This is a genomic window from Microbacterium kunmingense, from assembly GCF_023155745.1.
GTDB lineage: Bacteria > Actinomycetota > Actinomycetes > Actinomycetales > Microbacteriaceae > Microbacterium > Microbacterium kunmingense.
In genome coordinates this window covers 56,311-171,165 of the sequence record NZ_JAKNUS010000006.1, presented here as the reverse complement: position 1 = coordinate 171,165, position 114,855 = coordinate 56,311, and the positions used below count along the sequence as shown (strand labels likewise).

The 114,855-nt window shown below is 70.1% G+C and carries 107 protein-coding genes and 5 tRNA genes (2 of these 112 cut by a window edge); 21 read left to right on the top strand and 91 right to left on the bottom strand.

Features of this window, described 5'->3' with window-relative positions:
* On the bottom strand, positions 1-150 hold the 5' portion of the coding sequence (locus tag MA875_RS10705; protein WP_248242277.1) for a DUF6458 family protein. 114 nt of this gene lie to the left of the window's left edge; 150 of the gene's 264 nt are visible here — the first part of the coding sequence; the start codon lies at positions 148-150; its stop codon lies off the left edge, out of view.
* A 130-nt stretch (positions 151-280) separates the two neighbouring features.
* On the opposite strand from MA875_RS10705, the gene MA875_RS10700 reads away from it, so the two are divergent.
* On the top strand, positions 281-844 hold the full coding sequence (locus tag MA875_RS10700; RefSeq protein WP_248242276.1) for a dihydrofolate reductase family protein: 564 nt from the start codon (positions 281-283) through the stop codon (positions 842-844).
* A gap of 23 nt (positions 845-867) precedes the next feature.
* On the opposite strand, the gene MA875_RS10695 is transcribed toward MA875_RS10700, so the two are convergent.
* The 5 genes from MA875_RS10695 to polA all read right to left on the bottom strand — a co-directional run bounded on the left by MA875_RS10695 (position 868) and on the right by polA (position 8,585).
* Complete coding sequence (locus tag MA875_RS10695) at positions 868-1,629, bottom strand: SGNH/GDSL hydrolase family protein (RefSeq protein ID WP_248242275.1); 762 nt, start codon at positions 1,627-1,629, stop codon at positions 868-870.
* Positions 1,630-1,648: 19 nt separating this feature from the next.
* The gene (locus tag MA875_RS10690) at positions 1,649-3,007 is read right to left on the bottom strand and encodes an MFS transporter (RefSeq protein WP_248242274.1); all 1,359 of its coding nucleotides are present in this window, start codon (positions 3,005-3,007) and stop codon (positions 1,649-1,651) included.
* Between the two features lie 9 nt (positions 3,008-3,016).
* Positions 3,017-4,087 (bottom strand): LLM class flavin-dependent oxidoreductase, encoded by a 1,071-nt coding sequence (locus MA875_RS10685; protein ID WP_248242273.1) that lies wholly within the window; start codon positions 4,085-4,087, stop codon positions 3,017-3,019.
* 90 nt (positions 4,088-4,177) lie between these two features.
* Complete coding sequence (locus tag MA875_RS10680; protein WP_248242272.1) at positions 4,178-5,851, bottom strand: DUF885 domain-containing protein; 1,674 nt, start codon at positions 5,849-5,851, stop codon at positions 4,178-4,180.
* A 94-nt stretch (positions 5,852-5,945) separates the two neighbouring features.
* Positions 5,946-8,585, bottom strand: a complete 2,640-nt coding sequence (gene polA / locus MA875_RS10675; RefSeq protein WP_248242271.1) for a DNA polymerase I — start codon at positions 8,583-8,585, stop codon at positions 5,946-5,948.
* Positions 8,586-8,636: 51 nt separating this feature from the next.
* Between polA and MA875_RS10670 the strand changes: the two genes are divergently transcribed.
* On the top strand, positions 8,637-9,071 hold the full coding sequence (locus MA875_RS10670) for a hotdog fold thioesterase (RefSeq protein WP_248242270.1): 435 nt from the start codon (positions 8,637-8,639) through the stop codon (positions 9,069-9,071).
* Positions 9,072-9,079: 8 nt separating this feature from the next.
* Here the strand turns inward: MA875_RS10670 and MA875_RS10665 are convergent, their stop codons facing one another.
* Together MA875_RS10665 and MA875_RS10660 are read right to left on the bottom strand one after the other, a co-directional pair.
* Positions 9,080-9,907 (bottom strand): class I SAM-dependent methyltransferase, encoded by an 828-nt coding sequence (locus MA875_RS10665; RefSeq protein WP_248242269.1) that lies wholly within the window; start codon positions 9,905-9,907, stop codon positions 9,080-9,082.
* 44 nt (positions 9,908-9,951) lie between these two features.
* The gene (locus MA875_RS10660) at positions 9,952-10,575 is read right to left on the bottom strand and encodes an ANTAR domain-containing response regulator (RefSeq protein ID WP_248242268.1); all 624 of its coding nucleotides are present in this window, start codon (positions 10,573-10,575) and stop codon (positions 9,952-9,954) included.
* A gap of 91 nt (positions 10,576-10,666) precedes the next feature.
* On the opposite strand from MA875_RS10660, the gene MA875_RS10655 reads away from it, so the two are divergent.
* A tRNA-Leu gene (locus tag MA875_RS10655) sits at positions 10,667-10,749 on the top strand.
* A 118-nt stretch (positions 10,750-10,867) separates the two neighbouring features.
* A complete protein-coding gene (locus MA875_RS10650; protein ID WP_248242267.1) occupies positions 10,868-12,493 on the top strand; it encodes a RecQ family ATP-dependent DNA helicase in 1,626 nt (541 codons plus the stop codon).
* 19 nt (positions 12,494-12,512) lie between these two features.
* On the opposite strand, the gene pyk is transcribed toward MA875_RS10650, so the two are convergent.
* The 54 genes from pyk to MA875_RS10380 all read right to left on the bottom strand — a co-directional run bounded on the left by pyk (position 12,513) and on the right by MA875_RS10380 (position 69,907).
* Complete coding sequence (pyk, locus tag MA875_RS10645; protein WP_248242266.1) at positions 12,513-13,961, bottom strand: pyruvate kinase; 1,449 nt, start codon at positions 13,959-13,961, stop codon at positions 12,513-12,515.
* A gap of 51 nt (positions 13,962-14,012) precedes the next feature.
* Positions 14,013-15,479 (bottom strand): glutamate synthase subunit beta, encoded by a 1,467-nt coding sequence (locus MA875_RS10640; protein WP_248242265.1) that lies wholly within the window; start codon positions 15,477-15,479, stop codon positions 14,013-14,015.
* The gene (gltB, locus tag MA875_RS10635; protein ID WP_248242264.1) at positions 15,472-20,061 is read right to left on the bottom strand and encodes a glutamate synthase large subunit; all 4,590 of its coding nucleotides are present in this window, start codon (positions 20,059-20,061) and stop codon (positions 15,472-15,474) included. Before gltB ends, MA875_RS10640 begins: the two co-directional genes overlap by 8 nt.
* A gap of 66 nt (positions 20,062-20,127) precedes the next feature.
* Complete coding sequence (gene lgt / locus MA875_RS10630; RefSeq protein WP_248242263.1) at positions 20,128-21,129, bottom strand: prolipoprotein diacylglyceryl transferase; 1,002 nt, start codon at positions 21,127-21,129, stop codon at positions 20,128-20,130.
* Between the two features lie 10 nt (positions 21,130-21,139).
* On the bottom strand, positions 21,140-21,946 hold the full coding sequence (gene trpA, locus MA875_RS10625; RefSeq protein WP_248242262.1) for a tryptophan synthase subunit alpha: 807 nt from the start codon (positions 21,944-21,946) through the stop codon (positions 21,140-21,142).
* Positions 21,943-23,208: a tryptophan synthase subunit beta gene (trpB, locus tag MA875_RS10620; protein ID WP_248242261.1), complete on the bottom strand. Its 1,266-nt coding sequence runs from the start codon at positions 23,206-23,208 to the stop codon at positions 21,943-21,945. Before trpB ends, trpA begins: the two co-directional genes overlap by 4 nt.
* The gene (trpC, locus tag MA875_RS10615; protein ID WP_248242365.1) at positions 23,205-24,014 is read right to left on the bottom strand and encodes an indole-3-glycerol phosphate synthase TrpC; all 810 of its coding nucleotides are present in this window, start codon (positions 24,012-24,014) and stop codon (positions 23,205-23,207) included. Before trpC ends, trpB begins: the two co-directional genes overlap by 4 nt.
* 35 nt (positions 24,015-24,049) lie before the next feature.
* Positions 24,050-24,280: a DUF6704 family protein gene (locus MA875_RS10610; protein WP_179559209.1), complete on the bottom strand. Its 231-nt coding sequence runs from the start codon at positions 24,278-24,280 to the stop codon at positions 24,050-24,052.
* A gap of 45 nt (positions 24,281-24,325) precedes the next feature.
* The gene (locus MA875_RS10605) at positions 24,326-24,949 is read right to left on the bottom strand and encodes a Trp biosynthesis-associated membrane protein (RefSeq protein WP_248242260.1); all 624 of its coding nucleotides are present in this window, start codon (positions 24,947-24,949) and stop codon (positions 24,326-24,328) included.
* On the bottom strand, positions 24,946-25,332 hold the full coding sequence (gene hisI / locus MA875_RS10600; protein WP_248242259.1) for a phosphoribosyl-AMP cyclohydrolase: 387 nt from the start codon (positions 25,330-25,332) through the stop codon (positions 24,946-24,948). The genes MA875_RS10605 and hisI overlap by 4 nt, the downstream gene beginning before the upstream one ends.
* On the bottom strand, positions 25,329-26,123 hold the full coding sequence (gene hisF, locus MA875_RS10595; protein ID WP_248242258.1) for an imidazole glycerol phosphate synthase subunit HisF: 795 nt from the start codon (positions 26,121-26,123) through the stop codon (positions 25,329-25,331). The genes hisI and hisF overlap by 4 nt, the downstream gene beginning before the upstream one ends.
* Position 26,124: 1 nt before the next feature.
* A complete protein-coding gene (gene hisG / locus MA875_RS10590) occupies positions 26,125-26,967 on the bottom strand; it encodes an ATP phosphoribosyltransferase (protein ID WP_248242257.1) in 843 nt (280 codons plus the stop codon).
* A 39-nt stretch (positions 26,968-27,006) separates the two neighbouring features.
* Positions 27,007-27,270 carry a phosphoribosyl-ATP diphosphatase gene (locus MA875_RS10585; RefSeq protein ID WP_248242256.1) on the bottom strand — a complete coding sequence of 88 codons (264 nt, stop codon included), beginning with the start codon at positions 27,268-27,270 and terminating at the stop codon, positions 27,007-27,009.
* A gap of 44 nt (positions 27,271-27,314) precedes the next feature.
* The gene (locus MA875_RS10580; RefSeq protein WP_248242255.1) at positions 27,315-27,905 is read right to left on the bottom strand and encodes a hypothetical protein; all 591 of its coding nucleotides are present in this window, start codon (positions 27,903-27,905) and stop codon (positions 27,315-27,317) included.
* Between the two features lie 12 nt (positions 27,906-27,917).
* Positions 27,918-28,619 (bottom strand): ribulose-phosphate 3-epimerase, encoded by a 702-nt coding sequence (gene rpe / locus MA875_RS10575; RefSeq protein ID WP_308221520.1) that lies wholly within the window; start codon positions 28,617-28,619, stop codon positions 27,918-27,920.
* Positions 28,620-28,665: 46 nt separating this feature from the next.
* Positions 28,666-30,030 (bottom strand): RsmB/NOP family class I SAM-dependent RNA methyltransferase, encoded by a 1,365-nt coding sequence (locus tag MA875_RS10570; protein ID WP_248242254.1) that lies wholly within the window; start codon positions 30,028-30,030, stop codon positions 28,666-28,668.
* Entirely contained in the window at positions 30,027-30,950 is a 924-nt protein-coding gene (gene fmt, locus MA875_RS10565) for a methionyl-tRNA formyltransferase (RefSeq protein WP_248242253.1), read from the bottom strand. Before fmt ends, MA875_RS10570 begins: the two co-directional genes overlap by 4 nt.
* 8 nt (positions 30,951-30,958) lie before the next feature.
* The gene (locus tag MA875_RS10560; protein WP_248242252.1) at positions 30,959-32,944 is read right to left on the bottom strand and encodes a primosomal protein N' family DNA-binding protein; all 1,986 of its coding nucleotides are present in this window, start codon (positions 32,942-32,944) and stop codon (positions 30,959-30,961) included.
* Between the two features lie 31 nt (positions 32,945-32,975).
* On the bottom strand, positions 32,976-34,169 hold the full coding sequence (gene metK, locus MA875_RS10555) for a methionine adenosyltransferase (RefSeq protein ID WP_248242251.1): 1,194 nt from the start codon (positions 34,167-34,169) through the stop codon (positions 32,976-32,978).
* Positions 34,170-34,249: 80 nt separating this feature from the next.
* Positions 34,250-34,504, bottom strand: a complete 255-nt coding sequence (rpoZ, locus tag MA875_RS10550) for a DNA-directed RNA polymerase subunit omega (RefSeq protein ID WP_124293224.1) — start codon at positions 34,502-34,504, stop codon at positions 34,250-34,252.
* Positions 34,505-34,588: 84 nt separating this feature from the next.
* Positions 34,589-35,197: a CoA-binding protein gene (locus tag MA875_RS10545; protein WP_248242250.1), complete on the bottom strand. Its 609-nt coding sequence runs from the start codon at positions 35,195-35,197 to the stop codon at positions 34,589-34,591.
* Positions 35,194-36,525, bottom strand: coding sequence for an O-acetylhomoserine aminocarboxypropyltransferase/cysteine synthase family protein (locus MA875_RS10540; protein ID WP_248242249.1), 1,332 nt, complete (start codon positions 36,523-36,525; stop codon positions 35,194-35,196). The genes MA875_RS10545 and MA875_RS10540 overlap by 4 nt, the downstream gene beginning before the upstream one ends.
* 24 nt (positions 36,526-36,549) lie before the next feature.
* On the bottom strand, positions 36,550-38,550 hold the full coding sequence (gene acs, locus MA875_RS10535; RefSeq protein WP_308221519.1) for an acetate--CoA ligase: 2,001 nt from the start codon (positions 38,548-38,550) through the stop codon (positions 36,550-36,552).
* Complete coding sequence (locus tag MA875_RS10530) at positions 38,547-39,368, bottom strand: ABC transporter permease (protein ID WP_372492566.1); 822 nt, start codon at positions 39,366-39,368, stop codon at positions 38,547-38,549. The genes acs and MA875_RS10530 overlap by 4 nt, the downstream gene beginning before the upstream one ends.
* A 65-nt stretch (positions 39,369-39,433) precedes the next feature.
* A complete protein-coding gene (locus MA875_RS10525) occupies positions 39,434-40,486 on the bottom strand; it encodes an aliphatic sulfonate ABC transporter substrate-binding protein (RefSeq protein ID WP_248242248.1) in 1,053 nt (350 codons plus the stop codon).
* Positions 40,483-41,334 (bottom strand): ABC transporter ATP-binding protein, encoded by an 852-nt coding sequence (locus tag MA875_RS10520; RefSeq protein ID WP_248242247.1) that lies wholly within the window; start codon positions 41,332-41,334, stop codon positions 40,483-40,485. Before MA875_RS10520 ends, MA875_RS10525 begins: the two co-directional genes overlap by 4 nt.
* A gap of 74 nt (positions 41,335-41,408) precedes the next feature.
* Entirely contained in the window at positions 41,409-42,308 is a 900-nt protein-coding gene (gmk, locus tag MA875_RS10515) for a guanylate kinase (RefSeq protein WP_248242246.1), read from the bottom strand.
* Positions 42,305-43,162: an orotidine-5'-phosphate decarboxylase gene (gene pyrF, locus MA875_RS10510; RefSeq protein ID WP_248242245.1), complete on the bottom strand. Its 858-nt coding sequence runs from the start codon at positions 43,160-43,162 to the stop codon at positions 42,305-42,307. Before pyrF ends, gmk begins: the two co-directional genes overlap by 4 nt.
* On the bottom strand, positions 43,159-46,446 hold the full coding sequence (carB, locus tag MA875_RS10505; RefSeq protein ID WP_248242244.1) for a carbamoyl-phosphate synthase large subunit: 3,288 nt from the start codon (positions 46,444-46,446) through the stop codon (positions 43,159-43,161). Before carB ends, pyrF begins: the two co-directional genes overlap by 4 nt.
* Entirely contained in the window at positions 46,446-47,660 is a 1,215-nt protein-coding gene (gene carA / locus MA875_RS10500; protein WP_248242243.1) for a glutamine-hydrolyzing carbamoyl-phosphate synthase small subunit, read from the bottom strand. The genes carB and carA overlap by 1 nt, the downstream gene beginning before the upstream one ends.
* Positions 47,657-48,160 carry a PH-like domain-containing protein gene (locus MA875_RS10495; protein WP_248242242.1) on the bottom strand — a complete coding sequence of 168 codons (504 nt, stop codon included), beginning with the start codon at positions 48,158-48,160 and terminating at the stop codon, positions 47,657-47,659. Before MA875_RS10495 ends, carA begins: the two co-directional genes overlap by 4 nt.
* On the bottom strand, positions 48,157-49,488 hold the full coding sequence (locus tag MA875_RS10490) for a dihydroorotase (protein WP_248242241.1): 1,332 nt from the start codon (positions 49,486-49,488) through the stop codon (positions 48,157-48,159). Before MA875_RS10490 ends, MA875_RS10495 begins: the two co-directional genes overlap by 4 nt.
* Entirely contained in the window at positions 49,488-50,450 is a 963-nt protein-coding gene (locus MA875_RS10485; protein WP_248242240.1) for an aspartate carbamoyltransferase catalytic subunit, read from the bottom strand. Before MA875_RS10485 ends, MA875_RS10490 begins: the two co-directional genes overlap by 1 nt.
* Positions 50,447-50,986, bottom strand: coding sequence for a bifunctional pyr operon transcriptional regulator/uracil phosphoribosyltransferase PyrR (gene pyrR, locus MA875_RS10480; protein WP_248242239.1), 540 nt, complete (start codon positions 50,984-50,986; stop codon positions 50,447-50,449). Before pyrR ends, MA875_RS10485 begins: the two co-directional genes overlap by 4 nt.
* A 290-nt stretch (positions 50,987-51,276) precedes the next feature.
* Positions 51,277-52,230: a hypothetical protein gene (locus MA875_RS10475; protein ID WP_248242238.1), complete on the bottom strand. Its 954-nt coding sequence runs from the start codon at positions 52,228-52,230 to the stop codon at positions 51,277-51,279.
* Between the two features lie 162 nt (positions 52,231-52,392).
* Positions 52,393-53,964, bottom strand: a complete 1,572-nt coding sequence (locus MA875_RS10470; protein WP_248242237.1) for a Rieske 2Fe-2S domain-containing protein — start codon at positions 53,962-53,964, stop codon at positions 52,393-52,395.
* A gap of 78 nt (positions 53,965-54,042) precedes the next feature.
* Positions 54,043-55,476: a guanine deaminase gene (gene guaD, locus MA875_RS10465; RefSeq protein ID WP_248242236.1), complete on the bottom strand. Its 1,434-nt coding sequence runs from the start codon at positions 55,474-55,476 to the stop codon at positions 54,043-54,045.
* 20 nt (positions 55,477-55,496) lie between these two features.
* A complete protein-coding gene (gene nusB, locus MA875_RS10460; protein ID WP_248242235.1) occupies positions 55,497-55,907 on the bottom strand; it encodes a transcription antitermination factor NusB in 411 nt (136 codons plus the stop codon).
* 16 nt (positions 55,908-55,923) lie between these two features.
* Positions 55,924-56,484, bottom strand: coding sequence for an elongation factor P (gene efp / locus MA875_RS10455; protein ID WP_248242234.1), 561 nt, complete (start codon positions 56,482-56,484; stop codon positions 55,924-55,926).
* Between the two features lie 92 nt (positions 56,485-56,576).
* On the bottom strand, positions 56,577-57,035 hold the full coding sequence (aroQ, locus tag MA875_RS10450; protein ID WP_248242233.1) for a type II 3-dehydroquinate dehydratase: 459 nt from the start codon (positions 57,033-57,035) through the stop codon (positions 56,577-56,579).
* Positions 57,032-57,577 carry a GNAT family N-acetyltransferase gene (locus MA875_RS10445; RefSeq protein WP_248242232.1) on the bottom strand — a complete coding sequence of 182 codons (546 nt, stop codon included), beginning with the start codon at positions 57,575-57,577 and terminating at the stop codon, positions 57,032-57,034. The genes aroQ and MA875_RS10445 overlap by 4 nt, the downstream gene beginning before the upstream one ends.
* Positions 57,574-58,650, bottom strand: coding sequence for a 3-dehydroquinate synthase (gene aroB, locus MA875_RS10440; RefSeq protein ID WP_248242231.1), 1,077 nt, complete (start codon positions 58,648-58,650; stop codon positions 57,574-57,576). The genes MA875_RS10445 and aroB overlap by 4 nt, the downstream gene beginning before the upstream one ends.
* Complete coding sequence (locus MA875_RS10435) at positions 58,647-59,171, bottom strand: shikimate kinase (protein ID WP_248242230.1); 525 nt, start codon at positions 59,169-59,171, stop codon at positions 58,647-58,649. The genes aroB and MA875_RS10435 overlap by 4 nt, the downstream gene beginning before the upstream one ends.
* Entirely contained in the window at positions 59,155-60,387 is a 1,233-nt protein-coding gene (gene aroC / locus MA875_RS10430; protein ID WP_248242229.1) for a chorismate synthase, read from the bottom strand. Before aroC ends, MA875_RS10435 begins: the two co-directional genes overlap by 17 nt.
* A 5-nt stretch (positions 60,388-60,392) precedes the next feature.
* The gene (locus MA875_RS10425) at positions 60,393-61,250 is read right to left on the bottom strand and encodes a shikimate dehydrogenase family protein (protein WP_248242228.1); all 858 of its coding nucleotides are present in this window, start codon (positions 61,248-61,250) and stop codon (positions 60,393-60,395) included.
* A complete protein-coding gene (gene mltG, locus MA875_RS10420) occupies positions 61,244-62,788 on the bottom strand; it encodes an endolytic transglycosylase MltG (RefSeq protein ID WP_248242227.1) in 1,545 nt (514 codons plus the stop codon). The genes MA875_RS10425 and mltG overlap by 7 nt, the downstream gene beginning before the upstream one ends.
* Positions 62,788-63,255 carry a Holliday junction resolvase RuvX gene (gene ruvX, locus MA875_RS10415; RefSeq protein ID WP_248242226.1) on the bottom strand — a complete coding sequence of 156 codons (468 nt, stop codon included), beginning with the start codon at positions 63,253-63,255 and terminating at the stop codon, positions 62,788-62,790. The genes mltG and ruvX overlap by 1 nt, the downstream gene beginning before the upstream one ends.
* The gene (gene alaS, locus MA875_RS10410; protein ID WP_248242225.1) at positions 63,252-65,912 is read right to left on the bottom strand and encodes an alanine--tRNA ligase; all 2,661 of its coding nucleotides are present in this window, start codon (positions 65,910-65,912) and stop codon (positions 63,252-63,254) included. The genes ruvX and alaS overlap by 4 nt, the downstream gene beginning before the upstream one ends.
* 64 nt (positions 65,913-65,976) lie before the next feature.
* The gene (locus MA875_RS10405) at positions 65,977-66,261 is read right to left on the bottom strand and encodes an ATPase (protein WP_248242224.1); all 285 of its coding nucleotides are present in this window, start codon (positions 66,259-66,261) and stop codon (positions 65,977-65,979) included.
* Between the two features lie 109 nt (positions 66,262-66,370).
* On the bottom strand, positions 66,371-67,000 hold the full coding sequence (gene rpsD, locus MA875_RS10400) for a 30S ribosomal protein S4 (protein ID WP_248242223.1): 630 nt from the start codon (positions 66,998-67,000) through the stop codon (positions 66,371-66,373).
* Between the two features lie 166 nt (positions 67,001-67,166).
* On the bottom strand, positions 67,167-67,466 hold the full coding sequence (locus MA875_RS10395; RefSeq protein ID WP_248242222.1) for a hypothetical protein: 300 nt from the start codon (positions 67,464-67,466) through the stop codon (positions 67,167-67,169).
* Positions 67,463-67,999, bottom strand: coding sequence for a PadR family transcriptional regulator (locus tag MA875_RS10390; protein ID WP_248242221.1), 537 nt, complete (start codon positions 67,997-67,999; stop codon positions 67,463-67,465). Before MA875_RS10390 ends, MA875_RS10395 begins: the two co-directional genes overlap by 4 nt.
* Positions 68,000-68,042: 43 nt before the next feature.
* Positions 68,043-68,549 carry a tetratricopeptide repeat protein gene (locus MA875_RS10385; RefSeq protein ID WP_248242220.1) on the bottom strand — a complete coding sequence of 169 codons (507 nt, stop codon included), beginning with the start codon at positions 68,547-68,549 and terminating at the stop codon, positions 68,043-68,045.
* Positions 68,546-69,907: a replication-associated recombination protein A gene (locus MA875_RS10380; protein ID WP_248242219.1), complete on the bottom strand. Its 1,362-nt coding sequence runs from the start codon at positions 69,905-69,907 to the stop codon at positions 68,546-68,548. The genes MA875_RS10385 and MA875_RS10380 overlap by 4 nt, the downstream gene beginning before the upstream one ends.
* 109 nt (positions 69,908-70,016) lie before the next feature.
* Between MA875_RS10380 and MA875_RS17810 the strand changes: the two genes are divergently transcribed.
* The 3 genes from MA875_RS17810 to MA875_RS10365 all read left to right on the top strand — a co-directional run bounded on the left by MA875_RS17810 (position 70,017) and on the right by MA875_RS10365 (position 72,356).
* Positions 70,017-70,355 carry a dioxygenase gene (locus MA875_RS17810; protein ID WP_248242218.1) on the top strand — a complete coding sequence of 113 codons (339 nt, stop codon included), beginning with the start codon at positions 70,017-70,019 and terminating at the stop codon, positions 70,353-70,355.
* A 101-nt stretch (positions 70,356-70,456) separates the two neighbouring features.
* Positions 70,457-71,725 carry a DUF349 domain-containing protein gene (locus MA875_RS10370; protein ID WP_248242217.1) on the top strand — a complete coding sequence of 423 codons (1,269 nt, stop codon included), beginning with the start codon at positions 70,457-70,459 and terminating at the stop codon, positions 71,723-71,725.
* Positions 71,726-71,786: 61 nt separating this feature from the next.
* On the top strand, positions 71,787-72,356 hold the full coding sequence (locus tag MA875_RS10365) for a type IV toxin-antitoxin system AbiEi family antitoxin (RefSeq protein ID WP_248242216.1): 570 nt from the start codon (positions 71,787-71,789) through the stop codon (positions 72,354-72,356).
* On the opposite strand, the gene MA875_RS10360 is transcribed toward MA875_RS10365, so the two are convergent.
* The 8 genes from MA875_RS10360 to MA875_RS10325 all read right to left on the bottom strand — a co-directional run bounded on the left by MA875_RS10360 (position 72,335) and on the right by MA875_RS10325 (position 81,290).
* On the bottom strand, positions 72,335-74,608 hold the full coding sequence (locus MA875_RS10360; RefSeq protein WP_248242215.1) for a RelA/SpoT family protein: 2,274 nt from the start codon (positions 74,606-74,608) through the stop codon (positions 72,335-72,337). The two genes, MA875_RS10365 and MA875_RS10360, sit on opposite strands and share 22 nt — an antisense overlap.
* Positions 74,609-74,699: 91 nt before the next feature.
* On the bottom strand, positions 74,700-75,689 hold the full coding sequence (gene secF / locus MA875_RS10355; protein WP_248242214.1) for a protein translocase subunit SecF: 990 nt from the start codon (positions 75,687-75,689) through the stop codon (positions 74,700-74,702).
* Positions 75,689-77,419 (bottom strand): protein translocase subunit SecD, encoded by a 1,731-nt coding sequence (gene secD, locus MA875_RS10350; protein WP_248242213.1) that lies wholly within the window; start codon positions 77,417-77,419, stop codon positions 75,689-75,691. The genes secF and secD overlap by 1 nt, the downstream gene beginning before the upstream one ends.
* Positions 77,420-77,455: 36 nt before the next feature.
* A complete protein-coding gene (locus MA875_RS10345) occupies positions 77,456-77,917 on the bottom strand; it encodes a preprotein translocase subunit YajC (protein WP_248242212.1) in 462 nt (153 codons plus the stop codon).
* An 84-nt stretch (positions 77,918-78,001) separates the two neighbouring features.
* Positions 78,002-79,030, bottom strand: a complete 1,029-nt coding sequence (gene ruvB / locus MA875_RS10340; protein WP_248242211.1) for a Holliday junction branch migration DNA helicase RuvB — start codon at positions 79,028-79,030, stop codon at positions 78,002-78,004.
* Positions 79,023-79,643, bottom strand: coding sequence for a Holliday junction branch migration protein RuvA (gene ruvA / locus MA875_RS10335; protein ID WP_248242210.1), 621 nt, complete (start codon positions 79,641-79,643; stop codon positions 79,023-79,025). The genes ruvB and ruvA overlap by 8 nt, the downstream gene beginning before the upstream one ends.
* Positions 79,644-79,703: 60 nt before the next feature.
* Positions 79,704-80,267, bottom strand: a complete 564-nt coding sequence (gene ruvC / locus MA875_RS10330; RefSeq protein ID WP_248242209.1) for a crossover junction endodeoxyribonuclease RuvC — start codon at positions 80,265-80,267, stop codon at positions 79,704-79,706.
* Between the two features lie 264 nt (positions 80,268-80,531).
* Positions 80,532-81,290, bottom strand: coding sequence for a YebC/PmpR family DNA-binding transcriptional regulator (locus MA875_RS10325; RefSeq protein WP_248242208.1), 759 nt, complete (start codon positions 81,288-81,290; stop codon positions 80,532-80,534).
* Between the two features lie 151 nt (positions 81,291-81,441).
* On the opposite strand from MA875_RS10325, the gene MA875_RS10320 reads away from it, so the two are divergent.
* Positions 81,442-82,818, top strand: coding sequence for a pyridoxal phosphate-dependent decarboxylase family protein (locus MA875_RS10320; RefSeq protein WP_248242207.1), 1,377 nt, complete (start codon positions 81,442-81,444; stop codon positions 82,816-82,818).
* A 207-nt stretch (positions 82,819-83,025) separates the two neighbouring features.
* On the opposite strand, the gene pdxT is transcribed toward MA875_RS10320, so the two are convergent.
* Positions 83,026-83,622, bottom strand: coding sequence for a pyridoxal 5'-phosphate synthase glutaminase subunit PdxT (pdxT, locus tag MA875_RS10315; protein WP_248242206.1), 597 nt, complete (start codon positions 83,620-83,622; stop codon positions 83,026-83,028).
* Positions 83,612-84,502 carry a pyridoxal 5'-phosphate synthase lyase subunit PdxS gene (gene pdxS, locus MA875_RS10310; RefSeq protein ID WP_248242205.1) on the bottom strand — a complete coding sequence of 297 codons (891 nt, stop codon included), beginning with the start codon at positions 84,500-84,502 and terminating at the stop codon, positions 83,612-83,614. The genes pdxT and pdxS overlap by 11 nt, the downstream gene beginning before the upstream one ends.
* Before the next feature lie 76 nt (positions 84,503-84,578).
* On the opposite strand from pdxS, the gene MA875_RS10305 reads away from it, so the two are divergent.
* Both MA875_RS10305 and pdxY read left to right on the top strand, forming a co-directional pair.
* On the top strand, positions 84,579-85,919 hold the full coding sequence (locus MA875_RS10305) for an aminotransferase class I/II-fold pyridoxal phosphate-dependent enzyme (protein ID WP_248242204.1): 1,341 nt from the start codon (positions 84,579-84,581) through the stop codon (positions 85,917-85,919).
* 7 nt (positions 85,920-85,926) lie between these two features.
* The gene (gene pdxY / locus MA875_RS10300; protein WP_248242203.1) at positions 85,927-86,778 is read left to right on the top strand and encodes a pyridoxal kinase PdxY; all 852 of its coding nucleotides are present in this window, start codon (positions 85,927-85,929) and stop codon (positions 86,776-86,778) included.
* A gap of 18 nt (positions 86,779-86,796) precedes the next feature.
* Here the strand turns inward: pdxY and MA875_RS10295 are convergent, their stop codons facing one another.
* The 3 genes from MA875_RS10295 to thrS all read right to left on the bottom strand — a co-directional run bounded on the left by MA875_RS10295 (position 86,797) and on the right by thrS (position 89,931).
* A complete protein-coding gene (locus MA875_RS10295; protein WP_248242202.1) occupies positions 86,797-87,387 on the bottom strand; it encodes a hypothetical protein in 591 nt (196 codons plus the stop codon).
* Positions 87,388-87,452: 65 nt separating this feature from the next.
* A complete protein-coding gene (locus MA875_RS10290) occupies positions 87,453-88,010 on the bottom strand; it encodes an HIT family protein (RefSeq protein ID WP_248242201.1) in 558 nt (185 codons plus the stop codon).
* The gene (gene thrS / locus MA875_RS10285) at positions 88,003-89,931 is read right to left on the bottom strand and encodes a threonine--tRNA ligase (protein ID WP_282448929.1); all 1,929 of its coding nucleotides are present in this window, start codon (positions 89,929-89,931) and stop codon (positions 88,003-88,005) included. Before thrS ends, MA875_RS10290 begins: the two co-directional genes overlap by 8 nt.
* A gap of 271 nt (positions 89,932-90,202) precedes the next feature.
* Between thrS and MA875_RS10280 the strand changes: the two genes are divergently transcribed.
* On the top strand, positions 90,203-91,360 hold the full coding sequence (locus MA875_RS10280; protein WP_248242199.1) for an SLC13 family permease: 1,158 nt from the start codon (positions 90,203-90,205) through the stop codon (positions 91,358-91,360).
* 16 nt (positions 91,361-91,376) lie between these two features.
* Here MA875_RS10280 and MA875_RS10275 read toward each other — a convergent pair whose 3' ends face one another.
* From MA875_RS10275 to MA875_RS10250, 6 genes are all read right to left on the bottom strand, one after another.
* Complete coding sequence (locus MA875_RS10275; RefSeq protein ID WP_248242198.1) at positions 91,377-91,925, bottom strand: DUF6790 family protein; 549 nt, start codon at positions 91,923-91,925, stop codon at positions 91,377-91,379.
* Positions 91,922-92,596 carry a DNA alkylation repair protein gene (locus tag MA875_RS10270; protein WP_248242197.1) on the bottom strand — a complete coding sequence of 225 codons (675 nt, stop codon included), beginning with the start codon at positions 92,594-92,596 and terminating at the stop codon, positions 91,922-91,924. Before MA875_RS10270 ends, MA875_RS10275 begins: the two co-directional genes overlap by 4 nt.
* Entirely contained in the window at positions 92,593-93,621 is a 1,029-nt protein-coding gene (locus MA875_RS10265) for a cupin domain-containing protein (RefSeq protein ID WP_248242196.1), read from the bottom strand. Before MA875_RS10265 ends, MA875_RS10270 begins: the two co-directional genes overlap by 4 nt.
* A 200-nt stretch (positions 93,622-93,821) precedes the next feature.
* Positions 93,822-93,893 (bottom strand) — tRNA-Val (locus tag MA875_RS10260).
* A 24-nt stretch (positions 93,894-93,917) separates the two neighbouring features.
* Positions 93,918-93,991, bottom strand: a tRNA-Cys gene (locus tag MA875_RS10255).
* Between the two features lie 55 nt (positions 93,992-94,046).
* Positions 94,047-94,119, bottom strand: a tRNA-Gly gene (locus MA875_RS10250).
* Positions 94,120-94,266: 147 nt separating this feature from the next.
* On the opposite strand from MA875_RS10250, the gene MA875_RS10245 reads away from it, so the two are divergent.
* Positions 94,267-94,342 (top strand) — tRNA-Val (locus MA875_RS10245).
* A gap of 10 nt (positions 94,343-94,352) precedes the next feature.
* On the opposite strand, the gene MA875_RS10240 is transcribed toward MA875_RS10245, so the two are convergent.
* The 3 genes from MA875_RS10240 to zapE all read right to left on the bottom strand — a co-directional run bounded on the left by MA875_RS10240 (position 94,353) and on the right by zapE (position 97,454).
* Positions 94,353-94,883: a type II toxin-antitoxin system PemK/MazF family toxin gene (locus MA875_RS10240; RefSeq protein WP_248242195.1), complete on the bottom strand. Its 531-nt coding sequence runs from the start codon at positions 94,881-94,883 to the stop codon at positions 94,353-94,355.
* 66 nt (positions 94,884-94,949) lie between these two features.
* Positions 94,950-96,173, bottom strand: a complete 1,224-nt coding sequence (locus tag MA875_RS10235) for an ammonium transporter (protein ID WP_248242194.1) — start codon at positions 96,171-96,173, stop codon at positions 94,950-94,952.
* Between the two features lie 246 nt (positions 96,174-96,419).
* Positions 96,420-97,454 carry a cell division protein ZapE gene (gene zapE, locus MA875_RS10230; protein ID WP_248242193.1) on the bottom strand — a complete coding sequence of 345 codons (1,035 nt, stop codon included), beginning with the start codon at positions 97,452-97,454 and terminating at the stop codon, positions 96,420-96,422.
* 133 nt (positions 97,455-97,587) lie between these two features.
* On the opposite strand from zapE, the gene MA875_RS10225 reads away from it, so the two are divergent.
* Genes MA875_RS10225 through MA875_RS10215 form a run of 3 tightly spaced genes read left to right on the top strand, consistent with a single transcriptional unit; the run spans position 97,588 to position 99,791 of the window.
* Positions 97,588-98,493: a sulfurtransferase gene (locus MA875_RS10225; RefSeq protein WP_248242192.1), complete on the top strand. Its 906-nt coding sequence runs from the start codon at positions 97,588-97,590 to the stop codon at positions 98,491-98,493.
* A 42-nt stretch (positions 98,494-98,535) separates the two neighbouring features.
* Positions 98,536-98,997, top strand: a complete 462-nt coding sequence (locus tag MA875_RS10220) for a SufE family protein (RefSeq protein ID WP_248242191.1) — start codon at positions 98,536-98,538, stop codon at positions 98,995-98,997.
* Positions 98,994-99,791, top strand: a complete 798-nt coding sequence (locus MA875_RS10215; RefSeq protein ID WP_248242190.1) for a RibD family protein — start codon at positions 98,994-98,996, stop codon at positions 99,789-99,791. Before MA875_RS10220 ends, MA875_RS10215 begins: the two co-directional genes overlap by 4 nt.
* On the opposite strand, the gene MA875_RS10210 is transcribed toward MA875_RS10215, so the two are convergent.
* Positions 99,760-101,046, bottom strand: a complete 1,287-nt coding sequence (locus tag MA875_RS10210) for an alpha/beta hydrolase family protein (protein ID WP_248242189.1) — start codon at positions 101,044-101,046, stop codon at positions 99,760-99,762. The genes MA875_RS10215 and MA875_RS10210 overlap by 32 nt on opposite strands.
* A 25-nt stretch (positions 101,047-101,071) precedes the next feature.
* Between MA875_RS10210 and MA875_RS10205 the strand changes: the two genes are divergently transcribed.
* The 4 genes from MA875_RS10205 (at position 101,072) to MA875_RS10190 (ending at position 106,305) form a co-directional block, all read left to right on the top strand.
* The gene (locus MA875_RS10205; RefSeq protein WP_248242188.1) at positions 101,072-101,659 is read left to right on the top strand and encodes a DUF3000 domain-containing protein; all 588 of its coding nucleotides are present in this window, start codon (positions 101,072-101,074) and stop codon (positions 101,657-101,659) included.
* A complete protein-coding gene (locus MA875_RS10200; RefSeq protein ID WP_248242187.1) occupies positions 101,652-102,851 on the top strand; it encodes a ribonuclease D in 1,200 nt (399 codons plus the stop codon). Before MA875_RS10205 ends, MA875_RS10200 begins: the two co-directional genes overlap by 8 nt.
* A gap of 75 nt (positions 102,852-102,926) precedes the next feature.
* Positions 102,927-104,132, top strand: a complete 1,206-nt coding sequence (locus tag MA875_RS10195) for a thiolase family protein (protein WP_248242186.1) — start codon at positions 102,927-102,929, stop codon at positions 104,130-104,132.
* Positions 104,133-104,145: 13 nt separating this feature from the next.
* Complete coding sequence (locus MA875_RS10190; protein WP_248242185.1) at positions 104,146-106,305, top strand: 3-hydroxyacyl-CoA dehydrogenase NAD-binding domain-containing protein; 2,160 nt, start codon at positions 104,146-104,148, stop codon at positions 106,303-106,305.
* Positions 106,306-106,369: 64 nt separating this feature from the next.
* Here the strand turns inward: MA875_RS10190 and dxs are convergent, their stop codons facing one another.
* The 5 genes from dxs to dut form a co-directional block, all read right to left on the bottom strand.
* Positions 106,370-108,328 (bottom strand): 1-deoxy-D-xylulose-5-phosphate synthase, encoded by a 1,959-nt coding sequence (gene dxs / locus MA875_RS10185; protein WP_248242184.1) that lies wholly within the window; start codon positions 108,326-108,328, stop codon positions 106,370-106,372.
* Positions 108,329-108,470: 142 nt separating this feature from the next.
* Positions 108,471-111,293 (bottom strand): aconitate hydratase, encoded by a 2,823-nt coding sequence (locus MA875_RS10180; RefSeq protein ID WP_308221518.1) that lies wholly within the window; start codon positions 111,291-111,293, stop codon positions 108,471-108,473.
* A gap of 134 nt (positions 111,294-111,427) precedes the next feature.
* Positions 111,428-112,207, bottom strand: coding sequence for a DUF3159 domain-containing protein (locus MA875_RS10175; protein WP_248242182.1), 780 nt, complete (start codon positions 112,205-112,207; stop codon positions 111,428-111,430).
* Entirely contained in the window at positions 112,204-112,800 is a 597-nt protein-coding gene (locus MA875_RS10170; protein ID WP_248242181.1) for a DUF3710 domain-containing protein, read from the bottom strand. Before MA875_RS10170 ends, MA875_RS10175 begins: the two co-directional genes overlap by 4 nt.
* Positions 112,797-113,249 (bottom strand): dUTP diphosphatase, encoded by a 453-nt coding sequence (gene dut / locus MA875_RS10165; protein ID WP_248242180.1) that lies wholly within the window; start codon positions 113,247-113,249, stop codon positions 112,797-112,799. The genes MA875_RS10170 and dut overlap by 4 nt, the downstream gene beginning before the upstream one ends.
* An 18-nt stretch (positions 113,250-113,267) precedes the next feature.
* On the opposite strand from dut, the gene MA875_RS10160 reads away from it, so the two are divergent.
* Positions 113,268-113,822 carry a DUF3093 domain-containing protein gene (locus tag MA875_RS10160; protein ID WP_308221517.1) on the top strand — a complete coding sequence of 185 codons (555 nt, stop codon included), beginning with the start codon at positions 113,268-113,270 and terminating at the stop codon, positions 113,820-113,822.
* Here MA875_RS10160 and MA875_RS10155 read toward each other — a convergent pair.
* Positions 113,755-114,048, bottom strand: coding sequence for a DUF4193 domain-containing protein (locus tag MA875_RS10155; protein WP_124293148.1), 294 nt, complete (start codon positions 114,046-114,048; stop codon positions 113,755-113,757). The genes MA875_RS10160 and MA875_RS10155 overlap by 68 nt on opposite strands.
* Positions 114,049-114,324: 276 nt before the next feature.
* Between MA875_RS10155 and sepH the strand changes: the two genes are divergently transcribed.
* Positions 114,325-114,855, top strand: the 5' portion of a protein-coding gene (gene sepH / locus MA875_RS10150; protein ID WP_248242179.1) for a septation protein SepH. The gene runs 513 nt beyond the window's last position; only the first 531 of its 1,044 coding nucleotides appear in the window; the start codon lies at positions 114,325-114,327; its stop codon lies off the right edge, out of view.

Below are 114,855 nucleotides of genomic sequence, written 5' to 3'. Positions count from 1 at the left end.
CAGCACGATGCCGAGGAGGAAGACGACCGCTCCGGCGCCCATCAGGATGTAGCCGATGAGGTCGAGGTTCACCCACTCGACCTGAACGTTGACCGCGAACGCGAGGATCGCTCCGATGGCGAAGAGCGCGATGCCGGCACCAATACTCATGGGTCTCCCCTTTCCGGGTATGCGAGGGCGGTACCCGCCTTTACTGTGGCGCGCCGCGGACCCCCCGCGCACCCACTTGACATGCAGGGGTCGGATGCGGCATGTCGGACGTCGGTTCTAGGCTTCGGCCATGACTGCGGTGATCTTCCACACGGCGACGACCCTCAACGGTTTCCTTGCTGACGACCAGGATTCCCTGGACTGGCTGTTCGCGACACCCGGTGCCGCGGAGGCCGAGAGTGACTTCTCGACGTTCCTCGACACGGTCGGCGTCCTGGTGATGGGGTCGACGACGTACGAATGGGTCGTCGATCACGAAGAATTCCTCTCGCACCCGCAGAAGTGGACGGAGATCTACGGCGACCGGCCGACGTGGGTCTTCACCTCGCGTGATCTGCCCCGGATCGAGGGGGCGGATGTCCGATTCGCGCGGGGCGATGTGGCAGCGCAGTGGCCGGAGATCCGCCGTACCGCCGCCGAGCGCGTGGTCTGGATCGTCGGTGGCGGCGACCTCGCGGGCCAATTCGCCGATGCAGGGCTCCTCTCCGAGATCCGGCTCTCCGTGGCCCCGGCCACCCTGCCGGCCGGGCGCCCGCTCCTCCCCCGGCGCATCGGACCCGACCGACTTCGGCTCGAATCGATGACACGGGCGGGGCAGTTCGCCGAGCTCCGCTACGCGGTGCGCCCCGTTTGAGTGTCGACGTTGCCGCGAGGGGGTCAGGACGTCGACGGTGCGAGCGTGACCCACTTCGCGTACTTGGGCGCCCTGCCGTCTCCGGATGAGGTGCCGGTCAATCGTCGGCGCACCCACGGTCCGAGGTGCTCGCGGTAGTACTCTCTGCGGCCGAGCTGAGCGAGGTCGAGCTCGGGCAGCGACCACCAGTCGTCGGGCGGTGCGAAGCCCAGTGCGGTCAGGACGCGGGCCGCGACCCGATGATGGCCGCGGCTGTTCATGTGGAGCCGGTCGGCCGACCAGAACGGTGGCGCAGAGAGCTGGCGATCCGGCCAGTTGAGGGCGCGGATGACGTCGGGGCGGTCTTCGACGCGCCCGACCACGGCACGGGAGAGAAGGTCGCCCCGGCGCTGGATGACGCGGCTGAGTGGAAGCTGCGGCGAGGGATTGGCTCCGGAGAGGAGGATCAGACGCACCCCCTCCTCGTCGCATCGGCGCAGCACCTGGCTGAACGCGTCCGCGATCCGGCGGATCGAGGTGCGGGGGCGAAGCATGTCGTTGCCGCCGCCGTTGAAGGACAGGTGCGTGGGCTTCAGGGCCAGCGCGGGTTCGAGCTGCTCCTCGACGATAGGCCAGACCAGCTTCCCCCGGATGGCGAGATTGGCGTACTGGACCGGCTCGCCGCTCGCATCGGCCCATCCCTGCGCGACCAGATCCGCCCACCCGCGGGTGCGGCCGTCGGGACGTTCGTCGCCGACGCCCTCCGTGAACGAATCCCCGATGGCGACGTAGCGCACTGCACCCATCGGACCAGCCTACAAACGCTCAGCGGTCATCCAGAGCCCGGCCCCGCCGGTCGGACAGACCCCAGGCACCGGTCGCCGCGACGGCGAAGAAGACCGCGAAGACGACGAACAGCAGCGGCGCACCGCCCAGACCCAGCAGCGGCGGTACCGCGAGCGGCGCGATGATCGACGCGATCCTTCCGACACCCGCCGCCCAACCGGCCCCCGTCGCCCGAACCGAGGTGGGATAGGTCTCGGGCGTGATCGCGTACAGCGCGCCCCACGCGCCGAGATTGAAGAACGACAGCGCCATGCCCGTGGCGATCACGGTCGCCTCGCTCGTGGCCGTTCCGAACAGCATTGCCGAGACGGCGGAGCCGACGAGGAACACCGACAGGGTCGCGCGCCGGCCCCAGACCTCGATCAGCCACGCCGCCGCGGCGTACCCCGGCAGCTGCGCGAGGGTGATGATCAGGGTGAATCCGAAGGAGCGGACGAGGTCGTACCCCTGCGAGACCAGGATCGAGGGGATCCAGATGAACGCGCCGTAATAGCTGAAGTTCACACAGAACCACACCAGCCAGAGGCACAGGGTGCGAAGACGGAACTCGGCGCTCCAGAGCGCTCCGACCCCCGTACGCACGTGCGTGGTCTCGCCGCTGGAGACCGGCGACGGTGCGGCGGCCTCGGGCACCGACCCCCGTGAGAAGAGCGCCGGCGAGGTCTCGAACGACCGCAGCACCTCATCGGCCTCGCGCGCGCGGCCCCGTCGCTCCAGCCACCGCGCCGACTCGGGCAGACCCCAGCGCACCACGAGCGCATAGACGGCCGGGATGGCGCCGAGGGCGAAAGCCCACCGCCAGCCGTCTTCGGACGCGGGGATCACGAAGAATCCGATCAACGCCGCTGCGGTCCACCCGACCGCCCAGAACGCTTCGAGGATCACGATGACCCGGCCACGGATCCGGGCGGGCGCGAGTTCGCTGACGTAGGTCGAGGCGACGGGGAGCTCGGCGCCGAGCCCCAGCCCGACGACGAATCGCAGAACGAGGAGCGCCGCCACCGCCCCCGCCAGCGCACTGGCCCCGGTGGCCAGTCCGTAGACGAGGAGGGTGACGGCGAAGACCGAGCGGCGGCCGATGCGGTCGGCGAGCAACCCACCGAGACTCGCCCCCACCGCCATCCCGAGGAAACCTGCGGACGCGATGAGCGAGGTCTCCGTGCCGGTCAGACTCCACTGCTGGGCGAGGACCGCGATCACGAAGGAGATGAGTCCGACGTCCATCGCATCCAGCGCCCAGCCCACCCCCGATCCGGTCAGGACGCGGAGGTGCCGACGGGTGAAGGGCAGGCCGTCGAGACGGTCGCTGACCGAGCCGGGCGTCGTTCGGATGCTCACGCAGTCATGTTAGGGCGCTGCCGTCGTCGCAGGCTCCGCCGCGGCATCCCGCGCCTGTGCCTCAGCCACCAACTCGCGCACCCGCGGGATCACCTGGGTGCCGAACAGCTCGATCGAGCGCATGAGCTTCTCGTGTCCGAGCGTGCCGTTGGAGTACTTCAGGTCGAAGCGATCGAGCCCCAGGGTCAGCACGGTGTCGGCGATCTTCCGCGCGACGCGCTCGGGCGAGCCGGCGTAGATCGCGCCTTCGCCGACGTCCTGCTGGAAGCGCAGACGGTTGTACGGGGGCCAGCCCCGCTCGCGTCCGATCGTCGAGAACATGACGTCGAAGGCCGGATAGGCTTCCTCCCACGCCTGCTCGTCGGTGTCGGCGATGTGGCCGGGCGAGTGCACCCCGATGGGGCGTGCGTCGTGGCCGAAGGATGCCAGCGACCGGCGGAACAGGTCCGCATACGGCGCGAAGCGGGCAGCGGGGCCGCCGATGATGGCGAGCATCAGGCCGAAGCCGTAGCGGGCCGTACGGACGACCGACTCGGGCGAGCCGCCCACCCCGACCCAGGCGGGCATTCCGCCCTCGGTCTTGGGGAAGACCTCGACGTTCGACAGTCCCCGACGGGTCGTCCCCTCCCAGGTGACCGGCTTCTCGGTCAGAAGCTCGGCGAACAGCTCCAGCTTCTCCTCGAAGAGGACCTCGTAATCCTTCAGTTCGTAGCCGAACAGCGGGAATGACTCGGTGAACGACCCCCGTCCGAGGATGGGCTCCGCGCGACCGTTCGAGAGGGCGTCAAGGGTGGCGAATCGCTGGAAGACCCGCACCGGCTCGTCGGAGGACAGTACGGTCACGGCGGTTCCGAGACGGATGTCGCGTGTCCGCGACGCGATCGCGGCGAGCACGACCTCCGGGCTCGACACCGCATATTCCCGGCGGTGATGCTCCCCCACGCCGAAGAAGGAGAGGCCGACCTCGTCGGCGAGCACTGCCTGATCGACGAGGTTGCGGAGGGTCTGCGCCTGCGACAGCTCGCGGCCGTCGGCATCGACGGTGACGTCCCCGAAGGTGTGGAGTCCGAACTGGATCATGGTCGCCCTTTCTCTCCGGCCCGACGGACCTATTCAGACGAATGAAACGCTGCGACTCTCAGACTATTCCCTCGGGGACGTCTCCGCCCGTCAGCGCGCGAGCGCCGTGCGAAGCGTGTCCAGGCCCACGCCTCCGATGTCGAGCGCCTTCTTGTGGAAGGCCTTCAGATCGGCGTCGGCGCCGTTGGCCTCGCGATAGTCATCGCGCAGCTGCTCCCAGATGCGCTGGCCGACCTTGTACGACGGCGCCTGCCCCGGCCAGCCGAGATACCGGTTCACCTCGAACTGCACGAACTCATCCGGCATGTTGACGTTGCGCCGCATGAACTCCAGCGCGAAGGGAGCATCCCACACTCCCTCCCCGTCGGGCCGCTGCTTCTCGAGGTGCACGCCGATGTCGAGCACGACGCGGGCGGCCCGCATCCGCTGGCCATCGAGCATCCCCAGGCGATCGGCCGGATCATCGAGGTACCCCAGCTGCTCCATGAGGCGCTCGGCGTACAGCGCCCACCCCTCGGCGTGGCCCGACGGGCCGGCCAGCAACCGCCGCCACGAGTTCAACTGGGCGCGGTTGTACACCGCCTGCGCGATCTGCAGGTGGTGACCCGGCACACCCTCGTGGTACACCGTGGTGAGCTCGCGCCAGGTGTCGAACTCGGTGACGCCCTCGGGCACCGACCACCACATGCGGCCGGGACGGGAGAAATCGTCCGTGGGCCCGGTGTAGTAGATCCCGCCCTCGTTCGTCGGGGCGATCATGCACTCCAGGCGACGGATCGGCTCGGCGATGTCGAAGTGGGTCTTTCCGAGCTCGGCCACCGCGCGGTCGCTGGTCTCCTGCATCCACTTCTGCAGCGCCTCGGTGCCGTGGAGCTTGCGAGACGGATCCTTCTCCAGGAAGGCCACGGCCTCCTCCACCGATGCGCCGGGGCTGATCTCATCGGCGATCTGCTCCTGCTCGGCGACCATGCGCGCGAGCTCTTCCACACCCCACTCGTACGTCTCGTCGAGGTCGATCGTCGCACCGAGGAAACGGCGCGACATGAGTGCGTAGACATCCCGCCCCACCGCGTCCTTCTCCGTCGCAGCCGGTGCGAGTTCGCCGGAGAGGAAGGAGGCCAACTCGTCGTAGGCGACGCGGGCGGCACCGGCGCGATCGGAGAGCTCTCGCGCCAGCGATGCCGGAAGCTGCCCCTCAGCGGGAGCGGCGTTGCCGACGAACGTGGTGAAGAAGCCCGCGTCGGCGGTGTAGCGCGCGATCTGGGTGGCGACCTCGACGACCTGTCGGCGTGCGGGCACCACCCCCTGCGCGATGCCCTCCCGGAGGGACGCGATGTACCCGTGCACAGCGGCGGGGAGAGCCGCCATCCGCTCGCTGACGACCGACCAATCCTCGGCGGTGTCCGTGGGCATGAGATCGAACACCGCGCGGATGTCCTGGGCGGGCGAGGCGATGACATTCAGATCGCGCAGATGCCACCGCGCCTCGTCGAGTTCGATCTGGAGGTCGAGCTCGCGGGTCAGGTCCTCCTTCGTGACCGCGTCGATGTCATCCACGGGGGTCGCCGCGGTCAGCGCCGCACGGACCTTCTTCGCCTCGTCGATCACCCGGGCCTGACCCTCGGGAGAGTAGTCGCCGTAGCGGTGGTTGTGCTCGGAGCGGCCGATGTACGTCGCCAGCGACGGGTCGAGTTCGGCCAGGGTGTCGACCCACGCCTCGGCGATCGTGTCGATCGGCGTGGGGGTGCGGGATGCGTCTGTCATACCTCTGAGCCTAGGCATCCCTGTCCCCCGAACGCCAACGTCACGATCACCGTCGCCGCCGTGATGTCGACCTACCGGCCGGAAATCGGATCGCTCAGTGGCCGGCCGCGTTCCAGTCCGCGCCGCGGCCGATCTGCACGTCGAGCGGGACCGTCAGTTCCGCCGCATCCGCCATCCGCTCCCGAACGATCCTCTCGGTCGCGTCCCACTCCCCCGGCGCGACCTCGACGACGAGTTCGTCGTGGATCTGCAGGAGGATCCGGGAGCCCAGCCCCTGACGGGTCAGTTCGTCGTGGATGCGGAAGAGCGCGACCTTCATGATGTCGGCGGCGCTGCCCTGGATCGGCGCGTTCAGTGCCGCGCGCTCGGCGTTCTCGCGCAGTACGCGGTTGGGGCTGTTCAGATCGGGGAAGGGCCGCCGACGACCGAAGATGGTCTCGGTGTACCCGTCGATGCGCGCCTTCTCGACGGAGGTCCGCAGATAGTCGCGCACGGCGCCGAACCGAGCGAAGTACTCGAGCATCAGCTCCCGAGCCTCGGACTGCTCGATCCGCAGCTGCTTGGACAGCCCGAAGGCCGAGAGCCCGTAGACCAGCCCGTAGGACATCGCCTTGACCTTGGTCCGCATCGCCGGCGTGACATCCTCGGGGGCGACGCCGAAGACCCGGGCACCCACGAACCGGTGGGTGTCCTCGCCGGAGTTGAACGCCTCGATCAGGCCCGGATCCTCTGACAGATGCGCCATGATGCGCATCTCGATCTGCGAGTAGTCGGCCGTCAGCAGCGCCTCGTAGCCTTCGCCAACCTCGAAGGCCGACCGGATGCGGCGGCTCTCCTCCGTGCGGATCGGGATGTTCTGCAGGTTCGGATCGGTGCTCGACAGACGTCCCGTCTGGGATCCGGTCTGGAGGTAGGTGGTGCGGATGCGCCCGTCGCCGCCGATCGCACTGTCGAGCGACTCGATGATCTGACGCAGCTTCGTGGCCTCACGATGCTGGAGCAGCAGGTTGAGGAACGGATGGGGGTGCGATTCCTGCAGATCGGCGAGCACCGCGGCATCCGTGGAGTACCCCGTCTTGGTCTTCCGGGTCTTCGGCAGCTGCAGTTCCTCGAAGAGCACCTCCTGCAACTGCTTGGGCGACCCGAGATTGACCTCGCGGCCGATCGCGGCGTAGGCCTCCTGCGCGATCCGGTCGGCGCGGTCGCCCAGCTCCCCGGAGAAGGCCGACAGCTTCTCATGCGAGACCGCCACGCCGGCGAGCTCCATATCGGCGAGGGTCTGCAGCGTCGGGAGTTCGATGTCGGTGAGGACGGAGAGGACGGATGCCGCGAGCTGCGACCGCTGCGCCTCGGCGACGCGCAGCGTGAACCACGACAGCTGACCGGGGGTTGCTCCCTCGGTCTCGGGTACGAGCTGGGCGGGGTCCGCCTCGGGGAGCTTCTCGCCGAGGAACCGATCGGTGAGGTCGGCGAGCGACTTGTCGGGGAAGCTCGGTCGCAGGAGCCAGCCCGCCAGGATCGTGTCGAAGGCCAGTCCTCCCAGCCGGATCCCCTCGCGTCGGAGCGCCTTGACCTGGGGCTTGGCATCGGTGAAGACCTTGGGTGATTCCGAGAGCAGCCACGGGGTGAGCGCGGCGGCGATCTCCTCGGACCAGGTCGCCTCGACGGCTGCATCAGCGGTCGCGAGCCCGATCCGACCCGGGCGTCCGCCTTCGACGGTGATCGTGACGGCGACGTCGCCGGAGGCGTGATCGACCCATGCTGCGAGGCCGGAGGCGTCGGGCTCGGCGGGTGCCGGCGCCGTCGCGGTGGGGACGGCGGCCTGCGCGGACATGGCCTGGTCGACGCCCGCGGCCTCGAACACGCGCGGCAGCAGCGTTCGGAACTCCAGCTGGGCGAAGATCTCGCGCACAGCTTGGGCATCGATCGGCCTGACCGCGAGGTCGGCGGGGCCGACCGGGAGATCGACGTCGGTGAGGAGGGCGTTCAGCCGGCGATTCCGCCGCACGTCATCGAGATGCTCGCGGAGATTGTTCCCGACGACGCCGGTCACTTTGTCGGCCTGCGCCAGGAGGTCGTCGAGCGAACCGAACTGGTTCAGCCACTTCACCGCCGTCTTCTCGCCGACCTTCGGCACCCCGGGCAGGTTGTCACTGGTCTCGCCCACGAGGGCCGCGACATCGGGGTACATCGCCGGCTCCACGCCGTAGCGCTCGCGCACGGCGTCGGTGTCATACCGCTTGAGCTGCGAAACGCCCTGGACGTTGGGATAGAGCAGCGTGATGTCGTCGGTGACCAATTGGATGGTGTCGCGGTCGCCGGAGCACACGAGGACATGGAAGCCCTCGGCCGCTCCCCGCGTGGCGAGGGTGGCGAGGATGTCGTCGGCTTCGATGTCCTCCTGCTCGAGCACCGGGATGCTCATGGCCGCCAGGCACTCCTTCAGCAGCGGGATCTGCCCCTGGAACTCTTTCGGGGTCTCGGAGCGGTTGGCCTTGTACTCGGCGTACTGGCGCGTGCGGAAGGACTGACGCGAGGTGTCGAAGGCGACAGCGAGATGCGTGGGCTTCTCGGCCTTGATGAGGTTGATGAGCATCGCCAGGAACCCGTAGATCCCGTTGGTGTGCTGCCCGTCCTTGGTCGAGAAGTTGTCGACCGGGAGGGCGTAGAACGCCCGATAGGCCAGCGAGTGGCCGTCCACGACGAGGAGGGTAGGCTTTGCGGAGTCCGTCACCCTGACAGCCTAGACGCGGGGTGAGACACCCCCTGAGCCAGGAACCCGCCGATGACCGACACTGTCGACACCGCCCCCGATCAGCTCGCCTGGGCCGAGGCCCGGGGCATCGGGGCTCTCGCCGAGAAGATGGGTTTCCAGTGGCTGGAGTTCACCGCCGAGCGGTGCGCAGCGCGGATGCCGGTGGCCGGCAACACCCAGCCCGTAGGCCTTTTCCACGGCGGCGCGTACGTCGTCCTCGGTGAGTCGCTCGGGTCGATGCACGCCAATTTCCATGCCGGACCCGGGCGGCTCGCCGTCGGTGTCGACATCAACGCCACGCACACCCGATCGGCAACCTCCGGCTTCGTGACCGGCGTCTGCACGCCCCTCCACCTCGGTCGGAATGTCACGGTGCACGAGATCATCGTGCGCGACGATCAGGGACGCCGCTGCTCGACGGTGCGGATCACCAACCACATCAAGGATGTGGTCGCTGACCGCTGAGCGCGCCGTCAGGCAGGTTTCCGCGCGATGATCGTGAAGGTCGCGGGGATGCGATCGCGGACACCCTCGGGCCACATCCATCCGTGGTCAACGGGAACCATCCGCCCACTGAACCGCCACGGGAGCACTCGTCCCTCGTCGAGCTTCTCGATCCGCAATCCGGCGGAGATGAGGGCGTTCATCGTCTCGGAGAGCGGATGGGGCCATTCGTAGGTTCGCGAATGTGCGACCCGGCCGTCACCGGCGTAGGTGGAATCGTCGTCCCACATCTGCGCCGTGCCGTCTGCGAAGTAGCGGTGCCGCACGAGATCGTCGTCGGCATCCTCGTCGATCGTGTACAGCATCGGATGCCCGTCCCGGATGTAGAACAGTCCTCCTGGCCGCAGGAGGGCCGTTATCTGCATGGCCCAGCGATCGAGATCGCGAAGCCAGCCGATCGTTCCCACGCTGGTGTAGACGATGTCGAAATCGCCGTCCACGTGTGCTCGGGCGTCGAGCACGTCGCCGAGGACCCAGGTCACGTCGACACCGGCGCGTTCCGCCAGCCGCGCCGCGACCTCGAGGGCACGGTCGCTGAAATCCAGCCCGGTCACCCGCGCACCGGCTCGGGCGAGCGAGACGGTGTCCGTGCCGATGTGGCACTGCAGGTGACAGACATCCTTCCCGCGCAACGTTCCGACGAACGGCAGGAGCGCCGCCAGATCATCGCTGACGACCTCGGACACATGTTCCGGGTCGTCGAAGGCCTCGAGCCCGTAGGCCTCCTCGTGAAGTGCGGCCCGGTCCTGCCAGTTGGCGAGATTGACCGCGCGCGCGTCCTCCCAGGTGATCTCCACTCCGTCCGCGTGTGGGACGGGGGCACCCGAGGGAGGGTCGGCGGTCACTTCTTGGGGGCGAGCTGCTCGATGATCGCCTTGGCGACATCCTGCATCGTCAGGCGGCGATCCATCGACGCCTTCTGGATCCAGCGGAACGCCTCGGGCTCTGTGAGGCCCATCTTCTCGTTCAGGAGGCCCTTCGCCCGGTCGACGAGCTTGCGGGTCTCGAAGCGCTCGACCATGTCGGCGACCTCGGCCTCGAGCGTGATGATCTGCTCGTGCCGGGCCAGAGCGATCTCGATCGCGGGGAGGAGGTCGTTGGGCGTGAACGGCTTGACCACGTAGGCCAGGGCACCGGCCTCGCTCGCGCGCTCGACGAGCTCCTTCTGGCTGAAGGCGGTGAGGAGCACCACGGGGGCGATGTGGTTCTTGCTCAGCTTCTCGGCGGCGCTGATGCCGTCCAGCTGCGGCATCTTGACGTCCATGATGACCAGATCGGGCCGCAGCTCGGTGGCCAGCTGCACAGCGGTCTCGCCGTCGCCGGCCTCTCCGACGACGTCGAATCCGTTGTCGCGGAGGATCTCGACGATGTCGAGACGGATGAGCGACTCATCCTCGGCGACGACGACCCGGCGGGGGGCGGATGCGGCGGCCTGCTCTTGTCCGGCCTGCTCTGACTCAGTCACCCCGCAATCCTACGGCTTCCCCCACGCGGCCCCGCAATCGAGGGGCGTTCGCTGCGATAGGGTCGAGGGCGGACGCGGCCGGCCGCCGCGTGCCGGTGTGGCGGAATGGCAGACGCGACCGACTCAAACTCGGTTGCCCGAAAGGGCGTGTGGGTTCGACTCCCACCACCGGCACCCCTTCCTCTGGCCGGCACCCCTTCTTCTGAAGGGTCACTCCCCTCGTGTCAAGCCCGGAAACCCTCCGAGGGTCGGGGTGTCAGGATGATCCTCGTTTCCCGAGGAGAGGATCGGTATGCCGACATCGAGGATCGTCCGGGCCGCCCGCGAGCTCTTCGGGTGGGACGAGCTGCGAGACGGCCAGGAGGAGGCGATCTCCGCCCTTCTCGATGATCGAGATGTCATCGCCGTGCTTCCCACCGGCGCGGGGAAGTCCGCGGTCTACCAGCTCGCCGGAGTATTGCGTGACGGCATGACGATCGTGGTCTCCCCGCTCATCGCCCTCCAGGCCGATCAATTGGCCGGCCTCGCGGACGCACCGCGCGCTCCGCGCGGCGCGATGCTGAACTCCACGATCGGCGAGCGGGCCGAGGAGGAGCTGTGGGAGGCGGTCTCGGCGGGCGACGTCGAGTTCCTGTTCCTTGCGCCGGAACAGCTCGCCAAGGACGACGTGATCGACAGGCTGTCGCGTCAGAGCGTCGGCCTGTTCGTGGTGGATGAAGCGCACTGCGTCGCGAGTTGGGGACACGACTTCCGGCCCGATTACCTCGGCCTGGGCGACGTTCGGGATCGTCTCGGCCGCCCGCCGGCGGTGGCGCTCACGGCCACCGCCGCCGCACCCGTGCGCGAGGAGATCGGCGCACGTCTGCGCCTGACCGATCCGCTCCTGGTCGTACGGGGGGTCGACAGACCGAACATCGACCTCGATGTGCGCCGATTCTCAGAAGAGGCCGACAAGGATCGCGAGCTGCGGCAGCTCATTCCGACGCTCCCCCGCCCGGGACTGGTCTACACCTCGACCCGGCGTGCCGCCGAGAACCTCACCGCGATCCTGCGCGCCGACGGCGTTCGCGCCGAGACCTACCACGCCGGCCTCTCCGCGGCCGAGCGACGACGCACGCACGAGAAGTTCCTCGGCGACGAGGTCGACGTCGTCGTCGCGACGAATGCCTTCGGCATGGGCATCGACAAACCCGATGTGCGCTTCGTCGTGCATGCCGCGGTTCCGGAATCGCTGGACGCCTACACGCAGGAGACCGGACGTGCGGGCAGAGACGGCGAACCGGCGCGAGCCGTGCTCTTCTACCGATCCGAGGATCTCGGAATACGGAAGTACTTCACGGCGCGCACCGTCGACACCGAGGCCGTGAGCCGGGTCTACCGCACGCTGGTGAAGGCCGGCACGCCCCTGCGGATCCGCGCGCTCGCCGACAAGCTCGGACTTCCGACGCGTCGCGTCACAGGCCTGGTCAACCTCCTCGTCGAAGCGGGAGTGGTCGTGGTGGATCAGAAGGGCGCGACGATCATCGCGGTGCGGCGGCCGAAGGAGGCTGCGGCGCTCGCCCGGGAAGCCGCCGAACGTCGGGAGCGCATCGAGCGGTCGCGTCTCGATGTCATGCGCCGGTACGCCGAGACCCGGGACTGCCGCCGGAAAGTTCTGCGGGGCTACTTCGGAGACGACGGATCGGCGTCCTGTCGCAATTGCGACACGTGCCGTGACGGCACCGCCGAGGAGGCCGCAGAGCCGAGCGCGGACACACCGTTCCCCGCGGGCGCCGAGGTCGAACACGTCGAGTGGGGACGCGGGAGCGTGGTGGAGGTCGAGGACGATCGACTCACCGTCTTCTTCGGCGAGCAGGGGTACAAGGTCCTGCAGCGGGCGGCCGTGGAAGAACGGAACCTCCTCACGCGCGTCGCGTGAGGAGGTTCCGCAGCGACGCTCAGTCGCGCGTCTGGTAGATCGGCGCCGCGCCGTGGACGGCGTCACCGACCTTGTGGATGCGGATGTCGTTGGTCGATCCGACGATTCCGGGAGGCGAACCGGAGATCACGACGACCTTGTCACCGACCTTCGCGAGGTCGTTCGCGAGGAGGTAGTCGTCCACCTGGATGAACATGCGATCGGTGTGCGGGACGTGCTCGACCAGTGTCGAGCGGATGCCCCAGGTGATCGCCATGCGCCGACGGATCGCGGGCTCCGGCGTGAACCCGATCATGGGGATCTTCGGCCGGAGGCGCGACATGCGGCGCGCCGTGTCACCGGACTCGGTGAAGATGCAGAGGAACTTCGCCTCGACGAACTCGGCGACCTCCATCGCGGCGAGGGTGATCGCGCCGCCCTGGGTGCGCGGCTTGGTCGTCAGCGGTGCGATGCGCTCGAGGCCGTGGTCCTCGGTCGACTCGACGATGCGGGCCATCGTCTCGACGACCTTCACCGGATAGTCCCCGACGCTGGTCTCGCCCGAGAGCATGACGGCGTCCGCACCGTCGAGGACCGCGTTGGCGACGTCGCTGGTCTCGGCGCGGGTGGGCACCGGGTTGTTGATCATCGACTCGAGCATCTGCGTGGCGACGATGACGGGCTTGGCCATCCGCCGGCAGAGTTCGACCGCGCGCTTCTGCACGATCGGCACCGCCTCCAGCGGCAGCTCGACGCCGAGGTCTCCGCGGGCGACCATGATGCCGTCGAAGGCGTCGATGATCTCCTCGAGATTGTCCACGGCCTGCGGCTTCTCGATCTTCGCGATCACGGGGACGTGACGCCCCTCTTCGGCCATGATGACGTGGACGCGCTGGATGTCCTTGGCGTTGCGCACGAACGACAGGGCGATGAAATCCGCCCCGATCCGCAGGCCCCAGCGGAGGTCGGCCTCGTCCTTCTCCGACAGCGCGGGGACGTTGACGGCGACGCCCGGGAGATTGATGCCCTTGTTGTTGGACACGGTGCCGGCGACGACGACCCGGGTCGTGACGACGGACCCCTCGACCTCGACGACCTCGACGCGGACCTTGCCGTCGTCGATCAGGAGGAAATCGCCGGGCTTGACGTCGCCCGGCAGACCCTTGAACGTCGTCGAGACGAGCTCCTTGGTACCGGGGACGTCGTCGGTGGTGATCTTGAAGATGTCACCCTCGGCCAGCTCGTGAGGGCCGTCGGCAAAGCGGCCGAGCCGGATCTTCGGACCCTGGAGGTCGACCAGCACCGCCACGGGCCGCCCCGCGTCGTCGGCCGCCTTGCGGACGTTGGCGAAATTCGCCTCGTGCACGGAGTAGTCGCCGTGGCTGAGGTTCAGCCGGGCGATGTCCACCCCGGCGTCGATGATCGCGCGGACCATGTCATAGGAGGAAGTGGCGGGACCCAAAGTGGCGACGATCTTGGCGCGTCTCATCCGTGTATGAACTCCGAGTGGTGGGGGAAGTGGCGAAGGGCCGGGGCCAGCCTACGCGGGCTGCAGCCCGATGGCGACATCGTTCGGGTGAACGGGTGCCGGCAGGTCGGTGCTGCCCATGAGGTATTCGTCGACCGCCGCGGCAGCCGCGCGGCCCTCCGCGATCGCCCAGACGATGAGTGACTGACCGCGTCCGGCGTCACCCGCGACGAAGACACCGGGTGCGGACGTCTGGTAGACGGCGTCGCGCTCGACGCTGCCCCTCGGTCCGAACTGCGTGCCCAGCTGGTCGGCCAGATGGGTGTGCTCGGGCCCGGTGAAGCCCATGGCGATGAGAACGAGGTCGGCCGGGATCTCGCGCTCGGTGCCCGACTTGGGAACGCGGCGTCCGTCGCGGTACTCGGTTTCGGCGACGCGGAGGGCGCGGACCTCTCCCACGCCATTCGCGAGGAACTCGACGGTCGAGGCGAGATAGTGCCGCTCACCGCCCTCCTCGTGCGCCGAGGCGATCTCGAAGAGGTTCGGCATCATCGGCCAGGGCTGATCCTCGGGACGCTCCTCCGGGGGCTGCTTCCCGATCGCCAGATTCGTGACGCTCAGCGCGCCCTGACGGTGAGCGGTGCCGATGCAGTCCGCGCCGGTGTCACCGCCGCCGATGACGACGACGTGCTTGCCCTCGGCGGTGATCTGGTTGGCGACCGCGTCGCCCGCGACGGCCTTGTTGGATTCGACGAGGTACTCCATCGCGAAATGGATGCCCGCGTGGTCGCGGCCGGGGATGGCGAGATCGCGGGGCACGGTCGCGCCGGTGGCGATGACCACGGCGTCGTATCGGGCGCGCAGGTCGCTCCAGGTGATGTCGACGCCGATCTCGACGCCGGCGCGGAACCGGGTGCCCTCGTCTCGCATCTGACGCAGCCGGGCTTCAAGGTGTCGCTTCTCCATCTTGAAGTCGGGGATGCCGTATCGGAGGAGTCCGCCGATACGGTCGTCCCGCTCGTAGACGGCCACGGTGTGACCGGCCCGGGTGAGCTGCTGCGCCGCGGCGAGCCCGGCGGGTCCGGACCCGACGACGGCGACCGTCTTGCCCGTCAGGCGTGCCGGCGGCTCGGGTTCGACCCAGCCCTGCGAGAACGCCTCATCGATGATCGAGACCTCGACCTGCTTGATGGTCACGGGGGGCTGATTGATGCCCAGCACGCAGGAGCTCTCACACGGCGCCGGACAGAGCCTCCCGGTGAACTCGGGGAAGTTGTTGGTCGCGTGCAGGCGCTCGATCGCCGCGCGCCCCTCACCCCGCCACACCAGGTCGTTCCACTCGGGGATCAGGTTGCCGAGCGGGCATCCCTTGTGACAGAACGGAACGCCGCAGTCCATACAGCGACCGGCCTGGCGCCGGAGCACGGCGGAGTCTCCCGGCTCGTAGACCTCTTTCCAGTCCATGATCCGCACGGGAACGGGGCGCCGAGGCGGCAGCTCCCGCTCGGTCACCTTCAGAAAGCCTTTGGGGTCAGCCACCCGTCACCTCCAGGATGCGGCTCCACACGACGTCGCCGTCGGGATCAAGTCCCTGCTCGAGCGCCTCCTGCCTCGTCTGCAGGACGGCGGCGTAATCGCGCGGGACGACACGGACGAAGTTCTGGGCCTCGACCTCGAAGTCGTCGAGGAGTCGCTGCGCCAGTTCGGAATCGGTCTCGGCCACGTGCTGTTCGAGCAGGTCGCGGAGCATCTCGACGTCGCCCGAACCGAGCTCGCCCAGGACGAGCTCGCCGGAGGCGATCGCCTCGCGATTGACCAGCTTCTCGTCGAGTCGATAGATGTAGGCCGTCCCGCCCGACATCCCGGCGCCGAGGTTGCGGCCCGTCTCGCCGAGGATGACCGCCAGTCCGCCCGTCATGTACTCCAGAGCGTGATCTCCGACGCCCTCGACGACGGCCGTCGCACCGGAGTTGCGGACGAGGAACCTCTCCCCCACCACCCCGCGGAGGAACATGGTGCCCTGGGTCGCGCCGTACCCGATGACATTGCCGGCGATGACGTTCTTCGACGCATCGAAGGACGCGCCCCGCGGCGGGCGGACGACGATCTGACCGCCCGACAGACCCTTGCCGACGTAGTCGTTGGAGTCGCCCTCGAGGCGCAGCGTGATTCCCGCCGGCATGAATGCTCCGAACGACTGCCCCGCCGAGCCCGTGAGGTTCACCGTGATCGATCCGGACGGCAGGCCGTTCTCGCCGCGCGCCCGGGTCACGTGATGACCGAGAAGCGTGCCGACGGCGCGCTCGGTGTTGCGGATGGGAAGGTCGATCGTCACCGATCCGCCGCGCTCGATCACGTCGCGGGACCGCTCGATGAGGACGGTGTCGAAGTGCTCCTCGAGCTCGTGCAGCTGGGCGCGCTGATGACGGCGCGGTTCGTCCTCGGCGAAGCGCGGCCCGTGCAGCACGGGACCGAGGTCCAGGCTGCTGGCCTTCCAGTGCTCGATCGCGCCGTTCACATCGAGCATCTCGGTGTGCCCGATCGCCTCGTCCAGAGACCGGAATCCGAGCTCGGCGAGGTACTCGCGCACCTCCTGCGCGACGAACTCCATGAAGTTGACGACGAACTCGGGCTTGCCGTTGAAGCGCGCCCGGAGGGTCGGGTTCTGCGTCGCGACGCCGACAGGACAGGTGTCGAGGTGGCAGACGCGCATCATGATGCACCCCGAGACCACCAGCGGCGCGGTGGCGAAACCGAACTCCTCGGCGCCCAGCAGCGCACCGATGATCACGTCGCGACCGGTCTTGAGCTGACCGTCGACCTGCACTACGACCCGGTCGCGCATGCCGTTGAGCATCAGCGTCTGCTGGGTCTCCGCGAGTCCCAGCTCCCACGGCGTGCCGGCGTGCTTGAGGGAGTTGAGCGGACTGGCCCCGGTTCCCCCGTCGTGTCCGGAGACCAGGATGACATCGGCCAGCGCCTTGGCGGTGCCCGCCGCGACCGCGCCGATGCCCGACTGGCTCACGAGCTTGACGTGGATCCGGGCGCCGGGGTTGGCGCGCTTGAGATCGAAGATGAGCTGCTTGAGGTCCTCGATCGAGTAGATGTCGTGGTGGGGCGGCGGCGAGATGAGCCCGACACCGGCGGTGGCGTGGCGCGTGCGCGCGACCCAGGGGTACACCTTCGCCGGCGGCAGCTGCCCGCCCTCGCCGGGCTTGGCGCCCTGCGCCAGCTTGATCTGGATGTCGTCGGCCTCGGTGAGGTAGAGGCTCGTCACCCCGAACCGTCCGGAGGCGACCTGCTTGATCGAGCTCCGCCGCTCGGGGTCGAGCAGGCGCTCGACGTCCTCGCCGCCCTCGCCGGTGTTGGACCTGCCCCCGATGCGGTTCATGGCGATCGCGAGGGTCTCGTGAGCCTCCTGGGAGATCGAGCCGTAGCTCATCGCCCCGGTCTGGAACCGCTTCACGATCGACGACACGGGTTCGACCTCGTCGATGGGCACCGGCGGGCGCACGCCCGCGCGCAACTGGAAGAGGCCGCGCAGGGTCTTCAGCTCGGCGGCCTGGTCGTCGACCAGCTTGGTGTACTCGCGGAAGATGTCGTACCTGCGCGTCCGGGTCGCATGCTGCAGGCGGAACACGGTGTCGGGGTTGAACAGGTGCGGTGAGCCGTCGCGGCGCCACTGGTACTCCCCGCCGGTCCACAGGCGCTCATGGGCGCGCACGGCCGCGTCCTCGGGGTAGGCGTAGGCGTGACGCGCGGCGTTCTCCGCGGCGATGACGTCGAGACCGATCCCTCCGAGCTTGGTCTCGGTGCCCGTGAAATACGTGTCGACGAGTTCCTGCGACAGGCCGACGGCCTCGAAGACCTGGGCACCGGCGTACGACGAGACCGTCGAGATGCCCATCTTCGACATGATCTTCAGCACGCCCTTGCCGAGGGCGTAGATGAGGTTCTTCACCGCCTTCTCGGGGCTGACGCCGGTGATGTAGCCGGCCCGGACGAGATACTCGACGGTCTCCATCGCCAGGTAGGGATTCACCGCCGAAGCGCCGTACCCGATGAGCGTGGCGATGTGATGCACCTCGCGCACGTCGCCGGCTTCGACCACGAGGCCGACCTTCATGCGGGTCTCGCGACGGATCAGATGGTGATGCACCGCGGCGAGCATGAGCAGCGACGGGATGGGTGCGAGGTCCTTGTTGGAGTCGCGGTCGCTGAGCACGATGAACTCCGCGCCGTCCTCGATCGCCTGGTCGACCTCGGTGCACATCTGCTCGAGCCGCTTGCGCATGCCCTTGTGGCCGGCCTCGACGCGGTACAGGCCGCGGATCGTCACGGACGATCGACCCGGCAGCGCGGTGTCGATGTGCTGGATCTTCGCGAGCTCGTCGTTGTCGATCACCGGGAAGTCGAGCATCACGGTGCGGGTGTGATCCGGCCCCCATGCCAGCAGATTCCGCTCGGGGCCGAGCCCGAGTGAGAGCGAGGTGACGACCTCTTCGCGGATCGAGTCCAGCGGCGGATTGGTGACCTGGGCGAACTGCTGCACGAAGTAGTCGAAGAGCAGGCGCGGTCGGTCGCTGAGGACCGCGACCGGAGTGTCGCTTCCCATCGCGCCCAGCGGCTCGGCGCCGTTCTGCCCCATCGGCGTGAGGAGGATGCGCACTTCCTCCTCGGTGTAGCCGAAGGTGCGCTGACGACGCGTGATCGAGGCGATGGGGTGCACGATGTGCTCGCGCTCGGGCAGGTCGGCAAGACGCACACGCCCGGCATCCAGCCATTCCTGCCAGGGATGCAGGGACGCGAGGTCGCGCTTGATCTCGTCGTCCTCGATGATGCGCCCCGCCGCGGTGTCGACCAGGAACATCCGTCCCGGACGCAGCCGACCGCGCCGCTTGATGCGCTCGGGGGCGATGTCGAGCACACCGGTCTCGCTGCCGATCACGACGAAGCCGTCGGTGGTCTCGGTCCAGCGCCCGGGACGCAGGCCATTGCGGTCCAGGGTCGCGCCCACGAGCGTCCCGTCGGTGAAGATCAGCGCCGCCGGCCCGTCCCACGGCTCCATCTGGTTGGCGTGGTAGTCGTAGAACGCCCGGAGGTCGGGGGCGATGTCGGCCTGCTTCTCGTACGCCTCCGGCACCATCATCATCACCGCGTGCGGGAGGCTGCGACCCGTCAGTGTCAGCAGCTCCAGAACCTCGTCGAACGACGCCGAGTCGCTGGACCCGACGGTGCAGATCGGCAGCAGCGGGCGGATGTCGCCGAGGAGCTCCGACTCCAGCTGGGACTGGCGCGCCCGCATCCAGTTGCGGTTGCCGTTGACGGTGTTGATCTCGCCGTTGTGAGCGAGCATCCGCAGCGGCTGCGCGAGCGGCCACGACGGGAAGGTGTTCGTGGAGTACCGGGAATGCACGACCGCGAGCTCGGAGGCGAACCGCTCGTCCTGCAGGTCGGGATAGAACGGCTCGAGCTGGAGGGTCGTGACCATGCCCTTGTAGCCGATGGTGCGCGCCGACAGCGAGACGAAGTACGCGTCCAGTTCGTGCCGGGCACGCTTGCGCATCCGATAGGTGCGGCGATCGAGGTCGATGCCCGACAGCGCCGGAGCGCCGCCCTCGCCGGGACGGGAGACGAAGATCTGCTCGAAGGCGGGACGGGCCTCGAAGGCGAGCTTGCCGAGGTGCTCCTCGGCGACCGGAACCTCGCGCCACCCGAGCACGACGAGGTTCTCGCGCGCGGCGATCCGCTCGATCCCGGCCTTCTGCGTCGCCCGGGCCTCGTCGTCGCGCGGGAGGAAGACCATCCCCGCGGCGTACTCCCCCATCGGCGGCAGATCGAAGTCGACGACGGAGCGGAAGAACGCGTCGGGCATCTGGGTCAGGATGCCCGCTCCGTCTCCGGTGCCCGCGTCGGAGCCGATCGCCCCGCGGTGCTCGAGATTGCGCAGCGCCGTCAGGGCGAGATCGATGATGTCGTGCCCCGGTTCGCCGCGGAGCGTGGCGACCATCGCCAGCCCGCAGGCATCCTTCTCGAATGCCGGGTTGTACATGCCCTGGCGGGCGGGGAAGCCACCGCCCACGACCGACGTGGAGGTGCTGCTGCCGGAACTCGCGGCCATGCGTACCGTCCTCACATTGATGCTCAAGATGGGACGACGTCGGCCCGAATCAGCTGATGAACACCCCTACTTCTTGGCGGCTGTGCTTGTGGCATCGCTCTCGGCGACCTCGTTCGCCGGTGGTTCGCTGAGGTCGACGAAGTCGTTGGTGTCCTGCGATTGTACCGTGCCGCGACCCTTCCACTCCCGACCGGGCACATAGGGCGACGGCTCGGTGCCGGGGTGCCGTCGGCGCTGCACGATGATGATGGCCAGGCCCACGACGACGCCGAAGATCGCCGCCCAGACGTTGGTGCGAAGACCCAGGTAGATGTCACTGGGGTCGATGCGGATGGATTCCCACACGATGCGACCGGCGCTGTACCAGACCAGGTAGAGGCCGAACAGCCGGCCCCACTGCATCCGCAGGCGCCTTCCGGCCCACAGCAGGACGAGCACGCCCGCGGTGTTCCAGATCACCTCGTAGAGGAAGGTCGGGTGGAACAACGTGTCAGCGGGAAGTCCCGGGGGGAAGGCGGCGTTGTCCGAGTCGATCTCCAGGCCCCACGGCAGATCGGTCGGGAGGCCGAACAGCTCCTGATTGAACCAGTTCCCGAACCGTCCGATGGCCTGCGCGAGAAGGATGCCGGGGGCCAGCGCGTCAGCGAAGGACCAGAAGCGGATCCCGGTCCAGCGGCAGCCGAGCCACGCACCCACCGCGCCGCCGAGCAACGCACCGTAGATCGCGATGCCACCCTCCCAGATCGCCCAGACCGAGCCGGGCTGGAAGGGGTTCCAGGGGTTCGAACCCTCGTAGAAGTAGAAGCCCAGGTGGGTGAGGACGTGGAAGATCCGGGCACCGACGATCGCCAGCGGCACGGCGAGCAGCGCGATGTCGATCACGACCCAGGGCTCTGCTCCGCGCTTGGTCAGGCGATGGTTCGTGAGCAGAACCGCGACCACGATGCCGGCGATGATGCACAGCGCGTAGAAGTAGACGCGGAGAGGACCCAGCTGGATGAAGCTGATCTCGGGGCTCGGGATGCTGGCGAGCACGGACGTTCCCGCGCTCGAGAGGGCGAACGACATGGGTTCGAGTCTAGGCCGGGCGCCCGGCGCCTGCGGACATCGTGCCCTCGTGCAGCTCCGCGGCGAGGTCTCGGAGAGCGGAGACGCCGCCGTCGCGCAACGCGCGCACCAGGGCGGTGCCGACGATCGCACCGTCGGCGTACTCCAGGACGCCCGCCACGTGCGCGGCATTGGAGATCCCGATGCCGACGCACGCCCGCTCGGCACCGTGCGCACGCAACCGGGCGACCAGGCCCCGGGCCGCGGCGTCGAGATCTTCGCGCACGCCGGTGATACCCATCGTCGAGACCGTGTAGACGAAGCCCGTCGAGTTCGCGGAGATGAGGTCGAGACGCTCATCGGTGGACGTCGGTGCGGCGAGGAAGACACGGTCCAGATCGGTGCGCCGAGACGCCGCGATCCAGTCGCCGGCGGCATCGGGCGTGACGTCGGGGGTGATGAGGCCTGCTCCGCCGGCGGCCCGCAGGTCGTCGGCGAACCGATCGACCCCGTACTGCATGACGGGGTTCCAGTAGGTCATGACGAGCGCCGGGGTGTCGGTCTGCCGTGTGATCTCGGCGACCGCGGTGAAGGTGTCACGCAGGCGGAATCCGGCGGCCAGCGCCGTCTGCGTCGCCTCCTGGATGACGGTGCCGTCCATGACCGGATCGGAGTACGGCGGTCCGAGCTCGAGCACGTCCGCCCCGGCCTCCGCGAGTGCCACGGCGGCATCGATGCTCGTCGCCAGGTCGGGGAAACCGAGCGGCAGGTACCCGACGAGGGCGCCACGTCCCTCGGCGCGGGCGGTGTCGATCGCCGCGGCGACGGGTGAGGTCACAGCTTCACGCCCTCACCCTTGGCGGCGTCCACGACCGGTTCGGCTGCCGCCGCCGCCAGATCGATCCCCGCGTCGTAGAGCTCGAAGTAGCGCGCCGCGGTGTCCATGTCCTTGTCGCCGCGGCCGGAGAGGCAGATCGCGATGACCGCGTCGGGACCGAGCTGCTCGCCGATGCGCATCGCGCCGGCGAGGGCATGGGCGGACTCGATCGCGGGGATGATCCCCTCGGTCTCGGACAGCAGCCGCAGCGCCGCCATGGACTCGGCGTCCGTCGCGGGGATGTACTCGGCTCGGCCGATCGAGGCGAGCCAGGCGTGCTCGGGGCCGACCCCCGGGTAGTCCAGACCCGCCGAGATCGAGTGGGACTCCACGGTCTGGCCGTCCTCATCCTGGAGGACGAAGGTCTTGGCTCCGTGAAGGACCCCGGGGCGACCCCGCTCGATCGACGCCGCGTGCCGCACCGTGTCCACACCGTCACCGGCGGCTTCGACCCCGTAGAGGCGCACATCGGCGTCATCCAGGAAGGCATCGAACATGCCGATGGCGTTGGATCCACCGCCTACGCAGGCGAAGACCGCGTCGGGGAGGCGTCCCACCTCGTCGAGAAGCTGCTGGCGCGCCTCCTCGCCGATCACCTTCTGGAAGTCGCGGACCATCGCGGGGAACGGGTGGGGCCCCGCGGCCGTGCCGAAGATGTAGTTCGTCGTCTCGACGCTGGCGACCCAGTCGCGATAGGCCTCGTTGATGGCGTCCTTCAGCGTGCGCGAGCCCGTGGTCACCGGGACGACCTCGGCTCCCAGCAGACGCATCCGCGCGACGTTGAGAGCCTGACGCTCCGTGTCGACCTCGCCCATGTAGATGGTGCATTCCAGACCGAACAGCGCTGCCGCCGTCGCGGTGGCCACGCCGTGCTGGCCGGCGCCGGTCTCGGCGATGACGCGCTTCTTGCCCAGGCGGCGCGTGAGGAGCGCCTGCCCAAGGACGTTGTTGATCTTGTGCGAACCGGTGTGATTGAGGTCCTCGCGCTTGAGGAAGACCCGCCCACCTCCGGCGTGCGCGGCGAAACGCGGTACCTCCGTGATGATCGAGGGGCGCCCGGCGTAGCTGCGCAGCAACTGGAGGAACTCCTCGTGGAAGGCCGGATCGGCCTTGGCACGGTCGTATTCCGCGCTCAGCTCGTCGATGGCGGCGATGAGCGATTCGGGCATGAACCGACCGCCGAATTCGCCGAAGAACGGACCTGCGGCTTCACGCAGACTCATACCTGCTCCTTCCGGTTTCGGCCGGCGGGACGATCTCCCGCCGCGAGGAACCGGCCGAGGGTCGCCACCGGATCGCCCGTCACGAGGGCTTCGCCGATGAGGACGACGTCGGCACCGTGGTCGCGGTAGTGCGCGACGTCGTCGGGGGACGACACCGCGGATTCCGCGATGCGGACGGTTCCTTCGGGGATGAGGGGTTCCAGGCGCCCGAACAGGTCACGATCCAGCTGGAACGTCGACAGGTCGCGCGCGTTGACGCCGATCACCGAGGCGCCGAGATCGATGGCCCTCGACACCTCCTCGGCGCTGTGGGTCTCGACGAGGGCGGTCATGCCCCATTCGCCGATGAGGCGGTGGAGCCGCACGAGCAGATCCTGCTCGAGGGCGGCGACGATGAGGAGCACGAGGTCGGCTCCGGCGGCACGGGCTTCTGCGACCTGATACTCGGTGGCGATGAAGTCCTTCCGCAGCACCGGGACGTCGACCGCGGCGACCACGGCCTCCAGGTCGGCAAGACGTCCTGAGAAGCGGCGCTCCTCCGTGAGGACCGAGATGGCCGCCGCGCCCCCGCGCTGATAGCGCAGCGCCTGGGCCGCGGGATCGGGGATCTCGGCGAGCGAGCCGCGCGACGGGCTGGCGCGCTTGACCTCGGCGATGATCTTCACCCGATCGGCGGGCGCCAGCGCCGCGCGCGCGTCCTTCGCCGCAGGGCGCGCCAGCGCGGCGCGCTCGACGTCGGCGAGGGAGCGTTCCGCCGCGCGACGTTCGGCGTCCGCGACGGCGCCGGCAGTCAGTTCGGCAAGCAGGTCGATGCCCGCCGACGTCCGCTCAGCGCCCGCGCTCAATGCTCTTTCGCCGTTGTCTTGGCACCGCCGACGCCGTACCCGGCCTTCGACATGCCCCAGCCCACGAGCAGACCCACGACGACCAGCCCCGCGGAGGCCCACACCACCCACGGCACGTCGAAGAAGAACGCGACAGTGCCGACGGTGAAGCCGACGAGCATGATGACGACAGCCGTCCACGCTGCCGGCGAGTTGCCGTGGCCGGGATCACCGATGTGGTTGCTCATGAATATCCTCCGAAACGCCGGGACACACCATCGCCAGTCTATCGGTCAGACCGTCGGATCCTGTCCGCGCGACAGGTCGTCCCAGGAGTCGATCGCGGCGGCGCGCCGCGACGACTCACCCTCTGGCGCGTCGCGCGCATCGGTGCGGTACTTCCGTCCGGCACCGGGCCAGCGGTGGGCGGTGGCGAGGATGAGCGCTCCGGCCCCGAGCAGGACGACGCATGCCGCGAGGGTGATGGGCGGCCATGGTGTCATGGATACCGCGGTGACGAGGTCGCCGACGGCCTCGAGACCCGCGATGCCCGTGGCCTCCGTGACAGCCGACACGACCGCGGACACCGGTGCCGTGAAGACGATCGTGCCCGTGGCGATCCCGAGGACGACGGCGATCACCACGGTGAGGACGCCGAAGATGTATCGCAGCACCGTGCCGGCGATGGCCAGGGCCGCACCCAGGGCCAGGGCGGTGAGACTGAGCGGTGCCAGGACGGGAAGCGCCGCTGCTCCGCTGACCGGCAGCAGGTCGCGGGCGCCGTCCTCGATCGTCACCGAGAGCCAGGTCTGCGTCGAGGCGATGACACCGAGCGCGCCGGCGGCGAGGATCAGGATGACCGCGAGCGAGCGGGCACGCACGGTCGATTTTCCGCTCGGCCCGTCAGGGAGGTTCACGACGGATCGCCCTCCGGCTGCGCGCCCACCGCCGGATCCAGATCGTCGGAGTCGAAGCAGGTGCGCGTTCCGGTGTGGCAGGCCACGCCCACCTGCTCGACCTCGACGAGGATCGCGTCGCCGTCGCAGTCCAGGCGCGCGCCGCGGACGTACTGCGCGTGTCCGGAGGTGTCGCCCTTGCGCCAGTACTCCTGTCGGGAGCGTGACCAGAACGTCACCCGCCCCTCGGTGAGGGTGCGACGCAGCGCCTCGGCGTCCATCCAGCCGAGCATGAGCACCTCCCGGGTGTCCCACTGCTGGATGATCGCCGCCACGAGACCGTCGTCGGTGAACCGCACGCGCGCGATGCGGTCGTCGATGTCAGCAGGGTCCGCGGGCGTCATCCGCCCGCCTCCGTCCGACGCACCGGAATGCCTTCGCGGGCCAACGCGTCCTTGACCTCGCCGACGCGCAACTGGCCGGTGTGGAACACCGAGGCGGCCAGCACGGCGTCCGCTCCCGCGGCGATGGCCGGCGCGAAGTGCTCCACAGCGCCTGCGCCGCCGGAGGCGATGATCGGAACGCGCGCGACGTCCCGCATCGCGCTGATGAGCTCCAGATCGAAGCCCCGCTTGGTCCCGTCGGCGTCGATGGAGTTCACCAGCAACTCCCCCGCGCCCCGCTCCGCCGCCTCGCGCGCCCAGACGAGGGCGTCCAGATCGGTCTCGGTGCGCCCTCCGTGGGTGGTCACCACGAATCCCGACGCCGACGCTTCGCGACGCTCCGGAGAGACCCGCTTGACATCGAGCGAGAGGACGAGCACCTGGGCTCCGAAACGGTCGGCGATCTCGTCGAGGAGGTCGGGACGCGCGATCGCGGCGGAATTCACGCCGATCTTGTCCGCCCCGACGGAGAGCAGGCGTGCGACGTCATCGGTCGAGCGCACCCCGCCTCCCACCGTCAGCGGGATGAAGACCTGCTCGGCGGTGCGCTGCACGACGTCGTAGGTCGTCGCGCGCTCATCGACGGTGGCGGTGACGTCGAGGAACGTGACCTCGTCGGCGCCCTGGTCGAAGTACGCCTTGGCGAGCTCGACCGGGTCGCCCATATCGCGCAGATCGAGGAAGTTCACACCCTTCACGACGCGACCGCCGGCGACGTCGAGACACGGGATGACGCGAGTGGCCAGCGTCATGTCACAGCCTCGCCGCGTGGATCTCGGTGACGAGGATCGCCCGTGCGCCGATCGCGTACAGGGCGTCCATGACCTGATTCACCCCTTTTCGCGGACTCATCACGCGCACCGCGACCCACTCGGGGTCGCGCAGCGGCGAGATGGTCGGCGACTCGATGCCGGGTGCCACCGCGACGGCGTCATCGACGAGTCGGGCGGGGAGGTCGTAGTCGATGAGCACGTAGCGGCGGGCGACCATCACTCCCCGCAGGCGGCGAAGGAGCGTCTCCGTCCCCTCCGCCTCGACGGGTGCTCCGATGAGCACGGCCTCGGACTGCAGGATCGCCGGTCCGAAGATCTCCAGACCCGCCTGACGCAGCGTCGTGCCCGTCGAGACGACGTCGGCCACGGCGTCGGCCACCCCGAGGCGCACGGCCGACTCGACCGCACCGTCCAGGGGGACGAGGTCGACGGCCACACCGCGCTCGTCGAGGAAGCCGTCGACGAGGCCGGGGTACGCCGTGGCGACCCGCACGCCTTCGAGGTCGTCGACATCGCTGAAACGTCCGGGCGGCCCCGCGAAGCGGAACGTGGAGTCGCCGAAGCCGAGCGCTTCGATCTCGCGGGCGCCCGGCATGCGGGCATCCAGCAGCAGGTCGCGGCCGGTGATGCCCACATCCAACGCGCCGGAACCGACGTAGGTGGCGATGTCCTTCGGGCGCAGGTAGAAGAACTCGACCTCGTTCTCGGGGTCGATGACGTGAAGGTCCTTCGGGTCACGCCGGCCGGTGTATCCGGCCTCCTGGAGCATGGCGGAGGCGGTGTCGGCGAGCGAGCCCTTGTTGGGCACGGCGATTCTGAGCATGGCGGAGGCTTTCGGGAGGGAAGTCGGACGCAGGACCGCTCAGAGATGTCGGTAGACGTCCTCGAGGGTCAGCCCCTTGGCCACCAGCAGGACCTGCAGGTGGTAGAGCAGCTGGGAGATCTCCTCGGCGGTGCGATCGTCCGATTCGTACTCGGCGGCCATCCAGACCTCGGCGGCCTCTTCGACGATCTTCTTGCCGATCGCGTGGACACCGGCATCGAGCTCGGCGACGGTCCCCGATCCGGCGGGGCGTTCGGCGGCCTTCGCCGTGAGCTCGGCGAACAGCGCGTCGAAAGTCTTCACCGCTCCAGGGTAGCGAACGCGTGGGCCGGCCCGGCGCCGGTGGGTCAGTGGACGAGGATGCTCAGGCCGATGACGAGAAGCCCCAGCAGCGTCGTCGCGACGACGCCCAGAACGCGCCAGGGCCAGGTCGCGCCGTTGCGTCTGGCGTTGAGATAGCCGATGAGCCCCAGGATGACCACGCCGCTGCCGAGGGCGAGGAAGTACGCCGTCCACTCGTCCAGCACCCCCCAGGTCCCCGTCGCGAGCAGGAAGACGGGGATCAGCATCGCCAGGGCCATGCCGCCGGAATGGCGCACACCGTCGCGGATGCCCACGTGCAGGGGCGGCACCGGCCGACGCGAGCGGCTTGCGACGACGGCGGCGTAGATGTGGGCGAGCCAGAACACGCCGACGGTTCCGGCGACGAACCAGATGACGTCGAGATCGGTGGGCGCTTCGATCTCCGCGCCGATGAGCGCCGTCACGAGGACGACGCCGTAGATGCCGTGCTCGCCGCTGTAGGCCGACAGCAGCCACTTCGCCCCGCGGGATCCGGCCACCCGGAGCGCGGCGGTGCTCGCCGGCGCGGACGTCACCGGCTCGTCGGCATCGAGGCCCGTCCCCGGCGGCGGCTCGTTCTCGGAGCGGTCGGTCATGGCATTCTCCGATCAGCCGCGAGGGTGGCGGTGGTGGTGGTGTCGGGCACGGTCCCGCAGCGCCACGATCGCGCGCTCGGGATCGTCGGCGCCGAAGACGGCGGAGCCGGCGACGAAGGTGTCGGCGCCGGCCTCGGCGGCCTGGGCGATCGTGGACTCCCCGATCCCGCCGTCGACCTGGAGCCACACCTCGGATCCGCGACGCCTCGCCTCCGCGGCGAGGGTGCGGAGCTTCGGCATCGTCTCGGGCATGAACGACTGGCCGCCGAATCCCGGTTCCACGGTCATCACCAGGATCTGATCGAACTCGTCGAGCACATCGAAGAGCGACTCGACCGGGGTCGCAGGCTTGACGGCCACCCCGGCGCGAGCGCCGATGGCCCGCAGCCGCCGGGCGATCGCGACCGGTTCGGTCGCCGCTTCCAGGTGGAAGGTCACCGACGCCGCCCCGATCTCGGCGTAGCCCGGCGCCCATCGCTCGGGGTCGTCGATCATCAGGTGCACGTCCAAGGGAACAGGGCTGGTGTCGAAGATGCGCTGCACCATCTGCGGACCGAAGGTGAGATTCGGGACGAAGTGGTTGTCCATGACGTCGACGTGCACGAAATCGGCCGCGGCGATGCGTGCGAGCTCGTCGGCCATGTGGACGAAGTCGGCGGCGAGGATGCTGGGATTGATCCGCACCTCTGCGGTGGCGTCGTGGTCGGCGTGCACCGGACCATTATGTCGGCCCGGCGGGTCGCCGCCCCGCGATCCGCCGTCAGCGGCGCCGGAGCAGCGAGATCGACATGGCGTCGGTACCGTGCCGGTGCGGCCACAGCTGGGCCCGCCCCGATCCGTCGGTCTGGGGGACGAGGCCCGGATCGGTCGCGCTGAAGGCGGTGATGACCGCGCGGGCATCGAGTTCCTCGACCTCTCCCCCACGCTCGCGCAGCACATCGGCCACGACACCCGCGGTTTCGGCGAGATGGGGTGAGCAGGTGACGTAGGCCACCACACCCCCGGGCGTCAGACCGTCGATGGCGGCGTCGAGCAGCCCTCGCTGCAGATCGACGAGGCCGGCGACGTCGGCGGGGGTCTTCCGCCACCTCGCCTCCGGGCGCCGCCGCAGAGCCCCGAGCCCCGTGCACGGTGCATCGACGAGGATGCGGTCGTACCCGCCGCCGCGTGCCCGGGTACGACCGTCCTCCTCGCTGACGGGCACCTCCAGCGGCACCCCCGCCACCGATCGCCGCACCAGTCCCGCCCGTGCGGGGTTGAGCTCGTTTGCGTCGAGTCGGGCGCCCGCAGCGAGCGCTTCGGCCGCGAGGATCGCCGTCTTGCCCCCGGGTCCCGCGCACAGATCGAGCCACCGCTCCCCCGGCTGCGCGGGACGCGCCCGGGTGAGCGCGAGGGCGGCGATCTGAGATCCTTCGTCCTGTACGCGGATGCGTCCGCCGGAGGCGGTGACCTGAGTCTCGGGGTCGCCTCCGGGCGAGCGGAAGCCGAGGGGCGAGAAGCGGGTGCGCGCGGCATCTTCCGGCACCTCGGCGAGTCCCGGCAGGGCCGCGAACGTCACCCGTGGGGAGACATTGTCCGCCTGGAGGAGGTCGTCCAGCTCTTCCACGCGCCCCTCGGCGGCCAGGGCCCGACGGAACGCACGGACAACCCAGACCGGGTGGGCAGTGAGAAGACCGATCCGCTCGTCGTCGGAGCGTGCGGTCTCGCCGATCCGCGTCATCCACTCCCCCGGAGTGTCACGGGAGATCCTGCGCAGCACCGCGTTGGCGAACCCGCCCGCGCTGCGGCCTGCGGCGCGGCGGGCGAGCTCGACCGACTCGTTGACCGCCGCGTGGGAGGCGACGCGGGTCGACAGCAGCTGATGCACCCCGAGTCGGATGGCGTCGAGGACGGGTGGGTCGATGAGGTCGACCGCGCGACCTGCGGCGAGGGAGATGACCGCGTCGTAGGTGTTCTCCCGGCGGAGGGTCCCGTAGGTGAGCTCGGTCGCGAGCCCCGCGTCGGCGGCGTCGAGCCCGGCGCGGCGGATCGCCGTCGGAAGGAGGAGGTTCGCGTAGGCGTCGGAGTCGTGGACGGCGCGGATCGTCTCGAACGCCACCAGGCGGGCCGGGGCGAGCGTGCTCATGAGCCGAGCACCGGATCGCTCTGTCGCAGCCCGCGAAGCCAATCCGCGGCATTCATGGGCCCGCGTCCGGCAGGTTGCACGCTCTCCAGCGCGACCGGCTCCGTCGCCGTTCCGGCGATGACGGAGCGGCCGTGCGTGCCGAGACGACCGGGCGGCAGCAGTGGAGCCGCCGGGTCTGCGGCTCGCGCTCGCAGCACCTTCACCCGGGCGCCGTCGAGGGTGGTGTGGGCACCGGGTTCGGGCGTCACGCCGCGGAATCGGTGGAGCACCTCGTCTCGTGTCCTGGTCCAGTCCAGGCGTCCGTCGTCGTCGCCGAGCTTGGGCGCGAACGTCGGCCGGCCGTGCTGGGGCCGCGGCCGAGCTGACCCGTCGGCGATCGCGTCGACCACCTCGCGCACGAGCGCGGCCCCGCGTTCGGCGAGGAGAGCCAGCACCTCCCCCGCCGTGGCGTCGTCCGGGGTGGGGAGGACCACCTCTTCGTAGACGTCGCCGGCGTCGAGCTCGGCGACGAGCCGGAAGACGCTGGCGGCGATCTCGGAGTCGCCTGCGATGAGCGCGTGCTGCACCGGAGCCGCGCCCCGCCACTGCGGCAGCCGGGAGAAGTGGAGGTTGATCCAGCCGTGGCGCGGGAGGGAGAGCAGAGGCTCGCGCACGAGACCGCCGTAGGCGACGATCACCCCGAGGTCGGGACCGACGTCCTGGATTGCGGTCGTCGCCGCGTCATCGAGGCGACCGGTCTTGAGGATCGGCAGGTCGAGCTCGGCGGCGGCGGCGGCGACCGGAGACGGGGTCAGGACGCGCTTTCGTCCCAGGGGTGCGTCATCGCGGGTCACCACGGTGACGATGTCGTGGGATGACGCGTGCAGGGCGCGCAGCGACGGAACGGCCGGTGCGGGGGTGCCGGCGAAGACGAGACGCATAGGGGCTCTCACAGGTCGAGGTCGGGCAGATCCACCCGCACTCTGAGTGTAGGCGGGGTACCGGCGGACGCCGGAGCCCTGCCGCGGCCGCGGCGCGCCCGCAGGGCCGCCGCCACGACGGAGGAGCGCAACGACTCGGCGACATCCGCGCCCGAGCGGTAGTCGAAGCGGACGAGGGCGCGCACCGCGCCGTCCGCGCGGGGGGCGGGCCCGAGGACGCTGTCGTCATCGAGCGCGGGCACGGCCTGCCGCAGGGTCGAGATCGCCGTCTCGACGCTCGGCGCGTCGCCCTCCACCGCGGCCACCCGCACCGCCGGCGGCATGCGCAGCGGCGCGCGCGCGGCGAGCTCGCCGCGCGCGTACGCCGCCTGCGACCACGTCGCCAGGGCCCGGGCGACCGCGCCGGTCACGCCGACGAGGTGCACCGGGGCGCCGGGGGCCGCCAGGGCGGCGGCGTTGGACCACCAGCGAAGGGCCGCCTCGCCGATCCGAAGATCGTCGGACAGCAGCATCCGCTCACCGTCGAGCAGCACCACGGCGCGGTATCCGCCGTCGGCCGGGGGCTCGGCGCCGCGCGTGGCGATCACGAGCGCCGGCGTCGCAGGCACGCCCTCCACGGTGTGGCGGCCGTCGGAGATGACGATGCGCACGCCGGGGAAGGCGCGACCGAGTTCCTCGGCGGTCCGCTCGCTTCCCGAGGAGGCCAGACGCACCTTGTCCGCGCCGCAGTGCACGCACGTCCACGCCCGGGCCGCACGCGCGCACCAGGAGCACTCGGGCACGACCCCCACACCCGCGGCGTGGAGGGGTCCCTCGCAGTGCCGACACCGTGCGGGACGACGGCACTCGGCGCACACCAGCACCGGCGCATAGCCGGGGCGGGCGACCTGCACGAGGACGGGCCCTTCGGCGAGGGCCTCCCGTGCCGCCCGGAATGCGCTCGACGGGATGCGCACACCGCGACCCTCCGCATCCTGCGTGGCGCTGAGGACGACCCGCGGTGAGCTCCGGCGCGCAGCCGGGATCTCCCGCACGAAGCCGAGCTGCACGAGTCGCTCCACATCCGTTGTGCGCGTATGGCCCGCGAAGAGCAGCGCGCACCCGTCGAGCTCCTGCCGGATGAGCGCGGCGTCCCGCGCGTGGACCCCCGGGGAGAGGGGCTCGGCGAGCAGCGGATCGCCGTCGTCCCAGACCGCGACGAGACCGACGCGGTGGACCGGGGCGTAGACGGCCGACCTGTTGCCGACGACGATGCAGGGGGTGGAGGCCAGCATCCGCAGGAAGCCGGCGTAGCGAGCGGGGCCCGACTGCCTCGCGTCGTCACGGACCACCGCCGCGCCGTCGACGCGCGAGGCGAGCGCACGCTCGAGCTGCGCCTGGTCGCGGTGGTCGGGGACGACGAGGACCGCGCTTCTGCCGGTCGCGAGCGTGCTCACCGCGGCGGCGGCCAGGAGATCCGCCCACGCACCGACGTCGCCGACCGGGGTGGAGATCGGGTGCGGCGGAGCGTCGACGGCCAGGCGCCCACCCTCGGAGAGGGCCGCCTGGAGCCCCGGGAATGCTCCCAGCGTCGCGTGGGCCGCCCCGAGCGCGTCGGGCGGGATCACCGACGCTTCCGCCGGCTCCGCCGCGAGCCATGCCTTCTCGGCCCGCACCATCCGCTTGGGGATCACCAGGCGCAGGATGTCGGCGGCCGACCCCGCCGCACGGTCGGCCGCACGACGGGCGAGCGTGTAGAGACTCTCCGGCAGAACCGGGACCGGGGAGACGACGGCATCGATGTCGGAGAGCGGCCGCTCACCGACATCCGGTTCCTCATCGACCTCGACGACATAGGCGTCGACGACCCGCCCCGCGCTGCGGAGCGGAACCTTGACGCGCACCCCCGGGGAGACCTCGCCCGCGAGGGCGGGCGGCACGGCGTAGTCGAACAGCCGGTCCAGCTGCGGGAGCGGGGAATCGATGAGGACCCGCGCCACCCTCGCCGCGCTCACCCGCGGCGCTCCCCTCCCGTGAGGGACGCGGTCACAGGCCTGCGGCCGCGCGCAGCTCGTCGACCCGGTCGGTGCGCTCCCACGTGAAGTCGGGGAGTTCACGACCGAAATGGCCGTAGGCCGCCGTCTGGGCGTAGATCGGGCGGAGGAGGTCGAGCTGCTCGATGATGGCGCGCGGGCGCAGGTCGAACACCTCGCGGATGGCGGCGGTGATCACCTCGTCGGCCACGTGACCCGTGCCGAAGGTCTCGACGTACAGGCCGACCGGCTTGGCCTTCCCGATCGCGTAGGCCACCTGCACTTCGAGCCTGTCGGCGAGCCCCGCCGCGACGGCGTTCTTCGCCACCCATCGCATGGCGTACGCGGCGGAACGGTCGACCTTCGAGGGATCCTTCCCGCTGAAGGCCCCGCCGCCGTGGCGGGCGGCGCCGCCGTAGGTGTCGATGATGATCTTGCGGCCGGTCAGGCCCGCATCGCCCTTCGGACCCCCGACGACGAAGGGACCGGCGGGGTTGATGTAGAACTTCACCCCGGACGCGTCGAGTCCGGTCGCTTCGAGGACCGGCTCGATCACCTCGTCGCGCACGGCGCCGCGAAGGGCCTTCTGCGAGATGTCGGGGTGGTGCTGGGTGGAGAGCACCACCGACTCGACGGTGCGCGGCACCACGCCGTCGTAGCCGAGGGTCACCTGCGTCTTGCCGTCGGGACGCAGGAAAGGCAGGCTCCCGTCGCGGCGGACCGCGGCGAGGCGCTCTGCCATCCGGTGCGCCGTCCACGCGGCCATGGGCATGAGCTGCGGCGTCTCGGTGGTGGCGTAGCCGAACATGATGCCCTGGTCCCCCGCACCCTGCTCGTCGTTGGGGTCGACCGAGCCGCCTTCGCGCCGCTCGAACGCCTTGTCGACCCCGGCGGCGATGTCGGAGGACTGCGCGCCGATCGACACGCTCACTCCGCACGAGTCGCCGTCGAATCCGGTGTCGCTGGAGGTGTAGCCGATGCGGTTGACCACGGAGCGCACGATCGCGGGGATCTCGACGTACGCCGCGGTGGAGACCTCGCCCGCGACGTGGACGAGACCGGTGGTGACGAGCGTCTCGACCGCCACCCGCCCGTGCGGATCCTCGGCGAGGATCGCGTCGAGGATGCTGTCCGAGATCTGGTCGCAGATCTTGTCGGGGTGGCCCTCTGTGACGGATTCGGACGTGAACAGACGCAATGCGGTCATCGGTGCTCCAGATCTCGCGGGGACGGGCACAAGTATGCCCGGGGTGGCCGACAGCCACCCCGGGCAGGGACGTGAGGGACTTACTCGGCGGCCCGCAGGCGGAGCTTGTCCTCGTTGATTTCGTGAAGGGCGATCGTCAGCGGCTTGTCCTCGACAGTCGAGTCCACGAGGGGACCGACGTTGTCGAAGAGGTTCCCCTCGTGCAGGTCGGAGTAGTAGTCGTTGATCTGACGCGCGCGACGGGCGGCGTAGATGACGAGCTGGTACTTCGAGTCGACCTTCTCGAGAAGGCTGTCGATGGGGGGCTCGATGATGCCCTGGTTGGTTCCGGCCATGGCTGAACCTCCTGGTTCGAAAGGATGTCGGCGGAGAAGTCGTCGGGCGCGGGGCGGTCGGCCGAGCCGCGCCATCCGACCATTCTACAGGTCCGCGCGTCTGCTGAGCAGTTGCCGGCGGGAGCTGATCACACCGGTGTCGAATCCGGCGAGGTGGAGCCCGCCGTGGAAGCGCGCATGCTCGATCTTCACGCACCGATCCATGACCACCGACAGCCCGGCCCCCTCGGCGACGGCGGCGGCGCCCTCGTGCCACGACCCGAGCTGCAGCCACAGGGTCTTCGCCCCCGCGGCCACCGCCTCGGCGGCCACGCCCGGAAGGTCGTCGTGGCGCCGGAAGACGTCGACCAGGTCGGGGGCGACCGGCAGATCCGCCAGCGACGCATACGCCGGCCGGCCGAGGATCGTGTCGGCCCGGGGATTGACGAAGTACACGTCGTAGGGCGCGCTTCCGAGGAGATAGGTCGCGACGAAGTAGCTCGCCCGCGTCGGGTTGTCCGAGGCGCCGACGATCGCGATCGACCGGGTGCGGCGGAGGATCTCGAAGCGCTCCTGCGGGCCCGGGCCCTGCCAGGTGCGGCCCGGCGCCGGCGCGGACGGCAGCGCGCACGCGGCACCGTCCGCCGTGACGGGCGGGTCCACGGGCGCGACCGCATCCCCGGCGGTGGGCAGGGCGCAGGACAGGTCGGTCATCGGGTGGCTCCCGTCGCGGCAGTGAGGGCCTGGTCGAGGTCCCACAGGATGTCTTCGGGGTCTTCCAGCCCCACCGAGATGCGCACCAGGTCGGCGGGGACGCCGGCGGCACTGAGCTGTTCGGCGCTCAGCTGCTGGTGGGTGGTGGAGGCGGGGTGGATGACGAGGGTGCGCGCGTCGCCGATGTTGGCGAGGTGCGAGGCCAGCTGCAGCGCGTCGATGAAGCGCTCTCCCGCCGCGCGGGCGGCATCCGGATCGATCTCGTCGCCGGATCCCTCCGGCCGGATGCCGAAGGCGAACACCGAGCCGGGTCCGAGCGGCAGATATTGCTGCGCGCGCGCGTGGTGAGGGTGGTCAGGGAGCCCCGCCCAGGTGACGTACGAGACCCGGGGGTCCTCATCCAGCCACTCTGCGACGATCCTGGCGCCGGCGAGGTGCGCGTCGATGCGCTGCGGCAGCGTCTCGACCCCCTGGAGGAGCTGGAAGGCCGACTGGGGGCTCAGGGCCGGCCCGATGTCGCGCAGCTGTTCGCTGCGCAGCTTGGTCAGGAATCCGTATTCGCCGAAGTTGTCCCACCACCGGATGCCGCCGTACGAGGCCACCGGCTCGGTCATCTGGGGGAACTTGCCGTTCCCCCAGTCGAAGGTGCCCTTCTCGATGACCACGCCGCCGAGGGTCGTGCCGTGACCGCCGAGGAACTTCGTGACGGAGTGGATGACGATGTCGGCGCCGTGCTCGAGGGGGCGGGCGAGGTAGGGCGTCGCGAGGGTGGAGTCCACCACGAGCGGGATGCCCGCAGCGTGGGCGACGTCGGCGAGCCCCTCGATGTCGGCGATCGCGCCGGAGGGGTTCCCGATCGTTTCGACGTAGAGGACCTTGGTCTCGGGCCGGATCGCGGCGGCGTAGTCGGCGGGTTCGGTCGAGGCGACGAAGGTCGTCTCCACCCCGAAACGACGCAGGGTGACATCCAGCTGCGTCACCGTCCCGCCGTAGAGCTGCGCGGAAGCCACGACGTGGTCACCGGCGCCGACGAGGGCGGCGAAGGTGATGAACTCCGCGCTCATGCCGGACGCGGTCGCCACCGCGCCGATGCCCCCCTCCAGCGACGCGAGCCGCTCCTCGAGGGCCGCGACGGTGGGGTTGCCGATGCGCGAGTAGATGTTGCCGTACTTCTGCAGGGCGAAGAGGTTCGCGGCATCCTTCGCGCCCTCGAAGACGAAGGAGGTGCTCTGGTAGATCGGCACGGCGCGGGCGCCGGTGGCGGCGTCGGGAGTACCGCCGGCATGCAGGGCGCGGGTGCGGAAGCCGAAGCGATGGTCGTTGGTCATGGGTCCTTTTCCGAAGGGCGGGGGTCAGTGGGCGGCGAGGGCCTGGGCGATCGCGGCGACGGCATCGGGGTTCTGCAGCGAGGTGGTGTCGCCGAGCGGTGCAGGGACCCGCCCGGCGCGACGATCCAGGTCCGCCTCCCAGAGCTGGGCGAGGAGGCGCCGGAGGATCTTGCCCGACCGGGTCTTGGGAAGCTCCGGCACGCAGACGACGCGGTGCGGGCGCGCCACCGGTCCGATCGCGCGGGCCACCTCGTCGCGCAGGTCCTGCTCGTCGGGACGGGCGTCACCGGCGGTGACGGCGAAGACCACCACGCGCTGTCCGGTCACCGGGTCGGCCACGCCGGTGGCCCCCGCCTCGGCGATATCGGCGCGGGCGACGAGGGCCGACTCGATCTCGATGGTCGACAGGCGATGGCCCGAGACGTTCACGACGTCGTCCAGGCGGCCGAGGATGCGGATGTTCCCGTCCTCATCGCGGGTCGCGCCGTCGCCGGCGACGTAGTACCCACCCCACTCGCCGAGACCGGCGAAGCTCGACCAGTACGCGCTCCGGTAGCGCGCCGGGTTGCCCCACACGGTGCGGGCCATTCCCGGCCAGGGTCGACGGACCACGAGGGTGCCCGTGCCGCCCGCGGGGATCTCGGCTCCGTCGTCGTCGACCACGGCGACGTCGATGCCGGGAAGCGGACGCGTGGGCGAGCCGGGTGCGAGGGTGGTGGCGCCGGGGAGCGGGGCGACCATGGCCGCACCGGTCTCGGACTGCCACCAGGTGTCGACGACGGGAAGCTCGCCTCTGCCGAACGTGTCGCGGAACCACAGCCAGGCGGCGGGGTTGATGGCCTCCCCCACCGTGCCGAGCAGGCGCAGGCTCGACAGGTCGAATTCCTCCGGCAGCGCCTCACCGAACCACGCCATGAAGGTGCGGATGAGGGTGGGCGCGGTGTAGTACACCGTCACGCCGTAGCGCTCGATGATCTCCAGGTGCCGCGTGCGGTCGGGGGCGTCGGGGGTGCCCTCGTAGATCACCTGCGTGAGGCCGTTGGAGAGCGGCCCGTACAGCTCGTACGTGTGCGCGGTCACCCAGGCGAGGTCGGCGGTGCACCAGTGCACGTCCTCGGGCTTGGCGTCGAAGTGCGCCCAGTGGGCCCAGGACGCCTGCGTGAGGTACCCACCCGAGGTGTGCACGAGTCCCTTGGGGCGGCCGGTGGTCCCCGAGGTGTAGATGATGAAGAGCGGATGCTCCGCATCGACATCGCTCGCCTCGTGCACGTCGGGCTGTGCGGCGGTGATCTCGTGCCACCAGAGGTCGCGCCCGGCGGTCCACGGCACCTCGTGACCGGTGCGGCGCACCACCAGGACGTGCTCGAGGTGCGCCAGGCCCGCAGCCGCGGCATCCGCGGTGGATTTGACCTCGATCGCGGCTCCGCGTCGGAACTGCCCGTCGGAGGTGACGAGCACCTTCGCGCCGGTGTCTTCGAGGCGGAAGCGGAGCGCCTCGGCGGAGAAGCCCCCGAACACCAGGGAGTGCACCGCCCCGATCCGCGCGCAGGCGAGCGCGACGACGACGGTCTCGACGAGCACGGGCAGGTAGACCACGACCCGGTCGCCGGGCCCGACGCCGAGCGCGCTCAGGGCGTGAGCGGCGCGTGCGACGTCGCGCTGGAGGTCGGCGTAGGTGACCCGACGGCGATCTCCCGGCTCTCCCTCGAAGTACAGCGCCACCGTGTCGCCGCGACCGGCCGCGACGTGCCGGTCGACGCAGTTGACCGCGACATTCAGTCGCCCGCCGCCGAACCACTGCGCCGTGGGGATCACCGCGGGGTCGTCGGCATCGGGCGGCGTCCACTCCAGGGTGCGCTGCCAGGGGGTCGTCCAGTGAAGGCGCCGCGCAGCCTCGTCCCAGAAACCCAGCGGATCGATGGCGCCGCGCTCGTACGCCTCGGCGGTGACGTTGGCGCGCGCTGCCAGCTCCGCCGGCGGGGCGAAGCGCAGCGAGGAGCGGTCGAGGGTCTGCGCGGGGGTCACGCCCACCGCCGCAGCAGCCGCTTCTGCACCACGCTCAGGATGGCGTTGGAGAGCGCGCCGAGGAGTGCCAGCAGCACGATGGTGAGGAGGATGCGATCCACCCGTCCGGTCTGCTGCGAGATCGTGAGAAGGAACCCGAGGCCCATCGCCGCTCCCAGAAGCTCCGAGGCGACGAGGAACAGCCATGCCTGCGCCATCCCCAGACGCAGGCCCGACACGAGGGCCGGGAGGACGGCGGGAAGCTGGACGGTGCGGAACAGGTCCCATCCGCGCAGGCTGAAGGACCGCCCCATCTCCACCAGGTGAGCGTCGACATGGCGGAGGGCACCGGCCACGGTGGTGAACACGGGGAAGAAGGCCCCGATCGCGATGAGGGTGACCTTGGACTCCTCGCCGATCCCCATCCACAGCAGCAGAAGCGGAACGAGAGCGAGCGACGGGATGGCGCGCAGCGCCGCGAGCGAAGGGCTCAGCAGGACGTCGCCGATGCGGCTGAGCCCGACGATGGCTGCCGCGCCGATCCCGATGAGCGAGCCCAGGGCGAACCCGAGGAGCACGCGCTGCACCGAGATGGCGATGTTCAGCCACAGCTCGCCCGTCTGGGCCATCTCCGCCGCGGCGGTCAGGACCGTCGCCGGCGCCGGAAGCCGGTAGGCGGGGATCGCACCCGTAGTCGAGGCGATCTGCCAGGCCAGGAGGAGGAGGGCGGGGACGAGGAGACCGCCGACGACGCGGACTGCGGGCCGAGCCCACAGATCCCGACGCGCGGGTGCCCCCGCCGCGGAAGCGACGGGGGCGGTGGCCGGGGCGGCTGTCACGGACGGCGCACCCCGGTCGGGTTCGTGATCGAGGGTCGCGGCGCGGCCCGGTCGGATGTCGATGCTCACTGGTCCTCCGTCGCGGTGCGGGCGAAGCTGTCGTCGATGAGGGTCGCCAGAGCGTCGTCCACGGCGGCCTGGCCGCCCTGGATGGAGCCGGACTCGACGAGCACGGGGCCGATCTTCTCCAGCACCGCGAGCTGGTCGTCGCCGGGGACGCCGCTGACATCGAGGTTGGAGCGCTCGGTGATGACCGTCTCGGCCACCGCCGGGTCGATCCCGGCGACCTCCGCCAGCAGCGCCGCGGTCTCCTCCGGGTTCTCCAGAGCCCACGCGCGAGCCTCCTCGTAGGCGTCGACGACGACCTGGGCGACATCGGGGTGATCGGTGAGGAACTGCTCGGTGGCGTTGAGGAAGCCGTAGGAGTTGAAGTCGACGTTGCGGTAGACCAGCTGCGCGCCCGACTCCGCCTCGGCGGCGGCCATGATGGGATCGAGGCCCGCCCACGCGTCGACCGAGCCCGCGTCGAGCGCGGCGCGCCCGTCGGCGTGCTGGAGGTTCTGCAGCTGGATGTCGGAGATCGTCAGACCTTCCGTCTCCAGCGCCTGCAGCAGGAAGAAGTAGGGGTCGGTGCCGGGGGTGGCGGCGACGGACTTTCCGGCGAGGTCGGCGACGGAGGCGATGTCGCTGCCCTCGGGCACGACGAGGGCCGACCACTCCGGCTGGGAGTAGATGTCGATGACCTTGATCGGCGAGCCGTTGGCCCGCGCGAGCAGCGCCGCCGAGCCGGCGGTCGAGCCGACGTCGATCGAACCGGAGCGCAGGAACTCGTTGGCCTTGTTCGAGCCCGCCGACTGCACCCACTCGACGGTGACGTCGTCGCCGAGGGCTTCTTCAAGCAGGCCCTGGTCGCGCACGATCAGGCTCAGCGGGTTGTAGGTGGCGAAGTCGATCGACAGCGTGTCGGTGGACCACTCGGTGCTCTCCGAACCGGCCGAGCCGGCGGCATCCGCATTCGAGGCATCGGCGCTCTCACCGGCGAGGCAGCCGGTGGTGGCGAGCATGATCGTCCCGGCGATCGCGAGGGCGGGAACGGTGCGGCGGACGATGGTGCTCATCGGGTCTCCTCGGCGGTGCGGGGTTCGGGTGTGCTGTGGTGGGTGTCGACGCCGAGCCCTTCGAGGAGCTCGGCGCGCAGGGCGGTGAAATCGTGGGCGGCGCGGTCGCGCGGACGGGTTCCGGGCACCTCGACGATGCGGGCGATGGAGGATGCCGCCGGGTCGTCGCCGAGCGAGCGCAGCAGCAGCACGCGATCGGCGAGGTACAGCGCCTCTTCGACGTCGTGGGTGACGAGGAGCACCGTGGTCGGCCGCGCGGCGTGGATCTGCAGGAGAAGGTCCTGCATGCGCAGGCGTGTGAGCGCGTCCAGCGCCCCGAAGGGCTCGTCCAGGAGCAGGACCTCGGGGCCGCGCGCGAGCGCGCGGGCGAGCGACGTGCGCTGCGCCATTCCGCCGGAGATCTCCCGCGGCCGGCGGTCGGCGGCATGGCCGAGCCCGACGAGGTCGAGGAGCTCGGCGACGCGGTCACGACGCTCGGTCCCGCGGAGCCCGCGGGGAAGACCGAGGGCGACGTTGTCGGCGATGGTGCGCCAGGGAAGCAGCCGCGGCTCCTGGAAGGCCACCGCGGTCCGGTCATCGGTGTCGCGGACGGGCGCGGCGTCGAGGTCGATGACACCGGCGGTCGGGGTGTCCAGGCCCGCGAGCAGGCGCAGGAGGGTCGATTTGCCGCATCCGGACGGGCCCACCACCGCGACGATCTCCCCCGGCGCGAGCGTCAGGTCCACTCCGCGCAGCACGGGGAGCGGCGCGAGGGTGACGAAGGTCCGCGCCACCCCGGCGACCCGCACCGCACCGCGACGTTCGCCGACGGCGGGCACGTCGATGACGCGGGAGTTCGGGGTGGGCATGTACCCAGACTGCCGATGCCGGGCCTCGATGACATCTCGGGCGTAACGTTCTGAAACGTCCGAGGGGGCGGGGCTCAGTGCGCGGCGAGCGACACGACCTCCGCGGCCGCGCGTGCGACGTCGTCGTTGACCACGTGGTAGTCGAACTCCGCCTGCGCGGCCAGCTCCACTCGGGCGGTGCGCAGTCGCCGCGCGCGCTCCTCGGCATCCTCGGTGCCGCGTCCCACCAGCCGGTTCACCAGCTCGTCCCAGCTGGGCGGCAGGAGGAAGACGAGCGTCGCCGACGGCTCGGCCGCCCGGACCTGCCGGGCCCCCTGGAGGTCGATCTCGAGGAGGACCGTGCGACCCGCCGCCAGCGCGTCCTCGATCGGACGGCGGGGGGTGCCGTAGCGGTGGGAGTTGTGCACGGTCGCCCACTCGAGCAGCTGCCCGTCGGCGATGAGCCGGTCGAACTCGGCGTCGTCGACGAAGTAGTAGTGCTCGCCGTCCCGCTCTCCGGGTCGGGGCGCGCGCGTCGTCGCCGAGATCGACAGGAGGATCTCGGGATGATGCGCCTTGATGTGCGCGGCGACGGTGCCCTTGCCGACCGCTGTGGGGCCCGCCAGCACGATGAGTCGGCTCCGGTCGGTGCGCGGAGCGGGCTCGGGCCACCGTGCGTCGAGGAACGCCGCCAGGTCGCGGCGCTGTCGCGCGCCCAGCCCGCCGAGACGCTTGACCGGTGAGATCGCCAGCGATTCGAGGATGCGGTCGCGCTTGCCCTCGCCGATCGCCGGCAGCGCCGTGAGGAACTCGGTCACGCGCAGGGTTCCCGCGGGTGACTCCGGAGCGGCAAAGGCCCGCCGGGTGAGCTCCTGGGGTGAGATGACACGGGTGGAAAGATCGCGCTTGAGCGCGGCGCGGGCTCGCCGGGCGGCCACGGCGCGCCGGGATGCGGCAGCGCGGTCGACCTCCGGCGGACGACGGGGCGCGGTCACGACACCTCCCGGCGGTACAGGGCCTGCCGCTCCCGGATACGCGAGACCAGATCGCTCGGGCCGGCGGAGAGGATGCTCCGGCTCTCGCTTGCGAGCACGTTCTGCGAGAGGGCGCCGAACAGGCGGGGCAGATCGGCCGGTTCGGCTCCCTGCGTGCCGAATCCGGGCGCCAGGATCGGGGCGCCTCGCAGGAGCTCGTCGGTGAGGCCGAGCTCTGATCGGTCCACCGTCGCACCCACCACCAGGCCGATGGGCCCGAGGTCGCCGGTGAAGGCGGCCGAGCCGTTCACCCACGTGACATCGCGCGCGATGCGGGCGGCGACCGTCTGCCCGTCCTCGGCCGCCACGTCGACCGGGTGCGCGGTCTGCAGCGCCGCGGCCTCGGGGTTGCTCGTCCCCGCGAGGACGAACACGCCCTTCCCCGCCCGGACCGCGCCGGTGAGGGTGTCGCGCAGCGAGTCGGGCCCGAGATAGGGGCTGACGGTGAGCGCGTCGGCCTCCAGGGCGGATCCAGGGGTCAGCCAGGCCGCGGCGTACGCGGCCATCGTGCTGCCGATGTCGCCGCGCTTGGCGTCGGCGATGACGAGCAGGTCCGCCGCCCGTGCGGCGGCGAGCGTCTCCTCGAGGGCGGCGTAGCCGGCCGCCCCGAACCGCTCGAAGAAGGCGACCTGCGGCTTGACCACCCCGACCCGCCCGCTCGCAGCCTCGACGGTTCGCAGGGCGAAGTCGCGCGCCCCGGCCGCGGTGTCGTCCAGACCCCACTCCGCGAGGAGGTGCGCGTGCGGGTCGATCCCGACGCAGAGCGGGCCGCGGGCGTCGAGAGCGGCGCGCAGGCGCTCGGCGAACCCGATCACCGGGCCTCCGCCCGGTCGGCGGCGTACTCCTGCAGGCTCCGCACCGCGAAGCCCTCACGCAGCACGGGGAGGGCGCTCACCGCGGCGCCGAGCACCGCCATGGTGGTGAACAGCGCCTTGTCCGCCGCGACCGCAGCGGCACGGATCTCGTAGCCGTCGGCCCGGGCGAGACCGCCGCTCGGGGTGTTCACGACGATGTCGATGTCTCCGGCGTTGATGAGGTCGACGATGTTCGTCTTCCCCGTCGCCTGGGTCGCGGAGTACTTGTTCACCACCCGCACGTCGATGCCGTTGCGGCCCAGGATCTCGGCCGTCCCCTCGGTGGCCACGAGGTCGAACCCGAGCTCCTGCAGGCGGTGGGCGGGGAGGATCACTGCACGCTTGTCGCCGTCGGCGACGGAGATGAAGACGGTTCCCGTCAGCGGCATCCCCCCGTACGCGGCCTCCTGGCTCTTGGCGAAGGCGGTCGGGAAGTCGCGGTCGATGCCCATGACCTCACCCGTCGAGCGCATCTCGGGTCCGAGCACCGAGTCGACGATCTGCCCGTCGCGGGTGCGGAAGCGCTTGAACGGGAGCACCGCCTCCTTCACGGCGACGGGGGCGCCCAGGGGCACGCGCGAGCCGTCGGCTTCGGGGAGCAGTCCCTCCGACACGAGTTCCGCGACGCTGGAGCCCGCCATGATGCGGCTGGCGGCCTTGGCGAGCGGAATCCCGAGCGCCTTGGAGACGAACGGCACCGTGCGGCTGGCCCGCGGGTTGGCCTCGATGACGTAGAGCACGCCGGCGCTGATCGCGAACTGCACGTTCAGCAGTCCTCGCACGCCCACGCGGTGGGCGATCGCCAGCGTGGCCTCGCGCACGCGGTCGATGTCGGTGCGTCCGAGCGACATCGGCGGCAGCGCACAGCTGGAATCGCCGGAGTGGATGCCGGCCTCCTCGAGGTGCTCCATGATGCCGCCGACGTACAGCTGATCGCCGTCGTAGAGGGCGTCGACGTCGATCTCGATCGCGTCGTCGAGGAACCGGTCGACCAGCAGCGGCATCCCCGGTCCGATGATCGCCTGATCGGCGATGCGCACGAAGTAGTCGCGCAGGCTCGCGGTGTCGTAGACGATCTCCATGCCCCGACCGCCGAGCACGAAGCTCGGACGCACGAGCACGGGGTACCCGATCTCCTCTGCGATCGTCACGGCCTGCTCGACGTCGACGGCCGTGCCGTTGCGCGGCGCGATGAGGCCGGCGTCGTCGAGCAGGCGCGAGAACAGCTCCCGCTCCTCGGCCAGCTCGATGGCGGCGGGGCTCGTGCCGAGGATCCGGTAGCCGGCGTCCTCGATCCCCTGCGCGAGGCCAAGCGGCGTCTGCCCGCCCAGCTGGCAGATCACACCCAGGATCTCCCCCGACTGCGACTCGGCGTGCAGGACCTCCAGCACGTCCTCCAGCGTCAGCGGCTCGAAGTACAGCCGGTCGGAGGTGTCGTAGTCGGTGGAGACGGTCTCCGGATTGCAGTTGACCATGATCGTCTCGAACCCGGCGTCGGCGAGGGCGAAGGAAGCGTGGACGCAGGAGTAGTCGAACTCCACGCCCTGGCCGATGCGGTTGGGGCCCGAGCCGATGATGACCACCTTGGTGCGCTCGGACGCGGCGATCTCCGTCTCGCTGTCGTAACTGGAGTAGTGGTACGGCGTCAGCGCCGGGAACTCCCCCGCACAGGTGTCGACGGTCTTGTACACCGGGCGGATGCCGAGGCCGTGGCGCACCTCGCGCGCCTCGGCCTCGGTGATCCCCCGGAGCTGCGCGATCTGCGCGTCGCTGAAGCCGTGGTCCTTCGCCAGACGCAGGGCCGCGTCATCCAGCTCGTCGGCGTTGCGGATGGCGTCCGCCACCTCGTTGATGAGCACGATCTGATCGAGGAACCAGGGATCGATGGCGGTGGCGTCGAACGCCTGCGCGGGGGTGGCACCCAGGCGGAGGGCCTGCTGGACCAGGACGATCCGTCCGTCGGTCGGTGTCTTCGCCGCCTCGAGCAGCTCCTCGACCGAGCGCGACTCCTCGCCCCAGTGGAAGCTCGAGCCGCGCTTCTCCAGCGAGCGGAGGGCCTTCTGCAGGGCGGTGGTGAAGTTGCGGCCGATCGCCATCGCCTCGCCCACCGACTTCATGGTGGTGGTGAGCGTGGTGTCGGCGGCCGGGAACTTCTCGAAGTTGAACCGCGGCACCTTCACCACGACGTAGTCCAGCGTCGGCTCGAAGCTCGCCGGTGTCACGCGGGTGATGTCGTTCGGGATCTCATCCAGGCGGTAGCCGATCGCGAGCTTCGCAGCGATCTTCGCGATCGGGAAGCCGGTGGCCTTGGACGCCAGCGCCGAGGAGCGCGACACCCGCGGGTTCATCTCGATGACGATGATCCGCCCGTCGTCGGGGTTCACCGCGAACTGGATGTTGCAGCCGCCGGTGTCCACGCCCACGGCGCGGATGATGTCGATGCCGATGTCGCGGAGCTTCTGGTACTCGCGGTCGGTGAGGGTCAGCGACGGGGCGACGGTGATCGAATCCCCCGTGTGCACCCCGACCGGATCGACGTTCTCGATCGTGCAGACCACGACGGTGTTGTCGGCGGTGTCGCGCATGAGCTCGAGCTCGTACTCCTTCCACCCGAGGATCGACTCCTCCAGGAGCACCTCGTGGGTGGGCGAGTCGTGCAGGCCCGCGCCGGCGATGCGGCGGAGGTCGGCCTCGTCGAAGGCGAAACCGGACCCGAGGCCTCCCATCGTGAACGACGGGCGCACGACGAGGGGGTAGCCGAGTTCGGCAGCGCCGGCGAGCACCTCGTCCATCGTGTGGCAGATCCGGCTCGCCGCGACATCCGCTCCCGCCTCGATCACGAGCTCCTTGAAGACCTGGCGGTCCTCGCCCTTGCGGATGGCATCGACCTTCGCTCCGATCAGCTCCACGCCGTACTTCTCGAGAATCCCCTTCTCGTGCAGCGAGATGGCGGCGTTCAGCGCGGTCTGGCCGCCGAGCGTCGGCAGGATCGCATCCGGCTTCTCCTTGGCGATGATCGTCTCGAGCACCTCGGCGGTGATCGGTTCGATGTAGGTCGCATCGGCGAAGTCGGGATCGGTCATGATCGTGGCCGGGTTGGGGTTGACGAGGATGACGCGCACGCCTTCGGCGCGCAGAACGCGGCACGCCTGGGTACCGGAGTAGTCGAACTCGGCGGCCTGGCCGATGACGATCGGGCCGGACCCGATGACGAGGACGCTGTGGATGTCGTCGCGCTTGGGCATCAGTCGTTGCTCTCCTGGGAGTTCGCGGTGCCGGGTCGGGAGTCATGGTGCGCGCGCACCATGTCGCGGAACCGGTCGAACAGGTAGTTGGCGTCATGCGGACCCGCGGCGGCCTCGGGGTGGTACTGCACCGAAAAGGCGGGGATGTCGAGGGCGCGGAGGCCCTCGACCACCTGGTCGTTCAGGCCGACATGGCTGACCTCGACCCGGCCGTAGCCGTGCGGGCTGTCGAAGGGACCGTCGAGCGGGGCCTCCACGGCGAAGCCGTGATTGTGGGCGGTGATCTCGACCCGGCCGGTGACCTTGTCGAGCACCGGCTGATTGATGCCGCGGTGACCGAAGGGCAGCTTGTAGGTGTCGAGGCCGAGAGCGCGGCCGAGCAGCTGGTTGCCGAAGCAGATGCCGAAGAAGGGCAGCCGGTCATCGAGCACGGCGCGCAGCAGCTCGACGTGATCGGCCGACGCGGCGGGGTCGCCGGGCCCGTTGGAGTAGAACACCGCGACCGGGTCGATGGCGCGGATGTCGTCGATCGTGGCGTTCTGGGGCAGGACGTGCACGTCGAACCCCCGGTCGGCGAGGTTCTCGATCGTGGCCTGCTTGACGCCGAGATCGAGCACCGCGAGGTTGCCGAGCCTCTCGCCCCGGGCGGGCGTGACCTGCACGGCTGCGACCGAGACCGTCGAGGAGAGATTCTGCCCCGTCATCTCCGGGGCCTCCCGCACCACGTGGAGCTGCTCGTCGGCGTCCCAGCCGGCGGCGTCGCCGGAGAAGATCCCCCCGCGCATGCTGCCGGCCGAGCGGATGTGTCGGGTGACGGCCCGGGTGTCGATCCCGCTGATGCCGACGATCCCGTCGGCATCCAGGGCCTCGTCGAGCGACTGCTCGGAGCGCCAGTTGGACACCACGCGCGCGGGGTCGCGGACGATGTAGCCGGCCACCCAGATGCGCCGCGACTCGACGTCCTCGGAGTTCATCCCGGTGTTTCCGATGTGCGGGGCGGTCTGCAGCACGATCTGTCCCGCGTACGACGGATCGGTCAGGGTCTCCTGGTAGCCGGTCATGCCGGTGGAGAAGACGACCTCGCCGAGGGTCGTGCCGCGCGCGCCGTAGGCGCGCCCGGTGTAGCGGGTGCCGTCCTCCAGGACGAGGACGGCGGGGTCGGTGGTCAGGAGCTCTCTGGTGGAGAGCCCAGTGGTGGTGGGGAGCCGGGTCATGCGTCGTCTCCAGTCTGAGGAACGAGGGGTCGGATGGCGGTCGCGAGAGCCTGCGCCGAAGCTTCCTGCGGCCGGAAGAAGGAATCGACGGGTGTGCCGTCGTCGAGCCGCCACACGAGGCGGGTGAGGCCGCCGGACTCGACCACACGGTCGATGGCGACGGTGGCCTGATCCACAGCGGCGAGGCGGGCGGTGGCGAGGAAGAGCCGTGGCGCGCCGTCGAGGTCCACCGCGACGCCGCCGTCGGTGACGGTCACCTCACCGCGAGCTCGGAATCCCAGGTGCCGGATCGCGAGGCGCTCGAGCGGCTCGTCGTGACGGGTCGTGGCGACGTAGAGCACGCCGAAGCGCGCGAGCTCCGCCGCCCCGTCGGGGGGCGCGCCCACCGGTGCGGCAAGGCCCGCGTCACGGCGAGATCGTCGGCGCCAGGCCCAGACGAGGAGGAGGAGCACGACGACGACCCCGAGCAGGGTGACGATGAGTGCACCCTCGCGCGTCACGCGTGCACCCCCGGCGTCTCGAGCACGTCCCCGTCGATGACGGTGAGCACGCCTCGGTGCAGCGTGACACGCACCTCTCCGGGCAGGGCACGGCCGAGGTAGGGCGAGTTCTCGCTCCGCCCCCGGAGGTCGGCCGTGGTGAACGGGCGCGGCGCAGTCGGGTCGTAGAGGGTCAACGACGCGGGCTCGCCCTCGGACAGGGGCGTGCCGGCGCCGGCGAGGCGGCCGATGCGGGCCGGGGCCGCGGACATCACCCGGGCGACGTCGTCCCATCCCAGCATCCCGGTGTCCACCATCGCCTCGTGAACGACGCGGAGGGCGCTTTCGAGACCGACCATGCCGTTCGCCGCGGCCTGCCACTCGCAGGCCTTCGCCTCGGCGGGGTGGGGGGCGTGGTCGGTCGCGACGATGTCGATCGTGCCTTCGGCGAGCCCCTCCCTCACGGCCTGCACGTCCTCGTCCCGCCGCAGCGGCGGATTGACCTTGTACCGCGCGTCGTAGCCGCGGACCAGCTCGTCGGTCAAGAGCAGGTGGTGAGGGGTCACCTCGGCGGTCACCGCCACCCCGCGGCGCTTGGCCCAGCGGATGATGTCGACCGATCCGGCTGTGGAGAGGTGGCAGACGTGCAGACGCGAGCCGACGTGCTCGGCCAGGAGCACATCGCGCGCGACGATCGACTCCTCCGCGACCGCGGGCCAGCCCGCCAGCCCCAGCTCCGCCGACACCGCTCCCTCGTTCATCTGCGCACCCTCGGTGAGCCGGGGGTCCTGCGCGTGCTGGGCGATGACGCCGTCGAACGCCTTGACGTACTCCAGCGCCCGGCGCATGATCAGCGGATCCCAGACGCAGAAGCCGTCGTCGCTGAAGACGCGGACCTTCGCGCGGGAGTGCGCCATCGCGCCGAGCTCCGCCAGGCTCTCGCCCCGCTGCCCGACGGTGACGGCGCCGATGGGCTGCACGGTCACGTAGCCCGCCGCCTCGCCCAGCGCCAGCTCCTGCTCGACGACCCCGGCGGTGTCGGCGACGGGCGAGGTGTTCGGCATGGCGAAGACCGTCGTGTAGCCGCCGGCCGCCGCGGCCCGCGAGCCCGTGAGCACCGTCTCGGCGTGCTCGAACCCGGGTTCGCGCAGGTGCGTGTGCAGATCCACCAGACCCGGGAGGGCGATGAGCCCGTCCGCATCGATCACAGTGGCACCGGGGCGGCGGAGGCCCGAGCCGATCTCGGCGATCACACCATCCTCGATGAGCATGTCGACACGTTCGCCGGCCAGCGGCGCGGCGCCACGGATCAGCAGGGGGGCCGGGGTGACGGGGTGAGGGGCGCTCATCATCCGTCCTCTCTCTCGTCGTCGCGCTCGCCGGCCAGCAGAAGATACAGCACGGCCATCCGCACGGACACACCGTTGGTCACCTGCTCGAGCACCGTCGACCGCTCGGAATCCGCGGCTTCGGGGGCGATCTCCAGCCCTCTGTTCATCGGGCCGGGGTGCATCACCATCGTATCGGGCGGAAGGGCCGCGACCCGTTGCCGTGACAGCCCCCAGACGCGGGCGTACTCCCGCTCGGTGGGGAAGTAGGCGGCGCGCATCCGTTCGAGCTGTATCCGCAGCATCATCACCGCATCGGGGCCCGCGGCGATCGCGTGGTCGAGGTCGTAGTCGACCGTGACCGGCCAGTTCGAGACATCCTGCGGGATGAGCGTCGGCGGAGCGACGAGGGTGACGTCCGCACCGAGGGTGGTGAGGAGCCAGACGTTGGAGCGGGCGACCCGCGAGTGGAGGATGTCGCCGACGATCGTGACGCGGACGCCGTCGAGTCCGCGGCCGCGGCTGTCGTCACCGAAGCGGCGCTTGCGGATCGTGAAGGCGTCCAGGAGCGCCTGCGTGGGATGCTCGTGGGTGCCGTCCCCGGCGTTGACCACGCCCGCGGTGATCCAGCCGCTCGTGGCGAGGGTGCGCGGTGCCCCCGACGCGCCGTGACGGATGACGACCGCATCGGCTCCCATGGCCTGCAGCGTCTGGGCGGTGTCCTGCAGCGACTCGCCCTTCGACACGCTGGAGCCCTTGGCCGAGAAGTTGATGACGTCGGCGGAAAGACGCTTGGCCGCCGCCTCGAACGAGATGCGGGTGCGGGTGGAGTCTTCGAAGAAGAGGTTGACCACGGTCTTGCCGCGCAGCGTCGGCAGCTTCTTCACCTCGCGCCGCTGCGTGCCGGCCATGTCCTCGGCGACGTCGAGGATGGCGATGGCGCGCTGCCGGTCGAGGGTCTTGGTGTCGAGCAGGTGCCTCATTCCGCTCCTCCCTCGATTGAGACGGAGTCTTCGCCGTCGATCTCGCGCAGGCGCACATTGACCCGTTCCTCGCGGGCACTGGGGAGGTTCTTGCCGACGAAGTCGGGGCGGATGGGCAGTTCGCGATGTCCGCGATCGACGAGGGCCGCCAGGCGCACCGCCGAGGGGCGGCCGATGTCCTGGAGCGCGTCGAGGGCGGCACGGATGCTGCGGCCGGAGAACAGCACATCGTCGACCAGGACGACCACGGCGCCGTCGATGCCGCCCGGGGGGATCTGCGTGGGGTGGGGCGCCCGCGTCGGATGGCGATGCAGGTCGTCGCGATACATCGTGACATCCAGCGCCCCGACGGGAACGGGAGCGCCGCCGAACTCGGTCACGAACGCGGCGATGCGTTCAGCCAGGGGGACGCCGCGCGTCGGGATGCCGAGGATGACGAGTCCGTCGGTTCCCTTGTTGGACTCAAGGATCTCGTGCGAGATCCGAGTCAATGCCCGAGTGATGTCGGCGTCGTGCAGCACGGTGCGCACGGTCATCCGCCGCTCCCTTCTCCGCCTCACGGGACGGATTTAAAGGTTGCCGGTTACCGCGCCTCAGACTACCGGACGCGGCGATTCCACGCTCCCCTCGCGCATGGCGCTTCCCCGCGGCATCCCTTCCCCTGCCCCCCGCCCCCGCCCCCGCCCTCGCCCTCGCCCTTCACCCTCCACCCTCGCCCCCGCGTTCATCCGTCACAGATGTACGCCGCGTTCGGTCCAGACCGTGCACATGCGACGAACGAAAAGCCGGATGCCGCGGCGATCCCCTCTTCGGGCGGGCGGCGATGTCAGCGCCGTGCACGCAGAGCGGCAGCGACGCGGTCGATGTACGGCAGGGGGTGGTGGAAGAGCTGCGTCCGAGCGACCCTGATGACCCGCCAGCCGGCATCGGTGAGTCGCTCGTGCTTCTCGAGATCGCGCTGCCACTGCGACCCGTCGGTGCGGTGCTGGTCGCCCTCGTACTCGATCGCGATCCGCAGCTCCGGATACGCCAGGTCCACGCAGCTGAGGAAGTCGCCCGAGGGCCCGTACACCTCGTGGTCGATCACCGGCTCCGGGAGCCCGGCGTCGACGAGCAGCAGCCGCGCCCAGGTCTCGGTGCGCGACGCCACCCCGGGGCGGATGCGTGCGAGCGCCTCGCGAAGGGCGGTCGCACCGAGCCTGCGACCGGCCTCCGCGGCGCGCCGCAGATCGTCGAGGTCGGCCAAGGGTGGACGCAGGAGGTAGCCGTACGGTCCCGCGACGCGCGGCGCACGCACGATCGCGTCACCGACGGCGACGAGGTCGTACGCGCCGATCATCGGCGCCAGCATCGCCCACGTCGTCGCCGGGTCGGAGACGGGCACCCCGAACCGCGGATGCGGCACGATCCGGACGAGGTCGGGGCGGACCTGATGACCGACGGTCCCAGCGGCCCGGGGCGCGCGCCCCGGCGTCGAGACGTGGATGCGGGTATCGGACAGGAACGGCAGCGGCAGATCCCAGAGGAGCGCGGCAGTGGTGTGACTGAAGCAGCCGCGGAAGTTCATCCGGATGCCGAACCGCAGCGCCGCCTCGAGGATGGCGGCGCGCTCCTCGGCGGCGGGATGCGCGAGCGGTTCGAGGCGTCGTGGCTCAGCGCGGACGCCGTGGAACGGCCTGTCGAATCCACGACGGTCGACCCAGCGGCGCGACCTGCCTTCCCTTCGCGCGTCGGCCACGGTGAAGGCTCCGTCCGATGAGCGTTGCGCACCTGCATCCATGCGACCAGGGTGCCCGCCGCGCGCTCGTACCCTTCCGCGTTGTCCACAGGCCCCCTTCGTTCGTCGCAGATGTACGCCTGCGAGCCTCCAGGACGTACATCTGCGACGAACGAAGGGCAGATGGAGGATGCTGCGACGCGCCGCAGCGCGGCGCGCGGCGTCTCAGGCGGCGGGCGCCGCGGCGCGGTCGGCGGTCTCGTCCGCCTGGCTCGCCCGGATTTCATGCCCCTGCGAGGTCAGACACTTGCCCGACGTCAGGTCCCACTTCCAGTCGTGCAGGCTGCAGGTGAGTACGCCGTCCTCGATCTTCCCGGTCTTGGACAGATCGGCGCGCAGGTGCGGGCATCGCCGCTGCACGACCCAGTCGGCCAGACGGATGTCTTCGGAGACATCCGACTGCTCGGCGTACCAGTTCTCCACGTACTCGATCCGGTCTCGCGAAAGGCACTTCAGGAACGTCGTGAGGAACTCGTTGAACTTGCCCGATCGGCCGACCTCGAACTGCATCGACAGGAAGATCGAGTTCGACCAGTCGATCTCGTGATCGCGGATGTTCGTCGACACCAGGTCGGCGGGGATCGTGTACCAGTAGATGCACTCCTCCCCGGCGTACTCCCGCACCCTCGCGCGCGGGAAGTCGACGACCATGTCGAGCTCGCCGATCCGGAAGCGCACGTTGCCGCCCACACCGTTGCGGATCGTGCGTGCGCGACGCAGCAGCGGCTCCCACCACTCCTTGATGGCCGCGAGCATATCCGCGGGCGGGAGCACCGGTGCACGGGTCGCCTCTTCCGCGGCGATCTCGTCCTGCCGCGCGTCGCGCTGCTCGGCGAGGTAGGCCCACTTGTCGTCGAAGATGCGGTCGATCTCGGCCTCGGTGTACAGCGTCTGGGTGACCGAGAGCGCGCCGTCGTTCAACTCCACCACGGTCCCGGGCACGAACTCGTACCCCTTCTGATCCGGACGCACCTCGGCCATGTGCCGCAGGAACTCGCGCTGATCGGTGAAGATGGCGTCGCCGTCCAGGCCTTGGCCGTTGTACTTGAACAGCGCTTCGCGCAGGAACATCGGCGGCCCGGCCATCGGGAACACATGCTCGGCGTCGACCTTCTCGATGTAGTACATCGCGCGCTTGTTCTGCGCGTCGCGCTTGAGCGCCGCGAAGTTCCGCTTGGACTCCTGAGGCAGGTCGTAGACCATCGGCCACCAGATCGCGCCGGAGACCTGGGTGAAGTACGCCTCGGGCTTGGAGAAGGCCATCAGCTTGTCGAGGTCGAGCGGGTGGGAATCGTTCTGATTGAGGATGCTGGCGGTGCCGTCGTCCACCGACAGCGACGAGTCTCCGATCGGGCCGTCGCTGGGCGCGCGCAGCGGCGTGACCATGAGCGTGAGCGGCCCGAACTCCAGCGGGACGCCGGCCTGCGTGAAGATGATGTTGTCGTAGCCCAGACGCCGCAGATCCTGCTCGAGGTCGTCGGTGGGGTACTCGGGCAGGAGGACGCGGATGTCCTTCGGGACGTAGCGCTCCAGCAGCGCAGGGTCGAAGTGGTCGCGGTGCCGGTGGGAGATGTAGAGGAAGTCGGCGCGGCCGAAGCGCTCCCAGTCCAGGCCCCGGTTGTCGGGGAAGGGGAACCACGAACCGAAGAAGGTCGGTCCCATGACGGGGTCGCAGAGGATGCTGCCACCGCGCGTCTCGATGAACATCCCCGCGTGCCCGAGGCCCGTGATCCGCATGCGTCTCCTTCGTTCGAACCGCAGCGATTCTACGCGGGTCGCCTCCGTATCGGCCGTGTGCCCGACCGGCCGCGCCGCTTACGGTGCGCCGCGCGTGCTGCCGACGAGACCCCCGGAGGCGTCGCGGGCGTAGGCCCGTTCGCCCATCACCCAGGTCTCGGCGACCGCCCGGTCATCCCCCACCATCATGATCGCGAAGAGGAGCTCGGCGGCCTCCTCGACGGTGGCAGGCGCCCCTCCCCCGGCGGGAAGACCGGTGCGCCACGCCATGGCCGAAGGACCGCCGCGGGCGTCGAGGACGACGAAGTCGGCCTCCTTGCCGATGTCGAAGCTCCCCACCCGGTCCTCCAGCCGCAGCGCCTCGGCCCCGCCGAGGGTCACCGAGTAGAACGCGCGGTACGGCGACAGCTTGTTGCGCTCCGCCTCAGCGGCATCCTTCTTCGACGGATCGACGCTGCCGTCCAGCTGGGTGTTGTTGAGCATCCCCACCTTGTAGGCGTCTTCGAGCACGCTGAGCATGCTGAACCGGTTGCCGCCGCCGACGTCGCTTCCGAAGGACAGTCGCACACGGTGCTCGGGATCGGTCGCGCGGCCCAGACGGAACAGCCCGCTTCCAAGGAACAGGTTCGAGCAGGGGCAGAAGGTGACCGCGGCCCCGGCCTCGGACAGCCGCCGGAACTCGCTGTCGGTCAGCCAGACGCCGTGCCCGCCGGTGAACTTCGGTCCGACCAGGCCGTACTTCTCGTAGACGCCGAGGTAGTCGGCGCAGTCGCCGTGCAGCTCGAGAACGCCCCTGATCTCCGACGGATTCTCGGAGATGTGGGTGTGCACCCACAGGTCGGGGTGCGCGGCCTTCAGCCGGCCGCACGCTGCGAGCAGCTCGTCGCTGGCCCCGTACGCGAAGCGCGGTGTGATGGCGTAGGAGCTCCTGCCGACACCGTGGTACTTCTCGATGAGCGTCGTCGCCGCCGCGGTGAACTCCTCCGCGCTCGTGGTGAACCAGTCGGGTGCGTTCCGGTCGATCGCAGTGATCCCGGTGATGATGCGCATGTTCCGGCGCGCGGCCTCCTCGAAGACCACCTCGGTGGTCACCGGCTGTGCCGTGGTGAAGGCCTGGCACGTCGTCGTCCCCGACGCGAGCAGGTTGTCGAAGAACCGTCGCACCCCCGCCTCGGCATAGGGACGCTCGAAGTACCGGCGTTCCTCGGGGAACACCCACTTCTCCAGCCACGGCAGCAGCTGTTCTCCGTACGACCCGAGGATGCGGGTCTGCGGCACGTGGACGTGGCCGTCGATGAAGCCCGGCAGGATGAGCCGGTCCGCGATGGGGACGATCTCGACCCCCGGATGCCGCGGGGCGACCTCGTCGGCGGGTCCGCGGTCGAGGATGATGCCCTGATCGTCCACGACGAGCATCCCGTCGGGGAGGAACCGCGCCGCCGCCCGCTCGTTGCCGACGTGGCGCCACGGGTCATCGACGAAGTCGAGGAAGGCCCCTCTGATCGCGCGCACGGTGGACTCGGTCCTGGGCTCTACGACGCGCGTGAGATCCGCCCGAGGACGCCGTGGACGAAGGCCCCGGAGTCGTCGGTGGAGAACTCCTTGGCGAGCTCGACGGCCTCGTCGATGGCGACCGCGGCGGGGACGGCGTCGTTGTAGAGGATCTCCCAGGCGCCGATGCGAAGGAGAGCACGGTCGACCGCGGGCATCCGCGCGAGCGACCAGTCCTTGGCGAACGTCGTGATCTGCTCGTCGATCTCGTCGCGCTGGTCGATGATGCCGTCGACGATCTCCCGGGCGTACAGCCACGAGGCTTCGCGGGCGGGCTCGCTCGCGGCGCGCTTGGCCTCGGCGGCGAGGATCACCCCGAGGTCTTCGCCGCGGACGTCGGCCTGGAAGAGGAGGTCGAGCGCGCGCTTGCGTGCTTTCGTGCGGGCACTCATCGGGTGGCGTCCCCGCTCAGTTCACGCGACCGAGGTAGTCACCGGTGCGGGTGTCGACCTTCACTTTGGTTCCGGTCTCCAGGAACAGCGGCACCTGGATCTCGTAGCCGGTCTCGACCGTGGCGGCCTTGGTGCCGGCCGACGAGCGGTCGCCCTGCAGACCCGGCTCGGTGTAGGTGATCTCCAGCACGACCGAGGCCGGCAGATCGATGTAGAGCGGGTTGCCGTTGTTCAGCGCGATGGTGACCTGCTGGTTCTCGAGCAGGAAGTTCTTCGCGTCGCCGACGGTGGCGGCGGGGACGTTGACCTGGTCGTAGTCGGTCATGTCCATGAACACGAAGCTGTCGCCGTCGTTGTACAGGTAGGTGAAGTCGCGGCGGTCGACGTTCTCGATCTCCACCTTGGCACCGGCGTTGTAGGTACGGTCGACGACCTTGCCGGTCACGACGTTCTTGAGCTTGGTGCGGACGAACGCCCCGCCCTTGCCGGGCTTGACGTGCTGGAACTCCACGACGCTCCAGAGCTGTCCGTCGATGTTGAGGACGACGCCGTTCTTGATGTCTGCGGTCGATGCCATTGCGCTGATCGGATCCTTCGAAGTGCGGGCGATGTGCCCCGGAGGCGTTGCGGCCGAACGGCCGACCACCGATTCTACGTGACGATCGGCGATCAGCCCTCGGCCTGGCCGGTGAGCAGGTCGATGAGAAGCCGCGTCGCGGTGCGGTAGCCCTCGACGCCCTCCCCCATGACGTGGACGGCGGCGACGTCGGCGACATAGGAGTAGTGGCGGAACGGCTCACGGGTCCGGATGTCGGAGATGTGGATCTCGGCGACCGGCAGCGCGACACCGGAGAGCGCGTCCCGCAGCACCACGGAGGTGTGGGTGAGTCCACCGGGATTGATGACGATGCCGGCGCAGTCCTCCCGCGCCGCATGGACGGCATCGAGCAGCACCCCCTCGTGGTTGCTCTGCACGGCGCGCACCTCGAACCCGCGCTCCGCCGCGGTGCGGGTCACGAGATCCTCGACATCGGCGAGGGTCTGCGTCCCGTAGACGGAGGGCTCCCGCACTCCCAGGAGATTGAGGTTCGGTCCGTTGATGAGCAGGATGCGTCGGGTCGTCGTCATCTCGTGCCTCCCAAGGCCATGCGCATCTCGATCTCCGGACCGATGACGCTTTCGAATTCCACACCGGTCGGGACGAAGCCGATCCGGCGGTACGCCGCCCGGGCGCGCGCGTTGTCGCGGTGCACGTCCAGGGTGAGGGCGTCGGCGCCGTGCTCGGCGGCCCACGCGGCCGCGGCGTCGATCAGGCGGTCGAGGAGCCCCGCGCCGCGCGCCGCCGGCGCGATGAAGACCCCCACGACGTCGGCTCGCGGCGCCTCCACGGCGCGATCGAGATGGTCGCGCTGTCCCGACGTGCGAAGCAGCACGCTGACCGAACCGACCCAGGTGTCGCCGTCGACGGCGACGAACTGCGCCGCGTCCTCGCCGAGGGCTGCCCCCGCGGCGCGCTCGCGCCACGCCGTGTCGTCGCGCGCCCGTTCCTCGTCGAGGGTGGTGAGGAAGGCCAGCGCCGCATCGGGGTCGCTCACCGCCGCCATGCGGAGGTCGCGGATCTCGGCCCACTCATGCAGGCGGACCCGCCGCACCTCCGCTCGGGTCGTCACCCCGCGACCTCCTGGTAGGCCGCGAACAGCAGCGACTCGTCCGGAGCCTGGAGGACGGTGGGGCGGGCGATGTCATCCAGCACGATGAAGCGCAGCATCCCGCCCCGGCTCTTCTTGTCGCGCTGCATCGTGGCCAGCAGCTGCTGCCACGCCCCCGCACGGTAGGTCAGGGGAAGCCCGAGCGCGCCCAGGATGTCGCGATGACGCTGCACCGCGTCATCGGACAGACGCCCCGCCAGGCGGGACAGCTCGGCGGCGAACACCATGCCGACCGAGATGGCCGCGCCGTGACGCCAGCGGTAGCGCTCGGCGTGCTCGATGGCGTGGCCGAGAGTATGCCCGTAGTTCAGCACCTCGCGAAGCCCCGCCTCGCGGAGGTCTTCCCCGACGACCCGGGCCTTCATCTCGATGGCCAGCTCGATCGAGCGGCGGAATCCGGATGTCGACGGGTCGACGACGCCCTCGGGATCGGCCTCGATGAGATCGAGGATCTCGGGGTACCAGATGAATCCCGCCTTGACGACCTCGGCGAATCCTGCGACCGCTTCGTTCCGCGAGAGGGTGGAGAGCAGGTCGAGATCGCACAGCACCGCCCGCGGCGGCCAGAACGCTCCGACGAGGTTCTTACCCTCGGCGGTGTTGACCCCGGTCTTCCCCCCGACCGCGGCGTCGACCATGCCGAGCACCGTCGTGGGCACCTGCACGATCGGCACGCCGCGCAGCCATGTGGCGGCGACGAACCCGGCGAGATCGGTGACCGCCCCGCCGCCGAATCCGACGACCGCGTCGGTGCGGGTGAAGTCGGCCTGACCCATGATCTGCCAGCAGAAGGCCGCCACCTCGATGCGCTTGCCCTGCTCGGCGTCGGGGATCTCGGCCAGGAGCACCTGGCGCCCGCCGCCGATCGCCCCGCGCAGCTGTTCGGCCTGCGCCGACAGGGTCGGCGGATGCACGATCAGCACTTTCTGCGCGTCGGCCGGCAGCGCGTCGGACAGACCGGGCAGGATGCCGCGTCCGACCGTGACGTCGTAGGGGCTCGCACCTGCGACCGTGATCCGTGTGACGTCGGTCATGCTCTCTCCTCCTGCGTGGGCGCGGCCCACGCGACGATGGCGTCGACGACCTCGTGCAGCGGTCCGGATGACGTGTCGAACGTCGCATCGGCCAGCCGCCGGTAGAGGGGCAGCCGCTCGGACAGGATCGCGGTCCACCGGGTCATGGGGTCTTCGTCCTGCAGCAGGGGGCGCGCGGTGTCGCGGAGGCGATGCGCGACGACGCGCGGTGCGACCGTGAGGAGCACCACGCGGTGCGCGCCGAGGTCGCGCTGCGTGTCGGGATCGAGCACCGCTCCCCCGCCGAGCGAGACCACGCCGCCGGCGTCGAGGGCCGCGCGGACGGCGGCGCGCTCGAGCCTGCGGAACTCCGCCTCTCCGCGCTCGGCGAAGATCCGCTCGATGGGGCCGTGCTCGCGGATGACGGCGGCGTCGGTGTCGGTGAAGGGCACGCCCAGGCGACGCGCGACGCGCCGGCCGAGGCTCGTCTTCCCCGCCCCCATCGGGCCGATGAGGACGATCGCGTCAGACGGCGCGGTCATCGTGGGCGGCGATCGTCGGATCGCTCTCGCCGACCGTCCGCAGCGTGTCGGGGATGCCGGCGACGTAGCTCTCGAGGTTGCGGAGCGTCTCGGCGACGCTGTCGCCGCCGAACTTCTCCAGGACCACCTCTGCGAGGACGATGGCGACCATGGCCTCGGCGACGACACCGGCCGCCGGCACCGCACAGACGTCCGAGCGCTGGTGATGCGCCGCGGCGGCCTCACCGGTGCTCACATCGATGGTCCGAAGGGCGTGCGGGACCGTGGCGATGGGTTTCATCCCGGCCCGCACGCGCAGCACGGTGCCCGTGGACATGCCCCCCTCGGTGCCGCCCGCGCGATCGGTGCTGCGCGTGATGCCTGCCCGGCCGGCGAACAGTTCGTCGTGCGCCTGCGAACCCCGACGTCGGGTGGTCTCGAAGCCGTCGCCGACCTCGACGCCCTTGATCGCCTGGATGCTCATCAGCGCCTGGGCGAGCTTGCCGTCCAGTCGCCGGTCCCAGTGGACGTGAGAGCCGAGACCCGGCGGGAGCCCGTAGGCCAGCACCTCGACGATGCCGCCGAGCGTGTCGCCGTCCTTGCGCGCCGCGTCGATCTCGGCGACCATCCGCTCCGAGGTGGCGGGGTGGAAGCAGCGCAGCGGATCGGCGTCGAGGATCTCGAGATCTTCGGGCGTGGGCAGCGGCGCTTCGTCGGGGGTGCGGACGGGGCCGATCGAGAGAGTGTGGCTGACGAGCTGGATGCCGAGCTCGGCGAGGAACCCGCGCGCGAGGGCGCCCAGTGCGACCCGAGCGGCGGTCTCCCGCGCGCTGGCACGCTCGAGGATCGGACGAGCCTCGTCGAATCCGTACTTCTGCATGCCGACGAGGTCGGCGTGACCCGGACGCGGCCGGGTCAGGGCCGCGCCGCGTCCCCGCGACATCTCGGTGAGCTCCACCGGCTCGGGGCTCATGACCTCGGTCCACTTGGGCCACTCGGTGTTGGCGATGCGCAGCGCGATGGGGCTGCCGAGACTGTACCCGTGGCGGACGCCCGCGGAGATCTCCAGAGCGTCGGCCTCGAACTTCATCCGCGATCCGCGACCGTACCCGAGGCGGCGGCGGGCCAGATCGGCCTGGATGGCGGAGCGGGATACCGGGACGCCGGCGGGAAGTCCCTCCATGATGGCGACGAGTTCGGGGCCGTGGGATTCCCCGGCGGTGAGCACGCGAAGCATGGGTCCTAGTCTTCCATGAGGGCTCGGCGCATCGACGCGATGACGTCGGACTCCGACGGCAGCGGCTCATCGACATCCCCGCTGGTGAAGATCCGCACCTGCCGCACCGCCTGGTGCAGGAGCATGGGCAACCCGGAGACGGCCCGACCGCCCGCGCTCTCCCATGCCCGGGCGAGAGGTGTCGGCCACGTGCCGTAGACGACGTCGACGAGCAGGCCGCCCGGCACGACGATCTCCTCGAGGACGGATGCCGCCGGCTCGGCGTCTCCCGGAAGGGTGGCGATGGTCAGAGCGGGATCCGCTCCGGGCGAGGAGCGGGTGTGCGGTGCGTCGAGGGGTGCCGCCGTGACTCGGAGGCCGAGCTGCCCGCCGAGGGCGACGAGAGGACGGGCCTGCTCCGGCCGGCGGGCGCGGATGTCGATCTCCCGCGCTCCCAGGGCTTCCAGGGCCAGCAGCGCGGACGTCGCGGTGGCTCCCGCGCCGAGGATCCTCGCGCGCCCGGCGTCCTCGATCCCCTGTTCCCGGATGGCTGCGACGAGCCCGGCCACATCGGTGTTGAACCCCCGCGGACCCTCCTCGCCGGGGACGAGCGTATTCGCCGCACCACTGAGCCGCGCGGCCCGGTCGAGGGTCGTCGCGGCCTCGGCGGCGACGTGCTTCAACGGCATCGTCAGCGACAGCCCGCGCCACGTCTCCGAGGGATCGGCGAGGGCTTCGGCGAACTCCGCCTCCGAGACGCGCCGCCGCTCGTAGGTCCACGGCAGACCGAGGATCGCGTACGCCGCGGCGTGCAGCTGCGGGGATCGACTGTGGGCGATCGGGTCGCCCCACACCGCCAGGCGTTCGGCGTCGGCCCTCAGCATCCGGCGTCGGGGTTCTGGCTGCACCACTCCCGCCACTGCTCGACGTACCGCAGGTGCTCGGTGTAGGTCTCGGTGAAGATCGTTTCGCCGGTGTTGAGGTTGACGGTCACGAAGTACAGCCATGGACCGTCCGCCGGATTCATCGCCGCGTTGATGGCGACGTCGCCGGGGTTGGCGATCGGGCCGATCGGAAGCCCCACTTGCACGTAGGTGTTCCAGGGGTTCGGGTCGGTCAGGGCTTCCTCGCTGGAACTCACGACGCCCTCGCGGCTCTCACCCACCCCGTACTGGGCCGTGGAGTCCATCTGGAGCTTTCCGAAGGTCTCCTGGTTGTTCGGGTCGAGTCGGTTCTGGATGACGCGCGAGACCTTCTGCATGTCGGCCTCGTAGCGGGCTTCCCGCTGGATGATCGAGGCGATGATGAGGATGCGCTGCCTGTCGTCAGCGGGCACGCCCGCGGCATCCAGAGACTGCACGGTGCGGTTGACCATGGTCTGGATGACGTCGGTCGCCGTCACGCCCGGGTCGAAGGTGTACATCGCCGGGAAGAGCCACCCCTCCAGACTCTGGGCGGGGACGCCGTACGCGGCGGGGTCGGCTGTTGCCGCCTGCAGCTCCTCCAGCGGCATCCCGAGGCTCTCCGAGACGATCTCCAGCGTCGCCTCCACCGTCTGTCCCTCGGGGATGAGTGCGGAGTTCTCCAGCTTGTTCTCGGGGTTCTCGATCGCCGCGAGGGCCGCCTCGGAGGTCATCTGCAGCTGCAGTCGGTACACGCCCGGCATGAAGGTGGGGCTTCGGCCGTTGTCGATCAGGTAGTCGTAGAAGGCGTCGGAGGTCTTGGTCACCCCGGCGTCGAAGAGGGTCTGCGAGATCGACTGGCCGGTGTCGCCCGAGACGATGGTGATGAGCGCTTCGCCGTTCGCGAGTCCGTCCTCGAAGTCGGCCGGCTCCTCCCAGCCCATCACCTCGCGGATCTGCGACTCGTAGGTGTTCCAGACGTACAGACCGCCGAGGGTGACGCCGCCGACGATCGCGAGGACCAGCCCGATCGCGATCGCCGCGCCGATGCGACGACGCCGCCGATTCGGCTTCGGCGGCGGAGAGCCGAGGGCCTCGGTGGTGGCTTCGCCCGTGAAGAGGTCCTCGAGGGTGGCGGTGCCGGCGGGTCGGGTCGCCGTGCGGGTGGCGCCGCGGTCTCGCGTGGTCGCGTCGACAGGCGCGGCGCCGGACGACGGCGAGGCCTCCGCGGCGCGCGGGGCCGTTACGGGTGGCGCCTGCTCGCTCCGGGGCGCGGGCACCGGTGGGGGCGGGGCGTCGCCGGAGCGCGATGCGGCTTCCCGCGCTGCCCGGCGCGACGGCGGCGGGCTGACCGCGTCGCTGCGGGAGGGGTCGGCGGACGCCGGACCGGGGTTGGCCGCCTCCGCCCGTTCCGGGGTGTCGGGCGTGCTCCCCGACCGGCGGGCATCGCGCGTGCGGGGGTCGGGCAGCTTCCCGAACAGATCCGCGAAGGGATCCTCGAATGACGGGTGATCGGGCATCAGGCGGGCTCCTGGGGGACGGGGGTTCCGGGCGGTCGTCCCTGCCGCTTCTCCACATCGAGGGCGTGCTGAAGCAGAACGACGGCCGCGGCCTGGTCCACAATCCTACGAGAAGAACGCTGCGATCTGCCCGAATCGCGCAGAACCGCGTGCGCGGAGACGGTGGTCAGGCGCTCGTCGACGAGGCGGACGGGCACCGCGGAAGCCCTCGCGAGCTCCCCCGCGAAGGCCTTCGCATCATCGGTCGACGGGGTGGAGTCGCCACGGAGGTTCAGGGGCAGACCGACGACGAGCTCCACCGCGGAGTACTCCGCCGCGAGCTCCATCACCCGCGCGACAGCGCGTTCATCGCGAGCGACGGTCTCCACCGGCGTTGCGAGGAGCCCGTCGGGATCCGAGCGGGCGACCCCCACGCGCGCCTTCCCGACATCGATTCCGAGCCGGGCGCCCCGCCGGAAACCGGTCATGCCCCCGCGAGCACGCGCGTGACGGCGTCCATGGCGGCCGGCAGTGCCGCGGCATCCGTCCCGCCACCCTGAGCGAGGTCGTCGCGGCCACCGCCACCGCCGCCGAGCACGCCGGCAGCGGCCTTCGCGAGCGCGCCGGCGCGCGCACCGGCGCTGCGGGCGGCGTCGTTCGTGGCGACGATGACCACCGGCCGCTCCCCCACGACCGCGCCGAGGGCGACGACGGCGGCATCCGCGCCGAGCCGTTCCCGCACCTGCAGGGCCAGGGCCCGCACATCGTCGGCGCTCGAGGCGGTGCCCAGGTTCTCGGCCACGACCGCGTAGGCGCCGTGACGCGAGGCGGCGCCCACGAGCTGCGGGAGACGCTCGCCGAGCGCCTTGGACTCCAACTGCGCGATCTTCTTCTCGGCGGCCTTCAGGCTCGCCGCGAGATCGGCGATGCGAGCGGGCAGCTGGTCGCGCGGGGTCTTCAGGGCGGAGGTCAGCTGCGAGACGATGGCACGTTCGGCGGCGAGCTCGCGGAACGCATCGGCACCGACGAGGGCCTCGACGCGACGGTTGGACGCACCCACCGACGACTCGCCGACGAGGTTGATGATCCCGACCTCGGCACTGCGGCCCACGTGGGTGCCGCCGCAGAGCTCGCGCGACCAGGGTCCGCCGATGTCGACCATCCGCACGGTGTCGCCGTACTTCTCGCCGAACAGCGCCAGGGCTCCGAGTTCCTTGGCCTCATCGAGGGAGAGCACCCGGGTGGTGACCTCGAGATTGTCGCGGACGGCGTTGTTGGCGATCTCCTCGATCTCGGACTTCGTCTCTCCGGACAGCGCCTGACCCCAGGTGAAGTCGAAACGCAGATAACCGGCGCGGTTGAGAGAGCCGGCCTGGGTCGCGGACTTCCCGAGCGTGTCGCGCAGTGCCGCGTGCACCAGGTGGGTCGCCGAATGCGCCTGCATCGCCGCCCGACGGTTCGCGGCATCGACGACCGAGGTGGCCGGCTGCCCGACCCCGACCTCACCGGTGCGCACCTCGACGGTGTGGCTGATCAGCCCGGGGACGGGACGCTGCACGTCGAGCACGTCGAGCTCGTACCCCGGCCCGACGATCACGCCCTTGTCGGCGACCTGGCCGCCCGACTCGGCGTACAGAGCCGTTTGGGCGAGGATGACCTCGGCGACGTCCCCCTGTCGGGCGCGGTCCACCGACACACCGTCGACGAGGACGCCGAGCACCGTGGACTCCGTCTCCAGGTCGGTGTATCCGGTGAAGGCCGTCTCGCCGCGCGCGCGGAACTCGCGATAGACACTGTGGTCGGCGATCGCGCGTTTGCGCGCCTTGGCGTCGGCCTTCGCGCGGGAGCGCTGCTCCTGCATGAGCGTGTCGAACGCCTCACGGTCCACGCTCAGTCCCGCCTCCTCAGCGATCTCGAGCGTGAGGTCGATCGGGAAACCGTAGGTGTCGTGCAGCAGGAACGCGTCGGCGCCCGCGATGCGGGTGCCGCCGGCATCCTTCGTCGTCGCCACCGCGAGATCCAGGATCGTCGATCCCGACGCGAGGGTGCGAAGGAACGTCTCCTCCTCCGCGACGGCGTACGCCGACAGTCGGGAGTACTCCGTCTCGAGGTTCGGATAGGCCGCCTTCATCGCATCGCGCGACGCGGCGAACAGCTCGGGGAAGGTCGGGGCGTCCACCCCCAGCAGGCGCATCGCGCGGATCGCGCGACGCATGAGGCGCCGGAGGATGTAGCCGCGTCCCTCGTTGGAGGGGGTCACGCCGTCGGCGAGGAGCATGAGCGAGGAGCGGACGTGGTCGGCGACGACGCGGAACCGCACATCGTCGTCGTGCACCGCGCCGTAGCGGCGGCCCGACAGCTCGACGGCGCGATCGAGCACCGGCCGCACCTGGTCGGTCTCGTACATGTTCTCCACGCCCTGCTTCAAGAACGCGACGCGCTCCAGGCCCATGCCGGTGTCGATGTTCTTCTGCGGCAGCTCGCCGATGATGTCGAAGTCGACCTTGGATCGGACGTTCGTGATCGCGTACTGCATGAACACGAGGTTCCAGATCTCGACGTACCGGTCGTCGTCGGTGGCGGGCCCGCCGTCGATGCCGTACGCCGGACCGCGGTCGAAGAAGATCTCCGAGCAGGGCCCCGCGGGGCCGGGCTGTCCGGTGCTCCAGTAGTTCGAGTCGCGCCCCAGACGCTGGATGCGCTCGGGCGAGATACCGGCCACGGTGCGCCAGAGCGACTCGGCCTCGTCGTCGTCCTCGTAGACGGTGACCCAGAGGTCCTTCTCGTCGAAGCCGAGACCACCGTCGGCCTCGGAGGAGAGCAGCAGATCCCACGCATAGCGGATCGCGCCCTCCTTGAAGTAGTCGCCGAACGACCAGTTGCCGAGCATCTGGAAGAAGGTGCCGTGCCGAGGCGTCTTGCCGACCTCTTCGATGTCGTTGGTGCGGATGCACTTCTGCACGTCCGCGGCCCGCGGGTAGGGCGCGGGCACCACGCCGGTGAGGTACGGGATGAAAGGCACCATGCCGGCGACGGTGAACAGCAGCGACGGGTCATCGCTGACCAGCGACGCCGACGGGACGATGGTGTGGCCGTTGCGCTCGAAATAGTCGAGGTAGCGCTGGGCGATCTCAGCGGTTCTCATGAGAAGTCCTCAAAGACAGGGGTGATCCTCCCGGAGAGCGGGCGGATCACGGTCGGTCGGCGGATCAGTCGGATGACGACGCGGTGGCGGCCTTGGCTTTGGCCAAGGCCTCGCCGGCGGCATCCGCGGCCGCGTCGACCGCCTTCTCGGCGGCGTCGCCGAGGTCGTCCAGGGTGTCGGCGAAGCGCCCCTGCTGGTCGCGGTAGGCGTCGCCCATCCGATCGGTGAACTCCGAGATGCGGGCATCGACCTCGGCGAGGAGTTCGGCTCCGCGGGGGTTCTTGTTCACCACATGGGCGGCGACGAACCCGCCGATGATCCCGAGCAAGAACCACAGGAGACTTCTCATCACACCACTTCCTCCGCCGCGGGCGCGGCACTGTCTCATCGTAGGCGGAAACGCCGGAAGGCGCCGGGGTGACCCGACGCCTTCCGGAAGGCACGCTGCCGACGGAACGTCAGCGCGCGGCGTAGTACTCGACGACGAGCTGGACGTCGCAGACGACCGGCACCTCGGCGCGCTTGGGGCGACGCACGAGCTGGGCCTGCAGCTTGTCGAGCTCGACCTGCAGGTAGCCCGGAACGGGGGGCAGCACCTCGGCGTGCCCGCCGGCGGCGGCGACCTGGAAGGGCTCGGTGCCCTCGCTCTTGGCCTTGACGTGGATCGTCTGGCCCGGCTTCACACGGAACGACGGACGGTCGACGGTCTGGCCGTCGACGAGGATGTGACGGTGCACGACCATCTGACGGGCCTGCGCGGTGGTGCGGGCGAAGCCCGAGCGCAGTACGAGGGCGTCCAGACGCATCTCGAGCAGCTCGACGAGGTTCTCACCCGTCAGCCCCTGGGTGCGACGGGCCTCGTTGAAGGTGTTGCGCATCTGCTTCTCGCGGATGCCGTACTGCTCGCGCAGACGCTGCTTCTCGCGCAGGCGGACGGCGTAGTCGCTGTCGGCCTTGCGCTTCGTGCGTCCGTGCTCGCCCGGAGCGTAGGGACGCTTCTCGAGGTAGCGGGCGGCCTTCGGGGTGAGGGCCACGCCGAGGGCGCGGGACAGGCGGACCTTGCGGCGGTCCTGGGACTTCGTAGCCACGAAGTGTTCCTTTCGATGACGCTGCCGTGTCTTTCACGGCTCGCGGACGTATCGCCCCTCTTCGCCCTTCCGGACTGCACGCCGGGGCATGCCGGAAGGTCGGTGAAGAAGAGAGGGGATGCCCGAAAACGGTGTTTCGAGCCGGTCTAGCCTACCAGATCGGCCTTCAGCGCCAGAGGAACACCGCCACCAGGAAGACGGCGTACACGATCCCCGCCGCCACGGCGACCGCGCCCGCCAGCCGGGTCCACCGCGCGCGAACGGTGGCGATGGCGAATGCCACCGTCAGAAGCACCCAGACGAGGGTGTGCCCGCCGTCCACGATGACGCCCCGGAGGCCTGACGCCTCGCGGACATCCACGCCGTCGCCGAGAGTGGCGAAGATCACCGTGACGAGGAGGGCGACGGCGGCCGCGATCCCGTACATCGTCCTCACGCGGCTGCGGCCCGAATGCGGTTCGGTCATCGGGCCATCTCCCCCACCTCGTCGATCCAGTCCGCCAGCAGCCCCTGCGCCCGAAGTCCGTAATCCAGGGTCGCGCGGTGGAAGACGAAGATCTGCCGGGCTTCATCGTCCAGCTCTCGTGCGTCGCGATCGATCTCGCCGGCGAGGGTCTGCAGAGCGGCCGCCTGTTCCTCGACCGCCCGACGGATGCGGCGGATCACCTCCGGCCGGGACTGGGGTTCGAGCCGGCCGAGGAAGAAGATCTTCGCGAGGATCGTCGTCTCGGCGTCGGCTCCCGGTGCGGTCTCCTCGGTCATCCAGGCCCGCCACAACTCACGACCCGTCGCAGTGACGCGGTAGACCTTCCGCCCGCGCCGACGATCATCGGCATCGCCGACGATTACCGCGCCCTCGGCGGTGAGGTGGTGCAGCGCGCGCTGGATGCTTCCGGAGCTCGCGCTGTAGAAGAGGGAGATCCCCGACGCGAAGCGCTTCTGCAGGTCATAGAGCGACAGCGGGCCGCCGAGGAGCAGACCCAGGATCACGTAGCGCACGACATCACCTCGCGACAAGGATATCCCTCAGAGGGATATTGTTCTACCCCTGAGGGAGGTCGTTTCCACCGGACACGAGCGCGCTCGCGTAGGACGACACCGACCGCTGGTACGCCGGCAGGCTCGGCGTGAGCGCGCCCAGCGCGGTGCTCAGGGCGTGCGCCGACGCACCGTGGTCGTACAGCGCCAGGGCGAGAAAGGCCTGCGCGGCGGCGGAGAGCGGGTCGCCCTCATCGACGGCGCGCAGTAACGCGATCGCCGACGCGGCGTCGCCGACGTTGCGCAGTGAACTGGCCAGCTGGATGATCGCGGCGGTGCGGTGCGGGGGCGCGAGCCCGGAATCCAGCGCTGCGCGATAGAGCGGGATCGCTGCGTTCTCTTGGCCGAGGAAGTCGTGGAGCGAGGCTCGCTCGAACAGGGCACGCTCGGGTGACGCGGCCCCTTCGGAGAGGATCCGCTCCAGCGTCGCCGACGGCTCCGTCTCGGACTCCTCGTCGGCCTCCGCCCAGAACCGCTCCAGCCGAGCCTCGAGGGTCTCGTTGGGATTCATCCTTCCAGCAGCTTCCTGATCTTTTCGAGCCTCGCCTGCACGTCCCGCTCCTGGCCGTGGTTCGTCGGCCGGTAGTACTGCTTCCCCCGCAGCTCGTCGGGGAGGTACTGCTGCGCCACGACCCCCACGTCGCTGTCGTGCGGGTAGCGGTAGCCCTTGCCGTGGCCCAGTCGCTTGGCTCCCGGGTAGTGGGCATCGCGCAGATGGACGGGCACGCGGCCGAAGCCGCCTGCGCGGACGTCGGCGATGGCGGCGTCGACCGCGAGGTAGGCCGCGTTGGACTTCGCCGTCGTCGCCAGGTACGCCGTCGCCTCGGCGAGCGGAATGCGACCCTCCGGCATGCCGATGAGCTGCACCGCATCGGCCGCCGCGACCGCGATGACGAGGGCCTGCGGATCGGCGAGGCCGATGTCTTCGGATGCGGAGATGATCAGCCGGCGCGCGATGAACCGTGGGTCCTCCCCCGCCTCGATCATGCGGGCGAGGTAGTGGATCGCCGCATCGACGTCTGATCCGCGGATGGATTTGATGAAGGCGCTGATGACGTCGTAGTGCTCGTCTCCCTGGCGGTCGTAGCGCAGCAGCGCCCGATCGACGGCCTGGGAGACGTGGTCGACGGTGATGGTCGGCGCCGTCGCATCCGCATCCTCCTCCTCGTCCGCATCGTCGCCGTCGACGGCGTCGCGCTCGGCCAGCGACGCGGCCGCCTCGAGCGCGGTGAGAGCACGCCGCGCGTCGCCGGAGGCCAGCCTCACCAGCGCCTCACGGGCGTCGGTGTCGAGGACCAGCCGCCCCGCCAACCCCCGCGGGTCGTCCACGGCGCGATCGACCAGCAGTCCCAGATCGGCGTCGGTGAGCGGGCGGAGCGTGAGGAGCAGCGACCGCGACAGCAGCGGGGAGATGACAGAGAACGAGGGGTTCTCGGTGGTGGCGGCGATGAGCACCACCCAGCCGTTCTCCACGCCCGGCAGCAGGGCGTCCTGCTGGGCCTTGGTGAAGCGGTGGATCTCGTCCAGGAAGAGGATCGTCGATTGCCCGTAGAGGTCGCGCTGGGTGAGGGAGTCCTGCATCACCTCGCGCACGTCCTTCACGCCGGCGGTCACCGCCGACAGCTCCACGAAGCGCCGCCCCGATGAGCGGGCGATGGCCTGCGCGAGCGTCGTCTTGCCGGTGCCCGGCGGACCCCACAGAATCACCGACGTCGCGGTCGTCCCCGTCGCCTCGGGATCGGCGAGGGTCACCAGCGGAGACCCCTTCCGCAGCAGGTGCCCCTGCCCCGCGACCTCGCTCAGCGAGCCCGGTCGCATCCGCACGGCGAGAGGCGTGTGGCTGCGCACGAGACCCGCCGTATCACTCACTCCCCAAGGCTAACGGCGGGCGCCGACATCAGCCGTCCTGCGTTTGGCCGCCCCCGGACGCAGTGCATAGGATCATCACGCCCGGGACCGCCGGGACGAAGGAGGATCGGTGGCCACCGGAAGCAAGGATCGTGCGTCCCGCGCGGAACGCGAGCGCGCTCGGCTCTACCAGGCCCGCCAGAGCTTCCACGAGGCACAGCAGCGTCGCCGACGTCGCGACGACCTGGTCGCCGGTGTCGCCGGAGGACTGCTGATCGTCGGCATCGTCGCCGCCCAGACCGCGTACTTCACCGTCGGCCCCGGAACGCCCGAGCCGGCACCGACACCGACCCAGACATCGGTGCCGAGCCCGACCGACGCTCCGTCCCCCGAGCCGACTCCGCTGGAGACGGCCCCGGCCCCGACGGTCGAGCCGACGGCGGAGCCCTCCGCCCCGGCCGAGCAGTAGTCGCACCGCGACGCAATCCCCCTCGCCGGGAGGCAGCGGCGTACTAGGCTGGGGCGCGTCCATCCCCCACACCCGGCCTCGGCCGCGATGAGGTGCATCCCGTGACTGCCGCAGCAGACCCCACCAGCCCGGAAACCCCCACCGACGACCAGCCCTGGGGCCGCGTCGAAGAGGACGGCACCGTATCGGTGCGAGAGTCGGACGGATGGCGCGTCGTCGGCCAATTCCCCGACGGCTCGCCCGACGAGGCCCTGGCGTACTTCCAGCGCAAGTTCAGCGACCTCGCTGCCGAAGTGACCCTGCTGGAGGTCCGGCACCGCCGCGGCGGTGCCTCCGCGAGCGACCTGCGCTCGACCGCGACCTCCCTCCAGGCGAAGATCTCCGGCGCCGCCGCCGTGGGAGACCTCGCGGCTCTCGAAGCGCGGGTCGCCGCCCTCACAGCGTCGCTGGCCGAGGCGTCGGCCACCGAGGCCGCCGCCGCCCGCGAGGCGGTGGATGCCGCGGTGAAGGAGCGCACTGCCCTCGTCGAGCGGGCTGAGGAGCTGGCCGCCCGCGATCCGCGGTCGGTGCAGTGGAAGCAGGTCTCGACCGAGCTGTCGGCACTGTTCGACCAGTGGCAGTCGCAGCAGCAGAACGGCCCCCGCCTCCCCCGCTCCACCGCTCAGCAGCTGTGGAAGCGATTCCGCGACGCCCGGGCGACGATCGACAGGCACCGTCGCGCCTTCTACGCCGAACTCGACGAGGCCCACAAAGCCGTCCGCGACCGCAAGACGCGTCTGATCGAGCGTGCCGAGGCCCTCGCCCCGCGCGGCGAGGACGGCATCGGCGCGTACCGCGAACTGCTGGACGAGTGGAAGTCCGCCGGCCGAGCCGGCAAGAAGGCGGATGACGCGCTCTGGGCCCGCTTCAAGGCCGCCGGCGATGCCCTCTACGCGGCCCGTGGCGAACGGGAGGCCGCGGACGCCGAGGCGTCGAAGGAGAAGATCGAGGCGAAGAAGGCCCTGCTGGCCGAGGCGCGTCCGATCCCGGACGAGAAGGACCTCGCCAAGGCGCGTTCCCTGCTGACCGGCATCCAGCGCAGATGGGACGAGATCGGTCGCATCTTCCCGCGCGAGGCGGAGCGGTCACTCGATGATGAACTCCGCAAGATCGAGCAGGCCGTGCGCTCGCGCGAAGAGGTCGAGTGGAAGCGCAACGACCCCGAGACGCAGGCACGCGCTGACGACATGACACGGCAGCTGACCGACGCGATCGCGAAGCTCGAGGCCGAGGTGGCGACGGCGGAGGCGTCGGGCGACGCCCGGGCCGTGGCGACGGCCAAGGAGGCCCTCGAGGCCCGGCGGGCCTGGTTGCGGGCGCTCGGCGGCTGACCACCGGCGGGTTCTCCACAGGGCGACCCACCGCGGGCCCATCCGCGGCAGACTCCCGATCATGGGCGCGTCGCGTTTCCTCTACCTCCCCGGCGACCGGTTGTCGACGGCCGAGCTGTCCGCTGCTCGCCTGGACGGCGACGTCGTCGAGGTCGGCGACGGCTACATGCCCGCCGACGCCGTGGAGACCGCGGCGCTGCGCGCGGGGTCGCTCAGCGGCATCCTCCTCGACCTGTACGCGGCCACCCATCTCAGCGCCGCGTGGATCCATGGCGGGATCGACGAACCCCCCTCACGGCACAGCGTGCAGCGCGCCGTGCCGAGACGCGTCACGGCCGTGCACGATCGCCGCATCATCGTTCGCGACACGCCGCTGGCAGCCGGCGACGTCGAGAGCATCGGCGGAGCGCTCGTGACCACACCCACCCGCACCCTCGCCGATCTGTGCCGCGTCGATGACATCGCCCACCGCGCCGCTGCCGAGGAGTTCGTGCGCCGCGCTCCCGGGCTCGCGGCACGCACGCACGCGCGGCTGAGCGGCCAGGGGAAGCTGCCGCACAAGCGGCGCGCGCTCGCCCTCCTCGCCGACCTCGCCACGCGGGCGCCGGGTCAGGAGGACGTCACCCGGTAGACGTCGTAGACCGCGTCGATCCGTCGCACGGCGTTCAGGACGCGATCCAGGTGCACGGTGTCGCCCATCTCGAACACGAAGCGGCTGATCGCCAGACGGTCGTTGGAGGTCGAGACGGTGGCCGACAGGATGTTGACGTGGTGCTCGCTCAGCACGCGCGTGACGTCGCTGAGGAGTCCCGAGCGATCCAGCGCTTCGACCTGGATCTGGACGAGGAAGACGCTCTTGGTGGTCGGTGCCCACTCGACCTCGATGAGGCGCTCGGGATCTTCCCGGAGCGACCGGACGTTCGTGCAGTCCGCACGGTGCACCGAGACACCGCTGCCACGGGTGACGAAGCCCACGATCTCGTCGCCCGGAACCGGGGTGCAGCACTTGGCCAGCTTGACGAGGATGTCGGGCGCGCCGCGCACCAGCACGCCGGATTCGCCGCCGCGGGGTGCGCGTGATCGGCCCACCGCCGGCAGATCGATCGGACCCGTCGAGGTGTCTTCCGCGGCGCTGACGAGCGCGGTCACCTTCTCGATCACCGACTGGGTGGAGACATGCCCCTCGCCGACCGCGGCGTACAGCGCCGAGACGTCCTCGTAGCGCAGCTGCCGGGCGACCTCGGTGAAGGAGTCCTGGTTCATCAGACGCTGGAGCGGCAGGTTCTGCCGCCGCATCGCCCGGGCGATGGCGTCCTTCCCCTGTTCGACGGCTTCCTCGCGCCGCTCCTTGGTGAACCAGCCCCGGATCTTGTTGCGGGCGCGCGTGCTCTTGACGAAGCCGAGCCAGTCCTGGCTGGGCCCGGCGTCGGGGTTCTTCGAGGTGAACACCTCGACCACGTCACCGCTGTTGAGCTCGGATTCGAGCGGGACGAGGCGGCCGTTGACCTTGGCGCCCATCGTGCGGTGACCGATCTCGGTGTGAACGGCATAGGCGAAATCCACCGGCGTCGCACCCGACGGCAGTCCGATGACCCGTCCCTTCGGTGTGAAGACGTAGACCTCTTTGGCGCCGATCTCGAAACGCAGCGAGTCCAGGAACTCGCCGGGGTCGGCTGTCTCGGCCTGCCAGTCGGAGATGTGGGCGAGCCAGGCCATGTCGGCGTCCACCGCCTTGGCGTAGGCCTTCCCGCCGTTCATCCGCTCCTTGTACTTCCAGTGCGCCGCCACACCGTACTCGGCCTGCTGGTGCATCTCGTTGGTGCGGATCTGGATCTCGACCGTGCGCCCCGCGGGACCGATGACCGTGGTGTGCAGCGACTGGTAGAGGTTGAACTTCGGCGTGGCGATGTAGTCCTTGAAACGCCCCGACAGCGGCGTCCAGCGCGCGTGGATCGCGCCGAGGACCGCGTAGCAGTCGCGGACGCTGCCGACGAGGACCCGGATGCCGATGAGGTCGTAGATGTCGTCGAACTCGCGGCCTCGGACGATCATCTTCTGGTAGACCGAGTAGAGCTGCTTGGGGCGCCCCATCACCCGTCCGCGCACGCGCAGATCGCGGAGGTCTCCCTCGACGGCCTCGATGACGCTCTGCACGTACTGCTCGCGCTGGGGGGTGCGCTGCTTGACAAGACTGTCGATCTCGGCGTACAGCTTCGGATGAAGCACGGCGAAGGAGAGGTCTTCGAGCTCGGACTTGATCGTCTGGATACCCAGCCGATGCGCGAGCGGAGCGTAGATCTCCAGCGTCTCGGTCGCCTTCTTCTTCGCCTTCTCGGGCGGCACGAATCCCCACGTGCGTGCGTTGTGGAGACGGTCGGCGAGCTTGATGATGAGGACCCGGATGTCGCGGGACATCGCCACGATCATCTTCCGGACGGTCTCGGCCTGCGCGCTCTCGCCGTATTTGACCTTGTCGAGCTTGGTGACGCCGTCGACCAGCATCGCGACTTCGTCGCCGAACTCCGCGGTGAGCGTGTCCAACGGATAGCCGGTGTCCTCGACGGTGTCGTGGAGCAGCGCTGCCGCGATCGCGCGCGGTCCGAGGCCGAGATCCGCGAGGATCTGCGCGACGGCCAGAGGATGGGTGATGTAGGGCTCGCCGCTTTGACGCGTCTGACCCGCGTGCGCCTGGTCGGCGACGGTGTAGGCGCGCTCGATGATCGTCAGGTCGCCCTTGGGATGGTGGGTGCGCACCGTGCGCAGCAGACGTTCGACGTCGTCGCGGCGCGCGGAGCGCGAGAAGATGCGAGGCACGAGTCTGCGCAGCGACGACGTCGTCTGCGGCGAAGGGGGCGCCGGGGCGGACGGGACGGTCTCGGTCATCAGGCCCTCCCTCCGCTGGACACCTCATCCTACGCCGCGGGAGTGGTCACTCCGCGCCGCTGCACCGCGGCATCCCTGCCGCTTCTTCGGCTCAGACGGGGGTGCCGGCGAGCTCCCGCGCAGCGAGCACGCGCTCGTCGCGCGCCCGCACCGCGGGCTCCTTCTCACGGAAGAGTGCGTAGAGCGGAGCGGCGACGAAGATCGTCGAGTACGCCGCGACGATGGTCCCTACGAAGATCGACAGCGAGATGTCGGTGAGCGTCCGGGCCCCGAGCCACAGGGCGCCGATGAAGAGGATCGCCCCGGTCGGGAGGGCAGCCACGACGGTGGTGTTGATCGAGCGCACGAGGGTCTGGTTGACCGCGAGGTTCACCGACTCCCCGAAGGTGCGACCCGACACTTCGCCGTCTTCACTGGTGTTCTCCCTGATCTTGTCGAAGACCACGGTGGTGTCGTACAACGCGTACGACAGGATCGTGAGGAATCCGATGACGGCCGCCGGCGAGATCTCGAACCCGAACAGTGCGTAGACCCCGACGGTGATGATGAGCACGTCGACCAGGCCGATGATGGCCGCCGTCGACATCTTCCACGTGCGGAAGTAGATCGCGAGGATCAGGAAGGTCAGCGCGAGGAAGATCGCCAGACCCCACAGCGACTGCCTCGTGACATCCGCACCCCAGCTGGGTCCGATGAACGAGTAGCTGACGTCGGCGGCGGGGACCTGGTACTCCTCCGCGAGAGCGGTCGAGATCTGCTGGCTCTCGTCGTTGGTCACCTGGTCGGTCTGCACCCGGATGGCGTCCGACCCGACCGTCACGACGCGCGTGACCGCACCCGGGACGACGGACTGCACGGCGTCGGTGGCAAGGGCCTGATCGGTGGTGGTCACGCCCGAAACGGTGAACTGCGAACCACCGGTGAACTCGATGGACAGCTGGATCGGGCGGAACAGCGGCACCAGCGCCGAACCGATCACGAGGACCGCGGCGATGATGAACCACAGCCGCCGACGCCCGACGAACGGGAAGCTGGTCTTGCCGGTGTAGAGATCGTTGCCGAGCTGGCTCATGGACCGCATCAGTGGTCTCCGTCCTTGACCTTCGTTGCGGACTTGCCGGACTCGGTGGCGGCGAGCTCGGCCTGCTTGCGCTCGGCGATCGTCTGCCGTCGCTCGGCCTCCCCCCGGGCTTTGGCCGCGCGCCGCGCGGCAGGGGTCTTCCCCGCCGACACCGGCGCGCGGAACTGTGCGCGCCCCCGGTAGACGGCACCGAGCGCCTCGGGATCCAGGCCCGAGAGCGGATGGCCGGACCCGAAGAACCGTGTGCGCGCCAGGAGCTGGAGCACCGGATGGGTGAAGAGGATGAAGATCAGCACGTCGATGACGGTCGTGAGACCGAGCGTGAACGCGAAGCCCTTCACGGTGGCGTCGGCCAGGATGTAGAGCACCACGGCGGCGAGCACGTTGATCGACTTGGAGATGTAGATGGTGCGACGGGCTCGAGCCCAGCCGTCCTCGACAGCCCCCGTGATCGACTTGCCGTCGCGCAACTCGTCTCGTATTCGTTCGAAGTAGACGATGAAGCTGTCGGCGGTGAAACCGATGGAGACGATGACACCCGCGACACCCGCCAGCGACAGGCGGTAGCCGATGCGCCAGGCGAGGATGCAGAGGGTGATGTAGGTGAGGACCCCCATCACGATGAGCGAGGCGATGATGACGAACCCGAGCGCGCGATAGACGGCCAGCGAGTACAGGGCGACGAGGATCAGGCCGATGAGGCCGGCGATGAGACCGATCTGCAGCTGCTGCGACCCGAGCGTGGCCGAGATGGTGTCGGAGCTGACGACTTCGAAGCTCAGCGGCAGGGCACCGTACCGCAGCTGGTCGGCCAGGACCTGCGCGGATTCCTGCGTGAAGCTGCCGGTGATGCTGGGGCGACCGTCGAGGATCACCCCGTTCATCTGCGGCGCGGAGAGCACCGAGCCGTCGAGCACGAAGGCGAACTGGTCCAGCGGCGGTGCGGCGCCGAAGAGCCGCTGGCTGATCTCGCCGAAGATCTGGGTGCCCTCGCCGTCGAAGACGAGGTTCACCGCCCACCGGCCGTCGGTCTGCTGGAGCCCGAAGGTGGCGTCGTCGATGGCGGACCCGTCGAGCTCGACCGGACCGAGGAGATACTTCACGGTGCCCGTCGGGTCACACGTGATGAGCGGCTGGTCGGCCGGCGCATTGGCGGGGTCGTTCGCGGGGTCGGAGCAGTTGTAGGCGTCGTACTGCGCCTGAAGGGCCGGGGTGATCCACGCCGGGTCGCTGCCGTCGGACGGCGAGGGCGAGGGCGTGGACGGCAGCGACGGGTCGGGGGTGGGGTACGGCGTCTGGTTGCCGTCCTGACCGATGAAGGCGCCGGTCGTCTCGTTGCTGGTGGCGAGCACCGCGCGCAGTTGCAGCTGCGCCGACTGCTCGATGCGCTGACGAGTCTCCTCGTCGGCCTCGCCGGGGATCTGCACGACGATCTGGTTGCCGGCCTGGGTGGCGACGTCGGCCTCGCCGACGCCGGAGGCATCCACGCGCTGGCGAATGATCGTCACCGCCTGCTCGAGCTGCTCGGTCGACGGCGGTTCGGCGTTCTCGGTCTGCGCCTCCAGGACGATCTGGGTGCCGCCCTGCAGGTCGAGCGCGAGCTCGGGAACCCACGAGCTCTGACCGAACGCATAGACGCCGAGCGCGTTGATGCCGAACAGAGCGGCGGTGATCGCCAGCAGGCCGATCAGGGCCCGCCAGGCGCGGCGGACGGGGGTGGATGTGGCCACGAGGGGTCAGCTTTCTTCGAGCCGTCGGACGACGGGTCAGGCGTCGGGCTTGGTGCGCTTGTCCGCGTCGGCGTCGTCGATGGTCTCGGAGGACGCGGCGGCGCGTCGGTCGTCGCTGATCGAGGTGATGTCACCGGTCGCCACGCCCTCGAGGTACTCCTCTTTGCTGACCTCCGCCTCGATGAACTCCTCCTCCGACAGCACGTCGGTGGGGTTCACTACCCGGAGGATCGCCTGGCTGTGCACCTTGATGCTCACGCCGGGCGCGATCTCCACGACTGCGGGCTGGTCGAGGTTGTCGGGGTCGTAGGAGACGATCGTGCCGTAGAGGCCGCCCTGCAGGAGCACCTCGGCACCCGGCACGGTCTGACGCGCGCGCTCCTCCTGCTCGGCCTTCTGCTTCTGCAGGCGACGGCGCGAGCTCCAGAACATGAAGACCAACAGGGCGGCCAGCAGGAGGATGAGGCCGTAGTTGGCGAAGAAGTTCGCGAAGTCCATGAGGTGAAGGGCACCTTTCGGTTTCGGCGCGCCTGGGGCGGCGCTGCCGTGCAGGGAGGGGAGGCGGCGAGAAGCCTTGAGCGATTATAGGTCATCGAATCTGAGGGCCCCATCGCGATGGGGGGCTCTCAGGTGGGCGTACGCCTCGGGCGTGGCGACCCTGCCGCGGGGTGTTCTGCCCATGAACCCGATGCGCACGAGATAGGGCTCGACGACGGATTCGATGGTGTCGGGCTCTTCGCCGACGGCCACCGCCAGGGTGCCCAGGCCCACCGGACCGCCATGGAAGCGTCGGATGAGTGCATCGAGAACGGCCCGGTCGAGGCGATCCAGTCCGATGCGATCCACGTCGTAGAGCTCCAGCGCGGCATCCACCGATTCGGCGTCGGCGGCACCGCCACCGCGGTGGACGATGAGGTAGTCGCGCACCCGCCGCAGCAGCCGGTTCGCGATCCGGGGCGTTCCCCGTGAACGTCGCGCGATCTCGGACCGCGATGACGCCGGGATCTGCACGCCCAGCTTCTCGGCCGACCGACGGATGACCTGTTCCAGCTCCTCCGGCTCGTAATACTCCAGGTGCGCGGTGAACCCGAAGCGGTCGCGGAGCGGATTGGGGAGCATCCCCGAGCGCGTCGTCGCACCGACGAGGGTGAAGGGCGCGAGATCCAGCGGGATGCTGGTCGCACCGGCCCCCTTTCCCACCATGATGTCGATGCGGAAATCCTCCATGGCGAGGTACAGCATCTCCTCGGCCGAGCGCGCCATCCGGTGGATCTCGTCGATGAACAGCACCTCGCCGGGGACCAGACTCGACAGCAGCGCGGCGAGATCACCGGCGTGCTGGATAGCCGGACCACTGGACATCCGGAGCATCCGCTCGCTCTCGTGCGCGACGATCATCGCCAGCGTCGTCTTGCCGAGTCCGGGAGGGCCTGACAGCAGGATGTGATCGGCCGGGCGCTGCTGGATGCGCGCGGCCTGAAGCAGCAGCTGCAGCTGCCCGCGGACCTTCTGCTGCCCGACGAAATCGGCCAGGGAGGTGGGGCGAAGGGCGCCCTCGATCGCGAGTTCGGACTCGTCGGCGGGCTCGGTGGGATCCAGTGCCTCACCCACGCAGCGACTCCCGGGCCGGACCGAGCTCGGCGAGGGTGCGACGCAGGAGCGCCCCCACGGAGGAGCGGTCGGCATCGGTTGCGGTCTCGGAGACGGTGGCCACGGCCTCGGCGGCGGTCCGCTCGGACCATCCGAGACCGACGAGCGCCTGCACCACCTGGGCCGCGAGGTCGGGTACCGGCGCGGTCGCAGCGGTCGCCCCCGCGGGGCGGGCCGGAGCGAGCTTCCCGGCGAGCTGGACGACGATGAGCTTGGCGGTCTTAGGCCCGATCCCCGAGACACGCCGGAACGGCGCGTCGTCATCGGCTGCGACGGCGTCGGCGATCTGCGGGACCGTGAGGGTGGCCAGAACCCCGAGCGCCGACTTCGGCCCGACGCCGGTGACGCCGAGCAGCACGGAGAAGACAGCGAGCTCCTCGCGGGTGGGGAAACCGAACAGCGACAGCGCGTCCTCGCGGACGATGAGGGCGGTGTGCAGCAGGAGCCGCTCCCCCACGGGTGCACCGCGCGAGACCTGCGGCGTGACGGCGACGGAGAAACCGACGCCACCCACCTCGACGATGACACTGTCGGCCTCGACGTGCAGCACGGTGCCGTGGAGGGAGGAGATCATGTCTCCAGCCTAGGACACGGTTCGGACATATGTTCTAGCGACACTCCGGCCCCGCGGTCGTCAGCGTCTCGCGAGCCGTTCGGAGTCGGCCCAGCGCTGCTGCGCCGGCGTGAGTGCTCCGGCGGCGACGGACGCGGACGCCGGTCCGCGCCGCCACGCGTGGCACAGCGCGAGCGCCAGGGCGTCCGCGGCATCGGCGGGCTGCGGCAGCTCATCCAGGCGCAGCACGCGCGCCACCATCGTCTGCACCTGGCGCTTGTCGGCGGCACCGTATCCGGTGACCGCTGCCTTGACCTCGGTCGGGGTGTGCGTGGCTGCGGGCAGCCCCGCCTCGCCCGCGACGAGCAGAGCGATGCCGCTGGCCTGCGCCGTACCCATCACGGTCTGGCGGTTGTGCTGAGCGAACACCCGCTCGACGGCCACGACGGCCGGCCCGTGGGCCCGCACGACCTCGCGGAGCCCTGCCGCCAGTGCGGCGAGCCGGTGCTCGATCGGGGTTCCGGCATCGGTGCGGATGACCCCCACGTGAACCAGACGCGCGCTGCGGTCGGCCGCGACGTCGACCACGCCGATGCCGCACCGGGTCAGACCGGGATCGACGCCGAGAACGCGAAGGGTGGCCACCCCGCAACGGTAGGCGCGGCGCCGCCCACCGCGCCGCAGGCGCGCCCGGCGGCGCGCCGCCCGGTCGCGCATGCCAGGGGCGTTCTCGCGCGTCATCCGACCGTCACAGCGCGGTGTCGGGGTATCAGAACGCGGGGTGGGCGCACGCAACCGCGGGGTGGGCGCACGCAACCGCGGGGGTTCGGCCATGACACGCCGGCCGTCGGTTCCCGACGTCGGCGTGTCGCCCGCGAACCCCGCCGCCGTGATCGGCCGGCCGGGTGCTCAGTCCTCTGCTTCGAGCTCTGCCTGAACCTCGGGGGTGAGGTCGAGGTTGCTGAAGACGTTCTGCACGTCGTCGCTGTCCTCGAGGGCATCGATCAGCCGGAACACCTTGCGGGCGGTGTCGGCGTCGACCTCGACCTTGAGGTTGGGGACGAATTCGACGTCGGCGGAGTCGTAGTCGATCCCGGCATCCTGCAGAGCCGTGCGTACCGACACCAGCTCGCTGGCCTCGGTGATGACCGCGAATCCCTGACCGTGCGGCTCGACCTCTTCGGCGCCGGCATCCAGGACCGCCATCATCACGTCGTCCTCCGTCGTTCCCTCGCCCGGAACGACGATCACGCCCTTGCGCGTGAAGTTGTAGGCGACGCTTCCGGGGTCGGCGAGGGTGCCGCCGTTGCGGGAGAGCGCCGTGCGCACTTCGGCCGCCGCGCGGTTGCGGTTGTCGGTCAGACACTCGATCATCAGCGCCACGCCGTTCGGACCGTAGCCCTCGTACATGATCGAGGTGTATTCGACCGCTTCGCCGCCGATCCCCGCACCGCGCTTGATGGCGCGGTCGATGTTGTCGTTCGGGACGGAGGTCTTCTTCGCCTTCTGCACGGCGTCGTACAGGGTGGGGTTGCCGGAGAGGTCGGCACCGCCGATCTTGGCGGCGACCTCGATGTTCTTGATGAGCTTGGCGAACGACTTCGCACGGCGGGCGTCGATGACGGCCTTCTTGTGCTTGGTGGTCGCCCACTTGGAGTGGCCGGACATGCTGACGATTCTAGCCGCGCCCGTCCCTCCTCCCCGCGAGAGCGCACCCGCCTCCCCCGCGAGAGTGCATCTGCGCGCCGAGGGAGCGGGGCGAAACCGCCTCCTCGGCGCCCCGTTGCACTCTCGCGGGGAGCGGCGGGACACTGTGGCTATGGATGAGCGCGACGCGGCGCTGGACGCCGCCCACCAGGCGGCTCGGGACTTCCTGGCGACGCTGCCCGACCGACCCGTCTGGCCACGGGCGAGCGTGGAGGAGATGACGACCGCGCTCGGCGGCCCGCTCCCCCAGATCGGCCGCCCCGCGCCCGACGTCATCCGGGATCTCGCGGCGCGCGCGGACCCGGGCCTGGTCGCGATCCCGGGGGGACGATTCTTCGGCTTCGTGATCGGCGGTACCCTGCCGGCGGCCCTCGCGGCCGACTGGCTCGTGTCGGCCTGGGATCAGAACTCCGGGTCGAGCGCCATGACGACCGCCACCGTCGCTCTGGAGCGCATCGCGGGCGAGTGGCTGCTGGAGATCCTCGATCTCCCCCGCGGCGCCTCGGTGGGTTTCGTCACGGGGGCGCAGGTGTCGAACTTCGTCTGCCTCTCGGTCGCGCGGCACGCGCTGTTGCGCCGATGCGGCTGGGACTTCACCCTCAAAGGTCTGACCGGGGCGCCAGCGGTGAGGCTGGTCGTCGGTCGCGACCGCCACGGATCCATCGACCGTGCAGCGCGCTTCCTGGGTCTCGGCGAGGCCGACATGGTGGTGATCGATTCCGACGACGACGGCAGAATGCGGCCCGACGCTCTTGCGCGGACGCTGCCGGATCTCCCCGACGCCGCCACGATCGTCTGCCTGCAGGCGGGCGAGGTGCACACCGGGGCCTTCGACCCCTTCGCCGAGCTCATTCCGATCGCGAAATCGCACGGGGCGTGGGTGCACGTCGACGGCGCCTTCGGCCTGTGGGCCGCCGCATCGCCGCGCCTTCACGCCCTCACCTGGGGTGTCGACGCCGCCGACTCATGGACGACGGACGCCCACAAGACCTTGAACGTCCCGTACGACTGCGGCATGGCGATCGTGCGGGATCCAGCCGACTCGATCGCGATGTTCCGTGCCGGCGGCGACTATCTGATGTACACGGGTCTCGACCCCTGGGATGTCACACCTGAACTGTCCCGGCGCGCCCGCGGGGTGCCCGTATGGGCGGCGCTGGCCTCCCTCGGCAGGGAGGGCGTCGAGGCTCTCGTCGATCGGCTGCACCGGAATGCGCGGCGGTTGGAGCGCGGGCTTCGCGCCATCCCCGGGGTGACGGTGGTCTGCGCGCCCGACTTCACCCAGGTCATGTTCCGTCTGGATGACGACGACGCGACCCAGGAGCTCGGGCGCGCCATCCTCCGGGAGGGCACAGCCGCTCTCACCGGAGCGCACTGGCGGGGGCGGGCGGTGCTGCGCTGCTCGGTGTCGTCGTGGGTGACCACCGATGACGACATCGACCTGACCCTCGCCGCAATCGCCCGCCTGACCTCCCCCGCCGTGGTCTGACGCGTCACCCGCGCTCTCCCCGCGTCCCCGCGCCCTCCCGCGTCCCCGCGCCCCTCCGCGCCCACGAGAGTGCAACGGCGCGCCGAGGATTCGGGGTTCACCCGCATTCTCGGCGCCCCGTTGGATTCTCGCCGGAGGCGGTGGGCCGGGGCGGTGGGCCGGGGCGGGTGGCGGAGCGCGGGAGCGGGGCAGGCCGAGGGCGGGGCGTCAGGCCCGCGCGGCGACGTGGTCGAGGAAACGGCGGTGAAACCTCGACTCCCCCGAGACCTCGGGGTGGAACGCGATCCCCAGCAGCACGCCCTGCTCGACGGCGACGACGCGACCGTCATCGAGTGCGGCGAGCGCGCGGGCGCCCGGACCGACCTCGGTCACGGCAGGGGCTCGGATGAACGTCGCATGCACCGGCGGGCCGGCGAAACCTTCGACGGCGATCTCGGTCTCGAAAGACTCGACCTGCCCGCCGAAGGCGTTCCGCTTCACCGTGACGTCGAGCCCGCCGAAGGTCTGCTGGCCCGCGATCCCGTCCTCCAGGCGATCGGCGAGGAGGATGAGCCCCGCACACGTGCCGAAGACCGGCATCCCGCCTGCGATCACCCGGCGGATGGGCTCCTGCATCCCGAACGCCCGCGCGAGCTTGTCGATCGTGGTGGACTCCCCACCGGGGATCACCAGTCCGTCCACGCCCGCCAACTCGGCGGGCCTTCGGACGAGGAGCACCTCGGCACCGAGCTCCGACAGCACGCGGCCGTGCTCTCGCACGTCCCCCTGAAGGGAAAGGATGCCGACCCGCGGCCTACCAGCCACGCTCGGCGAGGCGGTGGGGAGCCGGCAGGTCGGAGACGTTGATGCCGACCATGGCTTCACCGAGACCGCGGGACACCTCGGCGATGACCTTCGGGTCGTCGTGGAACGTCGTGGCCTTGACGATGGCCGCCGCGCGCTGAGCCGGGTTCCCCGATTTGAAGATGCCCGAGCCGACGAACACGCCGTCGGCGCCCAGCTGCATCATCATCGCGGCGTCGGCCGGCGTCGCGACGCCGCCGGCGACGAACAGCACCACCGGGAGAGCGCCGGTCTCGGCGACCTCGGCCACCAGCTCGTACGGAGCCTGCAGCTCCTTCGCCGCGACGTACAGCTCGTCCTTCGACAGCGCCGTCAGCGCGGCGATCTCACCGCGGATCTTGCGGATGTGCTTCATCGCCTCCGACACGTCCCCGGTGCCGGCCTCGCCCTTCGAGCGGATCATCGCCGCACCCTCCGTGATGCGCCGCAGCGCCTCGCCGAGGTTGGTCGCGCCGCACACGAAGGGCACGGTGAAGGACCACTTGTCGATGTGGTTGACGTAGTCCGCGGGTGAGAGCACCTCGGACTCGTCGATGTAGTCGACGCCGAGCTCCTGCAGGACCTGGGCCTCGACGAAGTGCCCGATCCGAGCCTTCGCCATGACGGGGATCGACACCGCGTCGATGATGCTGTCGATCATGTCGGGGTCGCTCATGCGCGACACACCCCCCTGCGCGCGGATGTCGGCGGGTACCCGCTCCAGGGCCATCACAGCGACCGCGCCGGCGTCCTCGGCGATCCGCGCCTGCTCCGCGGTGACGACGTCCATGATGACGCCACCCTTCAGCATCTCGGCCAGGCCGCGCTTGACGCGGTCGGATCCGGTCGTCGGTGTGCTCATCGGGGGTCCCTTCAGACGTGGTGCAGTTTTGACCTAGGCCAGAAAATACCATGACCTACGGCGTAGGCTGATCAGGATGACGACAACCGACCTGCAGCAGGCGATCCGCGGCACCACTGCGGCCGAGATCGCCCGCAGCATCCGGTCCTCGATCGAGGAGGGCGTTCTCTCCCCCGGTGACGGTCTGCCCCCGGTGCGGGATCTCGCCGCAGCCCTCGGCGTGAACCGCAACACCGTCGTGGCGGCCTATCGGCAGCTCGCGCAGGCGGCCCTCGTCGTCTCGCGCGGCCGGGGCGGAACGCGGGTCGCCGACCGGGCGCCCGTCGCCCAGGAGGGCTTCGCCCCCGACACCGTGCTGCGCGATGTCGGCACCGGCAACCCCGACCCCGCCCTCATCCCCGAGCTCGCTCCGGCCCTCGGCCGCATCGCGTCGCGCCCGGTGCTCTACGGCGAGCCGGTCGTCGACGCCGAGCTGGCGGCGTGGGCGGCGGCGTGGTTCGCGCCCGACGTCCTCGCCGACGAGATGCGCATCACCGTGACCAACGGCGCCGTCGACGCCCTCGAGCGCCTGCTCGCCCAGGCCCTCACCCGCGACGACGCGGTCGCCCTGGAAGACCCCTGCTTCCTCTCCGCACTCCACACGGTGCGGGTAGGCGGATACCGGCCGCTCGCCGTCCCCGTCGACGACGAGGGGATGACGGTGGCGGGCCTGTCCGCCGCGCTCGCCGCGGGAGCGCGGGCGATCGTCTGCACGCCGCGCGCCCAGAATCCGACCGGGGCGGGCATGACCGCGGAGCGCGCCGAGGCTCTGCGGGGCGTTCTGGCCCAGCATCCGTATGTCCTGGTCGTCGAAGACGACCACTACTCGCTGCTCTCACGGCGCCCCTATCTCTCGCTCATCCCGCGAGGGCATCGCCGCTGGGCGCTCGTGAGATCGGTGTCGAAGTTCCTGGGGCCTGACATGTGCCTCGCCCTCGCCGCCACCGACCCCGACACGGCCGAGCGTCTGGCCACGCGCCTGAGCCCGGGGACGACCTGGGTCAGTCACCTTCTGCAGCGTCTCGCGCTGGCACAGCTGACCGATCCGGCGGCGCGCGCGACGATCGATCGTGCCGCCGCTCACTACGCCGAGCGCAACGCCCGGGTCGCCGGTCTGCTCCGCGAGGCGGGCCTGGAGGCCACGGCGCGCGACGGGCTGAACCTGTGGGTCGACGCCGGCGCTCCGGCGCGGGCCGTATCGGCGCAGCTGATGCGCCGCGGGTGGCTCGCGCGCACCGGCGATGAGTTCTCCCTCCGCGCCGACGAGCCGAGCACGCACCTCCGCCTCACCGTCCATGATCTCGACGACGCCGATGCCCAGGCGTTCGCCCGCGACCTGTCCGCTGCCGCACGCGCGGCCGCCCTCACCGAAGGATGATGCTCCCGTGAAGATTCTCTCGATCCAGTCGGCCGTCGCTCACGGCCACGTCGGCAACTCCGCGGCGGTCTTCCCGCTGCAACGCATCGGCGTCGAGGTGCTCCCGGTCTACACCGTGAATTTCTCCAACCACACCGGCTACGGCGCGTGGCGCGGCCCGCTCATCCCACCCACCGATGTCGCCGAGGTCCTCACCGGCGTCGAGGAACGCGGCGTGTTCGGCCAGATCGACGCGGTCCTGTCCGGCTACCAGGGCAGTGAGGGGATCGGCGATGTGATCGTCGATGCGGTGCGCCGCGTGAAAGCGGCGAACCCCGCCGCGCTCTACGCGTGCGACCCGGTGATGGGGAACGCCAGATCCGGATGCTTCGTGGCCCCCGCCATTCCCGTGCTGTTGCGGGAGCGGGTCGTCCCCGTGGCCGACATCATCACCCCGAACCAGTTCGAGCTCGGCTTCCTCACCGACACCGAGCCGCTCTCGCTGGAGTCCACGCTGGAATCGGTCGACGCGGCACGCGCGATGGGACCCCGCACGGTGCTGGTGACCAGCGTCGAGCGACCCGAGCGCGAGGAGGGCACCCTGGAGATGCTGGCGGTCGACGACGCCGGAGCCTGGATCGTGCAGACACCCCAGCTGCCGATGAAGGCCAACGGCTCGGGAGACGTCACCGCCGCACTCTTCACCGCGCATTACCTCCGCACCCGCAGCGCCGCCGAGGCGCTGGCACGCACCGTGTCGAGCGTGTTCGACCTCCTCGCCCTCACCCTCGAGTCGGGGCAGCGCGAGCTGCAGCTCATCGAGGCGCAGGAGTTCTACGCCCACCCGCGGATGCAGTTCCCGGTCGCGCAGGTGCGCTGAACCCCGGAGGCGTGCGGCTCAGCCGTAGACCTCGGTGAAGGCGGCCTCCCACTGCGGTCCGTCCTCGGGGCAGAGGAATCCCGCGCCGAAGACCATGACGCTCGCGACGTTGCGCTCTGCGGCCGCCCGCTGATCCTCGGGGAAGTCGGCGGGGATGAGCTGGGCGAAGACCGGCGACGAGGCGACGTGCGCCTGAAGGAGGGGCGCGTCGACCTCGTGGTAGTTCAGGATCGCCGTCTCGCACGCGTCCGCGGCGAGCGCCAGCGAGATGCTCTCGGTCTGGGCGTCCCAGGTGCCGCCCTGCGACTCGATGAAGGCGCGCTGCTGCGCGATGAACTCCTGCTGGGCGGGGGTCACCGCCACGAGCGGCGAGCCGTCGAGAGGAAGCTGCTGGTCGGCGAGGAACTGGTCGCGCTCGGCGAGGGCGTCGGCCATCGGGTCGTCGGCGTCGCCGTCGTCGACGTCGGTCGGCGACGGCGTGGCAGCCGACGAGGAGGCCGTGGGGCTCGACGACGCTTCGACCTCGACGGGGATGGAGAAGGAGCAGCCGGCGAGGCTCAGGGCGACGACGACGAGGGAAGCGGCTGCGGCGGTCGAGCGTGAAGGCATGCCCGCCACCGTATCGGTCCGCGCAGCGGTGCGCCGGGGGTTGTCCACACCCCGGGTCAGCGGTATCAGGCGGGCCAGGCCTCGGCGATGGCGGCACGCACATCGCCCAGCAGCTGCGGCAGCGCCTTGGTCTTGGCGATGATCGGGAAGAAGTTCGCGTCGGTGGCCCATCGCGGCACGATGTGCTGGTGAAGGTGCGCGGCGACCCCGGCGCCGGCGACGGCGCCCTGATTCATGCCGATGTTGAATCCATCGCAGCGCGAGACCTGTCGGAGCACCCGCATCGCGGTCTGAGTGAGAGCGCCGATCTCGGCGACCTCTTCCGGCGTCGCCTCGTCGTACATGCCGATGTGCCGGTAGGGGCAGACGAGGAGATGACCGGAGTTGTAGGGGAAGAGGTTCAGCAGCACATACGACGTCTCCCCGCGGAAGACGATGAGGCCATCCTCATCGGACTTCTGCGGGGCTTCGTCGAAGGGGCACACCTCGCGCAGCGGCTCGGGGCCGGCCTGGATGTACGCCATCCGATGCGGCGTCCACAGCCGCTGGAACTCGTCCGGCACGCCGGCGAGCTCCGCGGCGGCGACGAGGTCGTCGTCGCCGCGGAGCTCTGCGTCAGACACGGAAGTCCTCGGCGGTGTTCACCAGCAGGTGGCCGTCGACGGCGGCGCGGATGCGCCGGACCGCGTCATCCACGGCGATCCCGTTCTCCTGGGTGCCGTCACGGAACCGGAACGACACCGTGCCCGCCGACCGGTCCTGCTCGCCGGCGATGAGGATCAGCGGCACCTTCTGCGTGGTGTGGGTGCGGATCTTCTTCTGCATGCGGTCGTCGCTGTGGTCGACCTCCGCGCGCACGCCCTCGGCACGCAACCGGCCGACGATCCCGTCCAGGTAGTCGGCGTACTCCTCCGCCACAGGCACCCCGATGACCTGCACGGGCGAGAGCCACACCGGGAAGGCCCCGGCGTAGTGCTCCAGGAGGATGGCGAAGAACCGCTCGATGGATCCGAAGAGCGCGCGGTGGATCATGATCGGGCGCTTCTTCTGCCCGTCCCGGTCGGTGTATTCGAGCTCGAACCGCTCCGGAAGGTTGGGATCGACCTGGACGGTTGAGAGCTGCCAGGTGCGGCCGATGGCGTCGCGGGTCTTCAGGTCGATCTTCGGTCCGTAGAACGCCGCTTCACCGGGGACCTCGGTGAGCTTCAGTCCACTGGCGACCGCGACGTTGCGAAGGGCATCGGTGGAGTACTCCCAGAACTCGTCGGAGCCGATCCACTTCTCCTTCTCGTCGTCGCGCATCGACAGCTCGAGCTCGAAGTCGTCGAGACCGAAGTCGCGCAGCATCGAGATGACGAACTCCAGGACGCGGGTGGCCTCCCCCTCCAGCTGCTCGGGCGTGACGAACAGGTGCGAGTCGTCCTGGGTGAATCCGCGCACGCGGGTCAGTCCGTGAAGCGCCCCCGAGAGCTCGTTGCGGTACACGGTCCCGTTCTCGGCGAGACGCATCGGCAGGTCGCGATAGCTGCGCGCGCGCTCCTTGAAGATCAGGATGTGCATCGGGCAGTTCATGGGCTTGAGGTAGTAGTCCTGCCCCGCCTTGGTGACGACCCCCTCGGCGTCCCGCTCCTCGTCCAGGGTGATCGGCGGGAACATCCCCTCCCGGTAGGTCACCAGGTGATTGGACTGGAGGAAGAGGTCCTCCTTGGAGATGTGAGGGGTGTAGACGTAGGTGTAGCCGCCGTCGATGTGACGTCGACGGGCGTGCTGCTCCATCTCGCCGCGCACGATTCCGCCGCGGGGGTGCCACACCGACAGTCCCGACCCGATCTCCTCGGGGAAGGAGAACAGGTCCAGCTCGCGGCCGAGCTTGCGGTGGTCGCGCTTGGCAGCCTCCTCGAGGCGGTGCTGGTAGGCCCGCAGGTCGTCCTTCGACGCCCAGGCGGTGCCGTAGATCCGCTGCAGCTGAGGGTTCTTCTCGCTTCCCCGCCAGTAGGCGCCGGCGACCCGCTGCAGGGCCCAGCCGTTGCCGATCGTCCGGGTGTTGGGCACGTGGGGTCCGCGGCAGAGGTCCTTCCACACGGTCTCCCCGTCGCGATCGACGTTGTCGTAGATGGTGAGCTCGCCGGCTCCCACCTCGACCGATGCGCCCTCGGTCTTGTCGGCGCCGCCCTTGAGCCCGATGAGCTCGAGCTTGAACGGCTCGGACGCGAGCTCGACCCGCGCCTCCTCGTCGGTGACGACGCGGCGGACGAATCGCTGACCTTCGCGGATGATGCGCTGCATCTCCTTCTCGATGGCCTTCAGGTCTTCGGGGGTGAAGGGCTGCGCCACGCCGAAGTCGTAGTAGAACCCGTCGGTGATGGGAGGCCCGATCCCGAGGTTCGCCTGCGGAACGATGCGCTGCACGGCCTGCGCCAGCACATGTGCCGTCGAGTGCCGCAGGATCGACAGGCCCTCGGGGCTGTCGATGGTGATGGGTTCGACGTCGTCGCCATCGGCGACGAGGGTGGCGAGGTCGCGCGGTTCGCCGTTCACGCGCATGGCGATCACGGATTTGTCGGGGAACAGCGCGAAGCCGTCGGCGCGGGCGGATTCGTCCGACGAGAGGGCGTCAGTCACGGAAGTACTCCTGGGTCTCGGTCACGGGTGGTCGGTCACGTTCTCAGCTTCGGGCGCACGGGCGCCCCGCCCGCTCAGGCGTCGAGCGTTCGCGTGCCGACCAGGGCGGCGAGAGCCGCGATGCTGGGCCGGGATTCCATGCCGACAGTCTAGTCAGGTCGGTGGGCGCGGATCGGGGCACCATGATGGTGCAGTGAAGACCTGGATGCTGGGACTCGGGCTCCTCGCCGCGGGTGCGGTGGCGCTGGTGACCGGTGTCCTCCCGGCATCCGATCTTCTCGCCGTCGGCGACCGGGTCTGGAGCATCCTGCTCTTCGTCGTGGCCATCACCGTGGTGGCCGAGCTCGCCGCGACAGCCGGGGTCTTCGATGTCGCCGCCGGCGCGCTCTCCCGGCTCGCCCGGGGCAGCACCCTGCTGCTGTGGATGCTGGTGGTGAGCCTCGCGACCGCAGTCACGGTCTTCCTCTCCCTCGACACCACCGCAGTGCTGCTGACGCCGGTCATCCTCGCGGTCGCGCGTTCGCATCGCCTCGACCCGCTCCCCTTCGCGGTGGCGACGGTGTGGCTGGCCAACACCGCGTCGCTGCTCCTGCCGATCTCCAACCTCACGAACCTGCTCGCGGTCGACGGGATCTCCGGCGGCGACATCCTGGGCTTCGTAAGCCTGTTGTGGCCGGCGGCGCTCGTGTCGATCGCCCTCTCGGTGGCGCTGCTCTTCCTCGTGTTCCGTCGACGACTCCGTGGGCGCCATGATGCCTCGACGCCACCGGTGGTCACCGATCGCGTGCAACTCCGGGTGGCGGCGATCATCGTCATCGTGCTGCTGCCGTTCCTCGTCAGCGGCATCCCGCCCTGGATGCCAGCGAGCGTGGCCGCCCTCGCGCTGGTGGCGCTTTTCGCCTGGCGGTCGCCCCGGCGGTTGCAGATCTCGCTCGTGCCGTGGTCGCTGCTGGTCTTCGTCTCCGGCCTGTTCGTCGCGGTCGCAGCGCTGGAGGCGCTCGGAGCGCTCGAGCCGCTTGAGGCGCTCATCGGCCCCGGCGACTCGGCGCTGTCACTGGCCGGGATCGCCGGGACCGGAGCCGTGGCGGCGAATCTCGCCAACAACCTCCCCGCCTACCTGCTGCTCGAATCCGCCTCCGACGATCCGGTGCGCCTCGCCGCCCTGTTGATCGGCGTGAACGCCGGCCCCCTCATCACCCCCTGGGCGTCGCTGGCGACCCTGCTGTGGCACGCCCGGATCGTCGCGGCGGGGGTGACGCTGTCGTGGGGGCGCTATGCGGTCCTCGGACTGGTCAGCGCACCGCTCATCGTCGGCGGGGCGGTACTGGCACTGGCCGCGACCACTATTTAGACGCCCGCGCAGGCCCTTACGACACGGTAAGCCAGATCCACAGCGCCAGGGTGACGGCCGGGATGACGAAGTCGAGCACCAGGATGGGGCCCTCGTTGTTGATCGAGAGGTTGCGCTCGACCACGATCGCTCGGATGTGTCCGATGCCGGCGAGGACGAGGAAGATGAGCGCGGCGAGGATGGGCGCGAGCCACGCATCGGTATCGAACGCCGCGGCCGCCACGATCGCCGCGACGCCGATGCCCAGATTGGCGGCCCCCACTTCGAACTGGAAGGGCCCGGGCTCCCAGCCGATGGATCGGGCGATCACCGGCCCGAAGAACAGGTGGGCGATGCCGTTGCCGACGCTCGACGAACCGATGAGGAAGAGGACGGCGTTCATCGTCGTCCACCGCAGCGCATCCGCACCGCCGGTGACGACGAATCCCACGATCTCGGCGATGACGAACAGGATCACCCCCGCGAAGGGCAGCAATCCGATGAACACGGGTGTCTTCTGCGGCGTCGCCCCCGCACGGGGGCTCGAAGCGGTGGTCGTGGGCGCGAGCGTAGCGAGCCGGCTCACAGATGCTTGAGCGCCTCGCGGACGGACAGCGGACGCAGGTCGTGAGCCGCGACGAATGCCCTCACCCACGCGGGGTCGGTGCGGGCGTGGTCGCGCAGTGCCCACCCGATCGCCTTGGCGATGAAGAACTCGGGATCGGCCGTGTTCGGACGGATGGCGTCGGCCAGGAGACCCTGATCGACCCTCGTCCGGCGTCCCAGCTGGGAGAGGATGGCGATGCGCCGTATCCATTGGTCGGCATCGTGCGCCCAGTCGCGCACCACGGCGGCGGTCTCGTCGGGTCGGGCGTCGAGCAGATCCCCGAGGCGGTGCGCCAGCTCATCGGTGATGTCCCACCACGCGCCGGTGCGCACCATGTGCTCGACGAGCGGGACCAGGCGCGGATCGCCCCGGAGGGAGCGGGCGCGCAGGAGCGCCATCGCGGCGTACCGCTCCTCGCGGTGGGTGGCGCCGTCCCAGAGCCGGCGTGCGGCCGAGAGCCTCGTCACCGGGTCGGCGCTGCCGGCGGCATCCGCGACCAGTCGGCGCACCTCGGGCACCCGGATCCCGAGGAACGGCATGGCCGACTTCATGTAAGCCTGCTGGCCCGCCGCGCGCGAGGGGTCGGCGACCGTTCGAAGGGCCGCCCTCATCTCGCCGACGAGCGCCGACTCCGCGGCGGAGTCGCTCACGGATCCCGGGGGTTCCGCCGCTCGACGATGAGCGGATCGACGGGTGTGTACGGAAGTCGCGGCAGGTCCCGCGCCGGGATGCCGAAGGAACCGGCGAGCACCTCGCGCGAGAACGCCGAGCCGGTCGCCCGATACCCGACGTCACCTGGGGTGGGCTGATCGAAGAAGATGAGGAAGTCCAGGCCCTCCTCTCCGAGCGTTTCGATGTGATGCGGGTAGGCCCTCGGGATGAAGTAGACCTGCCCGGGCTCGAGCTCGTATGCGTCGAGCGTGCCGTCGGGGCTCAGCACCCGCATCCGTCCTCTGCCCCTCCAGACGTAGCCGAGCTCGGCGGTGACAGGATGCCAGTGGGGCTCGCGCATGCCGTTCCCGGCGATGTGGAGGTGGTACATCGACATGTTCTCCAACGCCGCCCAGTACTGCCGGCGTGCGAGTTTGGCGAACCCGTAGGCGTACGACAGCGGCGCCTGCTGTCCCTCGGCATCGAACAGCCGGGCGTTCGGGAGCCCGGCGGTCTCGGGAATGCGCACCGGGCCCTGCCGTCGGAAGATCGGGGTCGGGTCCCGGCGGGGCAGGATCTCGAAGGCTCCGGCTTCGAGGTCGTAGGTGTTCCCGAGCACCGCATCCGTCATCGCGTTCGCGCTGCCGGCGAAGGAGAAGTGCTCGGGGTGACCCGACCGGAGCGCCGCGATGACCTCGGCGGATCCCTCACCGACGTTCTCCATATGGGCGACGGCGCCCGACTCGACGTGGAACATCTGCCCCGCCTCGACGACGAACGTGGCGAACGAGTCGGCGTTGCCGAGCACCGACACCAGGACGCGACCGCGCGTGACGTAGGCGAGTTGATCGGCGTTGACGTTCCACTGCGGCTCGCGCACGCCGCCGGGTGCGAGGACGATCCGCTGGATCGAGAGACGCCTCAGCGTCGGGAAGTCTGCGCGCGTGAGGCGGCGGATCTCCCCCGCGTCGCCTTCGAAGGCGGGCGGCGCGGTGTGCAGCGATGCGACGTGCGGCGAGGTCATGTCGAGAATGTAGACCCTCCGGCTGCGGCCAGGGGAACGTCGTTCGGCGGACAACCCGCTCGTCCAGCGAGACCCACCCAGCCCGTTGATACCCACGGCGACGCGATCGGTTTCGACGGGGAACACGGGTTCCGCGAACCGCATGCTGCGGGCGCCCCTCGAAACCAGAAAACCCCCGGAAATCCGGGGGTTTTCGTCTGTGCGCGATACTGGGATCGAACCAGTGACCTCTTCCGTGTCAGGGAAGCGCGCTACCGCTGCGCCAATCGCGCCCAAGGGGCTGTTTCGTTGTGGAGTGGAGGTGGCGACGGGATTCGAACCCGTGTAAACGGCTTTGCAGGCCGGTGCCTAGCCGCTCGGCCACGCCACCGTGTGTGGTTCGACCCACGCGTCGTGCCCGCCCCGAGGGGCAGACCCAGCACTCGAGCGGATGACGAGACTCGAACTCGCGACCCTCACCTTGGCAAGGTGATGCGCTACCAACTGCGCTACATCCGCGTGCTCCCGGCTTCCCGGGCGCTTCACCGACTTTAGCCGATCCCGCGCCCGGTTCCAAACCAGCCTCGCCGCCGCGTGTCGCCGCGGCATCCGGTTCGGACCGGGCCCCGGCATCCGGTAACATCGGTACCCGGCCCCCGGGCCGACGGGCGATTGGCGCAGTTGGTAGCGCGCTTCCTTCACACGGAAGAGGTCATCAGTTCGAGTCTGGTATCGCCCACCACATCCGGTCCTCACCTCGGTGCGGAGAACCGCCAGCCGTACCTCTTCTGGAGCGCCTCGGCCACCATCGTGAAGCGCGGAAGGTCGAGTGCTGCCGCTTCCCGCCGCATCCCCCGATCGTGCACGGTGTAGAGCTGCTCGATGTCGACCCACGAGGCGCGGCCGCGGCTGTCCCACTCCCCGGTACCCAGCGGCAGGAAGTCGCGGTCACCGTCGTGCGCCTTGCTGGTCAAGCGCACCGCATAGACCCGGTCGGCCGATGCCCGGCCGATGACGAGGACCGGACGGTCCTTCCCGCGGCCGTCGTTCTCGACGTACGGCACCCACGTCCAGACGATCTCGCCCGCATCTGCGGTCCCGTCCGCGTCGGGGCGATACTCGATGACGAGGTCTCGGGGCGGGCGGGCCACGGTGCGGGTGGCAGCCTCCGGATCCTGCGCGGCGCCCCGGGAGTCGGTGGCGCGCGGACGCGTTCGACGACGCGCGCGACCCGTGCCGAGGAGGGCAGAGACGGCACCGAGCAGTCCGCGCATTCGCACCATCCCGCCACAATACGCGGGGAGGGCGCCGCGCTTCGCGCGACGCCCTCCGTGACGTGACGGCGGGGCTCAGGGCCGGGCGTCGAGGAGGTAGCCCTCCTCGCCGTGCACGGTGGTGTCCACACCGGCGAGCTCGTCCTCGTTCTTGATGCGGAAGCCGATCGTCTTCTCGATCGCGAAGCCGATGACCCAGGCGGCCACGAAGGAGTAGATCAGCACCGCGAGGGCCGCGATCGCCTGCGAGACCAGCTGGCCGGCGCCACCGCCGAGGAACAGGCCCGTCTCGGTGGCGAAGAAGCCGAGGTACAGGGTTCCGATGAGTCCACCGACGAGGTGGATGCCGACGACGTCGAGCGAGTCGTCGTAGCCGAGCTTCCACTTCAGCTCCACCGCGAGGGCGCAGACGGCACCGGAGACGACGCCGAGCAGGAGCGCCCAGCCGGGGGTCAGGTTGGCGCAGGCGGGGGTGATGGCGACCAGGCCGGCGACGGCACCCGAGGCGGCACCGACGGAGGTTGCCTTCCCGTCCTTCAGCTTCTCCACGATCATCCAGGCGAGGATCGCCGCGGCCGTCGCACCGAGGGTGTTGACGACGATGAGGCCGGCGCCGGTGTTCTCCTCGCCGAGGAGGCCGAAGGTGCCCTCGGCACCGGCGTTGAAGCCGAACCATCCGAACCACAGGATCGAGGCGCCCAGCAGCGTCAGTGGCACGTTGTGGGGCTTGTGGATGCCCTTCTGGAAGCCGATGCGCTTGCCGAGGACCAGCGCGAGAGCGAGGGCGGCCGCGCCCGCGTTGATGTGGACAGCCGTACCGCCGGCGTAGTCGATGACGGACGGCAGGCCGGTGTTGTCACCCCAGTTGAAGATCCAGCCGTCACCCCAGACCCACGCGGCGACGGGGAAGTAGACCACCGTGACCCAGATTCCGGCGAACACCATCCACGCACCGAACTTTGCGCGGTCGGCGATCGACCCCGAGATCAGCGCGACGGTGATGATCGCGAAGGTGGCGCCGAAGGTCGCGCCGACCAGGGTCGCGCTGTCCGCCGAAGCGAGACCGAAGTCGGCGAACGGGTTGCCGGCGAAGGCGAAGGTCCCCCCACCAAGGCTCATGTTGAACCCGTAGAGGATCCACAGCACGCTGACCAGGCCGAGCGCGCCGAAGCTCATCATCATCATGCTGATGACGCTCTTGGCCTTGACCAACCCACCGTAGAAGAAGGCAACGCCGGGGGTCATGAACAAAACCAGCGCCGTTGCGGTGATCGACCACGCGAAATTTCCGCTATCCATGAGAATCCTCATCCATGTCGTGTTACTCGGATGCCGAGGAGCCGCAGGTCGGGTAGCGGCGTTCCGGGCGATCACAGTTTCGCGATCCGCGGTTTCGCCCGCCGTGCGCACCGTGTTTCGAGTCGGTTACGCGAGGGCCGTGCAGGTAAACATCAGATTTCCGGATGCCGCGAAGCAGCCCCGACCGCTCTATGAAACGGCCCCGCAGGCGTGGCGGAGCGGCGCGGCGCCGTCGTCAGGCGAGGGTCAGGCGAGGGTGGAGGCGATGAGGCGCGACGTCGCGCGCAGGTACTTCTTCCGGTAGCCGCCGCTGAGCATCTCGGCCGGGAAGACCTGATCCAGGGAGAGGCCGGTCGCGCGGATCGGCAGTTGGGCGTCGTAGACCCGGTCGATGAACGCGACGAAGCGCAGCGCGGCGGACTGGTCCTCGAACGCGTGCACATCCCGCATCCCGATCATCCCCACCCCGTCGATGAGGCGGATGTACCGAGAGGGGTGGACGCGCGCGAGGTGGGCGACGAGGTCGTCGAACGCATCGTCGGAGACGACGGTCTGCGTCGCCGCGTCGGCGACGGCCGCCGCGTAGGCGGCGTCGTCGAGGGTGACGGCGTGACCGTCGAGCGACCGGTGCCGGTAGTCGGTGCCGTCGATCCGGATGGTCTCGAAGTTCGCCGCCATGGCGTGGATCTCGCGGAGGAAGTCCTGTGCGGCGAACCGGCCCTCGCCGAGGGCGTTCGGCGGGGTGTTGGAGGTCGCGGCCAGCTTCGTGCCGCCGGCGACCAGTTCGCCGAGGAGACGGGTCATCACCATCGTGTCGCCGGGGTCGTCGAGCTCGAACTCGTCGATGCACATCAGGTCGGTGCCGCGGAAGAGCTCGACCGTCTTCTGGTAGCCCAGCGCGCCCACGAGCGCCGTGTACTCGATGAACGAGCCGAAGTATTTCCGACGGGCCGGCATGGCGTGGTACACCGCGGCCAGCAGGTGGGTCTTCCCCACGCCGAAGCCGCCGTCGAGATAGACGCCGGGCTTGGTCTCGGGCTGCTTCTTGGCCCTCCGGAAGAAGCCGCCGCGCTCAGGCGCGGGGCCGCCCCCGACGAAGGTCATGAGGTAGTCCTTGGCGCCCTGCTGCGACGGATACTCGGGGTCGGCGCGGTAGGAGTCGAACGTCGCCGTTGCGAACTGCGGCGGCGGCGTCAGCGCGGCTACCATGTCGGCACCGGAGATCTGCGAATCGCGCGAGGTGAGGTGGATGACACCGGTTCCGGTGCGGGTTGCGGTCATGAACGTCCTGTGTCGCCGTCTTACGGATGTCGGGCCTGAGGGTGCGGCACGGCGCGGCGGATCCTAGGCTCGAGGGGACGGTTACACCCTACGCCGTCCATCCGTCTCCCCCGACACCCGAGGAGTGTGCCCCGTGCCCGTGGAGTTCGACACGTCATCGCCCAAGTTCGCCGAGTATGCCGACCCGGGGCGCCTTGTCACCGGTGCGTGGCTGCAGGAGCGTCTGGGCACCCCGGGACTGGTGGTGGTCGAGTCCGACGAAGATGTCCTGCTGTACGAGACGGGCCACATCCCGGGCGCGGTCAAGGTCGACTGGCACACCGAGCTGAACGACCCGGTGGTGCGCGACTACGTCGACGGCGAGGGCTTCGCCGCGCTCCTCAGCCGCAAGGGGATCTCCCGCGACGACACGGTCGTGATCTACGGCGACAAGAACAACTGGTGGGCCGCGTACGCGCTGTGGGTCTTCTCCCTCTTCGGCCACGAGGACGTCCGTCTCCTCGACGGCGGCCGCGACGGCTGGATCGCCGAGGGCCGGCCCCTCACCACCGACGCCCCCTCCCCCGCGCCGACCGACTATCCGGTCGTGGCCCGCGACGACACGACGCTGCGGGCGTACAAGGAGGACGTGCTGGCGCACCTCGGGCACCCGCTGATCGACGTCCGCTCCCCCGAGGAGTACAACGGCACCCGCACGACGGCTCCGGCCTACCCCGAGGAGGGAGCCCTTCGCGCCGGACACATTCCGAGTGCGCGGAACGTCCCCTGGGCGCGGGCGGTTGCCGAGGACGGCGGATTCAAGCCCCGTGCCGAGCTCGAGCAGATCTACCGCGACGAGGTCGGGCTCACCGGCGCCGAGCCGGTCGTGGCGTACTGCCGTATCGGGGAGCGGTCGAGCCACACCTGGTTCGTCCTGCGCCACCTCCTCGGGTTCCCCGACGTCCGCAACTACGACGGGTCCTGGACGGAGTGGGGGTCGGCCGTGCGCGTCCCGATCGTCGCCGGTGACGAGCCGGGCGAGGTGCCCGCGCGTTCCTGAGCGCCCGGTCCGGCGAGGCGTGAGCGTGCGAGGATGGCGGGGATGACCTCCCCCGACCTGCCCTCGGCCGTCCCCACCGCGCTGGCGGAGATCCGCGACGAGTTCCTCGAGCTTCCCGAGCCCGAACGGCTGCAGCTCCTCCTGGAGTTCTCGCAGGAGCTCCCGGCGATCCCGGCAGAGCTCGCCGATCACCCCGAGCTGCTCGAACGGGTGGCGGAGTGCCAGTCCCCCGTCTTCATCATCATCCAGGTCGACGATGACGACGTGGTGACGATGCACGCGACCGCGCCCGCCGAGGCTCCCACCACGCGAGGCTTCGCGAGCATCCTCGTCCAGGGGCTCACCGGCCTCACGGCCGAGGAGGTCCTTGCCGTTCCCGACGACTACCCGCAGAGCATCGGGCTGACCCGTGCGGTCTCACCGCTGCGCATCGCCGGCATGACCGGCATGCTCGGCCGGGCCAAACGACAGGTGCGCGCCAAGCGCGGCGGGGACGCGGGATGACGACCCCGGGCGCGCGCGACGTCTCCGCGCCCGCCGGACGATGGGTCACCGAGGTCATCCCGACATCCTTCGAGCGGGTCGACACGACCGACGATGACGCCGCGGAATGGATGACGCAGCGCTACCGTCGCCCGGAGGGGGCCTTCGTCCGGCTCAACATGGTCACCACCCTCACCGGGTCATCGGCAGGCGCGGACGGATCGAGCGCATCGATCAGTTCTCGCGTGGATCGCCTCATCCTCGGGACCATCCGGCGCGAAGCCGACGTGGTCGTCGTGGGCGCCGAAACCGTCCGCGCCGAGGGCTCGATGCTGCCGAAAACGGCGCGCATGGCCATCGTGACATCATCGGGCGACCTCGGCGAGGGGTCGCTGCGCCGCCGCGACGGCCGGGACGCCCCGCCCGCGCTGATCCTCTGCCGTCCCGAGGATGCGGCGCGGGTGGAAGCGGCGATCGGCGACGCCCCTGCCGAGACGGTCGTCGTTCCCGGGTCGCCACGGGCGCACGATCGGGGGGAGACCCCGCACGGTGACGCACGGCTGCATCCGGCCGACATCGTCCACGCGCTCGGCGCGCGCGGTCTCGATCGCATCGTCTGCGAGGGCGGCGCCGGGCTCGCGACCCAGTTCGTGGGCGCCGGCGTCGTCGACGAGGTCTGCGTGACGGTGTCGCCGCTGCTCGAGCCGGTGCACCATCCCTTCCTCTCCCTCACCGCCTCGGTGGCGACGGAGGTGACCGGGATGCTCGTCGATGACGCCGGCTTCAGCTATCGCCGTCTGACGATCCGCCGCTGACGCCCGACGCTCCGGCCGTGTCATCGGGACCGGCGTCGTCGAGGTCGCGGCTGAGGCCGTGCCGTCCGAGCCAGGATCGGATGGCCGTGCTCCACCGCTCCTGGTCGTAGTTCCAGAGCTTGGTGTGCCGCGCGATGTCGAAGACGATGAGGTCGACGAGGTCCGGCCGCGCCACGACGAGGTCGTGCGAGGCGTCGGAGGGCACGAATCCGTCGTCGTCGCTGTGGAGGATGAGGATCGGATGCCGCAGCTCGCCCGCGCGCGCGACCACATCGAGTTGATCGAAGGGGATCGGTCCGCCCGTGCGGGTGAGGGGTGTGGTCCACTCGCTGGCGAGTGCCCCGAGGGCGAGACCGGTCACGGGGGCCGGGAGGCCCATCATCCTGGCCTGATAGTTCAGGACGATCCGCCAGTCGACCACGGGGGATTCCAGGATGAGGCCGGCGATGACCTGGCGATGGGGCGAGTTCAGCGAGACCTGCAGGGCGATGGCCCCACCCATGGACCATCCCATGAGCACGATGCGCTGTGCACCCCGGCGTCGGGCGAAGCCGACGGCGGCGTCGACGTCGCGCCACTCGGTCGCACCGAGCGCGTAGGTGCCCGTGCGACTCCGGGGAGCCTCACCGTCGTTGCGGTAGGACACCACGAGGGAGGTGATACCGAGGGCGTGGAACACCGGCACGGCGCGAAGGCACTCCGAGCGGGTGGTGCCGCGCCCGTGGATCTGGATGACCCAGGTCTCGGGCATCTGCGCGGACGGCTCCGCCGGGAAGAGCCAGGCCGGGCACGGACCGACACCCGAGCCGATGAGCTCGGACGAGAAGGGGAGGTGCAGTTCGTCGGGACGCTCGTAGTACCACCCGCTGAAGGCGGCGTCGGGGGCGACCCCTGCACCGGGAGGCACGTGGGTCAGAAGCTTCCGGCGCACGCTGACGGCGTCTTCGTCCAACACGGAGCCGAGCTTCAGATAACCCGTGTCGCCGGCGGTGAACAGTCCGTAGCGGCCCGGCAGCACCGTGTCGTCGGTGCGCGAGAGGGTGATGGTCTGCGCCACCGGATCCACGGCGAGGATGCGGGTGTCCGCGACCCGGACGGCGGGTGTGACGACGCGCCGCGCGACCCGCACCGAGACAACGCCGAGCACGCCGGCCGCGGCGGCGACGGCGGCGCCGAGGATCGCGACAGCCGCCCTCACACCGCCCACGAAGCCGGGTGTGGCCCCGGAGGGTGCGGCGCGCCTGGAGTCGACCATCGAGCGATCACTCTAGTCTGTCCGCGTGGCTGACCAAGGATCCCCGGCGACGACGGCGTTCGCCCTCGCCGCGGAAGCCGTGCGGGCGACGACGTTCCGAGAGGACTTCGCGGTGCGCGAGATCCCTGCGCCGTCGGGTCTCGCACCCGACGCGATCGCGCTGGCCGGCGACGTGCGCCCGGAAGACGACGGCGTGGACTCCCCGTACGGAACGGGCCGTTTCATCCTGCTCCACGACGAGTCGGAGCCGGCAGCGTGGGGAGGACCGTGGCGGATCGTCTGCTTCGCTCAGGCGCCGCTCGAACCCGACATCGGCATCGATCCGCTGCTCGCCGACGTGGCCTGGTCGTGGCTGATCGATGCCCTCGAGTCACGCCACGCCGCCTATCACTCGGCGTCCGGCACGGCGACCAAGACCCTGTCGAAGGGATTCGGGTCGCTCGCCGAGGAGGGCGACGGAGCGCAGATCGAGCTTCGGGCCTCGTGGTCGCCGGACGGCGACATGACCGGACATGTGGAAGCCTGGAGCGAGCTTGTCTGCATGCTCGCCGGACTCCCACCGGGGTCGGAGGGCATCGCCGTCTTCGGTCCTCGGAGGACGATGCGTGGCTGAATACACCGTGATCGCCGACGCGGCGTCGTTCGCGCGCGCCGTCTCGGCTCTCCGTGAGGCGGAGGGCCCGGTCGCCGTCGATGTCGAACGGGCCTCGGGCTTCCGCTACTCCCAGCGGGCGTACCTCATCCAGGTGTTCCGCCGCGGTGCCGGGGTGCACCTTTTCGATCCCCCGGTCCTCTCCGACTTCGCACCCCTGCAGCAGGCGATCGGCGACGCGGAGTGGGTGCTGCATGCCGCCAGCCAGGATCTGCCGTCGCTGCGCGAGGTGGGACTGGAGCCGACCGAGATGTTCGACACCGAGCTCGCCGCGCGGCTCCTCGGTCACGAACGGGTCGGCCTCGGCGCGGTCGTGGAGGACACCCTCGGGATCACCCTTGCCAAGGCGCATTCCGCCGCCGACTGGTCGACCAGACCTCTCCCCGATTCCTGGCTGGAGTACGCCGCACTGGACGTGGTCCACCTCATCGACGTCCGCGACGCGCTCGCGGCCGAACTCGCCGAACAGGGCAAGACCGAATTCGCTCGGCAGGAGTTCGCCGCGGTGCTCGCCCGCGAGCCCAAGGCGACGCGCGAAGACCCGTGGCGGCGTCTCAGCGGTCTGCACACCGTGCGGGGGCGCCGCGCACTCGCCGTCGCCCGCGCGCTGTGGACGGCCCGGGAGGAGTACGCCCGCGAGCAGGATGTCGCCCCCGGGCGCCTGGTCCCTGACCGGGCGCTCGTCGCGGCCATCCGCGCCGACCCGGCGTCCAAGCACGCGCTCGCCGGGGTGAAGGAGTTCACCGGCCGGGCCAGCCGCAGTCAGCTGGACCGCTGGTGGAATGCGATCCAGGAGGGCCGGGCCGCGACCGACCTCCCGCCGGACCGGCTGCCCAGCACCGACACCATCCCTCCCCCGCGCGCGTGGCCGGACCGCAATCCCGCGGCCGATGCCCGGCTGAAGGCCGCCCGACCCGCTGTGGAAGCGCGCGCCGCCGAGCTGTCGATGCCGACGGAGAACCTCCTCACGCCCGAGCTGCTCCGCCGCGTCGCATGGGCCCCACCCGAGGAGATCACCGCGTCGGCCATCGGCCGTTCGCTGGAGTCCTTGGGAGCGAGAGCGTGGCAGATTGACCAGACTGCACAGATCATCGCCGATGCCTTTGTGGAATCCGTGCAAAGCGGTTCGACGGCCGCGGACGGCGCTTCGTAGGTTGCGCCCAACCGATTCCTCGCCGTTTCCCGGCCCCACCTACGCTCGCAGACATCCCTGATCTTTGGAGGCTTCATGGCCGAGCTTTCGGACGTCTTCTTCGTCGACGGTATGCGCACACCCTTCGGGCGCGCCGGCGAGAAGGGCATGTACTGGAACACCCGGGCTGATGATCTCGCCGTGAAGGCGACCATCGGGCTCATGGAACGCAACCCTTCGGTGCCGAAGGATCGCATCGACGACGTCGCCATCGCGGCGACGTCCCAGACCGGCGATCAGGGTCTCACGCTGGGTCGCAGCGTCGCCCTCCTCGCGGGGCTCCCCCAGACCGTCCCGGGTCTGGCGATCGACCGGATGTGCGCCGGCGCGATGACGAGCGTCACCACCATGGGCGCCTCCATCGGCGTGGGGATGTACGACCTCGCGCTCGCGGGCGGCGTCGAGCACATGGGGCACCACCCCATCGGCGGCAACGCCGACCCGAACCCGCGCTTCGTCGCGGAGAAGATGGTCGACCCCGGCGCCCTGAACATGGGTGTCACGGCCGAGCGCATCTTCGACCGCTTCCCGCACCTCACCAAAGAGCGCTCCGATCGGTACGGCATGCTCAGCCAGCACAAGGTGCAGGCCGCGTACGACGCCGGCAAGATCCAGTCCGACCTGGTCCCGGTGGCCATCAAGGGCGCCGACGGCGCCTGGGGGCTGGCCACCGAGGACGAGGGCCGGCGTCCGCAGACCACCATGGAGGATCTCGCGGGGCTCAAGACGCCGTTCCGCGCGCACGGACGTGTGACCGCCGGGACCTCCTCGCCGCTCACCGACGGCGCGACGATGTCGCTGCTGGCCGGCGGCGCCGCCGTGAAGGAACTCGGTCTCCGCCCGAAGATGCGGATGGTCTCGTTCGGCTTCGCCGGCGTCCAACCCGAGATCATGGGCATCGGCCCGATCCCCTCGACCGAGAAGGCGCTGAAGCGCGCGGGCCTCAAGATCGATGACATCGGCCTGTTCGAACTGAACGAGGCGTTCGCCATCCAGGTGATCTCGTTCCTCGACCACTTCGACATCGCCGACGACGATCCGCGGGTCAACCCCTGGGGCGGCGCGATCGCCTTCGGTCATCCGCTGGCCGCGTCCGGAGTGCGGCTGATGATCCAGCTCGCCGCCCAGTTCGCCGAGCGTCCCGACGTCCGCTACGGCCTGACCGCGATGTGCGTCGGGCTCGGGCAGGGCGGATCGGTCATCTGGGAGAACCCCCACTACGACGGCAAGAAGCGCAAGTAAGGGCATCGCAGCGATGACGAACACGACCGATCAGTACGCAGAGATCGACTTCTCCCCCCTGTCCGCCCTCACCGGCGACGAGGTCGTCACCCACTCCCCCGTGAGCGATGTCCGCCTGCCCTCGGGCAAGGTGCTCGCCCTCATCACCCTGGACAACGGGCGCGATCACACCCGTCCGAACACCCTCGGACCGGCCACGCTCACCGAGCTCGGTGAGACGCTTGCATCCCTGAAGAAGCGGGCGGATGCGGGTGAGATCGCCGCCGTCGGCATCACGGGCAAGCAGTACATCCTCGCCGCCGGTGCGGACCTCAGCGACATCACGAAGGTCGACTCGCGCGACACCGCGCGCCTGGTGGCTCAGCTCGGTCACCGCGTCCTCGGGCAGCTCTCAGAGCTCGGCGTCCCCTCGTTCGCCTTCGTCAACGGCCTCGCGCTCGGAGGCGGGCTCGAGATCGCCCTGAACTCGACCTACCGCACCGTGGATGCGTCGGCCGCCGCGATCGCTCTCCCCGAGGTCTTCCTCGGCATCATCCCCGGGTGGGGCGGCGCATACCTGCTGCCGAACCTCATCGGCATCGAGAACGCCCTCGAGGTCGTGATCTCCAACCCGCTCAAGCAGAATCGGATGCTCAAGCCCCAGCAGGCGTACGACTACGGCGTCGTCGACGCGATCTTCCCGGCGGCGAATTTCCTCGAGGATTCGCTGCGCTGGGCCGATGCGGTCCTGGGCGGTCGCAAGGTCGAGCGCAAGAACGAGCCGGGCAAGATCGAGCGCCTCACCAAGTGGCCGATCGCGATCAAGATGGCCCGCGGCATGCTCGAGTCGAAGATCGGCACCGTGCCGCGCTCGCCCTACGTCGCGCTGGATCTGCTCGACAAGGCCCGGTCCGGAACGAAGGCCGAGGGCTTCGCCCGTGAGGACGAGGCGCTTGCCGACCTCGTCGTCGGGGATCAGTTCGCCGCGTCGATGTACGCCTTCGACCTGGTGCAGAAGCGCGCGAAGCGGCCCGTCGGGGCTCCCGACAAGGCTCTGGCGAAGAAGGTGACCAAGGTCGGGATCATCGGCGCGGGGCTGATGGCCAGTCAGTTCGCGCTGCTGTTCGTGCGCAAGCTCCAGGTTCCGGTCCTCATCACCGACCTGGATCAGGCGCGCGTCGACAAGGGCGTCGCCCACATCCACGACGAGATCGGCAAGCTCGAGGCCAAGGGGCGTCTGGACGCCGACACCGCCAACCGCCTGCGCGCGCTCGTGACGGGAACGACGGACAAGAGCCTGTACGCCGACTGCGACTTCGTCATCGAGGCGGTCTTCGAAGAGGTCGGGGTCAAGCAGGCCGTCTTCGCCGAGATCGAGGCGATCGTCGCGGAGGACGCCATCCTCGCCACGAACACGTCGTCCCTGTCGGTCGAGGAGATCGGCGCGAAGCTCGCGCACCCCGAGCGACTCGTCGGATTCCACTTCTTCAACCCGGTGGCCGTCATGCCGCTGATCGAGGTCGTCACGACCCCGAGAACATCGGATGCGGCCCTGTCCACCGCCTTCGTCGTCGCCAAGGGTCTCGGGAAGAACGCCGTGCTCACCGCGGATGCCCCCGGTTTCGTCGTCAACCGCCTTCTCGCCAAGGTCATGGGTGAGGCCGCGCGCGCCGTGTACGAGGGAACACCCGTCGCCGAGGTCGAGAAGGCCTTCGCTCCGCTGGGACTCCCCATGGGTCCGTTCCAGCTGATCGATCTCGTGGGGTGGAAGGTGGCGGCGCACGTACAGGACACGATGGTGCACGCCTTCCCCGATCGCTTCTACGCCAACGAGAACTTCCACGCGCTGGCCGAGCTTCCCGAGGTCGTGGAGAAGGACAAGGCGGGTCGGGTGACCGGCTTCACCAAGGCTGCCGAGAAGGTTCTGAAGGGCCACGTCGGCGACAGCCCCGCCTCGGCCGAGACCATCCTCGCCCGAGTGCAGGACGGTCTCGCTCAGGAGATCCGCCTCATGCTCGACGAGAAGGTCGTGCCGGCCGTCGAGGACATCGACCTCTGCCTGATCCTCGGTGCGGGCTGGCCGTTCATCGACGGCGGCGCATCTCCCTATCTCGACCGCGAGGGCGCGTCGGAGCGCGTCTTCGGAGACACCTTCCACCACCCGCCGATTCGCGGTGTCGCCTCACGCCGCTGATCGACCGGACTCGAAAGGAGGCCCCCAGCTAACGCTGGGGGCCTCCTTTCGAGTCTTTCGGGAATCAGCTCTCGGCGTCGGAGAGGCGTGCGGGCTCGGCGAGCCACAGGGATGGGTCCTCGCCGCTCTGCCGGGCGACCGGGACGCGGGTTCCGAGCACCTGCGAGACGACGTCCTGGGCGATCTTGGCCGCCGTGAGCCCGGCGTCCTCGAGGATCTGCTCGCGGCTGGCGTGATCGATGAACTCGTCGGGGAGCCCCAGTTCGTCGACCGCGGTGTCCACGCCCGACTCGCGCAGCACCTGCCGCACGCGGGTGCCGATCCCGCCCACGCGGATACCGTCCTCGATGGTGATGACGAGGCGATGCGACGCGGCGAGGTCGACGATGGAGGGCTGCACCGGGATCACCCATCGCGGGTCGATGACGGTCGCGCCGATCCCCTGGGCGCGAAGACGATCGGCGACCTCCATCGCCAGGTGCGCCATCGGCCCGATCCCGATGATGAGGACGTCCTGCGCATCCGAACGCGACAGGACGTCGACGCCGTCGCCGAGACGTTCGATCGCGGGCAGGTCGGGGCTGACCGTGCCCTTGGGGAACCGGATTACCGTCGGAGCGTCCTCCACGGCGACAGCTTCGCGGAATTCCTCGCGCAGACGCTCAGCGTCACGCGGCGCGGCGATGCGGATGTGCGGCACGATCTGCAGCATCGCCAGGTCCCACATGCCGTGATGGCTGGGACCGTCGGGGCCCGTCACGCCGGCGCGGTCGAGGACGAAGGTGACGCCGGCGCGGTGCAGCGCGACATCCATCATCACCTGGTCGAACGCGCGGTTCATGAAGGTCGCGTAGATCGCGACGACCGGATGCAGGCCGCCGAACGCCAACCCGGCAGCGGACGCGGCGGCGTGCTGCTCGGCGATGCCGACGTCGTAGACACGGTCGGGGAACCGCTGGGCGAAGGGCAGCATGCCGGTCGGACGGAGCATCGCCGCCGTCATCCCGATGATCTCCGGTCGCTCCTCACCGACCGCGACGAGTTCCGCGGCGAAGACATCGGTCCACGCCATCCCCGACCCGCCGCCCAGCGGCTCGCCGGTGACCGGATCGATGCGTCCGACGGCATGGAACTGATCGGCCTCGTCGTTGCGGGCGGGCTCGTAGCCGCGCCCCTTCTCGGTGATGGCGTGGACGATGACCGGCGCGCCGTGCGCCTTCGCCAGTTCCAGCGTCTCGATCATGGCCTCGAGGTCATGACCGTCGACGGGACCGAGATACTTGATGTCGAGATTGGAATACAGCGCCTCGTTGTTGATGAAGCGCGCCAGGAACCCGTGCGTCCCGCCGCGGACCCCGCGGTACAGAGCGCGGGCGGCCGGGCCGAGGCGGCGGAAGAGGTCGGCCGATCCCCGCGCCAGCGTCTCGTACCCCTCGGTCGTGCGAACGCGGTTGAGGAACCGCGCCATGCCGCCGATCGTCGGTGCATACGACCGTCCGTTGTCGTTGACGATGATGACGAGGTTCCGGTCGTTGTCGTCGGTGATGTTGTTCAGGGCCTCCCACGTCATGCCGCCCGTGAGGGAGCCGTCGCCGACGACGGCCACCACGTGACGATCGCGGCGTCCGGTGCGACTGAGCGCCCGCGAGACCCCGTCCGCCCAGCTGAGGGAACTGGACGCATGCGAGGACTCCACGACGTCGTGGATGCTCTCCGAACGCTGGGGGTAGCCCGCAAGTCCCCCCCGAGACCTGAGGAGCGAGAAGTCCTGACGGCCCGTCAGGAGCTTGTGCACGTAGGACTGATGCCCGGTGTCGAAGATCACCGGGTCATCGGGTGAGTCGAAGACCCGGTGCAGCGCGATGGTGAGCTCCACCGCTCCGAGATTCGGGCCGAGATGCCCGCCGGTGCGGGAGACGTTGTCGACCAGGAACGCGCGGATCTCCGCGGCCAGTTCGTTGAGCTGCTCGATGCTGAGCCCGTCGAGGTCACGAGGGTTCGAGATCGTGTCGAGAATCGCCACCGGTCTCCTTTCGCCGGGCGATCCGTCGTCCCCGGGTCGAGGTGACGGATGCGCGTGGTGCGAGTCTAACGCCGCCCGGGACCGGGCGACGCGGAAGCGCCCGGCCGGTTTCGACCCCGGCCGGGCGCCTCGTCGGTGATGCTCAGACCAGCGAGCGGAGCACGTACTGCAGGATGCCGCCGTTGCGGTAGTAGTCCGCCTCACCGGGGGTGTCGATGCGCACGACGGCGTCGAACTCCACTGGGGTCTTGCCCGCCGGGGAGGCGTCGGTCGGCTCTGCGGTGACGCGCACCGTCTTGGGCGTGGATCCGCTGTTGAGCTCCTCGATGCCGGTGATGGTGAACTGCTCGGTGCCGTCCAGGCCCAGGGAGGACGCCGATTCCCCGACCGGGAACTGCAGCGGGATGACGCCCATGCCGATGAGGTTGGAGCGGTGGATACGCTCGTAGCTCTCCGCGATCACGGCCCGCACGCCCAGCAGGCGCGTGCCCTTGGCCGCCCAGTCGCGCGACGACCCCGACCCGTACTCCTTGCCGGCGAGGATCACCAGCGGCACCCCGGCGGCCTGGTAGTTCTCCGACGCGTCGTAGATGAAGGACTGCGGCCCACCATCCTGGGTGAAGTCACGCGTGAAGCCGCCCTCGACGCCGTCCAGGAGCTGGTTGCGCAGCCGGATGTTGGCGAACGTGCCGCGGATCATGACCTCGTGGTTGCCACGGCGCGAGCCGTAGGAGTTGAAGTCCTTCTTGTCCACGCCGTGCGACTGCAGGTACTGCCCCGCCGGGCTGTCGGCCTTGATCGAGCCGGCCGGCGAGATGTGGTCGGTGGTGACCGAGTCGCCGAGCTTGGCGAGCACACGGGCCCCGGCGATGTCGCTGACCGGGTCGGGCTGGAGCGCCATGCCCTCGAAGTACGGGGGCTTGCGCACGTAGGTCGAGGCGTCGTCCCACTCGAAGGTCGCCCCGGTGGGCGTCGGCAGCGACCGCCAGCGCTCATCGCCCTCGAACACCGCGCCGTACTGCTTCTCGAACATGTCGGTCGAGATCGACGAGTCGATCGTCTGCTGCACCTCGGCGGGGCTCGGCCAGATGTCCTTGAGGAAGACGTCGTTGCCCTGATCGTCCTTGCCGAGCGGATCGGTCTCGAAGTCGAAGTTCATCGACCCCGCCAGCGCGTAGGCGATGACGAGCGGCGGGCTCGCGAGGTAGTTCATCTTCACGTCGGGATTGATCCGGCCCTCGAAGTTGCGGTTGCCCGAGAGGACGGCCGTCACGGCGAGGTCGTTGTCGTTGACCGCGGCCGAGACCTCCTCGATCAGAGGTCCGGAGTTTCCGATGCAGGTGGTGCAGCCGTAGCCGACGGTGTAGAAGCCCAGCGCCTCGAGGTCGTCGGTCAGCCCCGCCTTCTCGTAGTAGTCGGTCACCACCTTGGAGCCCGGGGCCATCGTGGTCTTCACCCACGGCTTGGCCTTCAGGCCCTTCTGCGCGGCGTTTCGAGCCAGGAGGCCCGCCGCGAGCATCACCGAGGGGTTCGAGGTGTTCGTGCAGGAGGTGATCGCGGCGATCGTGACCGCGCCGTGGTCCAGCGTGTAGGAGGTGCCGTCGGCCGTGGTCACCGGCGTCGGCTTCGACACCGCGGCGGGAGCGTGGCTGCGGTGGTCGGCCGCGACGACGCGGTCGGAGAGGTTCTCGTCGTCGGGGGTGAAACCGACGGGATCGGATGCCGGGAAGGTGCCCTCCACCGCTTCGTCCACCCGGGTCTCGGGTCCGGCCTCGGCGTAGTCGAGGAGGTCCTTCTCGAACTGGGTCTTCGCCGCGGTCAGCTCGATGCGATCCTGAGGACGCTTGGGGCCCGCGATGGAGGGGACCACCGTGCCGAGGTCCAGCTCGAGGTACTCGCTGAAGACCGGCTCGCGCGACGGGTCGTGCCAGAGGGTCTGGGTCTTGGAGTACTCCTCCACCAGCGCCAGCTGCTCCTCGGAGCGGCCGGTCAGGCGCAGGTAGTCCACCGTGACGGCGTCGATGGGGAAGATGGCGGCGGTGGAGCCGAACTCGGGGCTCATGTTGCCGATGGTGGCGCGGTTGGCCAGCGGCACGGAGGCCACGCCGTCGCCGTAGAACTCGACGAACTTGCCGACCACGCCGTGCTTGCGGAGCATGTCCGTGATGGTCAGCACGACGTCGGTCGCGGTGACGCCGGCCGGGATGGTGCCGGTCAGCTTGAACCCGACCACCTTGGGAATGAGCATCGAGACGGGCTGGCCGAGCATGGCAGCCTCGGCCTCGATACCTCCCACACCCCAGCCGAGCACGCCCAGACCGTTGACCATGGTGGTGTGCGAGTCGGTGCCGACGCAGGTGTCGGGGTACGCGCGCAGGCTCCCCCCGACGGTACGGGTGTAGGTGACCTTGGCGAGGTGCTCGATGTTCACCTGGTGCACGATTCCGGTGCCGGGAGGGACGACCTTGAAGTCGTCGAACGCCGTCTGGCCCCAACGGAGGAACTGATAGCGCTCGCCGTTGCGCTCGTATTCGATCTCGACGTTGCGCTCGAAGGCGTCGGGGCGACCGAAGAGGTCGGCGATGACCGAGTGGTCGATGACCAGCTCGGCGGGGGCGAGGGGGTTGATCCGGGTGGGATCGCCGCCGAGATCGGCCACCGCCTCGCGCATCGTGGCGAGGTCGACGATGCAGGGGACGCCGGTGAAGTCCTGCATGACCACGCGAGCGGGGGTGAACTGGATCTCGGTGTCGGGCTCGGCGGTGGGGTCCCACGAGCCGAGCGCTTCGATCTGCTGCTTGGTCACGTTCGCGCCGTCTTCGGTGCGCAGCAGGTTCTCCAGCAGGACCTTGAGGCTGAACGGCAGCTTCTCGTATCCCGGGACCGCGTCGATGCGGAAGATCTCGTAGTCGGTGCTGCCGACCGTCAGGGTGCTCTTGGCACCGAAGCTGTCAACTGTGGACACGTCTGTCTCCTTCGTCGGCCGCGAGGACGCGAGCAGTCCCCGCATCCCCATCTTCGCTGGCCGTCGGTGTGGCGGCTAGCAAGGCGAGCCTTAGCCCGCAACGCACAATTTATCTCGACGTCAAGATAAATGTATCACTTGGGGGCGGGGGGATAGAGGGCGCGCACCACCAGCCAGGTGACCGCCAGCAGCGGAGCGAACAACGGGATGCCCATCACGAGCTTGAGCGTGCCCAGGAGCGCGACCGCACTGTCGCGCTGACTTTCATCCAGCGAGGTCAGATAGATGGGGAACTGCACGGCCAGACGCGCGGCGAACAGGGCAGCCCAGGCGATCGTCAGCCAGAAGAAGGCCCGGCGCTTGCGTCGGTCCATCCGCCACCGTGTTCCCTCGCCCACGAGGAAGCCGACGGCGAGACCGATGATCGGCCATCCGACGAGGGCGGAGACCAGGAGCGCCGTGCCGTACAGGGCGTTGGTGATGAAGCCGGGGACGAAGTTGTCCGAGGGGTTTCCGGTGATGAGCGCCAGCCCCGCAGCCACTCCTGCCGCGACCAGGCCCCCGATCGCTGCGGAGGGCGGCGACTTCTGGATGAGACGCACGATCGTGAACACCGCCGCGATCCCCACCGAGACCGCGAGGGCGGGAAGGAGCTTCTCCCGGGTGTCGCCGGGAACGAGCGTGTAGGTCAGGATGAACGTCAAACTCGGAAGCACCGACTCCAGAACGCCGCGCCAGCCACCCATCGCCGACCAGACGACCCGGCCTGTACTTCCCTGCTGCGCGGGGTCCAGGCCCGCCCGCTTGGCCGCTCCGCCGAGCGCCGCACCGAGCAGGTCCGACGCGCGCGGTTCGCCGGTGGCGGGCGCCGGTTCGGGGTCGGGCCCGCCGTTCCCCGAGGTGGCGTCGCTCACGCGGTACCCGGCGTCGCCGGCATGCGAAGCGGGATCAGATCGCGCGGGGGCATCGGCGACGTGCCTCGCACCACCACGATGGAGCGGAAGAGGTCTTCGACCTTGGCGGCCGCCTCGACGTCGGCCGCGGCCGCTCCGCCGATCACACCCCGGAGGAACCAGCGGGGTCCGTCGACCCCGACGAAACGCGCGATGCGTTTGCCCGCGCCGCCGTCGGGTCCGGCGACCACGGGCACCTCGGCGAGCAGCTCCGGCCCGAGCGGCCCCTCGCGCTCTTCCACCCGGCCGCCCTGCTGTCGGATCTGCTGTCGGATCTGCTCCCGCGTCTCCTCCCAGAGACCCGCGGAACGGGGCGCCGCGAAGGGCTGGATCTGAAGGGTCGAGTCGGCGTAGTCCAGCCCGACCGCCACGATGCGCTTGGTCTGCTCCTCGACCTCCAGGCGCAGATTCAGGCCCTCCCGGGGGAGCACCTTGATGCCGCCGAGATCGATGTACGGGCGGACCGGGTTGGCCTCGGCCTCGTCGAACGGGCCCTCCGTGGCCCGATCGGCGGGCGCGCTCTTCGGGGAGTTCTGCGGTGTGGCGTCGGTCATGCCGTCGCTCCATCCTTCTGGTAGCCGGTCGAACCGAATCCCCCCGCGCCGCGGACGCTGTCGGGGAGGTCGTCGACCGGGATGAATGCCGCCCGGGTGACGGGCATGACGATGAGCTGGGCGATCCGGTCGCCCGGGGCGATGTCGAAGGCGTGCTCACGGTCGGTGTTCAGCAGGGCGACCTTGATCTCGCCGCGATAGCCGGCGTCGACGGTGCCCGGTGCGTTGACGATGGTGATCCCGTGCTTCGCGGCCAGACCGCTGCGCGGGACGACGAAGGCGGCGTAGCCGTCGGGGAGGGCGATGCGCACGCCGGTCCCCACGAGGGCGCGCTGTCCGGGCTCGAGCCGGACGGCCTCGGCGGACACCAGATCCGCTCCCGCATCACCGGGGTGGGAGTAGGCCGGAACGTCGGGGGCGATAATGAGGACGTCCACGGTTTCAGTCACGCAACGAGGGTAATGCACATGTCCGAGCCACGCCGCAGCGGCGAGCAGGCCGTGCTCTACCGGGAAAGACTGGGTCCGAGCCTGTGGCTGCTGGTCGCCGCCGCCCTGTGCGGACCGATGGCCGCACTGGTGTTCACCCCTGTCGATGCCACGGTCGCCCTGGCGGTGGGGGCCGGCGTGGCGGCCCTCGTCGTCGTCTTGCTGGTGGCCGCCTCGCCGGTGGTGGAGGTCGGTGGCGACGGGATGCTGCGGGCCGGCCGTGCCCGCATCGAGGTGCGCCACCTGGGCGATGCCCAGGGGTTCACCGGCGACGAGGCCCGCCGCAAACGCGGGGTGGACCTTCACCCTCGTGCGTGGCACCTCATCCGCGGCGGGATCGACCCTGTCGTGGTCATCCCGCTCGAAGATCCTGATGATCCGGTGCCGTCGTGGGTCATCTCGACCCGCACGCCTGACCGCTTGATCGCCGCCATCGATCGGGCACGACGGGGAGATGCCGAGCCGGTTACGCCGCGCACTCCCGGCAGATCGGTCCGTCGCCGCCCTCGTGGTCCAGCTGGGAGCGGTGCTTGACGAGGAAGCAGTTCATGCAGGTGAACTCGTCCTCCTGCGGAGGGAGCACGACGACATCCAGCTCGAGGTCGGACAGGTCGGCGCCGGGCAGCTCGAAGCCCGAGGGGTTGTCGGCGTCCTCGACGTCCACCGAACCGGACATCTTGTCGGGGACACGCTCCTTGAGCGCCTCGATCGACTCGCTGTCGTCTTCGGTCTTGCGGGGGGCGTCGTAGTCGGTTGCCATGCGGGGGGATCTCTACTTCCGGTGATTCTCGGGTGCACCTGGCCTGAACAGGCGGCCATAGTTTGCATGACCGGGGGGCATTTCGCAAATGCCGTCCCAGGACCTGCAGCGGCCGGTTCGGACGCCCACGAGCGCGCCTGCGGGTGATCGGATGCCGCCCCAGGCGCGTGGGGGCGACGATCACCCACCGGAACATGCGCCACGCGCACGATATTCCCGGCCCCGAGGCCTCGCTGTGACACCATGGCGGCACTGCTGAGTCGGAGAGGCGTTCGCATGGAACAGCTCAAGGTGATCGGAACCGAGGACGACAGACTCGTCCTCGCGACCGAATCGGGCGACCGGTTCTCGCTGCCCGTCGATGAGGTGCTGCGCAACGAGCTGCGCCGCACGCGGCGTGATCGCGACCCCGACGGCCAGACCGTCCGCCCCAGTCCCCGCGAGATCCAGTCGCACATCCGTGCCGGGCTGTCGGCGACCGAGGTGGCGACGCTGCTGGGATGCCGCGTGGAAGACGTGACCCGCTTCGAGGGCCCGGTGCTCGCTGAACGCGACCACGTGGTCGGGCAGGCACTGGCCGTGCCGGTCCTGCTGGGCGGCCAGCTCGAGCACGACGCTCACCCCACCTTCGGCGCGGCGGTGCGCGGCAAGCTGCACGAAGCGGGTGCGATCGGCGAGCGCTGGACGAGCTGGAAGGAGCCGTCGGGCTGGATCGTCAAGCTCGAATTCACCGCGAACAGCGTCGACCATGACGCGCGATGGAGCTTCGACCCGCGCCGCAGCACCCTGTCGCCGCTCAACGCCGAC

Excerpts from the sequence above, each read along its gene's own strand:
- ruvA (WP_248242210.1), bottom strand. The coding sequence starts at position 79,643 with ATGATCTCCTCCCTCCACGGCACCGTGCTGCACGTCGAGGCCGACAGT.
- MA875_RS10695 (WP_248242275.1), bottom strand. The coding sequence starts at position 1,629 with ATGGGTGCAGTGCGCTACGTCGCCATCGGGGATTCGTTCACGGAGGGC.
- carB (WP_248242244.1), bottom strand. The coding sequence starts at position 46,446 with ATGCCCAAGCGCGACGACATCCACAGCGTCCTCGTCATCGGGTCCGGC.
- efp (WP_248242234.1), bottom strand. The coding sequence starts at position 56,484 with ATGGCATCGACCGCAGACATCAAGAACGGCGTCGTCCTCAACATCGAC.
- MA875_RS10470 (WP_248242237.1), bottom strand. The coding sequence starts at position 53,964 with ATGCGGATCACGGGCCTCGGGCACGCGGGGATGTTCATCGAGACGCGC.
- MA875_RS10680 (WP_248242272.1), bottom strand. The coding sequence starts at position 5,851 with ATGACAGACGCATCCCGCACCCCCACGCCGATCGACACGATCGCCGAG.
- MA875_RS10570 (WP_248242254.1), bottom strand. The coding sequence starts at position 30,030 with ATGAGCACGCTCGCCCCGGCCCGCCTGGTGGCGTTCGAGACGATCCGC.
- MA875_RS10425 (WP_248242228.1), bottom strand. The coding sequence starts at position 61,250 with ATGCTGAGGGCCGACGCCGAACGCCTGGCGGTGTGGGGCGACCCGATC.
- ruvX (WP_248242226.1), bottom strand. The coding sequence starts at position 63,255 with ATGACCGGTTTCCGGCGGGGCGCCCGGCTCGGAATCGATGTCGGGAAG.
- MA875_RS10395 (WP_248242222.1), bottom strand. The coding sequence starts at position 67,466 with ATGACCGAACCGCATTCGGGCCGCAGCCGCGTGAGGACGATGTACGGG.
- trpB (WP_248242261.1), bottom strand. The coding sequence starts at position 23,208 with ATGAGTCTGCGTGAAGCCGCAGGTCCGTTCTTCGGCGAATTCGGCGGT.
- MA875_RS10170 (WP_248242181.1), bottom strand. The coding sequence starts at position 112,800 with ATGACCGACGCCACACCGCAGAACTCCCCGAAGAGCGCGCCCGCCGAT.
- MA875_RS10210 (WP_248242189.1), bottom strand. The coding sequence starts at position 101,046 with ATGGTCGACTCCAGGCGCGCCGCACCCTCCGGGGCCACACCCGGCTTC.
- MA875_RS10190 (WP_248242185.1), top strand. The coding sequence starts at position 104,146 with ATGACGAACACGACCGATCAGTACGCAGAGATCGACTTCTCCCCCCTG.
- MA875_RS10520 (WP_248242247.1), bottom strand. The coding sequence starts at position 41,334 with ATGCCCACCCCGAACTCCCGCGTCATCGACGTGCCCGCCGTCGGCGAA.
- pdxS (WP_248242205.1), bottom strand. The coding sequence starts at position 84,502 with ATGAGCACACCGACGACCGGATCCGACCGCGTCAAGCGCGGCCTGGCC.
- MA875_RS10405 (WP_248242224.1), bottom strand. The coding sequence starts at position 66,261 with ATGAGAAGTCTCCTGTGGTTCTTGCTCGGGATCATCGGCGGGTTCGTC.
- MA875_RS10215 (WP_248242190.1), top strand. The coding sequence starts at position 98,994 with ATGACGACCCCGGGCGCGCGCGACGTCTCCGCGCCCGCCGGACGATGG.
- MA875_RS10435 (WP_248242230.1), bottom strand. The coding sequence starts at position 59,171 with ATGACCGCGCCGTCTGACGCGATCGTCCTCATCGGCCCGATGGGGGCG.
- MA875_RS10360 (WP_248242215.1), bottom strand. The coding sequence starts at position 74,608 with ATGACCGAGACCGTCCCGTCCGCCCCGGCGCCCCCTTCGCCGCAGACG.
- aroQ (WP_248242233.1), bottom strand. The coding sequence starts at position 57,035 with ATGACGACGACCCGACGCATCCTGCTCATCAACGGACCGAACCTCAAT.
- fmt (WP_248242253.1), bottom strand. The coding sequence starts at position 30,950 with ATGCGTCTCGTCTTCGCCGGCACCCCCGCACCGGCCGTTCCGTCGCTG.
- MA875_RS10325 (WP_248242208.1), bottom strand. The coding sequence starts at position 81,290 with ATGTCCGGCCACTCCAAGTGGGCGACCACCAAGCACAAGAAGGCCGTC.
- MA875_RS10305 (WP_248242204.1), top strand. The coding sequence starts at position 84,579 with ATGACGACAACCGACCTGCAGCAGGCGATCCGCGGCACCACTGCGGCC.
- MA875_RS10265 (WP_248242196.1), bottom strand. The coding sequence starts at position 93,621 with ATGACCTCGCCGCACGTCGCATCGCTGCACACCGCGCCGCCCGCCTTC.
- MA875_RS10385 (WP_248242220.1), bottom strand. The coding sequence starts at position 68,549 with ATGAATCCCAACGAGACCCTCGAGGCTCGGCTGGAGCGGTTCTGGGCG.
- MA875_RS10295 (WP_248242202.1), bottom strand. The coding sequence starts at position 87,387 with ATGCCTTCACGCTCGACCGCCGCAGCCGCTTCCCTCGTCGTCGTCGCC.
- MA875_RS10545 (WP_248242250.1), bottom strand. The coding sequence starts at position 35,197 with ATGACCGACCTGTCCTGCGCCCTGCCCACCGCCGGGGATGCGGTCGCG.
- MA875_RS10490 (WP_248242241.1), bottom strand. The coding sequence starts at position 49,488 with ATGAGCGCCCCTCACCCCGTCACCCCGGCCCCCCTGCTGATCCGTGGC.
- MA875_RS10155 (WP_124293148.1), bottom strand. The coding sequence starts at position 114,048 with ATGGCAACCGACTACGACGCCCCCCGCAAGACCGAAGACGACAGCGAG.
- MA875_RS10220 (WP_248242191.1), top strand. The coding sequence starts at position 98,536 with ATGACCTCCCCCGACCTGCCCTCGGCCGTCCCCACCGCGCTGGCGGAG.
- MA875_RS10235 (WP_248242194.1), bottom strand. The coding sequence starts at position 96,173 with ATGGATAGCGGAAATTTCGCGTGGTCGATCACCGCAACGGCGCTGGTT.
- MA875_RS10700 (WP_248242276.1), top strand. The coding sequence starts at position 281 with ATGACTGCGGTGATCTTCCACACGGCGACGACCCTCAACGGTTTCCTT.
- MA875_RS10525 (WP_248242248.1), bottom strand. The coding sequence starts at position 40,486 with ATGAGCACCATCGTCCGCCGCACCGTTCCCGCCCTCGCGATCGCCGGG.
- MA875_RS10580 (WP_248242255.1), bottom strand. The coding sequence starts at position 27,905 with ATGACCGACCGCTCCGAGAACGAGCCGCCGCCGGGGACGGGCCTCGAT.
- alaS (WP_248242225.1), bottom strand. The coding sequence starts at position 65,912 with ATGAGAACCGCTGAGATCGCCCAGCGCTACCTCGACTATTTCGAGCGC.
- carA (WP_248242243.1), bottom strand. The coding sequence starts at position 47,660 with ATGACCCGGCTCCCCACCACCACTGGGCTCTCCACCAGAGAGCTCCTG.
- MA875_RS10475 (WP_248242238.1), bottom strand. The coding sequence starts at position 52,230 with ATGGATGCAGGTGCGCAACGCTCATCGGACGGAGCCTTCACCGTGGCC.
- pyrR (WP_248242239.1), bottom strand. The coding sequence starts at position 50,986 with ATGACCGTGCGCACCGTGCTGCACGACGCCGACATCACTCGGGCATTG.
- hisG (WP_248242257.1), bottom strand. The coding sequence starts at position 26,967 with ATGCTCAGAATCGCCGTGCCCAACAAGGGCTCGCTCGCCGACACCGCC.
- MA875_RS10240 (WP_248242195.1), bottom strand. The coding sequence starts at position 94,883 with ATGGTGCGAATGCGCGGACTGCTCGGTGCCGTCTCTGCCCTCCTCGGC.
- rpoZ (WP_124293224.1), bottom strand. The coding sequence starts at position 34,504 with ATGGCCGGAACCAACCAGGGCATCATCGAGCCCCCCATCGACAGCCTT.
- MA875_RS10160 (WP_308221517.1), top strand. The coding sequence starts at position 113,268 with ATGTCCGAGCCACGCCGCAGCGGCGAGCAGGCCGTGCTCTACCGGGAA.
- MA875_RS10650 (WP_248242267.1), top strand. The coding sequence starts at position 10,868 with ATGCCGACATCGAGGATCGTCCGGGCCGCCCGCGAGCTCTTCGGGTGG.
- pyk (WP_248242266.1), bottom strand. The coding sequence starts at position 13,961 with ATGAGACGCGCCAAGATCGTCGCCACTTTGGGTCCCGCCACTTCCTCC.
- aroC (WP_248242229.1), bottom strand. The coding sequence starts at position 60,387 with ATGCTTCGCGTGCTCACCGCCGGGGAATCCCACGGCCCCGAACTCGTC.
- MA875_RS10365 (WP_248242216.1), top strand. The coding sequence starts at position 71,787 with ATGGGCGCGTCGCGTTTCCTCTACCTCCCCGGCGACCGGTTGTCGACG.
- nusB (WP_248242235.1), bottom strand. The coding sequence starts at position 55,907 with ATGAGTGCCCGCACGAAAGCACGCAAGCGCGCGCTCGACCTCCTCTTC.
- metK (WP_248242251.1), bottom strand. The coding sequence starts at position 34,169 with ATGACCGCATTGCGTCTGTTCACGTCCGAATCCGTCACAGAGGGCCAC.
- zapE (WP_248242193.1), bottom strand. The coding sequence starts at position 97,454 with ATGACCGCAACCCGCACCGGAACCGGTGTCATCCACCTCACCTCGCGC.
- lgt (WP_248242263.1), bottom strand. The coding sequence starts at position 21,129 with ATGTCGTTCGCCCTCTCGAGCGCGGGAACGTCCGTGCTCGCCAGCATC.
- MA875_RS10345 (WP_248242212.1), bottom strand. The coding sequence starts at position 77,917 with ATGGACTTCGCGAACTTCTTCGCCAACTACGGCCTCATCCTCCTGCTG.
- MA875_RS10685 (WP_248242273.1), bottom strand. The coding sequence starts at position 4,087 with ATGATCCAGTTCGGACTCCACACCTTCGGGGACGTCACCGTCGATGCC.
- MA875_RS10540 (WP_248242249.1), bottom strand. The coding sequence starts at position 36,525 with ATGACCAACGACCATCGCTTCGGCTTCCGCACCCGCGCCCTGCATGCC.
- hisF (WP_248242258.1), bottom strand. The coding sequence starts at position 26,123 with ATGACGCTGGCCACTCGCGTCATCCCGTGTCTCGACGTCGCCGGCGGT.
- MA875_RS10195 (WP_248242186.1), top strand. The coding sequence starts at position 102,927 with ATGGCCGAGCTTTCGGACGTCTTCTTCGTCGACGGTATGCGCACACCC.
- thrS (WP_282448929.1), bottom strand. The coding sequence starts at position 89,931 with ATGCGCGTGAACGGCGAACCGCGCGACCTCGCCACCCTCGTCGCCGAT.
- mltG (WP_248242227.1), bottom strand. The coding sequence starts at position 62,788 with ATGCCCGATCACCCGTCATTCGAGGATCCCTTCGCGGATCTGTTCGGG.
- MA875_RS10610 (WP_179559209.1), bottom strand. The coding sequence starts at position 24,280 with ATGAGCAACCACATCGGTGATCCCGGCCACGGCAACTCGCCGGCAGCG.
- MA875_RS10485 (WP_248242240.1), bottom strand. The coding sequence starts at position 50,450 with ATGAGGCACCTGCTCGACACCAAGACCCTCGACCGGCAGCGCGCCATC.
- gltB (WP_248242264.1), bottom strand. The coding sequence starts at position 20,061 with ATGGCCGCGAGTTCCGGCAGCAGCACCTCCACGTCGGTCGTGGGCGGT.
- aroB (WP_248242231.1), bottom strand. The coding sequence starts at position 58,650 with ATGACCGACGTCACACGGATCACGGTCGCAGGTGCGAGCCCCTACGAC.
- secF (WP_248242214.1), bottom strand. The coding sequence starts at position 75,689 with ATGCGGTCCATGAGCCAGCTCGGCAACGATCTCTACACCGGCAAGACC.
- hisI (WP_248242259.1), bottom strand. The coding sequence starts at position 25,332 with ATGACGCCCGCGGACCCTGCTGACATCGACGACCGCATCGCGCGCGTG.
- MA875_RS10320 (WP_248242207.1), top strand. The coding sequence starts at position 81,442 with ATGGATGAGCGCGACGCGGCGCTGGACGCCGCCCACCAGGCGGCTCGG.
- MA875_RS10670 (WP_248242270.1), top strand. The coding sequence starts at position 8,637 with ATGACCGACACTGTCGACACCGCCCCCGATCAGCTCGCCTGGGCCGAG.